Below are 113,790 nucleotides of genomic sequence, written 5' to 3'. Positions count from 1 at the left end.
CAAAATCTCGCTCGCAGCATAAAAACAAGCGTAAAATTTAGATCAAATTTAACCCCTGCCGCCGTAAAGCACCACGAAAGCGCCAAGCAGGCAAATCGCGCCGCCGATTAAGTCCCATTTGGTAAAGGCTTGCTTTTCTACAAAATGCAGCCAAAGCAGCGATGAGACGATATAAATGCCGCCGTAGACGGCATAGGCGCGTCCGGCGAAATCTAAATTTGCCCGCGTCAAAATATAAGCAAACGCCGCGAGCGACGTGGCGCCAAGCCCCAAAAACAGCGCGCTTTTGCCCAGCCTAAAATACGCCCAAAAGCTAAAGCAGCCCAAAATCTCAAAAAACGCTGCCGCGAAATAAAGCAAGATTTCTTTTAGCAAAGTCCGTTCAGATCGATCTCGATACCGACGGGGCAGTGATCAGAGCCCGTGATATCGCTTAGGATAAATGCGTCTTTTAGGCGGTCTTTGAGGCTTGCCGAAATGAAAAAATAATCGATCCTCCAGCCGACGTTTTTGGCGCGAGCGTTAAAGCGGTAGCTCCACCACGAATACGCGTCCGCCGCGTCGCCGCGCACGTGCCGAAAGGTGTCGATAAAACCGCGCGAGACGACCTCGTCCAGCCACGCGCGCTCGATAGGCAAAAAGCCCGAGGTTTTGGCGTTTGCTTTTGGGTTTTTGAGGTCGATTTCGCGGTGCGCGGTGTTTACGTCGCCGCAAAATATCACGTCTCTGCCCTGCTTTACGAGCTCCTCTATATACGCCAAAAATTTAGCGTAAAAGTTCATCTTGTAGGCTAGGCGCGTCTCGTCTTTTTGGCCGTTTGGAAAGTAGATGTTAAAAAGCGCGACGTTGCCGAATCTATGCTCCAAAACCCGTCCCTCGTCGTCGTCGAAAAACGCCGCCTTTTGCGCTCTGGAGGCAAATTTGGCCAGACTCATAACGCCCGAGTACCCCGCCCTTGCCGCTGAATTTACGCTGATCTCGTTAAATCCGAGCTTGTAAATCTCCGCAGGCACGTCGCTCTCGCGCACCTTGATCTCCTGAAGACCCAAAAAATCGGGCTTTTGTTCCTCTAGCCAAGCAAAGCCGTCTTTAGCGGCGACGGCTCGCAGTCCGTTTACGTTCCAGCTGATTAGTTTCAAATTTTATCCTTTGTTAAATTTGGCGTATTGTATCGCAAGAGCCGTAAAATAAGCTAAAATTTAGTAAAATTAGGATCATTTTAAGGAGCAAAAAATGAAAAAAATCATCGTTTTATCGCTTGCGCTTGCCGCGTTTTTGGGTGCCAAAGAGATAAAAAGCGCGAACATTTTCATCTCGGACGTAAAGTCGGTTACGGAGCTGGGGGCGTTTTTAAAGGCAAACAAGGACGAGATCGTGAAGCTAAAATTGAGCTACTGCGCCAATAAAAACAGCTTAGAAGCGCTCGCGAAAGAAGCGCCGAATCGCGAAGACGGGCAATACGGAAACTATATATCGGAAACCTACAAACTAGCAGGCGGCGCGCGCATCGAATACAGCGGCCAAAACTACGACTCTAACGACTTTGACGGCGGTACGAACGCAGGCGTAAAATCGGGCGACCTAACGATGATCTACAAGGCAAAGGACGGGCGCGAGAATTTTTTGCTTTTGCAAGCGCTTAGCTCGCAAGAGGGTGAAAAATACAAATGGGAGTACCTCTGGGACGAAACGGCTAAATGCGCGGGTGGCGAAGTGCGGCTGGAGGGGGCGTTTTATATAGACGAGGGCAAATTCCCCCAGAGCGCGGATATAGAAAAGTCCGGGGATTACGACATTTTCTCGCTCGATCCCGTCGCGAAAAAATACTTTAAACTGCTAGAATACAAGTAAATTTAGCGCGATGACGGAGCTAGAGAGGGAGATTTTCGGTCAAATTTTGGGCGAGAAAAAGATGGAGATCATCTTGTTTTTAGCCCAAAATGCGGACGAAAACGGCTTCATAACCGTTAAAATTTCAGATATCTGCGAGCGGACGGACGCCAGCAAGCCCACCGTCACGCAGACGATAAAACTGCTTGAGAGCCGCAAAATTTTCGAGCGAGTGAAAAACGGGATTTATAGATTTAAAAACTTAAAGGAACTAGAGAAAAAATGAGGAAAATTTGGATATTTGCCGCCGCGGTCGCACTCGCAAACGCCGCGATAGACGAGGCCGGGCTAAATGCCTGCATAAACAAAGGCGACGCTGCAAGCTGCGAAAAAACGCTCGCCGCGCTAGAAAAAAGCTGCTCGGGCGGCGACGCGCTGGCTTGCTACCTTTCCGCGGAGTTTTACGCCAAAGGGCTAACGGGCTACAAAGACGGCGCAAAGGCCCTTGCGATCTACAAAGACGCCTGCGCCGCAGGGAGCGCGGAGAGCTGCTACGAGGAGTCGGTGTTTTATCTAAAGGGCGACGTCGCTCCGCAGAGCTTTGAACCATCGGGCGAGCGACTCAAAAAGGCCTGCGAGCTTGGCTCCAAACGCGCGTGCAATATACTTGAACTAGCGAAGTGAGCTCTCTTGGCTGCATAAAGACGGATTTTGTATATGACGGATACGCCGATGCGATGTAAATTTTAGATTATTTCTAGTTATTAAATTTGGATAATTCGCTGTAAAAGCTTCATTCAAATTTTACAAAGCCGCTTGCAATAAATTAGACGCCTTGTCTATGGTTATAAATTTGAGAATTTTACGGGCTTTGCCATCTTTACAGAACTCGATTTCGAGCGCTAGATTTGGATTTGACGGACGGTTTTTGTTTTGCGTATTGACGGTGTAGCAGGCTGTAAATTTGATAAATTTTAGTCGAATAAATTTGAAAATTTTACGTGTTATCGGCGGCTAAAAATTTATCGGTTTATATACTTTAACTTGGTTTTTATTTGATATTTTTTAACGCTAAATTTTAAAAAGAAGATCCAAATTTGCTACTATTTTTCAGAGATTTTACATAAAACGCAAAGATAAGTTATTCTCAAATTTAACCTGCATGACGACTCCGTCTGCAGTAAAATTTGCATCCAAATTTAACAAAATATCGCGTTAAAAATGCCAAAATTTGAGCGAATTTTAAAATTTACAGATCTGCGTCCGAGATAGCTTCGGCTTGATAATGCGCAATCAGCGGCTCGATGATCTCGTCGAAAAGCCCTGCCGCCATTATCGCGTCGAGGCGGTAAAGCGTCAAATTTATGCGATGGTCGCTGATGCGGTTTTGTGGGAAATTGTATGTGCGGATACGTCCCGAGCGGTCGCCAGTGCCGACTTGGCTTTTGCGCTCGCTGGTTTCTTTGGCTAGGCGCTCTTCTTCTTGTATCTCGTAAAGGCGAGCTTTTAGCACCTTCATCGCGGCTTCTTTGTTTTTGTGCTGGCTTTTGCCGTCTTGATTCGTGACGACGATGCCTGTGGGGATGTGAGTGATTCGCACCGCCGAGTCGGTCGTATTTACCGACTGTCCACCGTGGCCCGAGCTGCGCATAACGTCGATGCGAAGGTCGCTTGGATTTATCTCGATCTCGCTATCTTCAACCTCGGGCATGATAGCGACGGTGACTGCAGAGGTGTGTACGCGACCCTGGCTTTCGGTCTCGGGTACGCGCTGTACGCGGTGGGTGCCGCCCTCAAATTTGAGCCTCGAGTACGCCCCCTTGCCCTTTATCAGCAAGATAATCTCTTTAAAGCCGCCCGTGTTGCCTTCGCTTTGGCTCACGATCTCGAATTTATACCCGCGAAGCTCGGCATATCTCGCATAAGCATTAAACAAATCGCCCGCAAAAAGCGCCGCTTCGTCTCCGCCCGTACCCGCACGGATCTCTAAAAATACGTTTTTATCGTCGTTGGGATCTTTTGGAAGGAGTAAAATTTTGATCTCTTCTTCGAGATTTTCTTTTTGAGATTCGAGATTTTTGAGTTCGTCTTTTGCTAGTTCGCCAAGCTCGGCGTCATCGAGTAGAGCTTTGTTCTCCTCGATGTCTGCGAGAGTTTGCAGATAGGACTTTGCAGCCGAGGCGATATCTTCTAAATTTGATTGCTCTTTCGAGAGCTTGGTCATATTTGTGATATCGTTTGTGATAGACGGATCGCTAAGCAGACGAGAAAGTTCGTCGTAGCGATCCAAAAAAGGCTGCAGTTTGTCGGCTAACATTAAAATTTAGATTAAGCAGATAGTTTGTTTACGAGTTTTGCGAGGCGTCCTACGCGGCGAGAAGCTGTTTGTTTTTTCAAAAAGCCTTTGCTAACGAAGCTGTGGAAATCTTTATTTGCCACTTTAAACGCGTTTAGTGCGGCTTCTTTATCGCCTGCCTCAACGGCTACGCGCACGGCTTTAGTGATATTTTTAAGCCTAGTGCGGTAAAATCTGTTTCTTTCAGTCCTTTTGATAGTCTGTCTGGCTCTTTTTTCAGAAGATTTATGGTTTGCCATAATGTCCCTTTTGTCATAATTTTAGTCCGTGATTATATAAAAATCAGTTTTAAAATCCGCTTAATTTAAGTAAAATTTAAAGCGAGGAAATTTACAACTTAAATTTGGATATTTTTTGATAGAATAGGTCGGAAATTTAATAAATTTATGGAATTTGCCAAGCAAAAAGCTGTCTGGCAAATTCTGCGGTGCAGTATTTTGAGATGGATTTGAATATTGTGCGGAAATTTTCGTCCCAAGGCTAGACCTCTGCTTGCAGTTGCGAGCAAAGCGAAGCAAAAGTAGTCCGCCGCAAGGCGAAAATTTTAAACTCATTCAAAACCAGCGTAGCGACGCCACAGGCGGGGTTTCTATAAAGACGCTCAAAAGACAAGCCGATATTAAGTCATAAAAGGAAAAACGATGAAACTATTCGGTACCGACGGCGTCCGCGGCAAAGCAGGCGAAAAACTCTCCGCCTCAACGTCCATGCGACTTGCTATGGCTGCGGGGATATATTTTAGACAGTTTGCGTCGCATACGAACACTATTTTACTAGGCAAAGACACACGCAAAAGCGGCTACATGATCGAGACCGCCATCGTCGCGGGGCTCACGGCCGTGGGCTACAACGTCCGCCAGATCGGCCCGATGCCAACCCCTGCGATCGCGTTTTTGACCGAAGATATGCGCTGCGACGCGGGCATTATGATCAGCGCCTCGCACAACCCGTACTACGACAACGGTATCAAATTTTTCGACAGCGAAGGCAATAAACTGAGCGAAGAGGCCGAAGCGCAGATAGAAAAGATTTATTTTGACGACGCGCTCATAGAAAGATCGCAAAAACAGATGCTAGAAATCGGCGCCGCAAAGCGCATTGACGACGTCATCGGCCGCTATATCGTGCAGATCAAAAACTCATTTCCTAAAAACCTAAGCCTACACGGACTGCGCGTAGTTTTAGACGTCGCAAACGGCGCGGCGTATAAGGTCGCTCCGACTATCTTTAGCGAGCTTGGCGCCGAAACCATCGTCATCAACGACGAGCCAAACGGCAGCAACATAAACCTAAACTGTGGCGCGCTCTATCCGCAAAATTTAGCCTCCGAGGTCGTGCGATTAAGGGCCGATCTGGGCTTTGCGCTTGACGGCGACGCCGACAGACTCGTGGTCGTCGATGAGTGCGGCGAGGTGGCAAACGGCGATAGTTTGCTAGGCGTCATGGCGGCATTTTTACAAGAAAACAAAGCCCTAAAAGGCGGTGCGGTCGTGGCTACGGTGATGAGTAACGCGGCACTCGAAGACTATCTAAAATCCCACAAAATCAAACTCCTGCGCGCAAATGTCGGCGACAAATACGTGCTTGAAAAGATGAAAGAAAACGGCACGAATTTTGGTGGCGAACAAAGCGGTCACATCATATTTAGCGACTACGCAAAAACGGGCGACGGGCTCGTGGCGGCACTGCAGTTTGCGGCACTGGTGCTAAAAAAAGGCAAAAAAGCGAGCGAAATTTTAAGCGAAATAAAACCGTATCCGCAAATTTTGCTAAATTTAAAGATAACAGAGAAAAAGCCGCTTGAAAGCATCGCAGGGCTAAAAGAGCTTGAAGCAAGCCTCGCAAAAGGGGGCATCCGCTCGCTATTTCGCTACTCGGGCACCGAAAACCTCATCAGGCTTTTGATTGAAGGCAAGTGCGCCGACGCGCTAAAAACCCGAATGGACGAGGTCGAAAAATTTTTCGTAAAAGCGCTAAATGGCTAAAATTTTAGGCGTTTTTTTTGCGGCGTTTTTCGTCGTTTTCGCACTCGATCAGGCGGTCAAGCAGATATTTTTGGGCGGTTTTTCGTGGCAGGGCGAGTATTTTTCGCTAGTGCTTGCTTACAACCGAGGCGTGGCATTTTCGATGTTTGCTTTTCTTGGCGAATGGCTCAAATTTATCCAGCTAGCGCTGATTGCGGGCGTTTGCGGCTATCTGCTCTGGCGGCTTAAGCGTAAATTTGACGCGCGGGCCGCGGCGAAGGCGGAGTCAAATTTGACCCAAGACGCCCAAAAAAAGGAAATCTTAGAGGAGCACGCGCTAGGAGCGGGTATAATCCTGGGCGCGGGCAGTTCAAATTTACTCGACCGTTTCGTTCACGGCGGCGTCGTGGACTACGTCTACTGGCACAAGTGGTTTGAGTTTGCGATCTTTAACCTCGCAGACGTTATGATCGACGTCGGAGTCGTACTCATACTCTGGCAGAGCTTCGCCGCGGGACGAAAAGGGGCTAAAAATGGGCGATAACGTTTATATAGCCTACGCGCTTTGGTTGCTTACGGGCTGGTTTGGCGGGCATAGATTTTATCTGGGCAAATTCGTGAGCGGCTTTGCGATGATGGCGCTGTTTTTCATCGGATATAGCCTAGCTTGGGCGATCGTGGGTTGCGTATTTTGGGCGCTTTGGGGCGCGTGGTGGCTCTTTGATCTGCGCTTAACCGGCGCGGTGGTCGAGAAAAATCAGAAAAAAGAAGCGCTAAAAGACAAACTGCGCGCGCAAGACCTCGAGGAGCGGCTTAGACGCCTCTACGAGCTGTACGAGAGCGGCGCGATAAGCAAAGAGGAATTTGAAGCTAGGAAGGAAATTTTGCTAGGGTGAGGGTCGGTTAAATTTGATACAGTTAAATTCAACTCTTTACGAAAGCGCCCTTTTGAGCGACAAAATTTAAATTTGCCGACCGAATTTAGCACTTTCAAGGTGCGGGTTTGGGCGACTCAAATTTGAAAATTTAACTTCAAATTTAAGCGTAAAACGATAAGGCGAAGTATTTTTGTTCTAGACGAGGCGCTTTTAAATTTGGCGACGGGAGTTACCTGGTCGGTAATGACCGAGCCGAATTTAAAAGTAACGAAGTATAGGGCAAAAAGACAAGCCGTTAAAATAAAAACTAAAAGGAGAAAAAATGGCAGAGTATTACAACCTCATCAAGTATTTCCACTACTTGTGTTTCATCTCGTGGATGGCGTTTTTGTTCTATCAGCCGCGCCTCTACGTCTATCACGCGGAGAATATGGACAAGCCAGACTTCGTGCGCGTGGTTGAGGTGCAGGAGTATAAGATGTACCACTACATCGGTTGGGTCGCGCTGATCGGCACGTTTTTGACGGGTATTTTGATCATCGTCGCGATGCCTGAGCTTTTGCGTAGCGGCTACGTGCACGTCAAGCTCACCGTCGTCGTTATTCTCGCGGCGTTTCATCTAGATCTTGGCCGCTATATGGTGCAGCTGCGCGAGAAACGCTGTAACAAGAGCGGCATGTTCTTTCGCGCTTACAACGAAGTGCCGACTATCGCGATGGTTATCATCATCTGGATGATGGTGTATAAGCCGTTTTAAACCGCGCTAAATATTTGCCCCGAGGCAGAGCGAACCTGCTTTGCCTCGGTGTTGCGAAGTCAAATTTAGCCTTGAGTTTTTGAGCCGTATCTTACGAATTCGACATACAAAATTAGCGCCAAATTTTGATTTTACTCGGCTCAATTAAACCCGGCCGCCCAAACGACATCAGCTTAAATAAAATCGCTAAAATTTGAAAATCTCCCCAACCTAAACGCTTCCGCGCATATCTTTCATCACGGACTTAAGATTTCGGCGCAGGCTAGTTTGTGGGTTATCTTGGGTGTTTTAGGCGTCGGGATTTTTGCTAGTTTGTTTAAAGCAAAATAGCCACGGACTGATTTGGCGACAATTTATAAATTCGCCCGCCTTGGAGCCGGGTGCCGCTTTAGCAAACTAGGCGCGCCCATTTTGCCCGCCTAGCCCAAGGCTAAATTTGATAAATTTAGCCCGAGCGAGAAAGGGCGCCAAGATAGCAAGCAAAGTTAAATTTTAGCCTTCTTTATCGCCTGAGCTATATCCGCGATCAAATCATCCGAATTTTCTATACCGACGGCAAGGCGTAGCAAACCTTGAGTAATGCCGATTTTAGCTTGTAAATCCTGCGAATAAGATTCATGAGTCATTGAGGCCGGATGGCAGATTAGACTCTCTACGCCGCCAAGACTAACGGCCAGGTCAAAAAGTTCTAGACTTTTAGCAAAAATTTTATAGTCGTAGCCATCCTTTAGCTCCAGCGAGATTAGCGCGCCGATACCGCTAGCTTGGGCGTTTTGGATGCGTTTTTCCTCGGCCGAAAATGAACCTGCGTAATACACGGTTTTAACGGCCGAGTTTTTTTCTAAAAATTCTACGATTTTTAGCGTATTTTCGCTTTGTCTATCAAATCTCACGCTAAGAGTTTTGAGGCCTCTTATTAGATTATAAGCATCTGCGGGGCTTAGCGTCGCGCCTAGAGTATTTTTCATGAAAGCTATACGCTCTGCTAGCGCATCGTTATCGGTCGTTACGACTCCGGCGATTACGTCTGCATGCCCGCCGATGTATTTCGTCGCGCTATAAACGACGATATCGGCACCGAATTTTAGCGCTTTTTGATAATACGGCGTCAAAAAAGTATTATCGACGACGACAAGCGCGCCGTTTTTACGAGCCAGCTCGGCTAGTCTGGCGATATCCGTTACTCGCAGTAGCGGATTTGACGGCGTCTCGATAAATATCATCTTAACGTCCTCATCCAAACGAGAGATTTTATTTAGATCGTCGACGAGTTCGAATTTGATCCCGAAATTTGCAAAAATACCGTTTGCGTAGCGGTAAGTGCCGCCGTAAACATTGCTATTTAAAAGCACTTTGTCGCCGCTTTTTAGCAGATTAAAAACCGCCGAGGTCGCCGCCATGCCCGAAGCCAAAGCAAAGGCGTATTTGCTGTCTTCAAATTTGGCGAAAAGCTCCTCAAATGCATTTCGCGTCGGATTTGCGCTACGAGAATAAGCATACTTTTGAAAGTCGTCCAAGCCGTCTTGCGCAAACGTCGTGGCTAGATAAATAGGCGGAACGACCGCGCCGTGAGGGTTGTTTTTAGCTTCGATACCTTTTACGATTAGCGTATCTATTTTCATTTTTTTCCTTTTAAATTTAAAAATCCATCGCCGAGATAAATTTAACTATGCGCGGCGAATCGCTACCGAAAAACTCCTCCGCCGTACCGTCAAATTCGATATTGCCGCACTCTAAAAATAAAATTCTATCCGCGACTTTGCGAGCGAAGTTCATATTGTGCGTGACGATGATCAGCGAGTCGCGCTCCTTGCTAAGGCCGCCGATGACTTTCAAAACCTCGGCCTCAAGCTCCGGATCAAGCGCGCTCGTAGGCTCGTCCAAAAGCAAAAAATACGGCTTCATCGCAAGCGCTCGCGCTATCGCCACTCGCTGGGATTGACCGCCCGAGAGCCTGCTTGGATACTCGTGCTCCTTGCCCTTTAGCCCGACCTTTTCAAGTAGAGCCAGAGCCTCAATTTCTGCCTGCTCTTTCGGGATTTTCAGCACCTGCACGGGGCCTTCGGTTACGTTTTGTAGAGCCGTTAGATGCGGAAATAGATTAAAGCTCTGAAAGACCATCCCCGTGTGCTCGCGAAAGGGCAACATATCTTTTTGCGAAATTTTACCGGCGAAATTTATCTTATGGCTTCCAAGCTCAAGCTCGCCGCTGTCCGGGATCTCGAGTAAATTTATGCAACGCAGCAGGGTTGATTTACCAGAGCCCGAGCTTCCTAAAATAACCGTAGTCTGCCCGTCTTTAAATTCTAAATTTAAGCCGTTTAAAACGACATTATCGCCGAATTTCTTAGTCAAATTTTTAAATTTTATCATCACACGTACCTTGAAAATCTTTTCTCGAGCCTAGCTTGCAGAAACGTCAAAAAGGTGCAGACTATCAAGTAAAAAAGCGCGGCGAGCACGTAAAGCGTAAGCGGATCGAAGGTGCGCGCGGCGATGCGCTGAGCGACCATAAACATATCGACCATCGTGATAGAAGCTGCAAGCGAGGTGTCTTTTAGCGTGCTGATAAAGATATTTGAAAGTGGAGGCAGTGAGATACGCGCGGCTTGCGGAGCGATGATACGGCGTAAAATTTGCGCGTAGCTCATACCAAGCGCCGTGGCGGCCTCCCACTGACCTTTAGGCACCGAAAGTACGGCCGCTCTGACGGCCTCGGAAGCGTAAGCGCCGATATTTAGGCTAAAGGTGATAATAGCCGCGCTCCAGACATCAAGCGTAACGCCCACGATCGGCAGACCGAAATATACGATAAAAAGCTGCACCAAAAGCGGCGTGCCGCGAAATATCCAGATATAAAACTCGCTAAGTTGCTTTAAAATTTTGATATTTGCTATGCGCGCGATCGCCGTTAGCACCGCGATAAGAAGTCCCAGCGAAAAGGAGATCGCCGTAAGAGGCAGCGTCACTTTTATCATCGCCAGCGCCATAGGTTGTAGCGAGCTTAGCAAAAGCTCGCTTATACGGTCAAATTCGTTCATCGCCATCTACCGCGAGACATCTTTGCCGAAATACCTGATCGAAATTTCAGCCAGCTTGCCTTCGTTTTTTAGCTCCTCTATCGCCTTGCTGATCTGATCGGCAAGTTCCATATTGCCCTTTTGCACGATAGGCGCGGTATAGTCGGTATCGCTTCCCTCGGCGGCTATTTTAACCGGAGCTCCCGGGCGCTGCTTGATGAAGTCGTAAAATACGATATTATCGCGCACGACGGTATCTACGCGCTTGCTAACGAGAAGCTCCATGCTCTTGCTAAAGCTATCGACCGTGACGTTTTGCGCTCCGTAGCTAGCGGCCACCTTCGCCCAGTTGCTGGTAGCGGAGTCTGCGTTTTTCTTACCTTTTAGATCATCAAAGCTTTTGATATCGTCGTTATCTTTGTGCGTGATGATGGCGCCGTGCACGACGGTATAGGGCTGTGCGTAGTCGTATTTTTTCTTGCGCTCATCGGTAACGCTTACTTGATTAAATACCGCATCGGCCTTACCTGCATCAAATGCCGCGAGCATCGCGTCCCACGGAGCGGTTAAGAACTCGATCTTTAAATTTAGCTTCTTAGCGACTTCGCGGGCGATATCGACGTCGTAGCCCTTTAGCTCGTTTTTATCGTCGTAGTATGAAAACGGCGCATAAGTGCCTTCCGTAGCGATCGTTAAAACGCCCTCTTTTATGGTTTTGGCGTTTAAATTTAGCGTCAAAAACGCGCCCAGAGCCAAAAATTTTAGTAGTTTTGAAATCATCTTTTATCCTTTAAATTTAGCTGCTTTTATGCGGGTAAAATTTACTCCGAGATATCTTTACCGAAGTATTTTACCGAAATTTCTTTTAGCTTGCCTTCGCTTTTTAGTTCGCCAAGGGCCTTGTTTACGTCGTTTACGAGCTCTTCGTTGCCCTTTTTTACGATGGCTGCGGAGTAGATCGGCTCACTGCCGCTAGCGGCTATTTTTAACGGGGCGTTTGGACGCTGATTTATATAATCGTAGAAGGTCACGCTGTCGTTTATCGTCGCATCCGCACGGCGGCTGATGATGAGCTCCACGCCCTTGCTAAAGCCGTCTACGGTGACGATCTGCGCGCCGTATTTTTGCGCGATACCGGCCCAGTTGCTAGTTGCAGAATGCGCGCTTTTCTTGCCTTTTAGATCCTCGAAGCTTTTGATTTCGTTATTGTCTTTGTGAGTGACTAGCGCGGCGTAGGCGACGGTGTATGGAGCGGTATAGTCGTATTTTTTCTTGCGCTCGTCCGTGATACTTACCTGATTAAACACTATGTCGGCCTTGCCCGCATCAAATGCCGCCAGCATCGCGTCCCACGGGGCTTCGATGAATTCCGCTTTTAAATTTAACTTCTTAGCGACTTCGCGCGCTACTTCGACGTCGTAGCCCGTTAGCGCGTCGTTTTTGTCATGGTATGAGTAGGGCGAATACGTGCCTTCGGTCGCGATTTTCAAAACGCCGTTTTCGAGAGTTTTTGCATTTGCACCGGTTAAAAGAGCGAGGCTCGCCAAAGCAAGCAGAGAAGATTTTAGTAGTTTTTTCATTTTTTGTCCTTTTTAAATTTATCGTTGGCTATTCATCTAAAAAGGCCCGCGAGCGCGGAGTTGAAAATATCTTTTTAAATGTTTAGCGACCTGCTAAGCACTTAAAAAGATATTCGTGCCTAGCGCCCTAGCTTTTCATTTCGCAACAACACATGTCGCACATATCGTTTTTCATAGCGTACCTTTCGAGTAAAATTTGGCGGTGATTTTATGCAAAAAAAGTTTAAGATAAAATAAATTTATATCAAAATTTCGGATTTAATTTTTTAAATGATATAAATTTCGGATACAAAATCGGCTCAAATATCGACAGGACCGAGATATAAGTTAAATTTTAAATTTTACGAAAATTAAAATTTTGATTAGAATTTTTAAATTTAACTCGTAATCTAGAACAGGTCGCGTCTATAAGCAAAATTCCACGCCTTTAAACTCTAAAAATCGTTTTTAAGCGTCGGCTAAAGCAGTAAATTTACTTAGCACGCGCCTTTTTCACGCACGCGCCCACCGCATCTATCACCGCCGCGCGAAATCCGCCGTTTTCCAGCGCTTTGACCGCTTCTATCGTCGTACCGCCGGGCGAGCAGATTTCGTCCTTTAGAGCTGCGGGATGTTTACCGCTTTTTAGCATTAGTCGCGCCGAGCCCGCGACGCTAGCCGCGACGGCTTCGTACGCCAGCGCTCTAGGAAGCCCCTCAAGCACTCCCGCGTCCGCCGCCGCCTCGATAAACATAAAAACATAGGCCGGCAGGCTACCCGCGATGCCGGTAAATGCGGCAAATTTAGCCTCCTCGAGCTCATAAACGGCGCCGAAATTTTCAAAAATCTCTCGCACCGCCGCTCGCTCGTCCGCGCTTAAATTTTCGTTAAAACACAGCGCGCTTACGCCCTCTGCGATAGCCGCGGGAGTGTTTGGCATCGCGCGCGCGACCTTGGCCTGCGTGCCCAAAATTTGCGCGCTTTGCTCTAGGCTAAAGCTCGGCGCAAGCGTGACTATAACCTTGCCCCGAGCCGCGTCTTTTATCAAATTTAATATACCCTCATACGCCGCGGGCTTGGTCGCTAACACCGTGATATCGGCCGCCGAAGCGACCGCAGCTTCGCTCTTGCAGGCGTTTACGCCGCATTTTTCGCGCAGTGCCGCCGTTTTACTCCTAGCATAGACGAACACACTCTTGCCGCCCAGCCTTTGCGCCAAATTTTCGATCATCGCGCCGCCCATATTTCCGCCGCCGATAAAGCCGATTTTAGGATTTTTCATTTTGCCGCCTTTTTTAAAGTTCCGATTTTGACCGCTTTGCCCGCGACCGCGTCGCGTACCGCCGCGCTATCCGCCCAGATCGCGCCCGTAACCTGCCCAGGCGCCAAGGTATAAACGCCGCCCGTCTGCGCCTCGTCGCTCGCCTTAAACTCGTTGCCGACGACCAGCTCATAAACGCCGTTCGTGTTGTTTTCAAATTTGATCGCCGCTTTTAGCGTCGGCGCTTCACCCTGTTTCGCCGCGCCCGCATACTGCTCGAGTATGTTTTTGCTAAGCTTGCCGTAGATGCCGCCGTACTCGTCCAGATAGATGCGTACGGCGAGTTTGTCCGAATTTTTGCCGCCTTTTTCGCCCTTGCCGGCCCTCACGCTCATCTCGTAGGCGCTCTGCCCGGTCGGGAAATCCTTAAATTTTGCGTCGGGAACAAAAACACGCACGTTATCCGTTACTACTTTTTCGTCGTGCGTCTGCGGTGTTACGTCCGTTAGCACGAGCGTGGATTTCACGTCCGCGCCTTTGTCCGAAACAAGCGCAGAGATCGGCACGCGAGTAAGCAGCGTCGTCTCGTAGCAACCGCTAAAAATAAACGCCGCGGCAAGAGCAAAGATAAATTTTAGTTTTTTCATCGGTTTCCTTTAAATTTACGCCGATTTTAGCATAAATTTCGCCTTTGCGTGCCTGTGCGCCGACTTGCGACGGGTCAAATTTCATCGCCAAAAAAGTCCCCGTCGATGTCGCAAATCTCGATATTTTGTCGCACCGAAAAAATACTAATTCGGCTTTAAATTTGACACCAAATTTGAACGCGAAACGATAAGGCGAAGTATCGTGAGATGATTTTGAGAGTTGTGTAGAAATTTTAAGTCGAGGCTAGACCTCTGCTTGCAGTTGCGAGCAAAGCGAAGCAAAGATAGTCTGCCGCAGACTTAAAATTTCAAATCTCTCTCAAAAGCGCTCAAAAGACAAGCCACTAACGCGTTTGATAATCTCCGCGGACGATATATTTGTAAGTCGTAAGCTCCCTCACCCCCATCGGTCCTCTGGCGTGCAGTTTTTGCGTGCTGATGCCGATCTCGCCGCCAAATCCAAACTCGCTACCGTCGCTAAAACGCGTCGAGGCGTTGGCGTAGACGACCGCGCTACCGACCTCGTTTAAAAATCGCTCGACGTTTGCGTAGTTTTCGCTCAAAATCGCGTCCGAATGCCCGCTGGAATGCGCATTTATAAAGCTGATCGCCTCGTTCGTATCCCGCACGGCGCGTACGGACAAAACGAGATCCAAAAACTCGGCGCCAAAGTCGCCCTCGCCTGCAAGATTAACGTTTGCCAAACCGCGCAACTCCGACTTGCACGCATCTAGCAGCTGCTCGCTCACGCGAAACTCGACTTCGGGCATTTCGCGCAGCAGCTCAGGCAAAATTTCGCCCGCCACGCGCTCATGTAAAAGCACGCACTCAACGGCGTTACAGACGCTTGGGCGCTGGGTTTTGGCATTTTTGATTATCTTTGCGGCCTGCTTTAAATTTGCACTCTCATCGACGAATATGTGGCAGACCCCCGCGCCCGTCATGATGATCGGCACGGTCGCGTTTTGCGCTATAAAGTCTTTTAAGCTCTTGCCGCCGCGCGGTATCAAAACGTCGATATACTCGCTCATTTTCGCCATTTTCGCCACTACTTCGCGTTCGGCGCTCTCCACGAGCTGCACGGCGCCTTTTGGAAGGCCAAATTTAGCCCCCGCTTCGTTAAATAAATTTACTAAAAAAATGTTTGAATTTAGCGCGCTGGCGCTTCCTCGCAGGATCGCCGCGTTGCCGCTTTTTAGCGCCAAAGCCGCCGCGTCGATGCTGACGTTTGGACGGCTCTCGTAGATGATGCCAAGCACCCCCAGCGGCACGCGCACTCGGCTGATTTGCATGCCGTTTGGATGGCTCCAGCCGCCTAGATTTTCGCCCACGACTTCGGCGAAGCCCGCCACCTCGCGCACGCCCTGCGCCATAGCCTCGATACGAGCGTCGGTTAGTCTTAAGCGGTCTAGCAGCGCCGCACTAAGCCCCGATTTCTCGCCGTTTGCAAGGTCTTTGGCGTTCGCCGCTTTTATAGCCTCTTTTTGCGTCAGTAGCTCGTCCGCTACGGCGTTTAAAATTTCAAATTTAGCCTTGCTACCAAGTCTCAAAAGATCGCCGCAAGCGGCCTTTGCGCGCTTACAGATATCTAAAATTTCATTCATTTTCGCTCCTTAATTTATAAAGCGCCCTCTCTTGGGTGCAAAGAGTAGCGCGACAAAGCAAAATTTAGCGATGCGTCTACCAAATTTTAGCTTTAAATTTGACTTGATTATAGCCAAATTCGCCCGAATTTTATGCGAGCGTAAAAATACGCTATAATCGCCAAAATTACGAAAAGAAGGCAGAATGGGCGGGATAAAAGAGTTTTTAAAACACGAAGCCAGCGGCGGGATTTTGCTGATGATCGCTACGGTCGCGGCGCTACTGTGTCAAAACACGTTTTTGAGCGATTTTTACAACGAATTTTTAAAGACCAAATTTACCGTGAGCTTCGGCGAATACGGACTAAGCAAGCCCCTAATCTTGTGGGTGAACGACGGGTTGATGGCGGTATTTTTCTTTCTCATCGGACTCGAGCTAAAGCGCGAGGTTCTGGAGGGCGAGCTAAAAAATCCGTCGAAAATCGCGCTGCCAGCGATCGGCGCGGCAGGCGGCCTGATAGTGCCCGCGGTTATCTTTTATCTTTTTACGAAACACGACTCCTTCGCGCTTGGCGGTTGGGCGATACCGACGGCGACGGACATCGCGTTTGCTCTGGGGATTTTGAGCCTACTTGGGCCTCGCGTACCGACTAGTTTAAAAATTTTCCTCATGACGCTAGCCATCGTCGACGACCTTTGCGCGATCGTGATTATCGCGCTATTTTACACGAGCGAGCTTAGCGCCCAAATGCTTGCGGTCGCGAGCGTTTGCCTAGCCGCGCTTTTCGCATTAAACAGACTCGGCGTAAAGAGCAAGGCGGCGTATCTGATCGTAGGCGCGGTAATGTGGGTAGTGGTGCTAAAATCAGGCGTTCACGCCACGCTTGCCGGCGTCGTGGCGGCCTTTTTCATACCGCTTAGCTTTAAAGACGAGCCCGGCAAATCTATGCTAAAAAGCATCGAGCACGACCTGCACGGCTGGGTGGCGTTTGGCGTGCTACCGATATTTGCCTTCGTAAACGCAGGCATCTCGTTGCGAGGCGTCGGACTGGACGAGATTTTGTCTCCGGTCGCGCTAGGCACGGCGCTGGGGCTTTTCGTCGGCAAGCAGATCGGAGTATTTTCTTTTAGCTTTTTAGCGATCAAATTTAAGCTAGCCAAGCTGCCAGAAGGCTCAAATTTCATCCAGCTTTACGGCATCGCCGTGCTTTGCGGCGTAGGATTTACGATGAGCCTTTTTGTTAACGGCTTAGCCTACGACGACACGGACGTATTTGCCTACACCGACAAGCTTGCTATCTTGCTAGGTTCGGTAGTTTCGGGCGCAGTCGGGTTTATATCGCTTAAATTTAGCACCGAAAATCCGGGCGCGATAGAAAAACGGTAGCGAGTAAAGCGGCTCACTCCCGCTGGCCGCCTCGTAATCTATAAATCAAATCGCACGCCACGTGTGCAAAGCTCGCAAACACGAAGCCGATACCCAGCCCGGCGGCCAGGTTGTAAAGCGCGCTGTCGTTTGCGAGGGCGTAGTCGTCAAATCGCACGTAAATGCCCCATCTGCCGCCCATCCCCTCCGGCGCAAAGAGCAGCCCGCTAAGCGCGAGAAAGCAAAATCCGCCAAGCACAAGGAATTTCGCGGCCACGACGATCAAATTTACGCCTCCGACGTCCGCACGGCCGTAGTTTAGGCAAAAAACGGCGGCGAAAAAACAGATCCAAAACGGCGCAGCGCAGGCGTAAAAAGCAATCACGTTTAGGCTCGCGCCGTTGTTTGTAAAGTCGTCTAAAAACGGTGCAAAAACACGCACGCCGTAGATAAAAGGCAGCCAAAATTTAAGCTCTAAGATCTCGTCAGGGCTCAAATTTAACGCCCAGATCCCAAGTGCCGCAAAAAATAAGACCCCGAGCGAAAACGGCGCCCAGCCTGCTAAAATCGCTCTCTCAAACAAGCTTTTACGCGCCGCAGAGTCACGCCCGAATTTGGTTTTCGCCGCTTCTTTTTCGTTCATCATTTTCCTTAAATTTATCCATATTTTAAAGCGCGCTCAAAAATCAACCGTCAAACTTAGCGGCGACCGCGCGGTTGGCTTGAGCGGCTAAATTTGATCAAATTTAGCCGCCACGTCCGCTCAAATTTCACCCGCCATGCAACAAAATTTGCTCTAAATTTAGCGCAAATTTGACGCCGATACGACCAAATTTCGCCGCAAATAATCGCCAAATTTGACCTAAATCAGCGCGATGTTGTCGATGTGCAGCGCCTCGTCCTCGTATTTGTAGCCCAGAACCGCCTCGATCTCCTCGCTCTTGCGCCCTTTTATGAGAGCTAGCTCGGCCGATGAGTAGTTTGTTATGCCGCGGGCTAGCGCCAGACCGTTTGCGTCTTTGATAGCGAGCGTTTCGCCGCGCTCAAACTCACCCACGACCTCGGCAATGCCGACTGCTAGCAGGCTTTTGCCCTCTTTTAGCGCCTTCGCCGCGCCTGCGTCGATCGCGACGGAGCCGTTATCTGCGGCCGAATAGGCGAGCCAATATTTACGCGAATTTATCCTGTTTTTGCCCGCCAAAAATAGCGTCCCGACCTCGCTGCCCTGCGCTGCTCGCACGATATTTCGCGGGTCGGAGCCGTTTGCGATGATGAGATGAGTGCCGTTTTTGGTCGTCATCTCGGCTGCGGTGATTTTAGTGCGCATGCCGCCGGTGCCAAATTTACTACCCTCCGCGCCCGCAGCCGCTCTGATGCCGTCATCTAAATTTTCGACCAAATTTATAAATTTAGCGTCCGCAAAAACGCTTGGATTTTTGTCGTATAGCCCGTCGATATCGGTCAAAATCACGAGCAAATCAGCCTCGATTAGCCCCGCAACCAGCGCGCTTAGCGTGTCGTTGTCGCCGACTTTTACGCCCTTGATGCCCTCGCCCACGACGGGGTCGTTTTCATTGATGACGGGGATGATTTTTTTAGCGAGCAAGGAGCGTAGGACGCTGCGCATATTTAGGTAGCGGCGGCGGTCGCTAAAGTCGTCTTTGGTCAGCAGTAGCTGCGCGATCGTCTTGCCGTGCGCCCAAAATAAAATTTGATAAAGATGTATGAGCGAAACCTGCCCGATGGCCGCCAGAGCTTGCTTTTCGACGATGGATTTTGGCTTGTGCGCGAGTTTCATCTGCCCCATGCCCGCACCCACGGCGCCCGAGGTTACGAAGACCACTTCTGCGTTTTCGTTTAGTTCGCTTAAATTTGCCACGATTTGTTTGATTTTATCCTCGTTTAGCGAACCGTCCGCGTTTGCTAGCGTCGAGGTGCCGACCTTTACGACGATGCGTTTTACGCCGCCTAGAAGCTCTTTTCTGTCCATTTTACCGCTCCGAAATTTTTGAAAATTATACCCAAAACGGCTTATTTTAAATTTTATGTTTTTGTAGCCCTACAGTAATATTAATTTAAATTTCATCATACTAGGCTATAATGACGAGGTTAAATTTACCTTCTCAAAAAGGAGCTTTTATGAAATTTCTACTCGGCTTTTTACTAGCGCTTAGCCTAGCGTTTGGCGGCGAGTTTAGCGTCAAAGATATGCGCGGCGCGGAGATCAAGATCGCCTCCCCGCTTGAAAGAGTCGCTACGATCGACGACGGGTTCGTCGAGAGCGTCATGACGCATCTTGGCGTGATCGATAAGGTCAAGCTCATCGGCTCGTGGTCTATGAAGCGAGATTACAAATACGACTTCACCACAAAAGCGGGCGAAAACTACACACTTCGCGGGTGGAACGTCATGAAGTATCTGCACCCGTGGCTAAATGACCTGCCATGCGTAAATTCTCCGCAAGGAAACGTCATAAATTTTGAAGCCTTGGCGAACGAAAACCCGCAGCTAGTGATCCTTCGTATCGGAGACTGCACGCTACGCGGCTCAAATAAAGACGCCGTGGAAAAAACGATCGCGACTATCGAGGCGCTAGGAATTCCGCTTGTGGTGATCTATGCTCCAAGAGGTGCTGAAATCGCAACTATGCAAGAGGAGATGCGGGTGCTAGGAGAGATATTTGGGCAGAAGGACAAGGCCCTAAAGCTCTTTGAATACCTCGACAAAACGCAAAAACTCGTGCAGGAGCGCACGGCAAATTTAAAAGACGACGAGAAGGTCAGCATGCTCTACATGGGGCTTAATCCAAATATCCGCAAAAACGGCGGCGTGGCGAGCGCTTACGGCGTAAATACCCCCGAATCCTTCATCATCGAAAAGATCGCGGGCGCTAAAAACGCCTTTAGAGGCGACGGCTCAAACGTGATTCTAAGCACCGAGCAGCTTTACGCGATAGATCCCGACGTCATCGTGCTACCGACCTCAAACGGCTACCACCCTGCAAGCGAGCTTTTAAATTCAGCAGATTTTGAAAAGCTAGAGGAGTTAAAAGCGATCAAAAACAAGCGCGTTTACGCCATGCCGTGGTCGCCGATGAACTGCGCGCGCCGCGTGGAGTATCCGATAGATATCCTCATAATCGCAAAAGCGGCCTATCCGCAGCTCTTTTCGGATATCAAGGTTCATAAATTCGTCATCGACTTTTACAAAGACGTTTACGGCGTGAGCGAGGAGCAGGCAAAGGCGCTTAGAAGCGAGCAAATTTTAGACTGGACGGTAGAGTATGACTTTTAAGCCCGGCGCTTTTAAGTCAAATTTACTATTTTTATTCGTTCTTTTGGGCGCGCTTTTGCTCTGCATGATCGCCGCGCTCATGCTCGGGGATTATAAAATTTCGATCGCTAAAATTTTAGACGTTTTAAATTTGAAAATTTTTGACATCCCCGCCGCAGGCATCTCTAAGATGGATCAAACCGTCATCTTTGAAATCAGAATGCCTAGAATTTTAACCGCCGTGATAGTGGGCTTCGCGCTTTCAAACGCGGGCGCGATATATCAGGCCTGCTTTAAAAACCCGCTTGTGGAGCCTTTTATACTGGGAGCTAGCTCGGGAGCGGCCCTGGGTGCGGCGCTAGCGATACTGTTTTCCGGCATATTTTTTAATATCGCTTTAAGCGCGTTTGCTTTTTCGTTTTTTGCGGTGTTTTTATCCTATACGCTCGCAAAAAACGGCGGCATAGTGCCTGTGGTGGGACTTATCCTGTCGGGCGTCATCGTAAGCTCGATATTTTCGGCGTGCGTATCGATCGTAAAATATGTCAGCGAGGACGCGCAGCTAAGAGAGATTACATTTTGGATGATGGGCGGGCTGTACTACTCCAAATGGCAAAGCCTAGGCGAGATCGCCTCGGTCACGGGAGTTTGCTTTTTGGCGCTTTGCACGCTTGCGTGGAAGTTAAATTTACTAAGCCTAGGCGACGATCAGGCAAGAAGCCTCGGCATAAACCCCGAAAAATACAAGCTTATCTTTATAACGATCGCTACCTTGATGACCGCCGTGTGCGTGGCAAATGTGGGCATCATCGCGTGGATCGGGCTTATAATGCCTCACGTAGCGCGCCTCATAAGCGGACCTGATAACAGATGGGTGCTGCCGCTATCGGGGCTCATAGGAGCGCTCTATCTGCTCGTATGTGACACGCTCGCGCGCACGGTAGCGATGGCCGAGATTCCCGTGGGCATCATAACCTCTTTGGTGGGCGCACCCTTTCTCATCGCGCTTTTAAGAAGCAAGGCAAAGGAGCTGCTAAAATGATACTGCAAACGAAAAATTTATCCTTTAGCTACGGCGGATTTGGGCTCGAAGACGTAAGCATCGAGATCAAAAGAGGCAGTATATGCGGGCTTTTGGGCACTAACGGCAGCGGCAAGAGCACGTTTTTTAACTGCTGTATGAAATTTCTAAGTATCAAAGGCGGTGAAATTTACGTTGATTCGCAAAACACGAAGCACAAAAGCCCCGCGTGGATGGCTAAAAACATCGCGTACGTCGCGCAGCATACCGAGCTGCATTTTCCGTTTTTCGTACGAGACATCGTCCTGATGGGGCGCTCCACGCACGTAAAGAGCCTGTTTGGCTTTAGCAAAGAGGACAAAAGGGCGGTGAGCGAAGCGATGGAGTTTATCGGTATCTCGCATCTAGCGGATAAAAAGATGAACGAGCTTAGCGGCGGGCAGCGGCAGCTAGTTTTTATCGCTAGGGCGCTTGCGCAGGATACGCCGCTCATACTGCTTGACGAGCCCACGTCCGCGCTTGATTTTAAAAACCAAATCACGCTTTGGAAAATTTTAAAAAAGATCGCTGCGGGCGGCAAGACGATCGTCATCTGCACGCACGAGCCAAACCACATCCTTTGGTTTTGCGACGAAGTGATAGTCTTCCGCGATGGGCGGATCGTCTCAAAAGGTAGCGTCGCGCAGGTCTTAAACGACGAACTGCTGGCTAAAATTTACGGCGACGTCTGCACCTTTGAAAGGCTCGCGCAAAAAGAGGTGATCCTGCCTAAGCTTTAGCTACTCCTCCAAACTATACCCGATACTGCGCACGGTTTTGATTAGCTCAAAGGGTAGTTTCGCACGTAGTTGGCGCACGAGCGAGCGCAGGCGATCGGACGAGACCTCTTCGTCCTTATAGATACTCCACTCAAGCTCTTGGATCGTTACTACGTGCGGGGCGTTTTTAGCTAAAATTTCTAAAAACAATCCCTCTTTTTTGCCGAGCATTATATTTGTGCCGTTTATGTGCAGCGTGAGACTGTTTTTGTCGTAGATAGCGCCGTTTTTTAGCTCAAATTTGCTTCCGAGCAAAATTCGGCAGTTTCTAAATACCCGAAACAAAAACTCCTCCGGCAAAAACGGCTTAACCATAAAATCGTCGTATTTGGCGTAGTAAATTTTCTTATAAAGCGCTGGTATTGCCTTGTCTACAAGGATCATAACGGGAGTTAGGCTCCCGTTATCTCGCAGAAATTTGACTGACTCGAAATTCGCCAGATCCTTCGTCTTTACGTCGATAACGTAAAAGATGTAGCGGTTGCCGTTGTAGTAATCCTCTTTTAGCTCGCTTAAATTTTCAAAGCGAACTATGCGGATGTTAAAGCGGTAAAGCGCGGCGTTGAGATTTATTTGCATCTGGGCGTCGTCGCTAACGAGCAAAATTTTCTTCATTTTAGCCTACTTTTTGGTGGCATTGTCTTCTTTGTTTCCCACCTTCGCCCCTACATAATCCTCCCCAAAATATGCCTTCTTTATCTCTTCTTTTTTGATTGCGGCTTTCTTTTCGTAGATTTTGTATTCAGGCTTCCAGTAGTTTAGCATATTGTTTAGCCCGCTGTGGCCTACCTCGGCGTGACAGCTAGCGCAGGTTAGTTGCTTATCCGTATTTAGCAAGCTTTGATAGTGAGCGTGCATCTTTTGGGCTTGGGCTGAGGTTAGCTTATTATCCACCAAATTCGTATGGCAGCTAACGCAACCGTTATCAAATACGAAGTGCTCTCTTTTCTCTCTGTTTTTATGCCAGTCTATAGCCTCCGGATCTTTAAAGAAATGAATATATCCCTCCATTAGTCCGTTTCTGGCTTTAACTAAGACGTATTTAGCTAGGTTATCATGAGGTATGTGGCAGTCTACGCATTTAGCCCTTACTCCGCTTTTGCCTTTGCCGCTGTGAACGTCGTTACTATAAGCTATAACCATAGGATCCATCTCGTGGCACACTACGCAAAACTTCTCTCCGCTAGTTTCTTCTAGGGCGTAATGCACGGGAAGTACGACTAAAAATCCTATAATGCCGCTTACTAATATAATAAGCGCTAGTACTTTCTTTGAAATTTTCATGGCGTTACCCCCATCCATTGCGGAACTTCGTGTTCGTGGCACTCCGTGCACATATTGGTTGATTTTTTATGCTCGTTGTGGCACTCGTCGCAGTATAGCGTAGGGCCGTCGTGAACCGAGTTGTGGGGATTTGCTTTTAGCAGATCCATGTATTCTAGTCTTTTAGCTATCTTTTTCTTGTCGCCGTGACAGGATATACAGCCTTTATCGCCAATAGATTTAAATTTACTAGCGTCGTTTCCTTGTCCTTCGTGACAATCAAGACAGGTGAAGCTTAGCTTTTCGTGGTGAGGCTTTAAAGGGTGTTTGGCTCGCAGCTCGTCGGTGACGTTAAGATCAGTTAAAGACGTTATCTTTGCACCTAAGGCTTCTGCGCTAAATGCAAAAGAGCATAGTAGCATAGACGCGCACAAGGCGAGAAACGCTTTATGTTTCATGCGAATTCCTTTCTGTGAGGTGTCGGCTAAAGAGATGCGGTCTCTTTAGCTTTTTCTTTTTTAAATTTCTTCATCGTTAAAACTCTTTTTAACTCAAATTCGGCGGTTAAATTTGAGGGGCAAATTTGGTATTTAATTTTCATAGCACGTTATACACGGCAACTTTAAATTTGTCTTTTCTTGTTAAGGGGTAAGGGGCTTGAATTACATTTCAGCTTTACTTTGCAGCTTACTTTATTCTTTCTTTGGGAGAGGAAGGGGGTTCTACTTACGAAGCGTCGCCCCTTCCTCTCCCAAGCCCTCTCTAACCCCACTGCACGTGAGCTGTTGCTGCACTGCGTGCAGGTTTAAATTTGGCGCTACCACACATCAAATTTGCCATCAAATTTAACGAAATATCGCAAGCCGAATTTGGCCTGTGATACAAAATTAAAACGGATTATCGCGAGATGATTTTAAATGTTTTGAAGTAAATTTCGTCCCAAGACTAGACATATAGTCTGTCGCAGGGCGAAATTTACGAAATCATTTAAAAGCGCTCGCGAGAACTTCGTTTTACCAAATTTAGGCTAGATTTTTTCTCCGGCTATCATTCCGAAAACTATACAATCGGTTATCGCAACCGTGCCAAGCCTGCTCGCGCCGTGCGTACCGCCTGTGATCTCGCCCGCAGCAAAGAGGCCGGGGATCGGTTTGTTTGTCTTACTTGAGATGACCTCGGCTTTGGCATTGATCTTTAGGCCGCCCATGGTGTGATGAGGCTTCGGCGATAGGCGGATGACGTAGAACGGTCCAGCTTCGTTGATCTCGCTAAGCGCGCTTTCTTGTTTGCCAAATTCGTCTTTTTTAGCCTTGACGCCTTCGTTATATTTTTTGACGGTTTCTTTTAGCGCGTCGGCAGGTACGCCGTATTTTTTAGCGATATCATCGAGCGTAGCGCACTCGCCAACTATCTTGCCGCTACCCATGCCTTTTTGGATGATCTCTTCGCTTAGGTCTTTAAACGCCATTTTAGTGTCGGCGAAAGTTATCGGGTACGCGCCCGGTTTTTCACGTAAAATTTTAAACTCGGCGTCCGCGCGGGTTTTGCGGTCGGCTAGCTCGTTCATAAAGCGCTTGCCGGTGCGAATATCGACCGCGATGCCGTATTTGAAGGTGCCTTGCTGCGTCAAAATCGGAGCGGTGCCAAAGCCCTTTTCGTCCGGGCTCGCCCACGGACCAAACTGGATCCAGTCTACTTGCACCGGATACGCGCCGATTTCAAATGCTTTTAGTAGCGCGCCCGCGGTCGCTCCCGGGTGGTTCGTGCTATCCACGTCGTCCGGAATCCTAGGATCTTGAAGCTTTCTAAACGCCTTATCGCGGCAAAATCCGCCGGCTGCCAAAACTATGCCTTTGTTTGCCTTTAACGTTTTTTTCGTGCCGCTCGTGTTTTCTAGGTCGTCGCTGTAAAGCTTATCGTCGAATCTATACTCTTCTCTGATCGTTACGCCCACGACGCGGCCGCTGTCGTCTAGCACGAAGTCGTCAAATTTGGCGCGGCGGCGAAGCTCGCAGCCTTTGTCTTTTAGCGCTTCGAATTTTTCAAGCATCGGCTGGATATAGCCTGAACCCGAGTCGTTTGTAGTTAGTAGCGAGCGAGCGACCGTGTGACCGCCAAAGTGCGCGCAGTGCTCTTTAAACTGAACGCCGTTTTCAACAAGGAAGTTATACGCGTCCATACCGCGATCGACTAATGTCTCCAAAAGCTCGGTGTGGTTGATGCCAAGACCGGCTTTTAGACAGTCGGCAATGAATAGCTCTTTGCTATCTTTGATGTTGGTTTTTGCTTGCACTGGGTTGTTTGCGACCGCCATGCCGCCGCCGTTGATTACGGAGTTGCCGCCGATGCGACCCATTTTTTCAAGGATTAGCACCTTGCTGCCTTTTTGTGCCGCTTTTAAGCCTGCCGCAAGTCCCGCAAAGCCCGAGCCGATGATGATCACGTCCCACTCTTCGTCAAATTTGACGTCTTTTGCGTTTAACGCGCTTGCTTGCGCATTTACCGCGCCTAGCGCGAGCGCGCCCGCACCAGCCATACCTAGCTTTAACAAGTCGCGTCTTGACATTTGCTCTTGCATACATTCTCCTTTGAATGAAATATCATGATGGCATTATAATTATATTATCATGAGTTTGCTATGAGTTTTATTAAAAATTTACTCTACCAAAGTTATCCCTAAATTTAGGGGATTTAGTGTAAATTTGACTGCGGATAGACGGTTTTATGAGATTTTATTTTTAAGATTTATCAAGACTTTTCTATTAAAATCTAATCTTTATATGTTTTTATTTTGGGATCGCCGAGCAGGGTCAAATTTGGCGAAATAGGATCGCGTTCAAATTTTGCTTTTTACGAAAAATCGCAAAATTTAAGCTAATTTCAATATTATTTTGGGTAAATTTCTATTTTTCGGTCCCGTAGCTCAGTTGGTAGAGCACTACCTTGACATGGTAGTGGTCGATGGTTCGAGTCCATTCGGGGCCACCATTTATCCCTATTTTCACCTATTCTTAATATTTATTTCGTTTTAGTTTTCCCCGATAAATACCCTATAAAAGGCACTTTTATACGCATTTAGGTGTTTTTTAATTTTACTCAAATATAATTCGTTGTAGTTTTAAAAGGTAAGAAATTAGGTAAGAAATATTTATTAGGTAAGAAGTCGATAAAATGGCTAATGTTTCAAGAAACTATTTAACAGATCGGGATATAAGAAAACTTGACCCAAAAGACAAAGAGTATATTAAGGCCGTAGGAGCTCCGAAAGAACTATACGTCTCCATTAACCCAAGCGGTCTTAAAAGTTTTTTCATTAGGCTAAAAGATAAGAAACGAAAAAAACTAAAAGACTTTAGACCTGGCATTTATAGCGTAGAAGAGGCAAGAAAAGACGCATTAGGTATATTGAATAACCTAGAGCAGGGCAAGAGCTTAGAAAGTCTTGATCGCAAAAGCAGTAAGTATATTTTTGGCAATTTAGCCAATGAGTGGCTAAATCAAAAAAAAGCTATAACCCTTGAAAGTTACTATGTAAAAATCAAAAGCCGCTTAGATACGTATATACTACCCTCGCTATCTACCAAAGACGTAAAAGATATAAAGGCGTCGGACTTAAAATCTTTATTAACGCCGATCTTTAATCCCAACAACCCCAACAAATCAAGACTCGAGACGATCCATAGAATAATAGGATATTTGAAAGATATTTTTAAAACGCCTTGTAGAGACGGTTATATTTCTCTTGATCCGACGCAGTATTTGAGTGAAGATTTTCCAACGGCTAGATTGTTTAATAAGAAAAATGGAATTGACACGAGGCATCCTGCGCCAATAGATGACGATTTAATAAAAGAGTTTATCCAAGATTTAAAAAACAATAACACCGTTGAGCTTAATACAAAGCGGGCTATCTACCTGCAAATACTTACAGGCAATAGAGCCGGGAATACGGCGGAGGCCAAATGGGAAGATATTGATATGGAAAACGGGATTTGGACCATACGACCTATTGAAATGAAAATGAGAGAAACCCACCATGTATTTTTGAACACTTATGCCCTTAAAATTTTAGAAGAGCAGTTTAGGTATAGTCAGAATAGTATATATGTTTTTCCTAGTATACAAGCGGAAACGGGTCATATTGCAAGCGGAACTATAAATAAAGCGATAAAGAATATGGGGCACAAAAATAAATACAAAGGGCTAGCAACGGCGCATGGCTTTAGATCGACGTTTAGGACGATTTGCACTTTAAACAAGGCGGATTTGCTGAAGCATGGCGTAACGGAAGAGGCGATCGAGGCTAGTCTAGCGCACAAAGAAAAAAATCAAATAAAAGAACACTACCAGCGCAAGATGGCAAAAGACGATGTGAGAGCCAAGCTGATGCAGTGGTATGGCGATCACCTTAACAGTATAGAAAATTTAGGAATTTAAAGGAGCCAATATGCAAGAGCAAGAATATTCCGAACTTCTCAATGAAACAAAGCGTGGATTAAAGACGGGTGAAAATTTAGCAGTAAAAGCTATCCAAAAAACTACATCTGCCATCTCTGGCAGTAATTTTGCATTTAGTAAGAATATAGAGGAAAAGCTGAGTGAAGCCTACGGCAATCTCACAGAGCAAGACGTTATGCTGCTATCTTCAAAGGGCATAGTCTGGCCAGTCTCTATTTTGTTATCAATGTTTTTGCAAGATTTTATCAGTCTTAAACAAGCCCAAGTCCAAGCGAAACTCAATGGGAATAAAATAAAAAAAGAGATGAAGAGAATATCTGAAATTTTTGCCGAAACCAAAAAGATTTTAGAGAAATACTCAAAAATAGACGATGACGAGGATGAAAAAATTAAGGCAACCCATAAGAACGAATGGCCATCTTCAATTATGACAATGATAGATAGGCGTTTCGAAAAAACAAACAAGCCGCATGTGAGAAAATTGATACCAAGAAGAATAAATGAAATGTCGGACCAGCTTATATCAGATTTAGAGGAAGCCGAAAAAGTAATAACTACTAGCACTAGATACAGTGGCGATATTAAAGTCTCTATCCCTCCACTTGTAGAGCTTCAAGATATTAAAATGGAATACAAGGAAATACAAACGGAGCGTGATCTAAAAAATCATTACAGAGATATACTGTTAAAAATATCCGAAGAATACAAACTACCTATAAGGGTTATTACTCGCAATGAGTTACTAAACGCTATCTGTGATTTTATAAAAACTAAGAAACTTATACCAAAGCAATAAATGACAAAATAAAATAAGTTTTTATATTTTTCCCAAACTAACTTGTCTTTTAAGTAAAAATAATATAAAATACTCCAAATCAAAATTAAAAGAGGAGTATTTACAATGTTAGTCGCTTCAAACAATACAAACACCACACCACTACCAACATTACAAAGTTTAGCCGATGAATGGATGACCCCTGAGCAATTAGAGGCAGAAATCGGCTTAAACATACCAACCCAAGAGCGTATGCGCATGAGGAAACGACAGCTAAGCGATAAAAACCCATTACCGTTTAGTAAATTTGGCAGAGTGATACGATACAGTAGAAAAAGAATTAATGAGTGGCTATTAAATAACGAACAAAAGGGATAAATCCTTGTCTAGCTTTTTAAGGGCAAGACAAGGGTTTATAATGATAAGTGAGACGATTATTATACCCTTTGCCCATAAAAAGTCAAGAAAACCCTAATCTAATCTCTTAAAAAGGATAGACTATGAGACATTATGGAAACGGTAGCCGGGCCAACGAATATAGGCTAGGGATAGACAGCGAAAAAGAAATCAAAGAAGCCAAAGAATTCTTGCGGCAAAGAGAGCTGGAGCTAAGAGCGGCAAAGGAGCGAGAGAAAAGAGAAGCTAGAGCCCGCGAGCTAGCCAAGCTTGAAGCCGAGCTGCGCGATTTGATAGGAGCTTGATATGGATGCTTTACAAGCTCAAAGGCAAAGGCTAGCAAAAGCCCTACAAAACGATAAAAAAGGCGTATTTAGTAAAATTTACAAATCTTACGATAGACGCTTTTTTGACAGTTTCGGCGGGCTTAATACCCTGATAGACTTTTTGGGGATAAATACCAAAAACAAAATCACCCTGATACTGCAAAACGACAAAGGTCATTTTATGCGCGTTTTGGACTATGCTAATTGCGAGTTATACAACGAGATTTACTCGCAAAGCGATCCGTTTAGAAGCGGAAACGCCAATATCTGCATCCAAAAGACAACTGGTAGACGTGTATTGATGGTAAGCGGAGCCTATCAGGATGCGCCGTTATTCGAGATTTTAGGCTTTGATTATCTATGTTTCAAAGATGAATTCGAATTTAGCGCAGGAGTTAAATTTACTGAAGCCCTAAAAGCCTATCAGGGCAAAAAGATTATATTTTTCGATAGACGCTCAAACGAAACGACTAAGGAAATTTTGCAGAAAGAGTTGAATGCCGACGTGCGGTTAATAGGCTCGTATTTTTACGAGTTTATAAGGTTTAGTGCCAACGATAACAAGCACTATGAGAACAAATTTAAAAATATACTAGATCGATTAATAAAGGAGAATTAGTATGTCATTTGCGGATAGATACGAACCTGAAATAAAAACCTCGCCTAGCCAAGAAGCGCGGGATGCTAGGCGAAAGGACTTCAACTATGAGAACGAGGAGATTGTACCCAAAGAAACTAAACCTAGCAAGAAAGAGCGAGAAAAAATTACATTTGCTAGCTTACAAAAATTTAAAATTACTCCCGAAAAAATACAAGAATATACGCCAGAGTGGCTAGTGGACGGCTTTTTGGTAAAACGAACGCTAGTTAATATTTACGCTAGAGGCGGAGCAGGCAAAAGCTATTTTGTATTAAACCTTTGTAAATGGCTATTAGAAAAAGATAAGGTTAAAAGAATTTTATACATAGACGGCGACAACGGCTTGGGCGTATTCTCGCGCAGGAAGCTAGATATTACGCTAATGGATGAGCCTTACAAAAGCAGATTAGTTTACGTAAGCGGACTTGTAAGAAGTCAAGACGGCGAATATCTAGACAAAAGGCATCTAATAAGCGATTTGGCATGCGATGTGGATAATTATGCCGGCAAGCTTGACGATACGTTGATAGTAATAGATAGTATAAGAGATTTTATCGGCGGGGATATGGCGAAAGATAATATCGTTATCCCGGTGTTGGACGATCTAAAAAAGCTTAGGGAAAACGGAGCTACTATCATATTTTTACATCATCAGCCAAAGCAGCCCAGCAACCCCGATGAGAATAACCAAGCCTATAAGGGCGCGACAGCTTTTAGCGATAGCGTAGACGAAGCTTGGTATTTTGCAAATAGAACCAAAGACGAGCACGGCGGGAATAAATTAGTAGTTACGCTCGAGCCGCAAAAAAGGCGAGACGATACGAAACATCAAGCCTTTGTAGTCGATTTATCGGACGCCGCGATGGAAAATTTAACTCAAGCCGACTATTGGGATTATGCGCTAAACGATAAACAGCAGGCTGCGCTAGATTATGCGCTGGAGGTTATCGCAGAAAATCCGCAGGGAATAATACAAGGGAAGCTAGCTAGCGCGATCTACGCTAGAGCCAAAGAGGACGAGAGGGAAGTGGTGGGTAAAAATTTATTATGGGAGCTCTTGAAAAAATACGATAAAGCTTTATTTAACATCCGCAAAGAGCCCGGCAAAAATCGTAGCATATACGAACCGTTAGCAGGCGCTCAAAAGTCGAACGAATACGGAGCGGCTGAAATAGTAGAATTTAAAGAATAATATCTCCCAAATTTAGTTTTTTAGTGTTTTTTAATAGGCGCTAAAAAACTAAATATTTTTAAAACCCCCTAAAATACGCTATTTTATCGACATGTTTTTTTAGTTTTTTAGTTTTTTATCCGTATGCGCGTATAGAGTAAAAAACAGAGTAAAAAACTAGAAGCCAAAAGTAAACAAGCTAAAAAGCATCTAACATACATATACGTAAAAAACTAAAAAATAGACGTGCAAAGCCCCTAAAATAGGATATTTTAGTTTTTTAATACGCAATAAAAAACTGTAAAAAACAGAGTAAAAAACCAAAAACTTGACGAAGTATTTTAGGGAGAGCGACTAGTAATTAGATCCGCACTGCATGTAGGGTAATTTTGCAGACGTTAAGCTAGATAGTCATTTAGAAGTTAGAAAAAGTCAAGGTATAAATTTGATATGCAGGTCGTTTAACTCTTCCGCCGTAACGTGCTTAAGATCGCTAAGGCGTATTTCATAGCCTCTTTGATACATCTCTTTCACGCTTTTAAGCTCGGCATCGCGCAAAGCGCTATTTTTGGACATATTTTTGTAAATTCTATAAGCTACAAACATAACGAACAAAAAAACAAATACGCTAGCGTTTTGCGGGAAGTAAAACATCAAATATCCTTTTGTTTATCAAATTCCGTTTTTACGACATCATAGAAGTTTTTAAATTTGTAGTTTTGTATCCAGCTATCGACCCAAGCCGGAATAGGTCTATTTTCATCATTCCAATTATTTACTGTCATATAAGAAATTCCACACATGTCGGCAAATTCTTTTTTGGTTATATTCAGTTTTTTTAATTCTTCACTAAAATTCTCTTTATTCATTTCTTGAACTCCATATCTCATTTAGTTGTATTATTTTATAGAATTATTGCTAAAAGTTGTATTAAGTATTGACTTATATCGTAAAATGTTGTATAATTAAATTATAAATACAACAAAATACTTTTAAAGGAGCCCAAATGACACTAAGTTTTGACGATGCATTCGACGTAGAGAATGAATTACCCGATGCGCTTTGCGCAATAGCATACCTCGTAGAGGCTTTGCCGCATTATCAGAAAGCCGTAGGAACAAACGAGAAAGCGGAGCAGAACGTAAATTATTTTCTATCGACGCTAATAGGCGGAGCTGCAATAGCTACCCAAGGCTACATTGACGAGAAAATGAAAGGAGCAAAGAAATGATTTTAGCCCATACCGACGCCCACATCACAGAGTTAGAGGAGCAAGTTAGATTTTTAAAAGATAGATTTGAAAGCCTGAAAAGAGCCGTAAGGGCTACACATTTAGGTTTTAAAACTATCGACGAACTAGCAGATGAAGCCCACGCGCTCAACCAGGGCATTTTTTGGGATTATGTAGAAAATGTGGAGCTGGATAGCAAAAACCAAGAACAAAAAAAAGGAGAAAAAGAAATGATTTTATTTGCGCCAAAAGACGACAGCAAAGAGGGCTTTAATAAGCTCCTTGTGGAAAGAGCGGGCGGAGCTGATAACTTAACGCATAAAGCCATTTACGACGCAGCATACGGGCTTTATTGCTCGCTAGCTTGCGTAACCGACAAAAAAGAAGCTTTGAGCGTTATGGTGGGAGCTTTGAACGACGAGCTAAAAGAGCTAAGGCTACAGCTCAAAGAAACCAAAGAGGAAAAAAGCGAGTTATTGGAGGAGTATCATAAAGCGTGCGATAAGCTATACGAATTTGAATTACAGAGGATGAGCGAAACCGAGCGCGCCGAGTGCGAGGAAATGGAAAAACTATTACAAGGAGATTAATGATGAAAAATATGAATGCTTTTTACGAAGCTAGCAGGGTGGCTTTATCAAAGAATAACCCGCAAATTTTTAACCCTAGGCGTATGGACGAAGAGGGGCGGTTAATTATCCGGATAGACGAGAATAAAGTAGAGCGCGAGCTAGCCTCTATTTTTGACGGAGATAGACCCGAATACTTAAAGGAGTTTTGTCTACAGACGTTAGAGTTTGTCGAGGTGCTAGAGGTCAATAAAAGATATTACGATTTTTTTCTAAGCGACAAAGAGGACACGGATGAACTAACCAACGAGGATAGAACATTCATAAGCGAGATGATAGAAACGATCGGCATAACGCAGGCGAGCCTAAAAAGCTTTTTGGATAAATGGGCAAATCCTTGGGCAAACGTGCCCGACGTTGAGGAACAACGCAGATATTTAGATGAGTTTTTGAAAAAGCAGATCGATTAAGTTTATCAAAGGGGGCGAATTTGCCCTCTTGAATAAGCCTAATTCTAAACGAACGACCCTACCGGCTTTGTAGATATGGGAAGCGCACTAGGGAAGCGATATTGTCCTAGCTAGGATCAGCCCTGATACAGGGTTTTAAAATAAGAGGTTAGATTAGGGTTTAAAATACCCTAATCTACTTTTCAATACTTAATATAATGCCTATATATAGAGATTTTATTATATTTAGTATTGAAAACTTTACAATAAAAAGATATAATAAGCTTTATGATAACCGTGCTTTTTACTAATCAGCCCTGCCGGACCTGCGACGAAGTCGTGCAAGATAAATCTATGCTATGGCTTAACGAAAACGGGAAAAGAGTTATGGGCATACATATAAAATTCGTAGCCGCCATCATTAAAGACGGCGAGATCGTGGAATATCCAAATATCAGGAAGCTAGGAGATGAAGACGATTTTTAACTTTTTCAAAAGAAAACCCAAGCCGCAAGAATTTAGCCTGATCGCTAACCAAAACGCATTTGGAGCATTCGGCGGCGATGCATACTCAAGCGACATTTACAGAGGGGCGATCGATGCGATAGCAAGAAACGCTGCAAAACTCAAAGGCTCGCACGTCATCAAAGACGAGCTAAACAAGCAGGCCGTAAGCAACATTAACTACTTACTCCAAATTCAGCCAAATGAACTAATGAACGCTTACGATTTTTTGTATAAGGTGGTAACTCGCCTTTATATTCATAATAACGCCTTTATCTTGATAGACGAGGACGAAACGGGCATCAAAGGCTTTTATCCTATCGATGCGACCAATGCGGCATTTTTGCAGGACGGACGCGGAGAGCTTTATATTAGGTTTATCGCTAAAGACGGGGAGTTAATCCAAAAATACAAAAATATCATTCACCTAAGACGCCATTTTAACGGCTCTAAATATTTCGGCGACAGCAACGATGCGATCAACAATACCTTAGATTTGGCCCATACTCAAAACGAGGGGCTAAATACCGCCATAAAAGCCGGGGCTAATATCAGAGGCATTATGAAATACGAGCAGGTGCTACCCGATGCCGAAATGACAAAGATGCGCGAGCGGTTTATAAAAGACTTTTTAGGCGTGTCTAATAACGGCGGCGTAGTAATAACAGACGCCAAAAGCTCGTTTCTACCGATCGAGAGTAAGCCCGTAAGCATAGACGATAAACAGCTAGCAGCGATAAAAAATAAAATTTACGACTATTTGGGTATTAGCGAAAATATCGTAAAGAGTAATTATAACGAGAACGAATGGGGAGCTTTTTACGAAAGCGTAATAGAGCCCTTGGCCGTGCAGATGAGCTTAGAATTTACTAGAAAGATTTTCACCCAAAGAGAGATTAAATTTAAAAACTATATTACATTTGAGAGCGGCAGACTTCAATTTTCAAGCAATGCCACTAAAATAAATTTAATTTCCGAGCTTATGCCCTACGGACTGCTTAGTATAAATCAGGCATTAGAAATTTTAAATCTGCCAGCCGTGCAAGACGGAGACAAAAGACTTCAAACGCTTAACGTAGTAGATGCAGACAAAGCTAATAAATATCAGGTAGGAGAGTAAAAATGAAAGAAATCAGAAGTTGCGAGATTAAGGCGAGCGAAGACATGATACTAACGGGCTTGCCGATAGTCTTTAACCAAACGGCCACCATAAACGATAGCGGACTAAGCTACAACGAGGTTATATTGCCTACCGCGCTTGATGGGTGCGATCTAAGCGACACGAGGCTTTTATACAACCACGATAATTCAAAAGTGCCGCTAGCAAGAACTCCAAAAACGATGAAATTTAATAAAAGCTCGGCAGGGCTTGAAATGATAGCTACTTTACCCGATACGGCGGAAGCCAAATCGATATACGCCGCTGTAAAGCGCGGAGACTTAACGGCAATGAGTTTCGGCTTTAAAGTGAGCGAGGGCGGAGACAGCTACGACAGAGCGAGCAATACCCGAACTATTCATAAGATAGACAAGGTATATGAGGTTAGCGTAACGCCATATCCTGCATACAGCGCGACAAGCGTAGAGGCTAGGAGTAGGATAAACGCTTTTAACGACGACGAGCGGACAAAAAAGCTTATCGAACTAAACAACATAATTTTACACTAAAGGAAAAACGATGAAATTTAATACCGTGGCGGAAGCCTTTAACCACTACAAAACAAAAACCCTAAAAGAAATCGAAGCTAGAGCGCAGGAGATCAAGCAAGAGATCAACACTAACGCCAATATCGATATGAATGAGATAAATATCGAAATCGACGGCCTAAAAGAAGCTAAAGCGCATCTAGGCGAAAAGCAGACTAGAAGCAAAGAGGACGGCTTAAAAGAGCTTGACAATATGGGCTTTGAAGTAAGAAGCGCAGAGCCAAAAGACGTATTTGGCACAAGCGAATATAAACAAGCCTTTTTCAAAACCTTGCTAAATCAACCGCTAAATGCGACCGAACAAAGAGCTATGAACACGGCACAGATGGAGCTAAGAGCGTCCGGCTTTGCAAACTTAAGCAATGTCGCAGGCGTAATCCCTACATCTACGCTAAACGAAGTAATAAGTAAGGCTAGAACGCAAGGCGGCGTAATTGGGGTTTCAAGAGGCTTTGCGATGCCGTCTAATATCGATATACCGGTAGGAACTCCAACTTCTAAAGCCAGCTGGCACACAGAGGGCGCAGACGTGAGCGAGGAAAGACCGGATATTGCAATAGTTAATTTTAAAGCCTACGAGATAATGAAAGTCTTTTCTCTATCGGTAGCCGCCTCAAAAATGAGCGTATCGGCATTTGAGACCTACATCATAGAGGAACTCCAAAGCTCTGTAATGAATTGTATCTCGGATGCACTTATTAACGGCACGGGCACTAATCAGGGCAAAGGCGTGCTAAGCGGTATATCTTGGGTAAAAGATAGCAACCACTTTGAATTCAAAAAAGCCGGATTAACTTATGCCGACGTGGTAAAAGTAGCGGGAGCGTTAAAGCGAGGCTATGCATCAAACGCTAAATGGGTGATGAGCAACGCAACGCTATTTAATCTATTCTACGGACTAACCGACACGAACGGACGCCCGATATTCGTACTTGATCCAAAGAGCGAGAACGTAGGTAAGATATTAGGCTTTGAGGTTATAGTGGATGACTACATGGCAAACGATAATGTAATATTCGGAAACTTCGACTACCTAGGCTATAACCTACCTAGCGGCATAATGCTTGAAAGCTCAACGCAGTCAAGCTTTAAGTCCGGCAAGATAGATTATAGGGCTTTGGCGATAGCCGACTGCAAGCCGATAGTAGACGAAGCCTTTATCAAGCTAACAAGGGCGGCGTAATGATAGAAGTCGCAGAAGCTAGAGAGTGGCTAAGGCTCGACGGCGACGAGAACGACGAAATAATAAAGGGGTTGCTAAATGCAATCCCTGATTATATCGAGGTAAGTACCGGGCTAAACAAGCAGGCGCAAGAAAAAGAGCCGCTAGCCAAACAACTAAGTAAATTTATCTTGATACTTTGGTATAACGCCGAGCAAAGCGAGAGCGAGAAGCTAGGCAAGGTTATAGATAATCTCTTAAAAGCGTTATCGCTCAAAGCCGGGTTTAGTAGATGAGAAGCATTGATAATAAATTCTATCAAAGCCAAAATTGGAAAAAGACGCGCAACGCTTATTATATTTCTCAAAATGGAATATGCGAGCGTTGCGGCGGCATAGGTAGGATAGTCCATCACAAAAAGCATCTAAGCAAAGCCAATCAGAACGATTTTAATTTAACATTGCATTGGGAGAACCTGGAGCTGCTTTGTCAGGACTGCCACAACAAAGAACACTTTGAGAGAAGTTGCACGGTAGAGGGATTAAAATTTGACGAGAACGGCGATTTAGTTAAGGTCTTTGGATAGATTTTAGCTAAGTAGCCCCCGTCTTAAGTTTAGTCTAAGTTTCGGGGAAAATCGGCGGGGGAGCTTCTAAAATCCCTCCAAGACAAAACCACAAGGGGGTCAATATGGCAAAAACAAGAAAAATATCAAGCAATGACGAACTAGACGAGCTTATTAAGCTTGCGCCGCAAAGTAGGCAAAAAGTGGCCAAAGATTTGGTAATCGAGTTAAAATTTATGAATAAAACCATGCAAAGACTTAAAGAAGTAGTAGAAAAAGGCGAAATTTTAGAGGAATTTAACCAGGGCAAACAAAGCTTTATTAGGGAGAATTCTGCGCTAAAAAGCTACAACACGACTATTCAGCGGTATTCGCTAGTGTATAGGCAGCTTATGGAGCTGATAGATAAAAATCCGTCTCCCGCCGACGATAGCGAGCTGATAAATTTCATCTCGAGCAAATAATGAACTTCGTAAAAGAGTATTATCGCAAAATCAAATCGGGCGAAATATTAGTCAGCAAAAGAGTAGAAAAAATTTACTCCAAACTGATAAACGACATGAAAGACAAAAGCGGCCAGTATAAATTCGACGAGAAAAAAGCCTTAAGGCCTATCGAATTTATAGAGAAATTTTGCAAACACTCAAAGGGCGAATGGGCCGGCAGTCCATTAAAGCTCGATCTATTTCAAAAAGCTTTTATCTCTGCACTATTCGGCTTTGTGGATAAAAAAACGGGGCTAAGAAAATACAAAGAGGCCTTTTTTATGGTGGCTAGAAAAAACGGTAAAAGCTCGCTATTAGCAGGCCTTAGCCTTTATATGCTGATCGCCGACGGCGAAGCCGGCGCAGAGGTTTATTCGGTGGCTACCAAAAAAGAGCAAGCTAAGATCGTATTTGACGAAACCCTAAACATGGTCAAACAAAGCCCGCAACTTAGCAAATTTCTAAAAAAGAGAAAGAGCGATTTATATTTTTCTCTTAATATGTCTAAGATGATGCCGTTAGGCAAGAATAGCAACACTCTAGACGGGCTCAATTCTCATTTGGTAGTTATCGACGAGCTCCACGGCGTAAAAGACAGAAATCTTTACGAGGTTATGAAGCAAAGCCAATCTGCGCGCCGCGAGCCGTTGGTAATTATGATCACGACTGCCGGCACGGTCAGGGAGTGTATATTCGATGATATTTACGAATATGCTTGTAATATCGCAGACGGCATTTTTAAAGACGATAGCTTTTTGCCTATTATCTATGAGCTTGATAGCAAAGACGAATGGAAAGACGAGAAAAAATGGATCAAAGCAAATCCGGGGCTAGGAAGCATCAAAAAATACACCGACTTGTCAGATAAGGCCAAAAGAGCCAAAAATAGCCCGAAAGATTTAATCGGTATTCTTACTAAAGATTTTAATATCAGAGAAAGCTCGCGCAATGCTTGGCTAAGCTTTGACGTCATCAACAATCCAACAACCTACGACGAGGCTAAATTTAAGAACGTATACGCCATAGGCGGGGCCAATCTATCAATAACGACTGATTTAACCTGCGCTACGCTAGTAACGATAAGCGGCGGCGAAAGATTAGTTAAGCAGATGTATTGGATACCTAGGGATAATCTAGAGACTAGGATCAAAGAAGACAAGATACCTTACGATATTTGGCACGCAAACGGGCTTTTAAGGCTTTGCGACGGAAACACTATCGACTATTCGGACGTTACGGCGTGGTATTTAGAACAAGTAAAACAAAACGGGGTTATGGTGCTATGGGTTTACTACGATAGCTATTCGGCTCGCTACTGGGTAGAGGAAATGCAAACGGAGGGCTTTAAGATGATCAGATGTATTCAGGGAGCTAAAACCTTATCGCTGCCCTTGCAAATCCTAGGAGCCGACTTGCAGGCTAAAAGGGTAAATTACAACAACAGCCCGATCCTAAAATGGTGCTTGAGTAATACTGGAGTCGTAGAGGATAGAAACGCAAATATAATCCCCGTAAAAAGCAACAATCCGCGCCAAAGAATAGACGGCACGGCATCGCTACTAAACGCTTACGTCGGGTTGTGCGAACATTTAACAGAATTTGAAAGGCTTTGTGATGATAAAAGATAAAAAGATCAGTATATTAGGTTACGTCTCGACTACGAACGAATACGGCGAGGTTGAAAAACAGCAGCAATACTTGCTAAAAGATGTTTGGGCTTATGTAAGGCAGCTATCGGCGAAAGAGGCTTATGAGCGAGCGCAAATTCAATCTGAAGCCGAGATTTTATTCACGGTAAATTTCAATGAGGCTTTAAAGGATAAGAGCCTGATCGACTACGAGATCAAATTTAGAGGCAACACCTACCAAATAACCGGCATAGACTATTACGAATTTGGCAAGCGAGATGTTAAAATTTATGCTAAGCCAAAAGGCAATAATCACAATTAGGTAAGAAATTGGGTAAGAAATATTCCAATTTTAAACCTTAAACTGCTATTTTATCGTATGTAAAGCGGTATAGTTTTAGTCCATTCGGGGCCACCATTTCGCTTCTTTTTATTCAAATTTCATCAAATTTTACTTATTTCGCATCTTAAATCCAATGCGTCAAATTTGCAAACTAAAGCCAAAATGTATTTATTTTCTAAAATTTAACTCGTTAGCATCAAATTTATGCAGGTTTTTTGGGAATAAATTTAAAGATTAAGGCGCAAAGGCAACCACTCCTTTGCGCAATTTGGGAGAAAAATGAATCAAAACAATGCAAAGACGAGATAAATGCATGATCCATTCGGTGAAATATTAGCGTTAGTTTTCTTAAAATATAATAAACTATATTGGGAATATTACCGATTTAACAATATTTAGATTTTAATCAATATATTATACTATATTTAGAATTTGAATTTGACCGCCGTTTAAACCCAAATCAAATAAAACATTAAGTAAAGCTTAAAAACATTTTAGCTAAAATCAAGCCCAATTCTTTCAGCGTAAGAAAGATGTTTCGATAAAAAGGACGTAAAATGAGCGATATCATCGCATACAAACTGGATGGAAACATAGTCGATACCCAGAGTATCAACGGGCGAGAAAACGCCGCAGAACCGATTTATTTTGACAACTCCCCCGACGCGCTAAACGTCATCAGACACTCCTGTGCGCACCTCATGGCGCAGGCTATCAAAGAGCTTTATCCGCAGGCTAAATTTTTCGTCGGACCAAACGTCGAGGACGGATTTTATTATGATTTTAAAGTCGACGAGGCCAACAGCAAGCTTAGCGACGAGGATCTAGAGGCGATAGAAGCCAAGATGAAAGAGCTAGCCGAAGCAAAACAGGACATCGTCAAAACCTGCTCGACCAAAACCGCGATGAGCGATAAATTTAAAGACGACGAGCTAAAACAAGAGGTACTAAAACGTATCCCCGAGGGCGAAGTCAGTAGCTACAAGCAAGGAAATTTCGAGGATTTGTGCCGCGGACCGCACTTGCCAAATACCAAATTTTTAAGATTTTTTAAACTAACGCGAGTAGCCGGCGCGTATCTTGGCGGCGACGAGACGCGCGAGATGATAAACCGCATCTACGGCACCGCATTTGCCGATAAAGAGAGCCTAAAAGAGCACATCCGCATCATCGAAGAGGCCAAAAAACGCGACCACAGAAAGCTTGGCGTCGAGATGAAGTTATTTACATTTGACGAAGAGGTCGGCGGCGGTCTGCCGATCTGGCTACCAAACGGCGGACGCTTGCGCTCAAAGCTAGAGCAAATTTTATACAAAGCCCACCGAGACCGCGGCTACGAGCCGGTTAGAGGCCCCGAGCTACTAAAAGCCGACGTGTGGAAAAAGAGCGGCCACTACGCAAATTATAAAGAAAATATGTACTTTACGACGATAGACGAGGCAGAATACGGAATAAAGCCGATGAACTGCGTCGGCCACATCAAGGTCTATCAAAGCGACATCCGCTCATACCGCGATTTGCCGCTTAAATTTTTCGAATACGGCGTCGTGCATCGCCACGAAAAAAGCGGCGTTTTGCACGGACTTTTCAGGGTGCGCGAATTTGCCCAGGACGACTCGCACATCTTTTGTATGCCGAGCCAGATAAAAGAAAATATCCTAGAAATTTTAAAATTTGCCGGCAAAATAATGGAAAATTTCGGCTTCCACTACGAGATGGAGATTTCGACCAAGCCTGCAAAAGCTATCGGCGGGGACGAAATTTGGGAAACGGCGACCAAAGCGCTAAAAGAAGCGCTTGACGAAAACGGCTTTAAATACGGTATCGACGAGGGCGGCGGCGCATTCTACGGCCCAAAAATCGACATAAAAATCACCGACGCACTAAAACGAAAATGGCAGTGCGGCACGATACAGGTAGACTTTAACCTGCCTGAGCGCTTTGACTTAGGCTACATCGACGCAAATAACGAGCGCCAGCAACCGGTTATGCTTCACCGCGCGCTACTGGGAAGCTTCGAGCGATTTATCGGCATTTTAATCGAGCACACGGGCGGCGAGCTACCGTTTTTCGTCGCTCCGACGCAAGTAGTCATCGTGCCGATCAGCGACGCGCACCTAGACTACGCCAAAACAGTCGCCAAAGAGCTTCGCAAAATCGGCGTAGATAGCGAAATCGCGAGCAAGAACGAGAGCCTAAACAAACGCATCCGCACCGCAGAAAAACAGCGCGTGCCTATGATCGCGGTACTGGGCGACAACGAAGTGGCAAATAGCGCCATCGCCCTGCGCGACCGCACGACTAGAGAACAAAAAGATATGAAGCTGGATGAATTCGTCGAGTTACTCAAATCAAAACTCGCCGAGGTAAGTTTTTGAAACCGCAGCGAAAATCCGCTAAATTTGAGCTAGGCGCGGCTTTATGCTAAGCCTGGCTTTTACCAAAATCCGCAAAAACTGTCACGGCGCAATAAATTTCTACGAAAAATACAATAAAAACACAATATTTTTGGATATAATCAACAAATTTCAACTTAAAGGAAAAAACTAATTGGCTAAAGAAAACGAAGTGTTGCTCAACGAAGATATCAGAGCGAGCGAAGTAAGATGCGTGGGGGACGACGGCACCGCATACGGCGTCATCCCAAGAGTAGAGGCCTTGAAAATCGCCGATAAAATGGGGCTTGATCTGGTGCTAATCGCACCTGACGCTAAACCTCCCGTTTGCAAGATAATGGACTACGGCAAATTCCGCTATCAGCAGGAAAAAAAGCAAAAAGAGGCCAAGAAAAAGCAAAAAACGATCGAAATAAAAGAGATCAAGCTCTCCGTCAAAATCGCTCAAAACGACATCAACTATAAAGTCAAGCACGCGCTTGAGTTTCTAGAAGACGGCAAACACGTCAAATTTCGCGTATTTCTAAAAGGCCGCGAGATGAGCAATCCCGAAGCCGGCGTCGCGATGCTACAAAAAGTATGGGAGATGGTAAAAGACGTCTCCGACCGCGATAAAGAGCCGCTGCTGGAAGGCCGCTACGTCAATATGTTGGTAACGCCGAAGAGGTAAAATTTGATAAATTTGGGCGAGAAATCGCTCAAATTTTAAACCTTAAAATTTGGCAAAATTTGATGATAAATATCTACTTTTATATCCTGATTTTTAAATTTTAAGGAATTTTATAAATATGCAAAAAGTAAATTCGCGCAAGTCAAATCGCTACACAAACGATCAGATCAAAGAAATTTTAAAAATACGTATCGAACTAGCAAAAGAACTAATCTCCTGCGAAATAGCTGAGCGAGAAACGCTAAAAATCGTCCCGACCTACCCCGTTTATAATCTAATTAGCGACGCTAAGCGAATGCAAAAAACTCTTTCGGGTGTAGGACAATATTATCTTAGTTATCCCGCAAACTGGGCGCAAGCGCTGCTTGAAATAACGAACGGCGAAGAGCGAGCGCAAATTTTTAAAGCCCTCAAAGAGCAACAGCGACTGTATCTAGAAAAAGACGGTAAAAATAACAAAAAGTTAGAAAAAGTCCTTCAAGCCGCCGAGCAAAATTTAACCGAGTAAAGGCCCAAAAGGTCGGCAAATTTAAGCTCTCGAATATAAGATTTACAAGTTGGCGTACAAAAATAGTGCCAAAGAAGTAAAATTTGATAAATTTGAGCTAGAGTTGCCCAAATAATAATTGGATTTGAAAGCCGCTTGATAAGTCAAATTTAGCCCTACAAGCGGCCGTATTTATTTAGATACAGCGATTATTTGCCGACTTTTTTGCAGCAGTCTTTTCTGAGCCCTTTGCTTTTCTCGCAGCATCTTTCATAAGCTTGCTTTGATAGAGCAGCGTCCTTTTTCACGCGCTGATCAGTCGCACCGCCTCTGCCGTACTCATATATCTCGCCTAGATCTTTGCATGATGCGGTGTCATTCTCGCTATAGCAGCCTTTCGTAAAAAGCTGCACCGCCGTAGCCCACTGCCCTTTAGACACGGCCTGCGCTCCATCGCCATGGCTCTTGCCGGCCTGGGCCGAAGACAGCGCCAAACACGCCAAAAAGATCGTGAAAATCAACTTTTTCATGACGACTCCTTTATGTGGATTTGCAAAGAGATTATATCACAAAAACGCTTTGACGTTTAGAAATTATTTATGCTATACCGAGTTAAATTTTCGTAAAACTTACCAAATTTTGCGGTTTAAATTTAGCTCTTTTATTATCTGCGTAAAGCTCTCTATCTCGCTCTCGTAGGCAGTTAGCGTCGCTTCGTCCATTAGCGATTTGCCAAGCTGCGGCTCAAAGTCGTCGCGCCAGGTCTCTACAGCGATGAAGATTTGGCTACCCTTTAAAACGGCGTTTACCGGCGCGTCTAGTCTTAGGCAAAGCTGGGTAAATTTTTCCATTAGCGCCGGGCTAAGCGCGTATCTAGCGCCGATCTGATCGGTCGTATAGACGTCAAACATCTCCTCGAATCTCACGTCGTCCATATTCGCCTTTTTGCCGTAGATTGCTAAATTTCCTGAGTTTACATGCGAAATTTGAGTTATGGAGCTTAAGGTTTTGTTAAAATCGGCCTTAAAAAGCACGCCTCGAAATAGCACGACTGTCTCGGTGCTATTTTTCTTTTTCACCTTTTTGGCGGCGTAAAAGTCGCTAAATTTGACGCTAACGCCATCTATATCGCCCTCCACCAGATCCTCGCTGCTCCACTGGTGTACCGTACAATCATAAATAGTAAAAAAATCATCAAGCCCCAGTCCGCGGTCTTTATCGTAGCTAAGGCCGTATTTTTTTACGATATTTTCTATGATTTGGCGTTTAAAATTTGCCCTAAATTCTCGCCTTTTAGACGCAGTCAAAAGGCTGGTCGTCGCGGCGTAAGAGATAGCGCCAAGCATCACGCCAAAAATCGCGTCTAAAAGATACGCTATCGCCGCGCCCGCGCAAATGCCGACGCCAATGCCGATCAAATTTGCTTTTTTGATAGCGGCGACTAAATTTACGCGCTCGTTTTCTAGCTCTTTTAGCTCGGGCGAAAGCTCGCTTTGGGCTGAGTTTTGAGCATTCTCGCTTAAATTTCGGGCGGGTTTTTCGCCCAAAGCCGCAAAAAGATTAGAAGCCGCCGGAAGTGCAAAAAGCGCTACAAATGCGCCGACGAAAATAAAGGTAAATAAAGTCTCCGTTTTAACTCCTTTACGCGTTTGGTTGCTTATTTTTACGGCTTGTTAGCTCGCAAACCAAAGCTGCCAAGTGCGGTTAAATTTTCCAGGCCGCGCAGTCCGTATTTGCGCTTAAATTTACGCCGCTTTTTTCTCGCATCTTTTGCCTAAATTTAAGCCGTCCGCTGCCTTGTTTCGTTCCGCTTGTCTGTAAATTTAAACGTCCCGCGCTTTTTCTCCGCGATTGTCGCCCCTTTTCGTTTAAATTTCGCTCTTTCAAATTTAGCGCCTTACGGAAATTTAAGATTTGGGCAAAAGCATCTAAATTTAAACAAACCTGCGCGAAGGTAAAATTTGCTTTGCGGCGCAACCTTTACACCTAAATTTCGCGTGCTTGTCGCTCAAATTTACCGCCGCGCTCGCCTTAAAGAAGCCTAAACTCGCGAGCTAGCTCCAGGCTCGCCTCGATCTCGGCGCGCTTTGCCATCACGCTTTCGATGTTTGCGCCCAAATTTAGCCCGTTTTCGTCGCCGAATTTCTTTAACTCGCGCCAAATTTCTTTGATGATCTCGCAACTTTGTGCTAGATATTCCTCGCTGGCATTTAACCGATCTTCGACCGAGCTAGGCACGCTAACGCCCAGCCATTTGATAAACTCCAGCGTTTTTGGATTGCCGGCCGTAGAAAACGTGAGAAATATCGGCTCGGTTATCTTTGCGGCCGCGCAGTCTTCTAAAAATTTACGCGTCATCTGCGCGTCAAAAATCGCCTGTGAGATGAAAAACTTCGCCCCAGCCGCGATCTTTTCGCGCATCCTTTGCGGTTCGTCGCCCTTTTTGGCGTGGCGCTCGGCGATACATACGCCGCCGACGGCCAAATTTTCAAATTCGCCCGCGATCTCGTATGCGCGAGCCAAATTGAACCGTACTTTTTGCGAGCTAGACGTCGCTCCGACGAGCACGTTTAAATTTGAGCTTTGAGCCGCTAGAGCCGCGCGAAATCCCTCCTCGTCGTAGCCGCTAGCCACGCGGTAGAAAACGCTCGGAGTCGCGACGCTTAGGTAGTCTCGGTAGTAAATTTCCGGGCTTAACGTTCCGCTAAACTCAAAAGTCCGTTCGCTTTCGTTTCGCTCGCTTTCGTCTTGCACCTCGTAAAGCACGAGCCCGTCGGCGTTTATGCTCTCTATCCTGCCCGTCCAGCGATCCGAGATGTCGCGCAGTTTGGACTCCTCAAATTCGGCCTTGGGCGGCGTTAGTCCGTAGAGTACGAGCCCCTTTTCTTTGTTTAAAATTTTTTCTTTTAACATGAAATTTCCAAATTTATAATGTAGAAAACCGCGCCGTTTGCGGTCAAATTTATACCGTGGCGGCGCGTGCGCAGGATAAATTATTCGCCCTCGACCGACAAATTTGATCCGCGTCAAATTTGAGCAGGTTTTAAAAATCATCGCCCAAAATTTAGCGGACAAAAGCCGCTTCGGCCGTAAATTTAAACGGCAAAAGCGGCAAATTTAGCCGAGTCGCAAGCGGTTAAATTTATGAATTTCTTACGATCTTGACGGCTTCGACCATATTTTTTAGGCTCGGCTCGACCTCTTCCCATTTACGCGTTTTTAGGCCGCAGTCAGGGTTGATCCAGAGCTGTTCTTTCGGTAGAACCTCGAGTAGCGCACGGATCTGGCGCACGATCTCGTCGGTGCTAGGAACCCGCGGGCTGTGGATGTCGTAGACGCCTGGGCCGACTTCTTGTTTGTAGCCGACTGATTTAAATATCTTTAGCAGTTCGTTGCCGCTGCGAGCGGTCTCGATGCTGATGACGTCGGCGTCCATCGCCTCGATAGTCTTGATGATGTCGTTAAACTCGGAGTAGCACATATGCGTGTGGATCTGCGTTTTAGGCTCGGCCGAGCTAACGGAGAGCTTAAAGCAATCGACCGCGAATTTCTCGTACGCAGGGATGTTTTCGGCGCGTAGCGGATAGCCCTCTTTAAACGCCGCTTCGTCCACTTGGATGATGCGGATGCCGGCATTTTGCAGGTCTGCGATCTCGTCAAATATACAAAGCGCAAGCTGCTTAGCCACTTCGCTGCGAGGCAGGTCGTCGCGCACGAAGCTCCAGTTTAGCATGGTCACGGGACCCGTTAGCATGCCCTTCATTATGCGGCTAGTGCGACTTTGGGCGTATTTCATCCATTCGACGGTCATCGCTTTTGGGCGGCTTACGTCGCCGAAAAGTAGAGGCGGTTTCACGCAGCGGCTGCCGTAGCTTTGCACCCAGCCGTTCTCGCTAAACGCATAGCCCTCGATCTGCTCGCCGAAATACTCGACCATGTCGTTACGCTCAGGCTCGCCGTGGACCAGCACGTCTAGGCCGATATCTTCTTGAAATTTGACGCAGTCGTCGATGTATTTTTTGATGCCGGCTTCATATGCAGCCGCGTCGATCTCGCCTTTTTTGAAATTTTGGCGAAGTACTCTTAGCTCGACGGTTTGCGGGAAGCTGCCTATCGTCGTAGTCGGTAGGATGCCGTAGTTTAGGCTCTCGCGTTGGATCTTGATGCGATCTTCAAATTTATCTTCGCGCTCAAATTTGACTAGATTTTTCACGCGGTTTTGTACGCTTGAAGAGTGGATCAAATTTGATGTCGCGCGCGTTTTAACCGCAGCTTTGTTCTCTTCGTAAATTTTGCTCTCCGCCGCATTTAGCGCTACGCCGTTAGCTAGCTTGGTTATGATTTTGATCTCGTCTAGTTTTTCTACGGCAAAGCTTAGCCAGCTTTTGACCTCGGAGTTTAGTTTTTCTTCGTATTTTATGGTATAAGGCACGTGAAGTAGCGAGCAGCTAGATCCGACGTAGAAATCTTTGCCGCCGATTTTTTCGCTGATTTCGCGGACTAAATTTACCTTCTCGTCGATGTTGCTTTTCCAGATATTTCGTCCGTCGATGACGCCTGCAAATAGCGTTAAGTGGCTATTTTTGATAGCTTCAAGCGCTTCAAAATTTCTTTTTCCGTGAACGAAATCAAGTCCGATACCGTAAATTTTAGTTTTCGCCACCTCGGCTACCGCTTTTAGCGCGTGCTCGAAATAGGTCATAAACACGATTTTTACGTTGCTTGCGGCTGCGGCTAGCTCGTTATATACTTTGGCGATGACGCTAAGTAGGATTTCTTCGTTTTTATCTGTCGCAAAAATCGGCTCGTCAAACTGCACCAAAATCTCATCGTCAAGCGTCGAAAGTAGCCCAAGAAGCTTTTTGTACTCGGCGACTAGAGCGTTTAGGTTTTTAAACGGGCAGCTGCCGTCGGTGGTCTTTGAAAGCGCCAAAAAGGTGATAGGTCCGATCAAATTTACCTTGCCTTTTACGCCCGCAGCCTTTGCCTCTTCGTATTCGGCGAGGATTTTTGACGCGTCAAGCTTAAACGACGTCTCGGCGCTAAGTTCAGGCACGATGTAATGGTAGTTTGTGTTAAACCACTTCGTCATCTCCATCGCTACGCCCGTTTTGTTGCCGCGAGCGCAGGCAAAATACTGCTCTCGTCCGCTCAAATTCGCAAATCTAGGCGGCACCGCGCCAAATGCCACGATGTTATCAAGCATAAGATCGTAAAACGAAAAATCATTTACGCTGATAGCCGAGATTTCGGCGTCTTTTTGGTATTGCCAGTGTCTATTTTTTAGCGTTTTAGCGACGCTTAGTAAATTCTCCTCGCTAAAACCCTCTTTGCCAGCCCAAAGACCCTCAAGCGCGCGTTTTAGCTCTCTTTTTTCTCCGATTCGCGGGAAACCCGTAACATAACTTTTTATCATTTTGATTCCTTTTTTTAAATTTTTATGATTTTTGGATTTAAATTTTAATTGCGTTATTCTTGAGGCGAGTTTGGCGGTTGGCGCCCAAATTTGCGACCAAGGCTAGGCACGTAGCCTGCCGCGGGTAGCAAATTTAAGCCTCCGTCAAAATCGTCCAAGAGAGCGCAAGTAAAAGGCGGGTGGCAACCCGATTTCCTCAAACTAAAATAAAATTTATAAAAAACCCTGCTAAATAAATTTCGCCCAAATTTCAGATGCTGCTTCGCTTTGTTTTTAAAAATGCAATTACAATGCGCCCCTCGCGGCGATAGAAATAAATTTATATTAATGTTTAAAAACGTGAAATTATTTAAAAATTCGGCTGTTTTTTTAAAGTCGTTTGCGGTTTTTTTGCTAAGATTAAAGAGTCTCAGGCATGGGGCAAGGCATTAAGCTCATCCTTTGGGGTCAAATTTGAGCCGTATTATAAAGATTTTTAAAAAATAAATCAAGAAGTTTTTATCAAATTCGGGCTAAATTTGAGGCAAGCCGCAGCCCGCCCCTTAAATTTGCCTAGTCTTTTTTGCCTTTGTTTAGCGATTTTAGCTTGGCGTCGGTGTCATCAGTTAGCATCGTAAAGATTTCATTAGTCAAATTTTGCGTTAAAGCCTTGGCTTCCTTCATCATATTTATCGAAAATTCGTTTAGCAGCTTGTTTGCTTTGGCTTTGTCTTTTTTGTAGAGTTTGACGTATTCGTCTTCAAATTTAGCCTGCTTGACCGCGAGCGCGTCCTCAAACTCCTTGTAGGCCTTTTTTACGACCGGCGAATACTTATCGTAGTCCATCATCACGAGAGTTTGCAGTTTTCTATACGTCCAGTAGATCGACTCGTCGTCGGCCTTATACGAGCCTTTGTCGTAGCCGCCTATGAATTTATCCAGCCCGTAGTAATACGGCAAATAAACGCCAAGATCGGACATGCCAAGCGCCACGTAGGTCACTCTGCCGATTTCTTGCGGTAGCCACGGGCGCACCTGCATCACGTGCGACTCGTAGGTTCTAAAGACGCTCACGGCGCGGTAGATGTTTTTTTGATTTTCGTCTTTGCTGGAGTAATTATCGTAGGCGGTGCCGTCGTAGTGGGATCTGAGCGCGGTTTTTAGATCCTGTACGCTTAGCTTTTTAGACGGTTTTAAAAATACCGGATAGTTGCCGCCGTCAAGGGTTTGCTTGTCTTTTAGCTCGGGATTAAACATTTGCTGCACCCAGCAAACGCGCGGATAGTTGTAGGTCATATCTCTCTCGTCGTCTCTGGTGTAGGCTTTCGTAAACTGAAATTCGCCGTCTTTTGCCGGATCGTAGGCGCCGTTATCTTGGGCAAATTTGATTAAATTCTTTGATCCCATGAAATTTGGATCGTTTTCTTTGTAGTTTTGTAGTCTACCTTGGTTTGCGGAGACGAAATACTCGTCTTTTGGTAGCTTAACCGCCATCCAGTGATGACCCGTGCCCGTCTCAAAGTACCAAAGCTCGTTTTTATCCACGAACACTACGCCAAAACCCTCTCCCGCACCCGTAGTTTCTACGATCTCGCCGAGCAGCTTCACGCCCTCGGCCGCGCTTTTCATACGAGGCAGCAAGACGTCTGGGATATCGTCCTCCGTGATGCCGGTTGCTTCGTTATACGGATCGATTTTTAGCAGTTCGTCTTTAGCATATATGGTCTCGGTACCGCTGATGCCAACGCCCGCGTCATTGTAGCCGACCGCGCCGTGAAGCTTGGTGTGGGAGTTTGCTATCGTCGTGTATCTCATGCCCTCTTTTGGCAGCGGATAGGTAAAATCATTTGCCCCATCGTGCGCCTTTGAGCTGTGGACGCCTTTTTGATTGGTTTTTTTGGGATGTATCAAAAACACCTGCGCCTTTATCGCCTTGCTATCGGCGCTCCTTGCTATCAACATAGAGCCGTCGTCAGAGGCTCCCTCTCCAACCAAAATAGTCGTGCAAGCTAGCGCGTTTGCGCAAAACATCGCGCTTATTACCGCCGCAGAGGCGAGAAACTTCATCTTCATCGTTACTCCTTGATTTGAGATAATAAATCTAAGTGAAATTATAGGACTAAAAATATTAATTAAATATAAAATTTAAGCTATTTTCAAGATTGTATTGCAAATTTGTTTTGCGTTTTGACGCGCGCCACGTCAAATTTAAATTTCTTAAAGGAATTTTGGGTATAATCCCACTCTTACGCGTAAGGCGTAAAAGAAATTTTAAAAGGATTAGTATGCCTAAGATGAAGACAGTTCGCGGCGCTGCTAAACGTTTTAAAGTGGGCAAAAACAAGATCAAAAGAGGCTCTGCTTTTAGAAGCCACATTTTGACTAAAAAATCTCGCAACCGCAAGAGAGATTTACGCTCGCCTCAATACGTAGACAGCACAAACGTCGCAAGCGTCAAAGCGATGCTCGGAATTTAAGTTTTTGACGAAAAGTCATTCCAAACTCCCCCGAATTTGGGGCAAGACTCACTCAGTGAGCGCCGATTTGTAAAGGATAAATATGGCAAGAGTAAAAACAGGCGTAGTTAGAAGAAGACGCCATAAAAAAGTTTTAAAACTAGCTAGAGGTTTTTTCAGCGCTAGACACAAACACTTTAGAAAAGCTAAAGAGCAATTAGAAAGAAGTTTGGTCTATGCTTACCGCGACAGACGCCGCAAGAAACGCGACTTCCGCCGCTTGTGGATAGTGCGCATCAACGCTGCGTGCCGCCTAAACGACATTAGCTATTCGCGCTTTATCGCGGGACTTAAAAAAGCAAATATCGAGCTTGATAGAAAAATCTTAGCCGATCTAGCTATGAATGACGCAAAAGCTTTCAGCGAGCTAGCTTCAAAAGCAAAGGCTGCTTTATAATACCCAGGGGCGGTTTCCCGCTCCTTTCTTTTTTAACAAACACTAACTTGTCAATACTTCAAATTTGTCTTTTAATTTATTAAATCAAATTTTTATCGTTTTAATTTTTTGGAATTTTGTTTTTATGTTGTTAAATTTTTAGAAGAACTGAAATAATGTGGATTGAGTAAAATTTGCATCAAATTTGAAATAGCGAGCATTAATTAAAACGCTCGCTACTTAAAGAATTAAGCACCAATGATGATGTGGCTAGCTTTGATTATAGCAGTTACTTCATCGCCAGCTTTTAGAGCTAGGTTTTTAGCAGACTCGTTAGTGATGATAGCGCTTAGCTTATCTCCGCCTGCTATCTCGATATCTACTTCAGCATTTACCGCACCCTCTACTACTTTTACTACCTTACCTTTTAGTTGGTTAGTAGCGCTTAGTTTTAGACCGTTATCGCCTTTAGCCACTATGATAGAAGAAGCTTTAAACAGATAAACTACCTTTTTACCCGCTACTAGATCTAAAGCCTTTTGGCTATCTACGGTTACGGTTGCTTTTACTGTCTCTCCGCCTTGTAGCTTTGCTGCTACTAGAGAGTTTACCGCCCCCTCTCTTACCTCTGTGATTTGAGCTGACAGTTGATTTCTTGCGCTAAACATTGCGTTTTCCTTTGTGATTAAATTTGATTTCGTATTAAAATCTGGATGAATATTAACAACTTAAACTTTTATAAAACTTAAAAAACGAATATGTAAAATTCTAACTTTATCACTAAAAACTCATACATTAACGATTATCGGAATTTTAGGTATTTTGATAAATGAAGTAGAAAAATTTAATTTCGTAAATGGGGAGTAGGGGCAGGTGGTTTTTGGGGTAAATTTGAGTGAAAAAGAGCAGGGCGGCTAAATTAACCGCCCCGAATTTAATCAAATTTGAGCCTTAAGCTGCGTCAAATTTGCCGTCCAAAACAGATCAGATAGGCAGGACGCGGATATTTGGACTGAGGTTTTCTTGCAATACGTTTTCGATCGCATATAGCGTGCCCGTCGCGCCGCTTGCGCAGCCGCTGCAAGCGCCCATATATCTGATATAGACGTCAAATTTGCCCTCGGCGTCCTTTTGCAAATCGAGGATTTCCATATTGCCGCCGTCCATCATCAGCATCGGGCGGATATCCCTATCTATGACGCTCTCGATGGCCTTTAACTGGCCCACGACGGTCATATTTTCAAAGCTCACGTCGTCAAATTTACCCGCAGCCTGCGCGTCGATGAGGGCTTGCTTTTTCTCCCGCTCCATCTCGGCTCTGGTGTCTGCGAGGATATCGACGAGATAATACTCGCGCTTTTCGTGTCCGCCCGGTCGCACGCAGGACTTGCAAAAGGCGCCTGCTTTGGTGTATTGCGTGATCTCCTCGACCGTGTGTAGGTCGTTTAGGCGGATGACCTCTTTGATCGTGCCTAGACTCACGCGCGCGCACTCGCACACGATGATCTCGTCCTCGAAATGCTCAGGATCCACGCCCTTATACTGCGCCGCGGCGGCCTTGATGACGTCGTAGGCCATGACCGAGCAGTGCATCTTTTGCGGCGGGACGGCTGGGGGGTCAGGCGGGTCGCGCATGGCTTTTTCCACGTCGATGTTAGTGATTTTGACCGCTTCATCCACGGTCTTGCCGATGCAAAGCTCAGCCATCGTATCGGAGCTCGCCACCGCTGTGCCGCAGCCAAAGCTCTTAAATTTAGCGTCCATGATACGGTCGGTTTTCTCGTCCACGAGCCAATACAGCCTCACAGCGTCGCCGCAGCTCTCCGCACCAAAATCCGCCACGATGAGCTTGCCGCCCCTTGCTTTAGCCTCGTCCTGCGTTATCTCGCCCATAAATTTGGGGTTATTCATGCGGTCTTGGACGTTTTGTGAGTATTCGTCCCAGATGGAGCCGCCTATTAGATTATTTTTTGCCATTTTATTTCCTTTTTTTTGCGCTTCGTCTTTTGAGCGCTTTTTGTGGAGCTTACTAAAATTTAGCTCGGCGGACTATCTGTCCAGCCTACGCTAAATTTTACCTGCGCAACCCCAAAAATCATCTCAAAATACTTCAGCTTGCACTTTTTATTTAACTCAAATTTGGACTTTTAAAGCTCAAATTTCAATTAAATTTAACTTCAAATTTGAATGTAAAACGATAAGGAGCCGTATTTTTTCTTTAGACGAGGCGGAAATGAGCCGAGCGAGGGCGCGTATACGAAATACGTAACCGAGCTCAGGCGAAATTTCTAACGACGTATAAAGGAAAAAGACGAGCCGTTACTTGCCGTTAGGGCTATAGGCGTACGTGCTTGAAATACCCCTTAACCTCACCACCGCCTTTTTGATATGCTCTATCGCGTAGTCGATCTCTTCTTCGGTATTAAATCTCGACAGCGACAGCCTTAGCGCCGTGTGTGCCAGATCGCTGCTAGCGCCGATGGCTTCCATTATCGGGTTGCTCTCTAGAGTCTCGGACGCGCACGCCGAGCCCGTAGATGCAGCGATACCGGCCTGATTTAGATCCCACAGCATCGCCTCGCCCTCGACGCCTTTGATGGCGGCTAGGATGGTGTTTGGTAGCCTGTGAGCGCGCTCTCCCACGACCGAGACGTCTGGTAGCTGCAGCAGTGCGTCCTCGAGCTTGTCGCGCAGGCGTCTAACGTGCAGATTTTCAAACTCGATTAGTTTGTTGCTGTTTTCCAGCGCTTGCGCCATGCCGACGATACCCGCGACATCGAGCGTTCCGCTGCGTCTGCCGCCCATATGCTCGCCGCCGTGAAGCAGACTCGTTAGCTTTTGCGAATCCTTGATATATAGGCCGCCTACGCCCTTTGGTCCGTGAAATTTATGCGCCGAAAAGCTCATAAAGTCCATGCCCATCTCGCGCACGTTTATCTTGATCTTGCCGACGGTTTGCGTCGCGTCGGTGTGAAACAGCGCGCCGTGCTCATGAGCGATTGCCGCGCACTCTTTTATTGGGAAAATGGTGCCCGTTTCGTTATTTGCCCACATGATGCTAACGAGCGCGGTTTTGTCGTCGATGAGCTTTCTTAGGTCGTTTGGATCTAGTAGGCCGTTTTCGTTTACGGGCACGCGGCTCACGCGAACGCCGTATTTTTTGAGAAACTCGAACGTCGCCGAGATCGCCGGATGCTCGACGGCGCTAATGATGACGTGGTCTTTGTCTTTATTTAATATATGATCGAAAAATACGCCTTTAGCCACCCAGTTATTGCTCTCGGTAGCGCAGCCCGTGACCACGATGTCGTCGTTATCGCTCGCGTTTATGCCTGCATAGAGCTGATCCATCGCGCGGCGAAGCGCCGGGTGCGTCTCGGAGCCAAATCTATGAAGCGAGTTTGGGTTGCCGTATTTTTCGCAGAAAAACGGCTTCATAAGCTCGAAAGCTTCGGGATCGACCATCGTCGTGGCATTGTTGTCTAGATATACTCTCACGCTTGACCTTTATCAATTAGGATATATTTTATCCCTTTTATTTTTGCGACGATAATATAACAAATTTTATAAATTTTTGATTAAAATTTTAGCTTAGTTTTTTCAAATTTAGCCGTTTTTTGATAGAGTTTATATATTGAAATTCCTTATCAAATAAGCAAAATATCGCCGTTTCGGCCAAATTTGAGATAAAAAGATAAAATATATCCTAAACTTAGTTTGATTTCTTAAGGTTTTAGAAAAATTAAAAATTAAAATTTTCGTATTTTGGGTGAAATTCGGCGAAATAAATCCGAATTTGACTCGGCGAAAAGGCAAATTTGAAGTTAAAATTTGCGGTTTTTTAGGCGAGATGGTATAAAATTTAGATATGAAAACTCTTAAAAGAATTTTAAAAATTATTGCTTGGGTTATAGGCGGCGCTTGCGTGGTTTTTGTACTACTCGTATATTTAATCCTAACCTCGCTTTTTTCGATCGATACGCCCGAGGGTTGCGATCCTAGTATGCCCACTGACGCTTGCGATTATATCGATGAAAAATTTGAAAAAGAGCTGCAAAGCTTACCTCCAGTCGCCGCTATGCCGCCCTTAGAAAAAAGACCCGTATTTTGGTTAGGCAAAGGCGATTTTGCGAATGGCGCGAAGTTTGATTATCTATACATTAAGGATGATTTTGGAGTCTGGCTTAGATACAAAGACGACGACCGCGACGACTTTTTGCTACAAAAAGATATGCCGGGGTTCTACTATGGATACGACGAGATCGACCGCTCGCCGGATTTAGATTGGGTGAAAAGAGAGCTTGGATATTACAGATATGGTATCTACGATATTTCGCTTTTTGAAAACGAAGCCAAGATATTTTCTCAAACGGCGTATAAGGTCGTGAGAAAATTTATCGGTTTCTTTAATCTACACTCTATGAGAGGCACCTCTTTTGCGGCTCCGCAAGGCACCGAGGAAAATTTAAATGCCATAAGCGAGCTTCAAACTCCGCTTGCGGATTTTCCGCAAAAACCGAACTACTCTGGGCTCGGTTGGGCTGATAAACCAGAAGCCAGAGGCTATGTCGGAGATGAAATAGCCAAAAAGCTCGCTCGCAACGTCTTTGAGATAGAGGGCGAGGGTTGGCGCCAAACCATCCGTATAAACAGCCGCGCCAAAGATATAAAGGTAATCTGCGGCGATGAAATTTGCCTCGCGCTTACCTTTGGCGAGGACAAATTTAGCCGCTGCGATAACGACGCCCCGCATACGACTATCTATACGCTAAATTTAAAGCAAAAATTTAGCGATTTTTCGACGCTTTCTAGCGAGAATTTTAACTACGTCAAGCTCGGCGATAAATACACTTTAGACGACGTGAAATCTTTTAAAATAGTTTTATCTAAATTCAGATATTTTAAAGGGTATAACAAAGGTCGCGAAATCACGGACTACGAGGTTATCTTGCGAAATAGCGAGGGTGAGCAGGTCAATGAAATTTGCAGAAATGAAACCGAGAAACTTGACAACCGCACGCAGTAAATCAAAACTCGCGCCGCAGACTTGAGACAAAGGCGGTAAAATCTCGGCGCGCAAAACCCGCGCCTTTAAGATCTAAATTTTACGGCGACCCGGGATAAATGCGTATCCTTACTCGGTTAAATTTGAAGCGAGATAAAGACTAAAGTAGGCGTTAAATTTTACGGCTGCTGAAGGTTTCTGGCGTCGTAAAATTTAATCGTCCAAGGCGCGTTCGCGACGTCTGTGTCCAGCTTTGACGCAAAATACTCCCGCACCGCGGCGTAGTCTGATTTTGAGATGAAATAAATATTTATAACGCTCGTGTCGCTAAAGATCGCAAGGTTGCAAAAGTAGCTTAAATTTGCGTCCTTATCAAAGGCTCTGAGCACGCATTTGGCGAAAAAAATCAGCGCATAAAAAATAAATGCGGCCAAGACGAACATAAACGGGATTACTATCGCGGAAAGCGGATTTTTCGGTATCGCTCCTAAAATTTGATAGGGCGATTTTCGCATTTGGGCGATATCTGCCAAATTTATCGTTACTCCTCTTTTGGTTTGGAAAATTTTATCCTCGTAAAGGTAAACGAGCGAGGGATTTTTGAGTTTTTTGATTAGGTCGGCGGCAGCTAAAGCGTTCGCAAGAATCACGGACGCAAACATCCAAATAAACCCGCGGGTTCGCATTGCTTCCGCTGCGAAAACTTCCCAAAATGAGCCGCTTTGCCAGTCTACCATACCGCTAAAAAATATCAAAAACGTCATAAAAAGGTTAAAGCCGAGCAAGAATACGCAACTAAGTGCGATAACGTAAAAATCGTCCTGTAAAATCAGCGGATTTTCGTCGTAGTTTCTGCTCAAATTTGATCCTTTGTGCTCCGCTCGATAAAAATATTCGGCTTAAATTTAACCCGTCAAATTTAAAGCAAGAAGGATAAATCGTGCTCAAATTTGCCCGAAAAGCCTAAATTTGACTAATTTATCCCGCCTAGTAACTCTTGCGTCTGCTCGAAGCTAAAGCCCTCTTCGGCGTCTTGTTTTAGGAAGTTATCTATAAATTCTTTTTTTGAGATAGCAAGGTCAAGCTCTTTGTCGCTGCCTTTTTGATACGCGCCGATGCGTAGCAATACTTCGTTTTCTTTGAGGAGCGAGTAGAGGCGCTTTAGCTTGGCGGCGTTTGCCCTGTGCTCTTTGGTCGCGATGTCGCTCATCACGCGCGAGGCGGAGTTTAGGATGTTTATAGGCGGATAGATGCCAAAGTCCGTCATCTCGCGGCTAAGCACGATGTGGCCGTCTAGGATCGAGCGACTCTGGTCGGCTATCGGATCGCTCATATCGTCGCCGTCTACAAGCACCGTGAAAAAGGCCGTTATGCTGCCCTTGCCCTCCTCTTTGCCCGCGCGCTCCATCAGCTGCGGTAGTAGGGTGAGCACGGAGGGCGGGTAGCCCTTGGACGTCGGCGGTTCGCCCAGCGCCAGCCCGATCTCTCGCTGCGCCATGGCAAATCGCGTCACGCTATCCATGATGAAAAGCACGTCTTTGCCTTGGTTTTTGAAGTATTCGGCCACGCTCATCGCGCAAAACGCGCCGTATTTTCGCATTAGCGGGCTATCGTCGCTGGTGGCTACGATGACGACGGTGCTGCTTAGATCGCCGTGTAAATTTTTCTCTATAAACTCGGGCACCTCGCGGCCGCGCTCGCCGATGAGGGCGACTACTTTGATCGGAGCTTGCGAGTTTTTCACTATCATGCCCATGAGCGTACTTTTACCTACGCCAGAGCCCGCGAAAATGCCCAGTTTTTGACCTTTGCCGCAGGTTAGCAGCCCGTCGATGCTTTTAACCCCGACGCTAAAAATTTCATCTATCAGCCCGCGTTTCATCGCATCGATCGGAGCTCGCATTATCGGGGCGTACTCGGTGGCGGCGATCGCGCCTTTGCCGTCTTTTGGATTCATAAACGGATCGACTACGCGCCCTAAAAGAGCGTCGCCGACGGGGATTTTCATGCCCTGGTCGCTTTGATAGACGAAGTCGCCGATCTTGTAGCCTTCTACAAAGCCAAAGGGCGAGATGAGCGCGGTATTTTGCCGTACCTCAGTCACCATCGCTAGCCCGCTTTTGCTCTTGTCTTTAGCGCAAATTTGCACGATGTCGCCGATGCTGGGGCGAAGGCCCGAAATCTCTATCGTCGTAGCAGAAATTCGCTCGATCACACCAAAGACGCTAGAGAGAGATAAATTTGCGCCCAGCTTTGATTTTAAACTATCTAAACCCACTAAAATCTCACTTCTTTGTGCGAATTTATAAGGGAAAAAAACTCGCGTCTAGTCTCGCTACTTTTTAAAAAGCAGCCTCGCAGCGCAGATGTAGTCGTGGTCGAGTTGATCTTGCCTACGCCTCGCATCTCCACGCACATGTGGCGCGCCTCGATGACGACGCCCACGCCTTTTGGCTTGATGACCTCTTGCACGGCTTCGGCTATCTGTTCGGTGAGCTGCTCTTGGATCTGCAGGCGGCGAGCGAAGATATTTACCATGCGCGGGATTTTGCTAAGGCCCACGACCTTGTGGTTTGGGATGTAGGCTACGTGCACGCGCCCGAAAAACGGCAACAAATGGTGCTCGCAAAGGCTGTAAAATTCGATATCGCGTACGAGCACCATTTCGTTATTTGAGCTGTCAAACAGCGCGTCGTTTAGTACGACTTTGGGGTCTTGCGAGTAGCCGCTCGTTAAAAACTCGTAAGCTTTAAAAACGCGCTCGGGAGTTTTAACCAGCCCCTCTCTATGCGGGTCTTCGCCGACTAAATTTAGCATCTGCTCGACGCAGCTTTCAAACTTTTCTCTTTTTAAATTCTCATTTTTTAAATTTTCTTGCATTTGCGTTCCTGATTAATTTTGCTATTTAAATTTGATAAATGATTTTACTTAAATTCGCCTTTCGCGCGCTTAAATTTATACTATGAATAAGGAAAATTTTGCTACACTCTAGGAAATTTTTATTTTTTAAAGGAATTTAATGCAAATCAAAACCAAGGCGATCGACGCCGTAAATGCTTCGCTAAGTGCGAAAATACCGAGCACGGACGTAAAATCCAAACTCGAAAACGCTGCTAAAAAAGCTGCGAAAAATATGAAAATAGACGGATTTAGAGCGGGCAAAGTGCCTGTGAACGTGGTGCTAAAACGTTACGAAAAAGAACTAACCGCCGATGCTGAGCAAGACGCGCTAAAAGATGTCATAGACGCTGGACTAAAAGAGCTAAATAGAAAATTTAAAGAGGTTATCGGCGAGCCGATCGTGACAAAATTTGATAGAGGCGAAAACGAAATAGACGCGGAGATAGAGCTTTCGTTTAAACCGGTTATAAACATCGACGGATACGAGGAGCTAATAGAGAGCGTCAGCACTCCGCGCGTAACTAAAAAAGAGATCGACGAGAGAAAAAACGAAATTTTAAAAATGATGGCTCCGCTAGAAAAAATAGAAAAAGCCGCACTTGAAAAGGGCGATTTTGCTAAATTTGACTTCGAGGGCTTCGTGGACGGCGAGGCGTTTGAGGGCGGCAAAGCCGAAAACTACCTGCTAGAAATCGGCTCGGGCCAGTTTATACCGGGCTTTGAGGACGGTATGATCGGGCTAAAAGTCGGTGAAGAGCGCGACGTGAAGGTTAAATTCCCTGCCGAGTACGGCGCTGCGCACCTTACGGGCAAAGACGCGACGTTTAAAGTAAAACTACACGAAATCCAAGGTAAAAAAGTGCCTGAAGAGATCGACGAAGAGACGCTAAAACGCATCATGCCGGGCGAGGAAAAGGTAAGCGTCGAGCTATTTGAAGAGAGACTAAAAGAGCAGATCAAAGCCGAGAAGCACGCTAAAAACGTAAACGAGGAGCTAAAGCCTAAATTTGCCGACGCGATCGTGGCTAAATTTAACTTCGACGTGCCGAAAAATATCGTAGAACAAGAGATGGATATGCAATTCCGCAGCGCTTGGAGCAACTTTACGCCTGAGCAGATGGCTAAATTTAGAGAGGATAAAGACGCTCTAACTAAACAGCGCGAGACTTACCGCGACGACGCCGTAAAAAGCGTTAAGCTAACGTTTATAATAGACGAACTAGCGCGCCGCAGAGATATCAAGGTAAGCGACCAAGAGCTGATCCAAGCGGTGTATTTCGAGGCGTATCGCTCGGGCGTAGATCCGAAACAGCACCTTGAAAACTATAAAAATCAAGGAATTTTACCTGCGATCAAAATGTCGATGATCGAAGAGAAGCTATTTAACGAGATGTTTGCGCTAAAGAGCGATAAGAAAGAGAAAAAGGCGGAGTAATGAGCTACTACATCCCCTACGTCATCGAGCGTACGAGCAAGGGCGAGAGAAGCTACGACATCTACTCGCGCCTGCTAAAAGACCGCATAATAATGCTTAGTGGCGAGATCGAGGACGGTATGGCGTCTGCGATCGTGGCTCAGATGTTGTTTTTAGAGGCTGAAGACCCGGATAAAGATATCTATCTATATATAAACAGTCCTGGCGGCGTGATAACGAGCGGATTTAGCATTTACGATACGATGAACTACATCAAGCCCGACGTCTGCACAATCTGTATAGGTCAGGCAGCGTCTATGGGCGCGTTTTTGCTTAGCTGCGGGGCGCAGGGCAAGCGTTATGCGTTACCAAATTCGCGCATCATGATCCACCAGCCTTTAGGCGGCGCGCGCGGACAGGCGACGGATATAGAGATCCAGGCGAAGGAAATCTTGCGTATGAAAGAAATTTTAAACGCGATCCTAGCTAAAAATACGGGTCAAAAACTAGCTAAAATCCAAAAAGATACCGACAGGGACTTTTTCATGAGCTCTGCAGAAGCCAAAGAATACGGGCTTATAGATAAAGTTTTGGAGAAAAGCTTTAAGTAAAGAGTAGAATTTGATAAAGTTAGACAACAAAAAAAGCGAAAACGTAGTAGTAAAAAAAGAGGATGAAAAGGCCGTAGAGGGCGAGTTAAACATCTACGGCTTTTCCGAGGCGATCATTAAAGAACTAAGCGAGGAAAACATCCCCTCGATACCAAAAAACTACACCATTTTTTTTGAAAAGATGCTTGAAAAGCAGCCTGATGATTTTAAGAAAAAAGTCGGCGAGATCATAAAGATCGAAGAAGAGATTAGTAGACTCGAAGACGATAGGCAAATAAACATCGAGCGCGAGGTAAAAAATAGCTTCATGCAGATAAAAAGCATGTTGCAAGCCGTAGGACTCATCTATAAAAATTTGACTATCCTAAGAACTATAATAAAAAAACGCTCGAGCATACTAGAGCCAAACATCAGCTTGCTAAGCTTGCAAAATATGTTTAACGCCTTTAACGAAGACCTAAATAGGCTAAATTCGCTGATGGGTAAGCATATCGAAGTGATAAAAACTAGCTACGAAGAGGTCAGTAAGGTCTTTAAGGTCGTAGAAGAGCAATCCATCTACGATCCTAAATTTGACATCTACAACAGAAAGTTTTTCCTAAAAACGCTCGAAACCGAAGTCGGAAATATCGAAAAATACAGCTACGAATCATCCGTTATGCTCATAAAACCAAAAGAAGCAGCCTTAAAAGATATCGGCTCAAAAGGTAGACTAGCGCTGCTAAAAAATATTTCTAGGATGTTGCTACGCACATCAAAACGAAGCGATATCTTGGCGCATTACGGCGATGGGTGCTTTGCTATGCTGATGCGGCACACAGATATGGTCGGTGCGCAAAAGGCCTGCGAACGTATCACCGAGATGTTTTACGAGACCTCGTTTATACTAAAGGGTGAGAAATTCGAGTTTGACATGGAGGTCGTTGCCTGCAACCTAAGAACCGATAAAACTGTCGCAGAGCTACTATCTGCAGCCCTTGATACTCTCGTAAAAACCGGCAGAGACGGTAAGCGCTACGAGATTTTAGACGAGAAAGCGGCTAAATGATACTAGAAATCCTAACCTATCCGAACAAAAAACTCTTCGTCAAATCGCTTGAAGTTAAAGTTTTTGACGACGAGTTGCATAAATTTTTAGACAACATGTATGAGACCATGATCGCTAAAAACGGTATCGGACTAGCCGCCATCCAAACTGGCGAGGCTAAGCGAATTTTGATCATCAATTTAGTTGACGAAGAGAGCAAAGAACAGCGCAAAGAGGATCTGCTAGAAATCATAAATCCCAAAATTTTACGCAAAGAGGGCGAGATAATATATCAAGAAGGCTGCCTTAGCGTGCCCGGATACTACGAAGACGTAAAAAGAGCCGAGTTTATAACGCTTGAGTATCAAGACCGCTTCGGCGAGCGTAAAGAGCTCGAGGCCGACGGGCTTTTATCGGTCGCGATTCAGCATGAGATGGATCACCTCGATGGGCACCTTTTTATCGAGCGTATTGGCTACAACAAACGCAAAAAATTTGACAAAGAGTATAAAAAGCAAAAAAACGCATGAAAGCCCTAAAATGCGCCACTTATAATGACGAATTACGGCTTGTGGACGTCGAGTCCAGCTTTAACCGCGGTTTGCCTGCACTTAATATCGTAGGGCTTGCGGGAGCTTCGATCAAAGAGAGCGCCGAGCGCGTAAAATCAGCGCTTTTATCGTTAAATTTCTCCTTCCCCGCGCAAAAAATCATCATAAATTTATCCCCCTCGGATATGCCAAAATCCGGTAGCCACTTTGACCTACCCATTGCGCTTTTAATCGCTTTGCAAAAAGAGCGCGATTTTGAGCCTATTTTTGCGTTCGGCGAGTTGGGGCTCGACGGCGGCGTCAAAAGTACGGCTAGCCTTTTTTCTATCTTACTTTTTTTGAGCGCGAAAGCGCCAGGTTCTCGCGTGCTGATCCCGCAAGAGATAGCGCAAAAAGCGGGCGCCATACCGAATTTAGAAATTTACGCCGTTTCAAATTTGGCCGAGGCGATCAAATTTTTCCTAGAGCCCGAATTCGCCGTCTCGCGCAGAGTCGGCGCCGTTCATCCGCTTTTTTCAAATTTAATCAAAATCGGCGAAAAAAGCTTCATAAAAAATCAAAATTTCGAGCTAAATTTTAGCGACGTAAAAGGCCAGAGTAGGGCAAAAAGAGCCTGCCTGGTGGCTGCTTGCGGTATGCACAATATTATCTTTGAGGGAAGTCCCGGGTGCGGCAAGAGTATGAGCGCCAAGCGCCTGCGATACATTTTACCGCCGCAAAGTTTGGATGAGATTTTGCTCAGCTGCGCTTACAGCTCGCTAAATCAGCAGGAGAGCGAATTTTCTGTACTCCGCGCCTTTCGCTCGCCTCATCACACGAGTACGCGAAGCTCGATATTTGGCGGCGGATCGAGCTCGGCTAGGATCGGCGAGGTCGGACTAGCTAACGGTGGGATTTTATTTTTTGACGAGCTTCCTCACTTTGCGCCGCAAATTTTAGAGAGCCTACGCGAGCCGCTGGAGGACTATAAAATCAACATCTCGCGGGTAAACTCAAAGGTCACGTATGAGACCAAATTTATGTTCGTAGCCGCGATGAACCCTTGCCCTTGCGGTAATCTACTCTCAAAAAATCTAGAGTGCAAATGCTCGGAGCTCGAGATCAAGCGCTATAAATCGCGTATTTCGGCACCCGTGCTTGACCGCATCGACCTTCACGTGCAGATGGACGAGGTGGCTGCGAGCGATAAAAGCGACGTCACGAGCGAATCGATGCAAGATACCGTGCTGCGCGTGTTTGAGACGCAAATCTCGCGCTCTCAAAGCGAGCTAAATGGCAAGCTTGGCGACGAAGAGATAGCTAAATTTTGCATTTGCGACGACGAGGCGAGCGGCGTGCTAGATCACGCAACGCAGAGATTTTCACTCAGCCGCCGCGCTATCAATAAAACCCTAAAAGTTGCTCGCACGATCGCTGATATCGATGGCTCGCGCGTCATCAAAAAGCCCCATATTTTGGAGGCTTTGAGCTACCGAGTGAAGCAGGAGGGCGCATGAAAAAGCTATTTTGGGATACGGCGGAGCTTGACGCTAGAGCCGTGAGCGAGTTTGGGCTTAGCACCGAAGTGCTGATGCAAAACGCTGCTAACGCGTTAGCTAACGCCGTGCGAAGTAAGTTCAAAAAAACATCGACCAAACGCCGTAAAATTTTAGGCGTAGTCGGCAGCGGAAATAACGGCGCAGACGTGCTCGCCGCGCTTAGACTTTTGGGCGGTAAATTTGATTGTTTCACGTTTTTGGCGAGCAACAAACAAAACGAAACGTCAAAAACCGAGCTAACTAGAGCGCTAAAATGCGGCGTAAATTTGATCTCAAATTTGACGGAAAGCGGCGAATTTGACTGCATCATCGACGGGATTTTCGGAACCGGACTTAGCCGCGAGCTAGACGAGCGGACGATAAATTTGATAAATCTACTAAACGAAAAACCCGCCTATAAGCTTGCCTGCGATATCCCGAGCGGTCTTGATAAAAACGGCGTGCTGCAAGGCGCGGTCTTTAAGGCCGATACGACCGTGACGATGGGCGCGCTAAAGTCGGCGCTTTATAGTGACTTTGCAAAGGATTTCGTCGGGCGCGTAAAGGTCGCAAATTTGGGCCTTCCTCGCGAGCTGTACGAGACGGGGACGAGCTTTTATAAACTTGGAAAAAGCGATTTAAATTTGCCATTTCGCACTAAGCAAAACGCTAACAAGGGCGACTTTGGGCATGTGTTTGTCGTTAGCGGCCAAAAGGGCGGAGCAGCGCGTATAGCGGGACTTGCCGCGCTAACGATCGGTGCGGGGCTCGTTAGCGTCGTGGGCGAAAATTTAAACATTGAGCCAGTTTTAATGCAAAGTGCTCGCATAACGCCCAAAATGGAAGTCGGAGCCGTCGGTATGGGGCTTGGCGAGCTTGATGAGGCGCAAAAAGACGAGCTTTTTAGCGAGCTAAAAACAAAAGACGCGCTCGTTATCGACGCCGATCTTTGCTATGAGCCGCGTACGCTTGAGCTTTTAAGCAGCGAAAAAATAGTGATAACGCCACATCCAAAGGAGTTTGCGAGCCTGCTAGAGCTTGCGAATCTAGGCAAATTTGACGTCTGCGAAGTGCAAAAAAATCGCTTCAAACTCGCTCAAGTTTTTAGCCGAAATTTTAAATGCGTGCTTGTGCTAAAGGGCGCAAATACGCTAATCGCGCAAGGCGGCGAGGTCTACGTCATGACGCATGGAAGCGCTACGCTCGCAAAAGGCGGCAGCGGAGACGCGCTAAGCGGTATCGTCGCGGGACTACTCGCGCAGGGTTACGACCCGCTAAACGCCGCGATCTCGGGCGCGTTAGCTCACGCGTTAGCCGCTCGCGAAATCAAAATCAACGACTACGCGCTCACGGCCGCGGACGTCATCAAAGGACTCAAATGCTTACGAAAAAAATAGCGGTTTTATTTAGCGGCGGCGGCTCGAATTTGGAGGCGATTTTAGAGAGGCTGCACGGCAAAGTTTTTGGCGAAACCAGGATCGAGGTCGCGCTAACGCTAACAAATAAAGCTAACGCAGGCGGCATAGCAAAAGCCGCAAAATACGGCCTGCAAAGCGTCGTTACCGAGCACGTTAATTTTGCCTCGAGAGAGGAGTTTGACGCTGCGGTCGTAGCACAGATAAAGCGTGCTAACGTCGATCTAACGGTGCTTGCGGGCTTTATGCGCATCCTTACGCCAGTTTTTACGAGGCAGATTCGCGCGATAAATTTGCATCCGTCGCTACTACCGCTTTTTAAGGGCGCGCACGCGATAAAAGAGAGCTTTGAAAGCGATATGAAGGTGGGCGGCGTGAGCGTGCACTGGGTCAGCGAGGAGCTAGACGGTGGCAAGATCATCGCTCAGCGCGCGTTTGAAAAGAGCGCGGGAATGAGTTTTGAGGATTTTGAAGCTAAAATCCACGCGATAGAGCATGAAATTTTGCCTGAAACTATCGTGCAAATTTTAACCGGCAAAGAATAAAATTTGGCGTTTAAATTTGAGTCAAATTTATGATTTTTGCGAAGCAGGCCATAAATTTAGCCAAATTTCGACTTGTAAATTTCAAATTTTCGCGCACGTTTTTTACGCTACGTCAAATTTAAGGGCGTAAATTTGTAAAATCGTCGCAAATCACAAACTTCGCTTGGCGGTTAAAACATCAAAAACGTTATTTTGCTTTAATACGGTGCTTTTGCGTCTCTTGCTAAAATTAAAAATCAAATTTGGCGGCGGGTGTTTGCGCTAAATTTGATCTCGAAATACGTCTGTAAATTTGATCGTAATTTGCCTTCTTGCTTGCAAATATTGCCAAAACAGTAAATTTGAAACGGAAAATTCGTAAAATCCGCAAAATGTGTACTCTGGATAAAATGATGTAAATTTGACCGACTTTGTGCGTCGCTCAAATTTGAAATAAATTTATGTCTTTGAATGTAAATAATTTATATAAGGGTTGCGTCGTGCGCCAACGGCAAAATCAAGCGCAAAATTTGAAGCAAAACAAGTAAATTTTAGCCGAAACAACAGCTAAAATTTAAAAGAAAGAGGCGGAAAGCTCCGCCAAAAAGTAGAATTATTCGGCTTTAAATCCGCCGCCAAATGCCTTATAAACGTCCACGACCGAGTCGATGAGGCTTAAATTTGCCGCAATATCTTGGAGTCTAACCGAGAGTAGGTTGCGCTGCGCGTCTAGTAGTTCCAGGTGCCCGGTGTAGCCTTCTTCAAACTGATCCTTGGCCAGCTTATAGATTTTTTCTTGCGAGTTCAGGAGCTCTTTGACTTGATTTAGCGTTAGTTTGGCGTTTTTACGGTTGTTTAGCGCGTCTCTAACCTCGCCCAGAGCCTTTTTGACCGCCGCTTCGTAGGCTACGGCCGCGATTTGCTCGTTAGTTTCGGCTATGCGGACGTTGTTTTTGGTTCTGCCGTAGTCAAAAATTTTCTGCACCAAAGATCCGCCTATGCTCCACGTGTTTGCGTTACTGATAAAGATATTTTCAAAATCCACGCTAGAAAATCCAAAAAGCCCTGTTAGCGAGATGGACGGCAGATAGTCGGCCTTTGCGACGCCGATTAGCGCGTTAGTGGCGTTTAGATCGGCGTAGGCTTTAGCTACGTCGCTCCTTCGCAGTAGTATGTCCGCACTTACGCCCGCACTTACTTTGGGCTCTTTTGGTAGCATTTTAGCGCTCTGCACGGCACCACTCAGGATCTCGTCGTTTGATTTACCCGTTAGCATCGCTACCGACGTTAGAGCCTGAGACAGCGAGGTTTGCACCTCTAGCAGGCTTACTTTTGCGCTTTCGACGGCGGCTTTGCTTTGTAGATAGGTCGTCTCGTTTATGCCGCCTAGATCAAGCTGCGTTTTGCGAAGCGCTAGCGTCTCCTCGTAGGTTTTTAGCGTGTCTTTTAGCACGGCTTCGCGCATATTTAGAGCCACGAGCGCGAAGTAGCTTTTAGCCACGCTAGAGCTTATGCTAAGGCGCGCGGTGGCGTAGTCGAGCTTGGTCGCGTTTAGGCTGGCTTTAGCCGACTCGACGCTGTTTCTCACTCTGCCCCACAGGTCTATCTCGTAGCTTAGGCCTAAATTTACCTGCGATGTTCGGTAGCGCGTCTGAGGCTGTTTGGTGTAGGTTTCGCCACTACTTTTTGCTTTAGTGTAGCCGACGTTTAAATTTACGCTAGGAAATAGATCTGCTTCCGAGATGCCTAGGCTTGCGGCCGCTTTTTGTAAATTTAAATAAGCTGTGCGAAGGTCGGTGTTTTTCTCTAGCGCGCTAGCTACGAGAGCGTTTAGGTTTTCGTCGCCAAACTCCTTCCACCACTCGTCTTTGATGTCGCTAGTTTCAAATTTATACGTAGATTCAAATTTCGTATCGACCTCGGGTATCTCGGGTCGAAACGAGCAGCCTGCTAAAAATAGCGCCGCGGCTAAAGTTAAAATTTTATACATTTTTGATCTCCTGTGCTCGGCTTGGTTTTTTGTCCCAGACTTTGTTGTTTAGCTTTTCTAGTAGATAGTAAAACATCGGTATGAAAAATATCGCTATCGTAGTGGCAGCTATCATACCGCCGACCACGCCCGTGCCTAGAGAGTGGCGAGACGCAGCGCCGGCACCCGTGCTGATAACCATCGGAAAAACGCCCAGGGTAAACGCGAGCGAGGTCATGACGATCGGGCGGAAGCGAAGCCTTGCAGCATTAACGGCCGCGTCAAATACGCTCTTGCCAGCTAGTCTTTCTTGCATCGCAAATTCTACGATAAGGATCGCGTTTTTAGCCGATAGACCGATGAGAAGCAGTAGTCCGATCTGGAAATAAATGTCGTTTGTTAGCCCTCTAGCCCAAACGGCGACTAGCGAGCCAAAAACCGCAAACGGAACGGCCGTGATAACGGCTAGCGGGATGAGCCAGCGCTCATACTGCGCCGCTAGGATCAAAAATACGAAAATCATACCGAATATAAACGCCGTAGAGCCCGTACCTTGCGAGCTAACCTCCTGATACGCCGTACCCGCCCAGCTGATGGAGTACTCCTCCGTGCTTAGCGTCTGCTCGACCACCTCTTGTATCGCTTTTATCGCGTCTCCCGATGTGTAGCCCGGTTTTGGGTCGCCTTGGATCTTGGCCGCTGGGAAAAGGTTAAATCTATCCACGATATCGGGACCCAAAATTCTAGTTAGGGTGGCTACCGAGTTTAGCGGTATCATCTCACCGCCGCTTGAGCGGACGTAAATTTTACGCAAGTCTTCGGGGTTGTTTCTAAAGCCCTCTTCGCCTCTAGCGTAGACGCGGTAGGATTTACCGAAAAGGTTGAAGTCATTGACGTAATACGAACCGAAGGTTGAGCCTATCGCGCTAAAAATTTCGCTCTCGCTCACGCCGAACATCTGGGCTTTTTGCCTATCGACGTCGATTTTAAACTGGCGGTAATTAGTCTCTAGCGTCGAGCGCACGCTAGTTAGATCCGGGCGCGCATTTGCCGCGGCCACTACTTTTTTCACGTCGGCTTCGATCTGGGCGTAGCTTTTGCCGCTTTTATTTTGTAGATACATCTCAAAGCCGCCCGTCATCGAAAGACCCATGATAGGCGGGACGTTTACGACAAAGCTCATCGACTCCTTCGAGCCCCAAAGCATACCGTTAAAGGGGCCGGTTAGCGCGTCTGCTTGACTATCCGGCGTTTTTCTCTGGCTCCAGTCTTTTAGCTTGACGAAGCTGATGGCCGAGTTTTCTCTAAGCGCGCCCGCGATCATATCGTATCCGGCAAACCCCATCGTAAATTCGACGTTTGGATTGCTTAGAATCATGTTGCTGATAGTTTTTACCTCTTCTTTGGTTTTTAGCATATTGCTTGACGGCGGTAGCGAAGTGATAACCATCAGTGCGCCCTTATCTTCGGACGGTACGAGGCCGCTAGGAACTTTTTTAAACAGCTCGTAAGTCGCAAAACCCATGACGCCTATCAAAATAAGGCTGATTATCACGTGACGAAGCACTTTTGCAACGCCCGCGGTAAAAATTTTCGTACTCCAGTCGAAAAAGTCGTTAAATTTTTGCACGAACCAAAACGGCTTACTCTCTTGTTTTTTTATCATAACGCCGCAAAGTGCCGGAGTAAGCGTAAGTGCGACAAAGCCCGAAATACAAACCGAAGTAACCAGAGTGAGCGCAAACTGGCGCTGGATCACGCCGACAAAACCCTCCATAAAAGAAACCGGAACAAAAACGGCGGATAAAACCAGCACGATCGAGATGACGGGGGTTTGTACCTCCTCCATCGCCTTATATGTCGCTTCTTTGACGGTGATGTCTTTTTCCTCGTGTAAAATTCTCTCCACGTTTTCGATAACGATGATGGCGTCGTCCACGACGATACCGATAGCAAGGATAAGCGCAAAAAGAGTGATTAAATTTATACTAAATCCCATCGCGTACAGTCCGCCAAAGGTGCCGATGATGGACACGGGAACGGCTAGCATCGGGATGACGGTAGCGCGGAAGCTCTTTAAAAACATATACATAACGATGAGAACTAAGATCATCGCCTCGATAAAGGTTTTTACGACTTCGTGGATAGAGACTTCGATAAATTCGGTCGGGTTATATGCGATCGTGTGCGTAAATCCTTCGGGGAAATTTTTACTTAGCTCGTCTAGCTTTGCATTTACCGCTTGCGCCGTGGCTAGGGCGTTAGCGTCGTTTTGCATAAAGATTAGAAGCGGTATAGAGTCTTTACCGTTTAGCATCGCGTCGTTGGCGTAGTTAGCCGCTCCTAACTCCACTGTCGCTACGTCTTTTAGCTTTAGCGTCGCGCCGTCCGCGCTTTTGATGATTATATCGCCAAACTGTGCGGCATTTTTGAGTCGTCCGCCCGTGCGAACGGAATAAACGTAAGGATTATCGCCGTCTGACGGCTGCTCGCCTATCTTACCGGCGGCGTATTGGCTATTTTGGATTTTTACTTGGGCGATTACGTCGCTAGGAGTTAGCTTGTAGTAAGCGAGCAAATCGGGCTTTAGCCAAATTCGTATCGAGTACTCTTTGGTACCGATTAGCACGGTATCGCCTACGCCGTTAACCCTTTTGATCTCGTCTGCTATGTTTAAATTTACGTAGTTATACATCTCGATGGAGTTCATTTTCGGACTAGTAAAGCCTATAGCCTCTAGGATCGAACTGCTACGTTCGCGCACGGTTACGCCCATGTTTTGCACCTCTTGAGGCAGCCTTGAGAGCGCGGCCTGGACGCGGTTGTTTACGTCGATCGTGGCTTGTTTGGCTGAGGTGCCGATTTTAAAATAAACGTTGATATTTAGCGAGCCGCTCGAGCTTGAGGTGCTTTGCATATAGAGCATGTTTTCTACGCCGTTTATCTGGTCCTCGATCGCGCTAGCTACGGAGTCGGCGATAGTCTGGGCGTCGGCGCCTGTGTAGACGGCGCTAACGGAAATTTGAGGCGGGGTTAGCTTAGGATACTCCTCGATGGGAAGCCCCTTTATCGCCATCGCGCCCGCGATAACTATGATGATAGATACGACGGTGGCGAATATCGGGCGGTCAATGAAAAATTTAGAAAACATTATTTAGCCTTTTCTTGCTCGTTTTTAGGCTCTAAATTTGCGCCTTTACCAAAGCTTTCGGTTAGGTCCTTATCTATCTCTACGGGCGCACCCACGCCGATTTTTAGGAAGTTGTTTAAGATGATTTTATCATTTTCGTTTAGCCCCTCGCTAACTACAGCAGCGTCTTTCGTCTGGTAGGTTACCTTTACGTCTTTGGATGCTACTTTGCCGTCCTCTACGACTAGTACATAGGTCTTGACGTCGGTTTGCTGGAGTGCGACTTGAGGGATTTTAAAGCCGTCTTTTTGATAAAATCCTCCCATCGTCACGTGGCCGAACATTCCAGGCAGCAACTTGCCCTCGTCGTTGTTAAATTCAGCCTTGGCTAAAACGCTGCCCATGTTCGTATTTACGACGTTATCGATAAAATTTACTTTACCGTCAAATTCGCCCGGGCCTACTTTTAGCACGGCGTCCGAGTTTGTCTGCACCCAGAGGCTGCTTTCTTGCATTTTGACGCGGTTTAAGTTATCTACGTCGGAGATGTGGAAGTGCGCTTCGATCGGATTGATTTTGGTTAGGCGCACTAGCTGGGTAGTGTTTGCTACGACTAGCGAGCCTACGTCTACGAGATTATCGCCCAAAACGCCGTCAAAAGGCGCGGCGATGCTCGTGTAACCTAGATCTATTTTCGCGCTTTTGGCACTAGCTTTGGAGCTTAATAAATTTGCGTTTGCGATTTCAAGCGCCGAAACGGCCGCGTCGTACTCTTTTTGCGAAACGGCGTTTTTCTTATATAAATTTGAAATTCTGTTAAATTCGGTCTGAGCGTTCTTTAAATTTGCGTTTGCTACGCCGATAGCGGCCTCAAGCGCGTCGTAGCTGGCTTGGTATTTTTCGGGATCTATCAAAAACAGCTTGTCGCCTGCTTTTACGTTATCGCCGGGTTTAAAAAACTGTTTGGTTATCGTGCCGCTTACTTTGGGATAGACGATGACGTCTTGTTGGCTAGTTAGGGTCGCGGTGTAGTCAAAGCTGATCGGCACGTCTGATTTTTTAGCTACGAATACGTCGACCTTTGACGGCGGCATTTGCCGTTGTTGTCCGGCTGCGGCCGCGCTTTTTTTATCGTTACCATCAAAGCATGCCGTAAAAAGCAGCGACGCCAATAACAAAACCGAAAGGGTTTTAAAATTTCTCATAAATTTGCCTTTAATTTTTTGGGATATTATACAAAAATTTGGTATATAATATTTGTTACAAATGAAGTCGGCTATTTTACTCTTATTTACACGAAAAGTCAAATTTTAGAGAGTAGAATTTAGCGTTTTTTTACACCGTGTAAAAACATATCTATGCGCGTTTTTACGTGCTCTTCGCGCTCTTTTTCGCTTAGCATTATGTCTTCGTTAAGTAAGACCGCATTATAGTGATAAGGCTCTCTAACGACAGCCGCAAACGTCTTGGCCGCGACGTAAGGAGAGATGCATGGATTTAGCTGGACTCTTATGTCTTCGCGCTCGAAAAAATCTATCAAAATTTTATCGATTTTGCTTAAAATTTGATCCAAAAACTCTTTACCCAAAAGCCCGTCGTTTTTCGCGCCCTCGCTCATCATCACTCTTGAGATTAGCGTGGTTTTCTTTTCGCAGATGATGTCGAAAAATATCATCGCGAATTTTGTTAAAAAATCATCCAGCTTATGCGGTAAATTTAGATCGATTTTCTCGTCTATACGAGTTCTAAAGTCGTCAAATCCGCGCTCTACGATGGCGCGAAAGAGTCCTTCTTTATTTTCAAAAAATTTGTAGATGCTTGCCAGCGATCCGCCGCTTTTTTTGATGATATCCGTTAAACTCGTGTTTTCGTAGCCGTTTTCAAGGAAAATTTCAAGTCCAGCTTGGATGAATTTCTCTTTTCTCTCGGCGCTTCGTTTCGTCGGTTTCGTATCCATTTTTCTAGCCCTCAAATTTCAAAAAAATCTTAAAATATGATTATACTATAAAAAAATAATTTTTTACTCACTTGGATGGGCGAAAATCGTCCGTCTTTTAACATTTATTTTTTCTTTGTTATCCGCGGCGTAGGCGGAGATTTCTATCTTCGTCGTTTGCTCGTTTGTGCCGGCAAATGCCGCTTTAGGTGCGCTTAGCACGACTACGACTTTCCTTTTTTCGCCCGCTTTTAGCGAAATTTGAGTCTTTGGGCGCTCGATTTTTATCGGCGCTTTAGCTTCCTCTGCGCTAACGTCAAAGTAAAATTCATGCGCCGCCGCGTCGGTATTTTCAAACAAAAACACGTAAGCGTTTTCGATCTCGCCGCTTTTATTTACTTTATACAGCTCGCTCGTGCGGTTGATGTTTAGCAGCATGCTCTCTTTTTTGGCGCTCATTAGCGTTAGCGCGGTCGCGGCGATAGCGATGGCGGCGCAGTAGCCGACGGTTTTAAAGCGCAAATACCGCACTTTTTGCTTGGTTTTTAGCGAATTTGAGCTCGTCCAGCTAATTAGACTAGGTAAATTTAGCCCAGACATCGTTTTTGTGCACGCATCGACGCACTCCAGGCAGTTTATGCACTCTAGCTGCATGCCTTTTCTGATGTCGATGTGCGTCGGGCAAATTTTCACGCAGGCTTCGCAGCCGGTGCACTCGTTTTGCGGCTCCGGCGGTTTTTTCCAGAGTTTGGTTTGACCCTCAAAAATTTTACCGCCGCGCGTCTCGTCGTAGATGACCTGCATGCTATCGGCATCGATCATCACGGACTGTACTCTAGCGTACGGACAGACGTAAACGCAAAAATTTTCGCCCAAAAACGCTACGTCAAATATCAAAAACGCCGCGATAACAAGCCAAGCTCCGAGTAAAATTTTATGCTCGGCCAGGTCTGAAATTTGAGCGAAAAAATCTTGCGGCGGGACGAAAAACCAGAGAAAATTCGCCGCCGCAACAAAAGCCAAAACGCTCCAGATCGCGACTGCTAGCGCGTTTTTGACGCCGCCCTCAGCCTGCGTTTGTTTGTTTGAAATGCTTTTGCGGATTTTTAAAATTTTAGTTTGTATAAGGTCGCGGTAGATCGCGCGAAATATCGTCTGTGGACAGCTCCAGCCGCACCAGACGCGGCCGCCCAAATTCGTCATAAAAAATATAAAAATAAAAAAAATGATGAGCACGAAAGGCATCAAAAATAGCTCTTGGACGTTAAATTTGGCAAAAAACAGATGCAGCTCGCTACGCTCGAAGCTTAAAAGAAAAAATTGATTTCCGCCGATAGATATAAACGGTAAAATAAGCGTGGTACAGGTTATCAGGATGTAGGCGATATAGCGTTTGCTGGCAAATTTGAAATATTTTTTATACTCTTCTTTAGTCATAATTCATCCTGATTACAAAGTAGTGATAATTTTTGATAAATTATAGAGTTAATGCTATTAAACGCATATTAAAATTGCTATTACGCCACTTTTATGATGTATAATTTCATAAATTCTTTAAAGGAGATGTTATGAAAAAAATTTCTAGAAGAAATTTCATCAAAACCGGCCTCGCGGCAGCCGCTGTTGGTGCGCTAAATTTGCAAGCGGCACAAGATGACGAGATAAAATGGGACGCGGAATACGACGTCTTGGTGGTAGGTAGCGGCCTTAGCGCAAACGTCGCGGGCATCGTAGCAGCCGAGGGTGGGCTTGGTGTAGCGCTACTAGAAAAGATGTCGCGAATGGGCGGCAACTCCGTCGTTTCTCAGCTTGATTTTGCCTGCGTGGGCTCCGAACAACAGGAAAAAGCCGGCATCAAAGACTCCATCGAGCTTTTTGTAAAAGATTTAAACAAGGCAGGCAAGGGCTTTAACTACATAGAGCAGTCTTATAGGATTGCCCAAAATTCAAAAAGAGCGTATGAATTCGTCAAAGCAAGAGGCGTGCAATACGCCGAAAAGCTAAAGCATCTGGGCGGGCATAGCGTAGCAAGAAGCCTAGAGACCGTAGGCGGAGGCGGAGCGTGCGTGCAGGCGCTAAATTCTCACTTTGAGAGCAAGGGCGGCAAGACGTTAAAGCGCGTAAAGGTCGATGAAATCGTGCTGGATAAAAACGGCGCGGCGATAGGACTAAAGGTGAGAGAGGAATATAAATTTGATAAAAACCTAGCCGACGACGATGCGCAAAACGTTTCGGGAGACGTTAAATTTTATAAAGCTAAAAAGGCCGTAATTTTTGCAAGCGGCGGATTTTCGGCGGATAAAACCTTTAAAGCAGCACAAAATCCAAGGCTCGCTCTAGCATCCACTCCGTCAAATCCAGGCGCGACGGCCGGTGCGTTAAAAACCATGGTAAGGGCGGGCGCGATGCCTGTACAGCTTAGCCTGGGACGCTATTCGTTTGGTATTCCGACGGAGGATTTGATATTTGCTATTGCGGTCGACGGCAAAAACTCAAAGAGATTTATGAACGAAGACGGCGACAGGCAGACTTTGTCCGATAATATTTTAGAAAATATGCAAAAAAACGAAAGCGATCTGTTCCCGACTATAATCTTTGACGAGACGGGATTTACCTCCAGTCATGACCCAAAAAGGCTGCAAAAATTTATAGAAACCGGCAAGATGAAAAAATTTGAGAGCCTAGACGAGCTAGCTGCGGAATTTAAGCTAAATGCGCAAATTTTAAAAGAGGAAATAAAGCGGTATAACGAAAGCGTCGCCGCCAAAACCGATGCCGATTTTAAAAAAGATTTAACCAAAGTCGCTCCGATAGAAAAGGCTCCGTTTTTCGCGATACTCGGGGCTCCTGGCATCAGCTATACTCCGGGCGGCGTGAGGGTAAATTTGAACTTTGAAGTTCTTAATATAAACGATAGCAAGCCTATTAAAAATTTATACGCCGTAGGCGAGGCGACGGGCGGAGTGCACGGATTTACGAGGCTTACCAGCTGCTCGACGCCCGATTGTATCAGCTCGGCGATGATAGCGGCGGAGCATATACTAAAAGGCTAAATTTAAAACCCGGACGGCAGGCAAAGCTTAAATTTATCAAATTTAAACTATAATCGCCATCTATTTTAATTGAAAGGTGGTGAGGACGTTGCCTGGTATTAAGGTACATCCTAACGAGTCTTTTGACGAAGCTTACAGAAAGTTCAAAAAGCAAACCGACAGGAACCTTGTCGTGACCGAAGTTCGCGCAAGACGCTTTTTCGAGCCTATGACCGAGATCCGCAAAAAACAAAAAATCGCGGCTCGCAAGAAAATGCTTAAACGTCTATATATGCTTAGACGCTACGAGTCAAAGCTCTAACCAAAAGGGTCGCTTTGGCGGCCTTTTCTTTTTTAAACTCCCGTTTAACTCGCATCAAAGCCAAAATTTGCCATAATCTACGCCAAATTTAACGATCAAAGGAAAAATATGTCCAAAGTGCCCGTGAGCGAGGCTGCGGAAATCTTAGGCGTAACCAAAGAAGCCGTCTACAACCGCATTCGTCGCGGAACGCTAAAGACCTTTGAAAAGGACGGCGTAAAATACGTGGTTTTAGAGGGCTACGAGCCTCAAACCGCACCCAAATCAGCGCCCAAAACTTCAAAATCCGCTAAAAGCTCGGAGTCAAAAAAAGCCGCTAAGGCCGGCGAATTTGACGTGAACGAATTTCTACTCTCGCAAATTAGCGAACTAAAAGAACAAAATCAAAATTTGCAAGCCGATAAAGATAGGCTTTTTCGCGAAAAAGAGCAAATTTTGCTAAATAATAAATCCGAAATAGCTCAAATTTACCGCGAAAGAGACGAGAAGCTAAGGGGATTTTTAAGTATGCTCGAGCGACCGTTGCTAGCGCGTCAAAACGGCGAATACGTGGCTCCCATCGACGTCGAATTCGTCGAGAGCAAGCCTGAAAACGAGGGTAAATGGACGAGCCTAGCCGAGTTTTTAAAATCGCAAAATTTAAGCGGTAAGAGCCTTAAAAAAACGCAAAATAAAATCATAAAAAACATCGGAAAATCAAAATTTATCAAATTTAAAAAAGGCGTGATAATGGTAAAAAGTAAGAAAATTTCAAAGGAGCTAGATAAAAAATGAGAGTTTTTAAAGGCATAAAAAAAGTAGCAAGCTACGCTGCGGTAGGCGGCTTTGGCGCGGTGATAGCGGCTGGGCTGGCAGGATGCGGCAGCGATAACGGTGGAGCAAATAACAATGACGGTAGCGCGCTAAAAGAAGCGGCGCAAAAAACGGGAGCTTTCGTCATCATCGAAGAAACCGCGCCCGGCAAATATAAAGTCCTAGAGGAGTATCCGAGCAGCGAAACGCGCGTCGTACTAAAGGACATCAACGGCACCGAGCGCGTGCTAAGCAAAGAGGAGATGGATAAGCTAATCGCCGAGGAAAACGCTAAAATCGACGCCGGAACGTCGAATCTAACCGGCTCAAACGCTCAAAACGCGCAGCTAAGCAGCGGCGGTATGAGCCTTGGCGAGACGCTTCTAGCCTCGGCTGCGGGCGCGATCATAGGCAGTTGGATCGGCAACAAGCTATTTAACAACCCGGGCTATCAGTCGCAGCGCCAAAGCGCGTATAAAAACCCAAGCGCCTACTCAAGGAGCGTAGATAGCTTTAACAAAGCCAAAGCCGCTAGCTCGGCAAGTAAACCAAGCGGCGGAAAGAGCGGATTTTTCGGCGGTTCAAGCTCAAGTTCAAGCTCAAGTTTCGGAGGATAAAATGATAAATTTAAAAAAAATCGAACCGCTAAATAGCGAATTTTTAGGCGAGATCGGCTTTACCTGGCACACCGATCCGGACGGCAGCGACTACGTAGCAGACGAGCTAGTCGAGGTTAGCGAGGCGCAGGCCGAGGCCTACTACAACGCCGCAAACGAGCTATACGATATGTTCGTCGCAGCCGCCCAGCACGTCATCGACAACAACCTCTACCACGAGGTCGGCATCCCATTTAATCTCGTAGATCTCGTGCGTGAAAGCTGGGAAAACGACGTGCATTGGCACCTTTACGGTAGATTTGACCTTGCAGGCGGTCTAGACGGCAAGCCGATAAAACTCATCGAATTTAACGCCGACACCCCGACGGCCGTGTTTGAGACAGCGATCATCCAGTGGGCGGCGCTTAAGTTTAACAGCATGGACGAGAGCGCGCAGTTTAACGACCTTTATGACGCCCTAAAGCAAAATTTTAGGCGCCTGGTGACGCTAGATGAGGAGACCGAGAGCTTTAACGAGCACTACGAGGGCTGGAAAATTTTATTTAGCTCGGTTGCGGGCAGCAGCGAGGATGAGCAGACCGTGAAGCTACTGCAGTATATCGCCGAGGAGGCGGGCTTTCACACGGCGTTTGCTTACGTCGATGAGGTCGTATTTAACGACGAGGAGGGCGTGTTTTTTAACGGAGAAAACTACGAGTACTGGTTTAAGCTCGTGCCGTGGGAGGACATCGCCGTAGAGGAAGGCGAGCTAGCCATCATCCTAAAAAACATTGTCCAAAATCAAAAAGCCATCATCCTAAATCCGGCATACACGTTGCTTTTCCAAAGCAAGGGCATTTTAAAAATTCTTTGGGATTTATATCCGAATCACCCGCTCTTGCTGCAAGCTAGCGATAAGCCGATCGCAGGCAAAAAATGCGTGAAAAAGCCGGTCTTCGGACGAGAAGGCGCGAATGTGAGCGTGATTGAGGCCGACGGCAGCATTAGTTCACAAAACGGCGGCGACTACGGTCAAAACCGCGCGATCTATCAGGAATTTTACGAATTTAACAAAGACGCCGCCAACAATAGCTACCAAGCTGGCGTATTTTTTGCCTACGAGGCATGCGCGCTGGGATATCGCAGGGGTGGCGAAATTTTAGATAACTACTCCAAATTCGTGGGGCATTTTATCAAATAAGGACGCAAAATGAAAATAGTCTGCCTCGATGCCGCGACGCTTGGAAGCGACGTAAATTTGGATGTTTTGAAGCAGTTTGGCGAGTTTATTAGCTTTGAGACGACTGCCGCGGCCGAGCGCATAGAGCGGCTAAAGGGCGCGGACGTCGTCATCACGAACAAGGTTGTCATCGACAAAGACGTGATGGACGCGTCAAATTTAAAGCTAATCTGCATAAGTGCAACTGGCATGAACAACGTCGATCTCGCCTACGCCGCGACAAAAGGCATCGCGGTAAAAAACGTCGCCGGCTACTCGACGGCTAGCGTCGTGCAGCATACTTTTGCTTGCCTTTTTGCGCTAACCAATCGCATCAAATTTTACGATAACTACGCGCAAAGCGGCGAGTGGGCAAAGAGCGAAATTTTTACGAATCTAGACCGCAGTATCGGCGAGATCGCGGGCAAGAGCTTTGGCGTCATCGGGCTTGGCGAGATCGGCAGGGGCGTGGCGCGCATAGCGGCGGCATTTGGGGCGAGAGTGAGCTACTACTCAACTAGCGGCGCAAACGCAAACGCCGAGTTTAAAAGGAAAAATTTAAACGAGCTTTTAAGCGGCTGCGATATCGTGAGTATCCACGCTCCGCTAAATGAAAAAACGCGAAATTTGATCGGCGAGCGGGAGCTAAATTTGATGAAAGAGGGCGCTATACTGATGAACTTTGGACGCGGCGGCATAGTGGACGAAAACGCCGTAGCCCGCGCGATAGATGGGCGAAATTTGCGATTTGCCGCCGATGTGCTAGAGACCGAGCCTATGCGCGCGGATCATCCGCTGCTTCGTATCAAAAATAAGGAAAATTTGATACTCACTCCGCACGTAGCTTGGGCGAGTTTTGAAGCTAGAGAGCGGCTCGTAGCGATGATCGTAGAAAATATAAAAGAATTTTTGAAAGGATAAAAATGGCAACTGAGCATAGTTTTGATATAAGCGCGGCGGTCGATATGATGGAGGTCAAAAACGCGCTGGAGACGGCGAAAAAAGAGATCGCGGCGAGATATGATTTTAAGGGGCTTGCGGCCGAGGTGGAGCTAAACGAAAAGGAAAAAATCATCACGCTTCTTAGCTCTAGCGACAACAAAGTCGACGCGCTAAAAGACATCGTGATCTCAAAGCTCATCAAGCAAAACATCCCGCCGGTAGCCGTGACTGAAAGCAAACGCGAGAGTGCTAGCGGCGGAAATATCAAGGCGACGCTAAAGCTAAACGACACCCTAGATGGCGAAAACGCGAAGAAAATCACCAAAGCGATCAAGGACGCAAAGCTAAAAGTAACCGCGGCGATCCGAGGCGAAGAGGTGCGAGTAAGCGGCAAAAGCATCGACGATCTGCAAGAGTGCATAAGGCTTGTGAAGGGGTTAAATTTGGAGTTGCCGATTAGTTTTAAAAACTTAAAATAGCGGGTATTTTCGCGAGCGCTTTTAAATGAGCTAGAAAAATTTCGCTCCGCAGGCTACATGCCTAGCGCACGCTCAATTTTTCGTCGCAATATTTAAATTCGTCTCGCGAAATCGTCGCTTGACTTTTGTATTCAAAATTTGACGTTCGTCAAATTTAACCGCAAATTTAACGTATCTAAATTTTAACTCTCAATCTAAAATAAAGAAGGATAAAAAATGGGCTTTTTTAAGAAAATTTTCGGCAAACAAGTCGATCTGGGCGAGCAAATGCCGATTTATTTCGCAAGTAACGAAGAGGACTATATGCAGCGCGCATTCGAGCAGGCACGCGAGAGTTTTAGGTATTTTTGGCGCGAGCTTTACTGGGAGCGCCACAGGGTCGTGCCCGGGCTTGATTTTGCGATGGTTAAAATTTGCTTTTTAGACGTCGTGGACGGCGAAGAAGTCGGCGAGCATATGTGGATAAACGACGTGGATTTTGACGGCGAGACCATCTCGGGCACGCTCGTAAACGAGCCTGACGCCGTGCAAAACGTAAAAAACGGCGACCGCGTGAACGCAAAAATAGACGAGATGAGCGACTGGATGTTTGCAGTGGGCGGACGCGCGTACGGCGGCTTTAGCGTGCAGGCGATGCGCTCGCGCATGCAAAAGGGCGAGCTAAAAGAGCACGATAAAGCGTGGGGGCTTGATTTTGGCGATTTTAACGATATTTTAGTCGTTTACGAGCAAAAAGAGCATCCGGAAAATTTAGCCGAGCATCCGATGTGTAAAAACGTGTGCGAGAAGTTCGAGCAATACGTAAAAGAAAACCCAAGTATCGTCACGGACGCCGATGAGGAAGGGTTTACGCAGCTACACCGCGAGGCGCTTGCGGGCAATCTAGCGCTCGTAAACGTACTGTTGGCAAACGGCGCGGACATAAACGTGCGCACGAAAAGCGGCAAAACCGCGATTGATTTTGCCGAGAATTTGGGCTGGAAAGATATCGTTAAAGCGCTTGCTTAATCGACCTTTAGGCCAAATTTAACGCTTAGCTAAATTTGGCCTAAATTTAAGAATTCTTGAAAATTATCTTTACGGCGTTGTTTCCTGTATGATTGTTTAGGCTATGCGGCGCCTAAAATTTAAAACGATAGCTTCGTTTAAAGTTGCACGACGGCTCAAGCCGCTTTGGTTAAATTTTATTTTTGAAGCGGCTTTGGGATAAAATTTAACGCAGTCTATATAAAAAGATATATAAGCGCAACCGTAAATTTCCACACCAAAATTTACGTTAAATTTATTTAAATAGGTTAGACTAGCCCCTTAAAATTTTATTTTAAGCAAAACCTAAGTAAAATACGCGATAAAAATTAAAAAGAGGAATTAATTGTGGGATTTAAGAATATTATAGAAAAATTTGCAGTAAATTACGCTCATAATTCTATTCAAAAATCACTATACAACGAATTTAACATAGACATTTTGACCACGACTTACACTAAAACTCCAAAAAAAGACAAAAAGTACATGCTCTACGCACACGTTCCCTTTTGTCACACGTTTTGCCCGTACTGCTCGTTTCACAAGTACCACTACGAGCAGGAGCTTGCGAAAATTTATTTTGAAAATTTACGCGAGGAGATGAGGCAGGTAAAGGAGGCCGGCTTTGACTTTAGCTCGCTTTATGTCGGCGGCGGCACGACGCTTATCAACGAGCCGGAGCTTGAAAAGACGCTAAAACTAGCAAAAGAGCTCTTTAGTATCGAAGATATCTCGGCCGAGAGCGATCCAAACCACATCTCGCCGGAGAGTTTAAGTCGTTTTGACGGGCTTATCGACCGCTTAAGCGTAGGCGTGCAAAGCTTTGATAACGAGACGCTAAAAAGAGTCGGCAGGTATGAGAAATTCGGCTCAGCTGAAGAGACGAAAAGAAAGCTCGAGAAGGCTCTGGGCAAGATCCCAGTCATAAGCCTCGATCTCATCTTTAACCTACCAAATCAAACAAAAGAGCAGCTAATAAACGACATAAACGTCGCAAAATCGATCTCTCCGCAGCAGATAACCTTCTATCCGCTCATGAAATCGGAGCTAACGAGAGAGAACATCGCTCGCTCGCTGGGCGTCTCAAACGTCGATAACGAGCGCGAATTTTACGAGATCATCGTGAGCGAATTTGCCAAAGGCGGGTATAAGCAAAGCAACGCTTGGGCGTTTTCAAACGAAAAAAGCGCAGACCTTCGCGACGAATACGTGGGTTCAAATTTAGAGTACGTGGGCGTGGGCAGCGGGGCGTTTAGCTTCCTTGACGGAGAGCTTGTGATAAACGCATTTAACCTGCTTGACTACGGCAGAAAGATCAAAGGCAGGCAAAGCCCGGTCATCGCAAAATGCGCATTTAGCAAAAAAGAGAGACTAAAATACACGTTTTTAACAAGGCTCTTTGACGGCGCAGTCGATATCAAAGCCTACAACGAGCAAAACGACGCAAACATCAACAAAGACCTATTTGTCGAGCTTAGCTTGCTAAAGCTAGTAAACGCGATCTACGAAGAAAACGGCGTTATCAAGCCGACGTTTTTCGGCAAATACATCTGCGTCGTGCTCATGCGCGACTTTTATGCCGGTATGGATAAGGTGCGCGCGATATTTAAGAATGACGCGAAGATCAAACGCAGCAAAGTGCTTCGCATCATGAGCGAAGAGACCGAGCAAAAATTTGAACAAAACATCATTCAGCCTCGCGCCGCTATGTAAATTTGGGTAAATTTGACGCGATTTTGCCGTCAAATTTATCTCTCCCGCGAACTGCTTTAAATTTATCGCGAAAATAACCCGCCGCCCAAGCTTGTTTAAATTTAATTTATGCTAAATTTCGCCCCGAAAGCGACCTTGTGGGCGCAAATTTTACCAAAGGCGAAGCGGTGGACACGGATAAATTTTTAAGCGAAATTTGGGGCGCTCTTAAGCTATTTTTAGACCCCAAAACGCAAATTCTCGCAGACGAGCGAAGCCTCGCCGTTTTACTCGCGGCGGATGCGGAGAATTTTGATAGATTTATGGCGCTAAAGGAGTTTAGGGATATCCTTCACGCGCTTGGGCTAAAAGCCGACATATACAGCCTCCAGTGCGCTCAGCTAGGCGCTATAAACGCTCTAAAATCCGCAAAAATCTCAAAATCAAAGCTCCTGGCCGCGCTAGAAATCCTGCAAGCCGAAAACATAATCTCCGCCGCGCATTTTAAGAGGCTCTCGGAGTTTTTGCAGACCCTCGGCGCGGATTTGACCGCAGGGAACGAGCAAGAGGGCTCAAATTTTAAAAAATCGGACGTCTTTCACCAAAAAATAGACGCACTAAACGATATCTGCGAGCGAATTTTGTCGCTAAACCCGGGCGCGGACGTCGCAAATGCGGCGACAAAAGCGCGCCAAAAAGCGCGCGAGCTAGAGTTTAACGTCGCGGTTACGGGCGTCATAAACGCGGGCAAATCAACCTTGCTAAACGCGCTACTGGGCAAGAAAATCCTAGGCGCTTCAAACGTGCCCGAGACGGTGAATTTAACCGTGCTAAAGTATGCGCCCGAGCCTTTTGCAAGGGTAAATTTTTGGAGCGAAGCTGAGCTAAAAGAGCTTGGAATAGTCCAAGATCAAGATAACGATATAGCCGAAATTTACGGAGGCGAAGGCATTAAATTTGAGAGTGAAACGGCGCAAAATTTAAATGTCAAATTTAATGCGGACGGCGACGAGCTAGCGGTTAAATTTGAGAGCCCTAACGCGAGTGAGATTTGCTCCGAGCCGCCGGCTAGCAAGACCGTCAAAACGGACGAGATCAAGCGCTACACCTCGGCGGACTCCAAATACGCCAAATTCGTAAAAAGCGTCGAGCTTTACGAAAATTTGGAGCTTTTAAAGGATAACGTGCGCATCATCGACACGCCGGGCATCGACGACGCGGTGGCTACGCGCGAGGAGCTGGTGCGACGATTTATGCGGGAGTGCGACCTGATGGTGCACCTGATGAACGTCTCGCAAAGCGCCACGAAAAAGGATCTGGACTTCATCGTCTCAAGCCTGCAAAACTCCCATACCGTGAGGCTCGCCGTGCTGCTCACGCACGCGGACGTGCTAAAGCAGGGCGAGCTAAACGAGGTCGCCGCCTACGCTAAAAAGAGCGTCGAGGAGCGTACGCGCGACCTTGGCGTCGGGGCGGAGTTTTTCGCCGTGAGCGCTAAAAGCTACTTTGAGGGCGCGCAAAACAGCGGCGTCGAGGAGTTTAAGGAGTATCTTTACGAGACGCTTTTCGGTCAAAATAGCCAAAAATCACGCCTTGGCATCGAGGCATATAAAAAGGAGCTCGGCCGCGTCTGCGCGCAGTTTGCGGCGGATACGCAAAGCGAGATTTTAAAACTAACGGGTTCAAATTTGAGCTTGTCGCAAAAGATTTCTGAACTAAACGAGCAAAAAGCCACGCTGGCTGGCCGCCTGGAGGACGTGAGAGACGCGGTAAAAGAGGAGCTAGGGCGCCTAGATACGGCCAAGACCGCAGCTAGCTACGAGCTAGGCCTAAGGTCACTAGCGCAAACGCTAAAGCAGCGCGTCGCGGATGACGTAAACTACGCGGCCTCTAAAAAACAAAAGATCGACCCGCAGCGCCTCTCGCGCATCGCGCAAACGACGATCAAAGACGGCGTTGCCGCCTTGATGCGTCAAAATCGCAACGAAATCGTGCGGCAAATCGCCGCGTGCGCGCAAAATATCGCGCTAAAATTCGGCGAATTTGAGGGTAAAACGGCGGCCGCCGAGGTCTTTAGCATAAATGACTATCTAAACTCAAAAGGTATAAGCTTAGAGTGCGCCCAGGTCGCGGACGCGGTGGCTAGTGCGGCAAACTCGGGCGTGCAAAGCGTAGCCGAGGCCGCCAAAGTAGCCGCGGAGGAGTTTTTGGGCTCCCAGCGGATCAAAAATTTCGTTTTCGAGCTTAGCGAATTTGAAAAAAGCGAGTTTAAAAAGCGTATCGAAGCCACGCTAAAAGAGCAGGAAAAGGCGCTAGCAATCAGCGAAGAGGCGCTAAAAATCGAACTTACCGAGCTAGCGCAAACTAGCGGTCGGGACTCGCGCGAGCTAGAGCGACTAAACTCGCAAAGCGAGGCGATAAATGCTATAAATTTGGAGCTGCAAAGTGTTTGAGGAGTTTATAAGCGCGTATAAAACGCGGTATTTTAAGATATTTTTGGACGATTTTCACGGGCGATTTAGGCGGTTGCAAAACGAGCTAACCGAGCCCAAATTTCACCCGAGCGCCGAGCTAAAACAGGAGCTAAATAAACTCGATCTATTTTTATCCAGCCCGCTTACGGTCGCTATAGTTGGACAGTTTTCTAGCGGCAAATCGACATTTTTAAACGCGCTTTTGGGTAGCGAGATTTTACCGTCTGGCCTAACTCCCGTGACCTCAAAGCCGACCTTTATCAGATACGGTGCCGCGCCGGGACTTAGCGTGCTTTACGAAAACGGCAGAGAGCTTTATCTGGGCGTCGAGGAGATAGGGCGCTTCGTCGATCAGCGCGTGTTTGGCGATGAGGTGAGCAGGCTTTGCGTCTACGCGCCCTCTGAAATTTTAAAGCTGGTAAATTTCGTCGATACACCGGGGCTAAACTCGCTCTCAAAGGCCGACACCGCCGTCACGCACGAGGTGCTAAAAGACGTCGCTGGCGTCATCTGGCTAAGCCTCGCCGACAATGCCGCGCGCGCTAGCGAAGCCGCACAGATCGAGGAGTTTTTGTCTGGCGGGGGCAAAGCGGCGATCTGCTTGCTAAATCAAAAAGATAAGCTAAGCAAGGACGAGCTTGAGCGCCTAAAAACTCACGCGCAGGCGACATACGGGCGATTTTTTGAGCGCATTATCGCAGTTTCCGCCAAGCAAGCCGTAAAAGCGCAAGCTGCGGGCGATGCGGCGCTTTTAGCAGAGTCGAATTTTGGTGCGGCGATAAGCGCTATCCGAGAGCTTTTTGGCGGCGAAGAGATAAAAGAAAAATTCGTGCGCGAAAAGTGCGCTAGGCTGGTTGCCGTAAACGCAGATCAGCACGAAAAAATCGCTAAAATTTACGAAAAAGCGGGTGAGATAATCGCTAAATTTGACGCCGAACTGGAGTCAAATTTAAAAGCCGTGCAAGAAAATTTTAAAACGAAAATCGAGCTAGCCTTTAACGAGCTAAAACACGTCGCAAAGCTCGTTGCAGACGAGATATTAGCCAGCCTAAAAAGCGTGAAAAAGTATAAATACGCGCCGCGAAAAACGCTGCTAAAGGGCGAGTATTTTGAGGCTAGCTCGTATGAGGCGGTGGATTTTGACAGCGACGAGGTGTTTTCAAAGCTCATCTACAACGACGTGAAATTCGCCAAATTTTTTAGGACGTATAAGCGCGGCCTAAGCGCGTTGCAAGAAGAAATCGGCGTTGCGCTGGATGAAATTTACGAGCGGTTGGAGCGCGAATTTATGATTTATAAATCCGAATTCGAAAACGCGCAAAAAGAGGACGAAACGCACTCCGATACCCTGTTTGCCGACGTTAGGGCGTATGCGGGGCAGGTGTATAGGACGTTTTTGCGAGACTATGAGACGGCGAAATTTAAAGGGTTGCAAAAGACGGCGCTGTTTTTTGAAAAGCTAAACCTCAAAGTCGCCGCAAACTACGAAAATGCCGTCAAAATCGCCGTGTATTTTCTAAAAGAAAAGATCGCGGGCTCGATGCGCGCGCACGAGCAAAACGGCTTTGCGCTCTTTATCCCGAGCTTTGACGAGGTGCAAGACCGCGTTTTGCTGTCGCTAAATTTATACGAATTTGAAAATGAGATGCTGGGAAACGCGTCATTTTTAAATAAAATTTTATCGGCACTAAAGAGCGAATTTGCGCAGATAAAGAGCGAAAAACTAGCTAAAATCGCAGCTCTATCGGCCGGACACGAAAGGCTAAGAGATGAAATTTTAAAAGCGGGCGAGGGGTTTGGCGGGTAAATTTCTTGCCGCCATTTTCCTTATTTATTGTTGTTTATTTAGCGTGTTTGTTAATATGGAAAATAGCTCCTCGGCCGTAAATCTTTTGCCGCTAGAAAAATCCATTAGATCACCCTTATAAACGCTTATCTTTTCTATGTCGCTAAAAATTTCTGAGATAATTTCATTTTTTATTTCTAAAATTTTGCCATTGCTAAAAATAAATTGCATCTGATCATTTTCAGTATTCATTTCTAAGATGCTTAATTTATTGGAAATAAAGTATTTTTTATCGCTTAAAGTTTCATTGATTTTTCTTATTTCATAGTTAAGATCTTTAAGGCACTTTTTTATCTCTTGTAGGGTAGTGGTTTCAAAATAGTGAAAGTGTTGCCATTTTAGGTTGAATAAGTCTTTAAAATCAGTACCGTCTTTTGATTTGTATTTAACACTTATGGGAATACAATTAAAACCAGCCTTTTTAATATCCATAAAACCAGTTGCTAGGATAGAAAATTCTTGTTGGGGTGCAAAGTATTCTATGGAATTTTTGAAATTGTAGCCGTTAAAAAATTGTAGATATTGTTCTTCTATTTGAAAAGATACATCATATGCGGGTGCCTTTCCTATGTTTTTTATGGTTATCTTAGAGCAACTAGTTGAGTCAAAAGAGATGTCAAAAATAATTGAGATAAAAGGTGATGTTTCAACTTTTCTAAGCCTAATAGTTTCTTGTGTGAGTTTGTATGAGAAGTAAACATAAATAATTGTTACAATAACTAAAAATACCGTAGCTCCTGCCGTAACCCAATCTGCACCATTATCCATAAAATATCCTTGTGGTTATAATTTGATTATCTATAAAAATATTGGCCAGATAAACTCAGGCAAATTTATCCGTCAAACCCGACTTTCTTATCCTCGCCGAAATTTGAGCTCATCTCGCGTTTGATTTCGCTTTCAAAGTCGCCCATCGTAAATATCCCGTCCTCGCGTACAGCGACTTTTAGCGCGGTATTTTTGAGCGCGAGCATGATTTGCGCGCCGCTTAGCTCAAATTTAGCCAGCTGTTTGACGTCGAAATTCTCCTCAAAGCTTGCATTTTCGGGTAGAACTTTGCGCCAGATCGCAAGGCGAGCGGCGAGGTCGGGCTTTTTAAACTCGATCTTATAATCAAATCTGCGAGAAAACGCGATATCTAGGCTTTGTAAGAAGTTCGTCGTGGCGATGAGTACGCCCTCAAACCGCTCGATTTGCTCCAAAAATATATTTTGCATTTGATTGTGCATCTTGTCCGCGCCGCTGCCGCCCTCGACGCGCGTGCTTAGAAACTGATCGGCTTCGTTTAGCAGCAGCACGGGCTCGCTTTTACTCTTAGCGCAGATTTCTTTATACGTATCGAAAATTTTACGTACGTTTTGCTCGCTCTCGCCGACGTATTTGCTCAAAATTTTAGAGCAGTCAAAGCTAAGAACCTGCTTTTTTAGGCTCTTTGCGAGGCTTAGCGCGCTCATGGTTTTGCCAGTACCAGGCGGCCCGTAAAAGATGATTTTGGCGTCCACGTTTTTGCGCGACTTGATGCCCCAGCTAGATAGGCGCGCCAGCACGCGGCGATCTACTTGCTTTAGGATTGCGCCCAGCAGCTCTTTTACCTTGACGTCCAGCACGACGTCGTTTATGTCGGTCGAGGGCTCAATGAGCTCAAAGATTTCCTGCTCTTTTACGAGAGTTTCTAGCGCTAGTTTTTTGCTTTTGCTCTCGGTTTTTGGGTGCATTATGCTTTGTAAAATTTCGTCGGTTATGTAAAACGTCCTGCTAAAGCCGCCGTAGGTATTTAGCGACTCGTCGTAGTCGATGAGGCCGTTTTCGATTAGCTTTGAGCCCTCATCCAGCAGGGCACGATTTTTTATGCGCTCAAATTCGTCCGCGCTTAAAATCCCCACAAGCGCGTTTAGATCGCGGTTTACGTCCGTTTCGCCGACGTACTCTTCCTTTAAAAGTGCGAGGAAAATAAGCTGTTCTTTGTCGTTTAGCGAGTTATCTTTGAAAATTTGCTCGACGGAAATCGAAATTTTGCTTAAATTTAGCCGTTTTTCGATGATGGTTTCTAGCTCTTTCACGTCTTTTTCGAGGCGGCTTTTGGCATCGCTTGAGACGTTTTTGCTAAAAAACGAGAGCTTGCCGTAAAGCTCCACGCGCAAAAACTGATCTTTTAGGTAGTCGAGGTGATCGGCGTAGGGCGCGACTGTGGGCAGCGTAAGTCCAAACTCGCCCTCTTCTAAAATTTTAAGAAAAAGCGGCGAGAGCGAGATCTCGCTGTGAAGTAGACCGAGTAAATTTGAGCTCGCGCCGTCTGCGTTAGGGTTTTTAAAGATAGAAAAGCCCTGCACGATCCAGCCGCCTTCTAGCAGGTTTTTTACGTCTGCAAGACCTGCTAAAAATTTATACTCCTCGCTGCCAAAAACCGCACAAAGCACGTCGTAAGCGCTACTTTGCGGAGTGCCCTCTATGTAGTTTTTGCTAAGGTAGCGTAAAATTTTCGCCTCGTTTTCGCTGCATTTTATGAGCGAGGAAATTTTAGAATTTTGCTCTCCGCCGATAAACTCTATCAAAAACCGCACTAAATTTCATCCTTTATCTGCTCTTTTAAAACGCGCTTTAGCACCTTGCCCGTCGCGTTTTTAGGTAGATTGTCTTTAAAATAAATCGTCTTTGGAATTTTAAAATTCGCCAAGTGTTTTTTGAGGTGAGCGCGGATATCTTTTTCATCCAGACTCATATCTTCTTTAAGCTGGATAAACGCCGTGACCTCCTCGTCCGCGTGCTCGTCTCTGACTCCGATAACCGCGGCGGCTTCGACTTCGGGCAGTTTAAATAGCACCTCCTCGATCTCGCGCGGGTAGATGTTGATGCCCTTTGAGATGATGAGGTCTTTTTTGCGGTCGACGATAAAGATATAGCCTTCCTCGTCGATCTTAACGAGGTCGCCCGTGCGCAGCCAGCCGTTTACGATCGTCTCGTCTGTGGCGTCTGGCATATTTAGGTAGCCCTGCATCACGCAGTCGCCTTTTACGATTAGCTCGCCGACCTCGCCTACTGGCAGCTCCATCAACTCGTCGTTTATGCATTTTACTTCGTAGCCCGGCAGCGGCAAGCCGACGCTTGAGATTTTTTGTTTTTGCAGCGTGTTTGCCGAGACGATAGGCGAGCATTCGCTAAGGCCGTAGCCCTCTATCAGCACCGCGCGCGGAAATTTAACGCGAAAATCCGTGATAGTCTGCTCTGCCAAAGGCGCTCCGCCGCTGATGAAAATCCTAATGCAGTTAAACCAGCGAAAATACCACGGAATTTTAGCCTTGCCAATAGCCGTATAGATCGCGGGCACGCCTAAAAACACGGTCGCGCGCTTGAGCAGGACTTGCTTTAGGACGTTTGAAAATGGAAAAATGGACTTTACTAAAATAAGCGAACACGCCGAAAATATCGGTAGCAGCACCATCGCCGTGAGAGTAAAGCTGTGAAACATCGGTAAAAACACGGCAAATCTATCTTTCATGCGCACATGAAAAACCTCGTGCGCGCCCTGGACGTTTGAGATGAGGTTGCGGTAGCTGATCATCGCACCCTTTGGCTTGCCCGTGGTGCCCGAGGTGTAGATGATGTGGGCTAGGTCGTCAAGCTTCGGTCGGTCGGTCAAATTTAGCTCTATATGGCAGTTTAGCGCGTGCGCGTAGGCGATATTGTTTTCGTCAAATTCGGATCTATCGCCGATCCAGACGATCTTTTTGATCGCCGTTTTGCTATCTAGGCCTTTCGTCTCTTTTGCTAGTTCGACCGAGGCAAAGAGAAATTTCGCCCCGCAGTCGTTTATGATGTACTCGAATTCTTCGTATTTTAAGAAGGTATTTATCGGCACAGCCACGGCGCCAAGTAGCGTGATGGCAAAGTAGCTGGCGACAAACTCCGGCGAGTTGTTTACGATCATCGCGACGCGGTCGCCCTTTTTCACGCCCATGCCTTGTAAAAACGCCGCCAGCGTAAATGCGTTTGCGCGTAGCTGATTGTAGCTCATCTTGCCCGTTTCGGTGTAGATCGCGATACCGCCGCCGTTTTTGTCTACCGCGACGTTTAGCATATCCTCGAAATTTTCGTAAGGGTAGTTCATGGCCGCGCCTTAAAATTTATATTTCACGTTCAAATTTATCGCCTGAGCGTTGCCGCGCTCAAATTTGCCGTTTGGATAAAGCCCCGACGCATTTGAGTAGTAGTGCACGTCGCGCGCCTTTCTGTCTTGGTAGAAGTAGCTAGCTCCCAGCTCCAAAGCGTCCGTAAATTTGTAGTTAAAGCCCGCTGCATAGATGACGGCCTTGGTGTCCGGCAGATCAAAGCCCGTGGTGTCGGCTCTAGAGGCGGCCTCGTCAAACGTAACCGCGCCCATCAGGCGGAGCTTATCCGTAGCGTCGTGCGCTACGCCGATGCGGCAGGCGTTGCTGTCCTTCCAGTCGCGCTTTTTAGACGCGTCAAATGCCGCAAAAAACGGGTTGCGGTAGTGAGCGGCCGAGGCGCCCGGGTAGTTGAAGTCAAGCTCTTTCCACGCCGACCAATAGGTTCTCTCAAAGTCAAATAATAGCGTGGTGTTTGCGATTTTGTACGATAGGGCTAAATTTAAGCTCGCAGGTAGCGGTACGGATAGCTTTGCGCTACCGCTATACGAGCCGCTCGGAAATGCTCCTCTCGGATGCGCCGGCGCGCTGATGTCGGTGTCGCCTTTTAGATTCATATTTACTTTCGAGCGGTAGGTGGCCGCTAGGCTCAAATTTGAAGTCGGTTTATAGGTGATCGCCGCGTTATAGCCGAAATTTACGCGGTCGCCTTTGATATCTTGCGAGACGGGTAGGGCGCCAGGAACCTCCTGCACGGCCTCTCCTCTAGCGTAAACGGCGCGGAGGCCAAAGCCGACGGCAAGATTATCGGTTAGCGCGTAGGCGACGCTAGGATTTACCTCGATCACTTTTAGATCAAATTTTTTAGAGGTGGCTTTAGGTAGATTTTCGTCCCATCTCATCGACATTCCCGCAGGCACGACGACTGAGAGGCCAAAGCGCCAGTCGTCAAACTGCGGCGTCACGAAGTGAAAGGTAGGTACGAGCGCGTTTGCTCTTTTGGAGGTGAGTTTGTCGCCGTTATAGTGCCTATACTTCGTCTTTGACATGCGCAGGTAGGTTAGCGAGCTCTCTAGGTAGTGTCCGCCGTCTAGAAATATCATATTTGCCGGGTTATTATAGGCTGCGTCGGGACCGAAGCTTGTCGCGACGTTTGAGTTTAAAAGTGCGATGCTATCGCCGCTTTGCTCGGGGATTTTAAAGCCCGCCGCATTTAGAGAGCAGCAAGCCGCTAGGCAAACGCCGATATATTTTCTCATTTATTCTCCTTTAAAGTTTCTTAAAATTTTTATCTCATCCGCCCAGATGTTCTCGTCGATCGTCTCTAAAACTAGCGGGATATCGTCCGTGCGGGGGTCGTTTATGATGTTTTCAAATGTCTTTAAGCCCAAAAAGCCCTTGCCTAGGCTCTCGTGGCGGTCCTTTTTGCTGGCTAGGTCGAATTTAGTATCGTTTAGATGCATGCCGCACAGCATATCGCGTCCGACTATCTCGTCAAATTCGCTCATCACGCGCTCGTAGTCGTCTCTGATGTCGTATCCTGCGGCAAATGTATGACAGGTATCTAGACACACGCCGATCCTGCTTTTATCGGTACAGCGTTTGATGATGTAGGCTAGGTGTTCAAATTTAAAGCCCAAATTTGAGCCCTGGCCCGCGGTATTTTCTATGACTAGCTTTACGTTTTGGCTATTTTCTAACAGGAAATTTACCGAGTTTGCGATATTTTCTAGGCAAGTTTCGGGCGAAATTTCATTTAGATATGAGCCCGGATGAAAATTTATCATCACTAGACCTAGCGCTTCTACGCGGTAAATTTCGTCCAAAAAGGCGTTGATAGACTTTTGGCGCTGCTCGGGACTTGGATGACCTAAATTTATAAGGTAGCCGTTGTGTGGCAAAACGTGCCTGGGCTCGATGCCGGCTGCTTTTAAATTTTGTTTAAATTTGGAGATATTTTCCTGGGAAAGCGGCTTGGCCTCCCATTGGCGCTGATTTTTGACGAACATCGCAAAGGCATTCGCGCCGATATTTGCCGCATTTAGCGGAGCGTTTTCTACGCCGCCCGCGATGCTGACGTGCGCGCCGATAAATTTCATTGAAGCTCTTTTATGATGATTTTTATGCGGTTTTTAGCGTCGAAAAAACTGATATTTTTACCGCAAACTTCGTATTTTATTGAATATTTACTTATATCTTGTATAAAACCGCACGAATTTGTCATTACATTTATACCGTCATACAGCGGTTTGCGCTCCAAAATTTCCGCAAAAAAGTCGTCGTATCTCTCCTCCAAAAAGAACTTTTTGTTAAATTCTTTTTTCTCAAAGCACGCGCCGTTCATGCAAATTTTGTCGTTTATTTTTAGATTTACCGTATTTACGCCCGAGCTGTAAATTTGCAAATTTAGCTGGTTTGCGGTTTTGTGCAGGAAGCCCACGTCGTTGATTTTTAGCGGCGGAGTGAGGATGGTGACGGTAAATTTGTCCGATGATTTTTGGCTTTGTAGCGCGGCGCAACCGCTAAATGCAAGGCACGCAAGCGCAGCTAAAGCGAAGTTTGTAAATTTTTTCATAATTTTTTATCCTTGGTTTAAGCTATTTTTTATTATCTTTAATGTAAAATCCCATTTCCGCTAATTTGTGGCCCCTTCGTCTAGCGGTTAGGACATCGCCCTTTCACGGCGGTAACACGAGTTCGAGTCTCGTAGGGGTCACCACTTCGTTTAATTTCACAAAAGATTTTAATTTTATCCGCTTATCGCTTAAACGCCCTTTATCTAAGATAATTTTTCTTAAATTCGTTTTTCTGAAAATTTATCCGTAGAGCCGTTTGCGGCGTATTTTGCAAAATCAAATTTCATCGCGGCAAATTTAACCGCTGCCAAATAAACCAAAATCCGTCAAATCTAATCGCCTCAAAACGCAAAATTTGATCCCCAAACGCCCATTCCTGCACGCTCAATCAAATTTAAACCCGTTTTGGCTATAATCGCGCCCTAATTTATAAAAAAGGAAAAAAATGTTCGATTGGATTTTTTCGCCCGAGGCGTGGCTGTCGCTCGTGACGCTGACGGGGCTTGAGATCGTGCTTGGTATAGATAACATCATATTTATCGCGATCCTAGTCGGCAAGCTCCCATCCGAGCAGCGCGACAAAGGCCGCATTTTGGGGCTTTCTCTTGCGATGCTAACGAGGATTGCGCTTTTGCTTTCGCTATTTTGGATTATGAAGCTTACCAAGCCGCTATTTAGCGTGTTTGACTTTACGATCACGGGGCGCGATTTGGTGCTGATTTTAGGCGGGCTTTTCCTTATCGGCAAATCCACGCTCGAGATCCACTCAAGCGTCAGCGCCGAGCACGAGGAGCACTCGGCAAGCAAGGGACATGCGAGTTTTTGGGTCGTTATCGCCGAGATCGCCGTGCTTGACATTGTCTTTTCGCTTGATAGCGTCATTACCGCGGTGGGTATGGCAAATCACATCGAGATCATGATCCTAGCCGTGATGCTTGCGGTGGGCGTGATGATGTTCGCGTCTAAGGGCATTTCAAATTTCGTCGACAACAACCCGACGATCAAAATTCTCGCGCTCGCGTTCTTGATCCTGATCGGATTTACGCTAGTGGGCGAGGGGCTCGGTATGCACGTGCCTAAGGGCTACGTTTACTTTGCGATGGCGTTTTCTCTGGGCGTGGAGCTTATTAACATCTACGCTCGCAAAAAGTCGGCAAAACGCGCGCAAGAGGCTCAAAAGTAAAATTTGAGCCTTTAAATTTGCTTTTAGGCGCGCAGGGCGGCAAAATTGACGCTTCGGCTTTGTTTTTGAGGCGTCAAATTTAAACGGGGCGAATTTGAGCGGTAAATTTAAAAGAGCAAAGGAGCTAGCGTGGACGTAAAAGGCGAATTTTTAGAGATTTTAGAGAGGCTTAGGAGCGAAAAGCTAGCGGCGTTTTCGCAAAAACTCATCAAAAGCCCCGAAATTTTAGGCGTAAAAACTCCCGAGCTAAGACGCCTGGCAAAGCAAAATTTCGCTCGGCTAAATTTAGAACAGATCGCTGCTTATGAGCCGTTTTTTCACGAGGAGTTCATGCTAAAGGGCTTTTTGATAATGCTCGTTAAAGACGACGAAGCTAAATTTAAGCTAGCTAGCGAGTTTATCAAAACGATGCCAAACTGGGCTGTGACAGACGGCTTTGAGCCTAAATTCAGCGAGGCGCGCTACGTGGATGCGCTGCTAAAGCAGGCTCTAGACTCAAATTTAGAATACGAAAAGCGGTTTTTCTACGTTTATTTTATGCGTAATTTTAATTCGCTTCCGCTTGAGCGGTTTTTTGAAATTTGCGCCGAGGAAAAGGATGAGCGCTACTACGTGCAAATGGCGGCTGCTTTGTGTTTAGCCGAGGTTTTTATCAAATTTGACGGCGCAGGGCGAGAGCTACTGGAGAGCGGCCGACTGAGTAAATTTACCCACAACAAAACGATCTCAAAGATCCGCGACAGCTACCGCGTACCAAAAGACGTAAAAGACGCGCTTTTGGAGCTCAAAATCAAGTGAATCTCACAAAAGAGCCCATAAACAAGCTCGTGCTGCGCCTAGCCGCGCCCGCGGGCGTTGCGATGAGCTTTAACACGCTTTATAACGTGACGGGCGTGTTTTTTGCCGCGCGCATATCAATGCAGGCGCTGGCGGGCTTTTCGATGAGTTTTTTGCTCTACATCAGCGTCGTGGGCGTTGGGCTTGGCTTTGGTTCAGCACTAACGGCGCTTGTGGGCAACGCGCTTGGCGCTAGCAAGGATCGGCTAGCTAAAATTTATGCCGCAAAGGGCGTGTTTTTCGTGCTTCTTTGCGCGCTTTTTATGGGGCTTTCGGGCTTTATTTTCACGCCGCATTTGCTTAAAATTTTAGGCGCAAACGATGAGTTTTTGCGCGAAGCCATGGCGTATAACCGCGTGATATTTCTTGCCTCGCCGTTTTTCTTGCTCATAAAATCTCTAAACGGCGTGCTGGTAGCCACGGGCGACACGAAGAGTCTGCGAAACTGGCTTTTTGCCGGACTTTTTATAAATTTGGGCTTTTGCTTTTTTTACGTGGATTTTTGCGGGCTGGGTATCGGCGGGATAGCGCTGGCGACGGCCTCGGGGCAGCTTCTTTGGTCGCTTTTTTTTGGCGTCAAGGGCGCAAAAACGGGTATGATAAATTTTTTTAATTTACGCTCATTTGCGCCCGAGCTTGCCATCTACCGTAAAATTTTAGCCCAAGCCTTACCCGCGTGCCTAAACTACCTATCGATGTCGCTTGGCGGGCTCGTGCTTATGCATTTTATCAGCCGTTACGGCACGCATGCGGTCGCAGGTTATGGCCTAGCTCTTCGCATCGAGCAGATCGTCATGCTGCCCACGACTGGCATCGCGTCGGCGGTACTTGGTATCGTATCGCAAAACTTCGGCGCGCGCGAATACGCTAGAGTGCGCGGCTGCTACGCCTATGCAGTCAAATTTTTAGCGCTTTACTGCATTTTAACGGCGGCTTTTTGCCTTGGGCTCGGCGGGATTTTGGTCGGCTTTTTTGACGAAACGCCCGAAGTCGTAAACGCGGCAAAAAGCTATTTTGCGGTAAATTCGCTAGCGTTTATAGGCTACGCGCTCATAAATCTCTCCGGCTCGACGCTTCAAGGCGTAAAAAGACCCGCGGCGGTTTTTGTTTTAAATTTTACCCGTCAGATAGTGCTGCAAATCGCGCTTTACTCGCTTGTGGCGGATGTTTTTGGCGGCGAGTTGCAAGATATTTTTAAGGCGATGTTTTTTAACGTTTGGCTGATCGGGTTAACTTTTTTCTTTTATACAAAATTTGTTCTTGGCCGAATTTGTGCGGCTTGAAGCAAAAATTTTCGCAAATTTTCAAATTTAAGCTTATTTTTCTTGACATAGCGTTTTTTTTTGGCTACAATGCGCCTTTTCAATAAGTAGGCTAAACTCGCAATGCCTCGGGGTGTAGCGCAGGCTGGTTAGCGCATCTGGTTTGGGACCAGAGGGCCGAAGGTTCGAATCCTTTCACCCCGACCATTTGTTAGATGGTGAGTGTAGCTCAGTCGGTTAGAGCATCAGATTGTGGTCCTGAGGGTCGTGGGTTCGATTCCCATCACTCACCCCACTTGGGCGCTCGTAGCTCAATTGGATAGAGCGACAGACTTCGGATCTGTAGGTTATGGGTTCGACTCCTATCGGGCGCGCCACTTTGTTTTTATGCGCTCATAGCTCAGCTGGATAGAGCAACGGCCTTCTAAGCCGTAGGCCTCAGGTTCGAATCCTGATGGGCGTACCACTTTATTATTGTTGTGCGGATGTGGTGAAATTGGCAGACACGCCAGACTTAGGATCTGGTGCCCCACGGCGTGAAGGTTCAAGTCCTTTCATCCGCACCATCCAGAAGTCCCTAAAATACGATATTTCAAGACTTAAGATTTCAAAAGGTAATCCGATGGGTAGCCCAAACTTCATACTGTTTAGCTTCTAAACCAATTTTTAAAAACTACTATATTATCTGATTGCTTCTTTGTAAAGATGCGAGAAAGTACATTTTTCTAAAATGGTATGCTTTTTGTATTTTTTCTAGATTTAAGAATCTTATATAAGCTGGTGTTTAAATTTTAGTATCACTATAAGATGATATCGTCGTAAAACCTTAGCCAAAATAAACAAATAGCCTGACAACTATTATAGCAATCAGCCTAATTTAAAAAACAAAAGGCTATTTTTATATTATTGGTGATTTTTGATGCTTGCCTTGGTTGTATTCAAAAAGAAAATCTAAAATATGCCCTAGGATCGTCGCTAAATAAATTCGGATCGTTTATTATATCGCTATCCTTATCGGCTTTGGTTTGATATCGCTTTAGTATCCGGAGCCATTTGATATTTCCTTAAGCTCCCGATTGATTCTAATTTTTATCAAAAAAGCCCTGAAATACGAGATTTGAACTTATTTATATTTCTATTTTATTCTATTTCTTTTTATTTTTTGTATCATAGTTCCGAAAAAAAGCACTTAACTCAAGTTTATGGTATCTCCTAAAATGATATTTTTAAAAGAGATTTCATGTTTTTTCGGAACTATGATACAAAAACTTCGCATGTAAAAACTAGTTTATTTTGCAAGCAAATCAAAATGACTAGTTATCGGTTTTATATAAGTTAATTACTGTAATTGCAATAACTAATTTATAAGTAATAAAATTGTAGAAATAATCTGACAAAAATAGCCATTTATAAATAATTTCTCTTGTATTGAATATTACGTATTATTTATTATTTTATAAAATGAAATCGTATAACTCCTTATAGACAATGATTATAAAAATATATAGTATTATTTTTTTATAAAAATTTTATTATTATAGTATTGACAACGATTATCTTATTTGTTATAATGCCGCCATTAATTTTTTAAGTTTAGGGAGCAAATATGAAAGCATTTTCTCTATCTAGACTAACAGCCGCTCTTTTAGTTCTTACTAATTCGGCTCTAGCCGCAGAAGATATAACGCTTGGCGAAGTTGCAGTAACCGCAAATAAAATCAGTGAAAATTTAAAGGATGTGCCTCAGAGCATCAGCGTAGTGAATAGCTCCGAGCTAGAGGAGCGAGGCGTGAAAAATGTCGAGGAGTTGGTAAAAACTATACCAAACATCACGGGTGTGGGTGGAATGTATGAGGGTATAAGTACAAGAGGGCTTAATCCTTCTATATATACGAGTTCTAATCCCGTCACGGTCTACATCGGCGGCGTAGCTCAAAGCAACAAAGACGCAGCCTATATTCCTATTACAAATATCGAACGCGTCGAGGTTTACGAGGTCCTAGCAGCGCTATCTACGGCAAAGATTCGATCGGCGGTATCATAAATATCGTCCTAAAAGAGCCGACTAACGAGTGGAGCGGTAGCGTAGGCGCAGAATACGGTTCTAGTAAATATATGCTAGGGCTTTTTGAAACCAGCGGTGCGCTTATAGACGATAAGCTATTTTTAGGCTTAAACGGCTCGGCGTCTAAAGAGGATGGCTGGATCATAAACGATCTAAATGGTGAAAAAGCCAATGACAAGAAAAATTATAATTTCGGACTAAATTTAAAGATAGTGCCGACGGATCGCTTTACGATCAAAATTTACGGCGACCTTTTTCATCGCCAGGACGACTCGCTAGATGAGCTTTTTATTCCGAAATCAAAATTGGGCAGCATATCAAAAGATGAGGCCAAGCATATAAATTTAGAAACTCCGGCCCGCGTTAAGCAAACCTCAACCTCAGGAGCTCTAGACTTAAAATACGAATTTGACAAATTTGACGTAACCTCATCCACAACTTATCGTAAGGTTAAAAAAGACGGACTTTACGACGAAGACTTCGGTAGCAAAGCAACCTATCTCGATCCTGATCACTATGGACTAGTTACATTTTTAAATGCTAAAAATGATACTATTTCCGAAGAACTTAGATTTAGCGGTACGGACGAGCAAAGTTTTAAATGGGTCGGCGGGCTTTATTTTGAAAACGAAAAACAAGTATTCGGTCCTATCGGCGATCAGTATGGCGATAGCGGTAGGACGATAGTGGAGGACTGGCCGTCAATAAACCGCTCGCGAACGGCATCCGCATTTGGCCAAATAATCTATCCCGTTACGAGTAAATTTGACGTGACGCTAGGCGGTAGATACCAGCAGATCAAAAAACATACTATGGTCGATTATTTCTCGTATGAGCTTGGGCAAAACCCTGGCGCACCGGTATTTTCGATGGATGAAAAAGAGACGTTTAGAACGTTTCTGCCTAAATTTGCTCTCGGATATGATATTACCGATGAGCTAAACATCTATGCGATGTATTCAAAGGGCTATTTGGCGGGCGGCTTTAACTTCTACACCACCGGCGGTAGCAGAGAAGATAATAAATTTGACGCACAGACAAGTGACGACTATGAAATCGGTGTAAAAGGCTCATACGATAACTTTAGATTTTCTACGGCACTATTTTATATGGCTATCAAAGGCACGCATATATTCTACACCGACCCGAACAATACTAATATCTACTACGTTGCAAACGCCGATAAAGCGACATCGATGGGTGCCGAATTTGAGGGGATCGTAAGGGTCAGTAAGGAGCTTGATATAAATTTGGCTGCAAGTCTACTTAAGACTAAATACGGCGACTATATTAACAAAGACGGCACGAATAATAAAGGCAATAAAATCGAGAAAAACCCGGAGTATAAGCTATCTTTGGGTGCGTCTTACTATGCCCCAATGGGTGTTTATGCAAGGCTTGACGGAAATATGATAGGTAAGACCTATTTTGATGCGCAAAATAAACTTGCCCAAAAGAGTTATTTTACGGCAGATGCAAAAGTGGGCTATCTAAAAGATGGCTTCGATGTATATTTTTACGTCAAAAACTTGACCGACAAAGAGTATTTCTCACACATTAGAGATAGGGCTCGCAACGTCTTAGCAACTTATGGTAAGGGCAGGATGTTTGGTGTCGGCGTAAGATATAGTTTTTAATTTTAACGAATTTCACTAAAAAGGATATAAAATGAAAAAGAGTTTAGCTCTATTGGCGGTTTTTGGTGTATTTATCGTAGCTGGAGGACATGATTTTTTGCTATTTTGTGGAAACGGCGAAAAAACCAGCGGGAATATAGGTTTTGGGCATGATTTCCCAAAATCAGAACCCATAGACGCCGAGCGCGTAAACAATTTTGAGGCGCCCTTGATCCTTGGTAAAGACGGCAAGGTCACGCTAAAACAAAGCGGAGAGAACTATCACTACGAGGGCGCGAAGCTAAAAGACGGTACGTACGCGATTACCGGCGAATACAAGCCTACGTTTTGGACGGAAGATGCTGATGGCAAATGGCACATGGGCGGTACTAAAAAAACAATAAAAAATGCTAAATTTTGCCGCCGCGCTACGATGAGCGCAAAGAGCGTCATAAATGTCGGCGCAGGAGATGACTTTATAACCAAATCCACGGGGCAACGCCTTGAGATTGTGCCTTTGGAAAATCCGGCCAAATTTAAAGTCGGCGAGCCGTTTAAAGTAAAGGTGCTATTTGAAGGAAAGCCTTTAAAAGTCGCTACCATTGACGGCACGTTTGACGGATTTTTGAAAGACAAAAGCGCGTTTCATGCAACGACCGATCTAAAAGGAGAAACCGAGGTTTTAGCGCTTAGACCAGGGAAATGGGTGCTAAAAGTAGTGCATAAATTCCCTTACGCAGACGCTAAAAAATGCGACGAAGAGACAGCTATAGCCTCTTTTACTTTTGAGATAAAATGAGTTTTATTAAATTTGACCGCTTTAGCAAAACAGAGGCGGTCAAATTTATATATTTAGGGAAAAGCGTATGAATCTTGGCTCTGCACAGGCTGGAATTTTATATAAGATAAAAGAGCTCAAAGCCGAAGGCAAACTACTTCAAAAGTTGCTCGATATGGGCTTTATAAACGGAGCCGTCGTTGAGGCGGTAAGACTCGCTCCGCTTCTTGATCCCATAGAGTTTAAAATTCAGGACTGTTTGATATCGCTTAGAAAAAGCGAGGCGGCTTTGGTGGAGATTGAAGTTTGCAAATAAAAGTAGCGCTTGCAGGGCAACCAAACTGCGGCAAATCCACCGTATTTAATATGATAAGCGGCATACGTCAGCATATCGCAAACTACCCAGGCGTTACCGTCGATAAAAAATCGGGATTTTTTAGCATCGCAGACGTGGACGTCGAGATGGTCGATCTGCCGGGCACTTATTCGTTTAGTTCGTATTCGCTTGAAGAAAAAGTCGCGAAAGAATTTATCGTAAACGAAAAGCCTGACGTTATTTTAAACATCATCGACGCTTCAAATTTAAAGCGAAATTTATATCTAACCTTTCAGCTGCTTGAAATCGGCGTCCCGGTCGTCATCGTCTTAAATATGCTAGACGTAGCCAAAAGACGCGGCATAATCATAGATGCCGGCAAAATAGCTAAAATTTTAAAATGTCCCGTAATCTGTGCTAGCGCGTCAAAGGGCGAAGGCAAGGCTGAAATTTTAGACATTTTAAGAAATGCTAAAAATCTAAAACAAAACTACAAAGAATTTAAGGTAAATTACGAGGATTTGGAACCTTTTGTTTTAGAGCTACAAAATAGCGTCTCTTTAGATGAAGGAGTAAGCGCAAGATGGCTTTGTGTAAAAGCCCTTGAAAACGACGCTGCAGCCTTAAATTTGCTAAAAAACTCTAACACCGAGATAGAAAATTTAACGGCCGAGCAAAGGGCTAAATTTAATGAAAAAACCGGCAAAAGTATTGAGGGATATTTGGCTGCACTTAGATACGAAAACGCTAGCATAGTCTTTAGCGAGTGCGTAAAAGAGACCAAGAAAAATCAAGCCACGCTAACAGACAAGATAGATAAAATAATCCTAAATCGCTGGCTTAGTTTTCCGATCCTTTTTGCCATTATTTTTGCGATTTACGAGAGTAGTATAGTTTTTGGTTATAAGCTCACGAACTACACTTGGCCGCTGCTTGCGGCTATTAAAAACTTTGTGGTTGATATTACGCCTGCGGCAGATATCGCTAAAGTGCCGCTCATAACAGACGCCGCTATATGGCTCGTAAATTCCGCCGTCGCGCTTTTAAACTACCTGCCGATATTTTTTATACTTTTTGCAATGATCGCGATTTTAGAGGATGTCGGATATATGCCAAGGATGGCATTTGTCTTAGATAAAATTTTTAAAAAATTCGGCCTACACGGGCAAAGCACCTTACCGCTGGTGCTTGGCGGGGCATTTGTAGGAGGCTGTGCGGTGCCGGGCGTCATGTCTACTAAAGGCATCGCCGACGATAGAGCTAGGATGGCTACCATCCTCACCGTTCCTTTGATGAACTGCCTAGCTAAGGTGCCTTTTTACACGCTACTTTTGGGTGCGTTTTATACGACTGCGACTGTGGCAGTGGATGGAAGCAAAAGCATAAATACCTCGCAAATGAGCGTGATGATGTTTTATATCTCGACCGTTACGATCCTGGCTGCGCTTTTGATAGCTAAATTTTTAACTTCGACGATTTTAAAGACGAGAGAGACGGCACCCTTTGTGATGGAGTTGCCGCCCTATCATATGCCGACGTTTAAGGGCGTCGTAATAAGAGCGTGCGAGCGCGTGTGGCTGTATATCAAAAAGGTTTGCACGATCGTCATCGCAGTAGCCGTGATACTCTTTGCGCTTTTGCAGTTTCCGGGACTTTCAAACGAAAAGCAGGAGCATTATGCAAACGAAGAGGCCAAGGCTCTAGCGAGTTTTGAGGCGGCTGCGAAAAAATCAAGCTATTACGCGAGCGTAGATAGTAGAGAAAAGGTCGCGCAATTACTAAATTTCTATGACGGATACAAAGCTAAAAAGATGGGCGGAGGCAAAGGCGTAGACGAAAAATATGAGGCCGAGAACCCCGAGTTTTACAAATTTATAATGCCAAAAACCGATCAAGACGCAAAGGCGATAAATTCTGCACTTAGAAAGCTCTCGACGCAAAGAAAGACGATTCTAAGAGAGCAAAAAAACGACAAGATAGAAAGCTCGCTTCTTGGCATGGCTGGACGTGCGCTTGAGCCTATATCAAAATTTGCAGGGTTTGACTGGAGGATAAACGTAGCATTTTTAAGCTCGTTTGCCGCCAGGGAGTCTGCAGTGGCGACGCTTGGTAGTATATACGAAAGCGGTAAAGCCACCGAAGCAAGTAGCGGAGAAGAGATGAGGCCTGAGGAAGCAATGAGGCAAAGTAGCGGCTATACTCCGCTGCATGCGGCCTCAATCATTATATTTATGCTTTTGACGCCTCCTTGCATAGCTACAATGATCGTAGTAAAAATGCAAACAAATAGTTACGCATGGATGGCGTTTGGGATATTTTTCCCTTTTACTCTAGCGCTCGTAGTTTCGTCGCTATTTTTCACTCTCGCAAATAGCTTTGGCGTAGGCGGTCTAACGGCTATGGGGATATATTATTTTATACTTTTGTTTTTTATAATCATTTTAGGATTTATGCCGCAAAAGCGCCTGAACTGGAGCGGTGGCTTAAGAAAATAGGTAAATTTAACTTTTTAAAAAGGAGAGAAAATGAAAAAGATTTTATTTTCATCGGCTTTAGTTGCTCTTGTGAGCCTACCGGCTTTTGCGCATACGGCGCTTATGAGTTGCATAGATAACGGCGATGGTAGCGTTACGTGTGAGGCGGGATTTAGCGACGGCAGTAGCGCTAGCGGCGTGGAATTTAAGGTTTTACAAAACGGAAAGGTTATTATCGAGGGCAAATTTGACAAAGATAGTATGTACACTTTTAAAAAGCCCGAGGGCGAATATAAGGCTAGGATGTTTGCGGGCGAGGGACATGAAGTAATCGTTGATTCTAAAGATATCTCTAAATAAAACTTCAGCGGGTTGTCTCCAGTTAAATTTTGATGTAAATTTAGCGCGACAACTTGCCCTTTAAAGGAAAAATATGGCTTGGTACGAAGCTGTGATTTTGATCGTGCTAGCAGTCGGTGCGGGGTATTTTGTTTATGCAAAAGAGTTTAAACAAAAAGACTGTGGCTGCGGTAGCGGTAAAAACTGTTGCTCAAGCAAGAAGAGATACGAATAGTGCCCCATAAACGGTGATTTTATTTTAAGTAATTTTTTAAAACGTAGTATCTATAAATATTTATTAGATGTTATGATAATATTTACTATATTTGCATGCCACATTATACTGTTTTGGGCGTTTTTATAAAGTCGCAAGATTGATTTGTTAATTATTGTCTATGATAAGCTTTCTTTCCTTTTTGTAATAGCTCTTTCTTTATTTCTACCAAATAGGGCAAATAGGGCGAGCATACTCTACGTGGCCACAAAACGTTACCGTTTTTTGCTTACGTAGAGGCTCGCAAGGAGAGTTTGCCGCCCCCTTGACCCACGCTTTTGCTCCGAGTGTATTTATTGAAAACAGCCGAACCGAGTAGGCTGTTTTCAATAAATATTTAAACTTACGGACATATTTCCGTAAGAGCTCGGAGTGATTGTCGGTTAATTTTTTATTTTGTTTTTTTGTTTAAAAAAACAACGTTATCTGTTGTCGTTATTGTCTGCGCATACCATAAACTAAAAATATGTTTTTCTATACGTTTTATAACGGAATTCAAGGAAAAACCAAAATTAAGTAAAATTTAACCAAACTCGTAGCGTAAAGTGCTCTGTATTGCGTAAAATAGGGCTTTTAAAGCATTTTTGTAGTGTGTAGCTAAATGCCCGTTTGTTTCTTTTTCCGATCCCGTACCTATTTAACATGTATAAATACGTTTGTATGCGATTGCTGTCAAAATATTCAGAATTTTTATTTGCGATCCTAGCTTTAACTTGACCTATCGCCCTTAAACATATATCATGCATTTTATCAAGACGCGGAGATATTTATGAATCAGAATTTTCACAAAAAAAGAAAAATCACTAAAACTATATTCAAAAGACTTAGACTTACGCCCGACGAATGGTCGGCTATCGAAAAGAAGCTAAAAGAAACAGGGATGACCTTTTCAAAATTTGCCCTAAGTTCAATGCTGTCCAGGCGAATTAGACTTCCTATCGAAAGGGAGCTTTTGACCGAGCTATCCAAGCAAGGAAACAACCTAAACCAAGTGGCCGCCAAGCTAAACAGCGGCGAGAGTTTAGATAGAGTGGGTCTTATAATTATTGCCGAGAATAACTCTGTATTGCGTCGAATTTATAAAAGATTGGGGAAATAGTGAACTATATCAATCAAGACCGCTACCTCACAAACATAAAGAAAGCTATTAACAACTATGCTAGTTAAATTCCTTCCAACCTACACCGGTGGCGGTCTTGGAAGTATAAACTATCTACTAAACGAAAGAAAAGCGGCTGGAACGGCTAAGGTCGTAAAAGGCGACGAGAATTTAACCAGAGCTATTATTAAAGGAATCGACTTTAAGCAAAAAACATGCTTTGGAGTTTTGTCATTTGAAGAGAAGCATGACTTCTTAACCGAAGAGCAAAAGCTAAAAATAATAAAAGATTTCGAGCGCGCATTGCTCGGGGATTATATGCTAGAGCGGGTAAATGTGCTCTGGGTCGAACATTCCGACAAAGACGGAAGACTCGAGTTAAATTTCTTGATCCCGAAAATCGATTTGGTAACCGGCAAATCGTTTAACCCCTACTTTGACAAGTATGATCAAGGTAGAATCGATCTGTTTAAAAGAATCGTTAATGACGAGTATAATCTTTCAAGCCCCGACGATCCCGCAAGAGAGCAAACGATATCGGCTAGCAAGAAAAACATAGGACACTATCAAAAATTAGAAGAACTTGATAAAAAGCTACACGAACTAGTAAGAGAGGGCTACATCAAAAATAGAGATCATATGATAGAGCTTCTTAATCAAAGCGGCATTGAAGTAACTAGATCGACAAAGAAAAGCATAACTGTAGTACTACCTAATCAAAAAACAAAAAATCGTCTCAAAGGAGGAATATACGATGCAAATTTCACAGGCGCTCAAGCACTTGGAGAGCTCAGCCAAAGCTCAAGCAGAAGAATTCGAGAGTTCCATAATAGGAATCCACAAGAGGAGCTTAAAGGGAATAGGCAAAAACTTGAAGAGCTCATTAGAAAGCGAGATAAATTCAATAGGCAAAAATTTGGAATCCAGCCTTCAAGAAATTATATCGATCCAAAGCAAGAACAAAAGATGGATATTAGCGCTCACGGCTACGATAGCGCTGATAATCGGAATGGCGGCGGGATATCATATGCGCTCTTATTCGGTGGAGCTGCAAATCAAGAAAATGAGACCGGATGCCATCAAGGAGCTGCAGGTGCTTTTGGACGAACAAACAAAAGAGATGGAATCAATTAGAGTTTGGACGATACCGCAAGCTTGGAGGCATTCGGAGCCAGAAGCGGACGGAAGGATGCGGTACTATATATCGATCCCTCGAAGCAAGGAGATCTTCGAGCAAAACAACAAATACTACATACTTATGAGAACGGAATAGAAGATGACAACATTAGAAGAAGCATTGCTAGAAGAAAACGAGAACTTGACGCAGATGATCAAGAGCGAAAGGAGCGAACACGAATTGCAAAAGAAGGCCTTGATCGAAAAATACGAGAAAGAGATAACGAGTTTGCAACAAGACAAGACAAATTTGATAGATCGCATGCAACATTTGATGAACGATTGAGTGAACAAGATACACGAATTGTCGCAAGCGCAAAAAGAAAGATACGAGAAATCTTTGGAGTCTTTAAGAAAGAAATTAATAAGTGTGCAAGAAGAATTCAAAGAACTATCGAAAAGATACGAATCTTTGAAAGAGAAATATCAAGAATAGTAGTTGACGAACAGTATCTTAAAAACAAAAATATCGAGATGTCATTTGATGCAGATGATGAACTGCTGAAAGTCCTAGGCCAGGAGAACGAGAGTGTATGGGGAATGGATACGAGATAGAATCTGATGGTTTTATCTGTTTGGCATTATGCTCCCAGTTGAAATCCAAAGATAGATTTGCTAGGTTTATTTTTTAGAGCTTGGGTAGGCCCAAAAATAGGCCTACCCAAGGGTACCTCAGCTTTATTTTAATACCAATTTCGTTATCTGTCCATTTATATTATACAGATTCAGCATCTAAAATATATTGCACTTGATCTCTATCCACTTCGTGCCTGGCTATCCATTTTTCTATTTTTTCTCTATCGTATAGAACTTTTCTACCACCCAGCTTTATATAAGGCAAGATGCCTTTTGATCTCCAAATGGATTGAGCATCCGTACCGATACTAAGGAGAGCTTCAAATTCCACAGGGGTTATAAACTTTTTTTGACAAGGATTTATTTGCATTTTTTTCCTTTATAAATTTTATACCCATCCTATCATGTGACAAACCTTAAGTCAAGCAAAAAGTCGGTTCGCCAAAGATATTTTACTGTTTTTTATTTTGAGGTAATAGTATGGTAATTGGAGGATTGTTAAGTATGATTTTTAGGTGCGAAGGCTACCGAAGTAGCCTAAGACCTACGCCGTAAGGCGCGTACAAGTATGCGAATACTACAATATATTCTCTTAAAAGTGTATAAAATTTCTTTTTATGCTTGCTGAAGATTTTACCAAGAAGGCGTAGGTACTGGTTAGTTTATTGTTGGATTCATAAAATCCTTTATGTTTTCTAGCTCTTTTAAGCAGGCTCATTAGCTCTACTACTGTAGCTTTTTTCATGGGTTTGGTTTTGCAAAGTATATTAAATATCAAAAAAGAACATAAAAAGTTATTTATAAATGGATTTTTCATTTTATTTTCAACGCTTTTTTTCGATGATCTTAGATGTAAATTTAAAAAATCCATAATCTGATAAGTCGGTCTAAATTTGTCGATAGGGTTTAGATTGTTTATCAAACAGTTATTGTGCGCCGCTGCATTTCTAATAAACTGCACTGATGTTAGCATGTTTTTTATTTTTATGTATTCTTGATTTGGAAATTTTTTATAATAAAAATCGCAAAAATTTGTAAAGTTTTTAAACTCCAATATCTCGATTAAATTCCATATCGATAGGTCGACTCTATATTTATTAATAATATTGTCTTTGGCTGTAAAGTCGTGTTTGCTATAATTTAAAAAATAGTTTTTCTGTTTGGGATTGGCATTGAGATAATCATCTACTATCGAGTATCCATCGCACTCATCTTCATTAAAATCCCTTAATAGCTTAGTTTTTAAAAGATGCTCTATATTTAAGGTAAGAGTTAGGATAAATCTGCGAAGATGCATATCTATAGTAGATAGCTCCTTTAAATAGGCAAATTCTAAATTTATGTATGTATCATCGTCTCGCTTGGTGTAATTTTTAGCATAGGCTTTTATTTTAAATAGGTAACTATTGTTGGTTAAAAAATCGATAGCCGATTCTTTATCGCATATATTAAATTTTACCCCTTTGGTTTCCAAGTAGACGACTTGCCGGGCTATAGATAACTTTGGTTTATTAAATTTATCCAATTTTTTATTCTTTACAATTATATTGTTTCATTATATCATATTTTATATATTTAGCCTCTCGTTTTGCTTTGCCAGTATTTTGCTCTAACCGTCATTTATACCCCAATCTTTTAGTGGCTACTAAATTTTCTATCACTTGCGAGCTTTTCTGGGTCGCTTTGTAAGTATCGACGCCTAGATAGTGTTGCATGGGTCGCTAGTTCTTCGTGTAGTAAAGTGCCCGACATCGTATGGATATCCGCGCTAGCTTCCGCAAGAGTACCGACCACTATATCTCTCGCCATATGCAGGTGAAAATTTTCAACACCCGAAAGTTCTCTGATTTTTTTAACTTGTCTGTCTAGATTAACTATCGTCTCGCCGCTTACGGGGCTGGCAAACACTAGCTCGGCTACCCTCGGTATCTCTTGTAGCTTGGATGCTATAAAATTTGGGATGGCTACGATATAGTCGTTAGAGTTTTTTGTCCTCTCTAAAAGCATAGTGTTGTTGCTGAAATTTATGTTTTTCCATTTTAGGTTTAAAATTTCGGACTTTCGCCTGCCCGTAAAAATCAGGGCAAAAAGCGTCCAATAAAAAACGTCGTCGGCGTAAAGTTCATCAATGGCTGAAAATAAATTTCTGAGCTTATTCGAGCAATTGATGACTTTTGATTTTTTCTCGATCTTGTCCAACTTTAAACCAAACGTTGGCTCGAAAGCTAGAGCCCTATGAATAAGCGCGTACTTAAACATAGGGCGTAAAATTTCTTTTATCGTTTTGTTGTATGTTTTTGGCGATAGTCCCTTGTTTCGCATGGAGTTGTAAAAAATTTGAATATGGTCAAGCGTTACCTTTTCTATTGCCAGCGAGCCTAGAGAGCTATTTTTGATGTGATTGTTAAACATCGCCGCTAGCCCGGTCGTAGCTTTGGTTTTTGCTCTGGTTTCCATATATAAATCCCAAAGCTGTTTAACTTTGATGTTTGGCTGGATTCTAGAAACATTAGACGCCGCCATATCTTTGCCTTTTGCCCACTCCGTAAAAACTGCCATAGCTTCTTGTAAATATTCCCGCCCGGTCCATTTTTCTCTTACGGCTATTTCTACTACCTTAGTGGCTCGCCTTCCGTCGCTACTTCTTTTTCTGAATAAAAACTTATTCGTATGATTTTTACTCACGTAGATATTTGGAACTTTCGTCTTTTTGTATTCGCTTAGGCTGATTGACATTTGAGTCCTTTTTAAAATCCTTTGCGCCGCTTTGGGTAACCCACTGGGTAACCCATTTGGCGATAGAATTATAATTCTAAAAAAAGTTATAATCAGCTTAAAGTATCGTATTTTAGGACTATACAAACTTATATAATCCTTAATAAATCTGCGGCGTATTTTTTCAAGTCCTTTCATCCGCACCATCCAAATACTATTTTTAAAATCCAAACTTCTTTCTAAAAAAAGACAATTATTTTTATAACCTCTTTATAGCTGTATATGGCAAGATACTTTTTAAACGTTCAAGGTTTTGCGCAGAGTTCAAATTGTTTTTAGCTTTTAGCATTGAAATTTGACTAAATTTGCGCCGCAGCGTGCTACGATATGGATTAATAAAATTTCAAACCGCTTGCTGTAAAATTTCCGTAATTTTGCTACCTATATCAGCAAGGGAGTCTATCGCGAGTCAAATTTTAAGCGACAACCTAAGCTAAATTTATAAAAAATTGGGCGACGAAATGGAAAACTTAAGCGTACAGCGCGTCGCGGTCGGGCTATTTTTTAACGGGTGTAAAGCTAAGCAGCGGCGTTTGCGGCGTGAGTTACACTCTGCCAAAGTTCTTTCCGCAGGCCGTTTGCTGCCCGTCACAAGCTACGATAATGCTAAATTTCGGTAACATCTGCGACAAAACGTAAAGCTCTTTTAAAAGATCTATCCAGCGACAGCCCTATCAAAAAACCATCCCCATAGCCTGTCTAAACACGCTTTCACAGACGTGCTGCGAACGCTCGGGTAGTCCGTATGCGACCAAATTTAGGCCGATCATTTTGAAGAGCTAGCTATCAAGTGCGGCTCGTTTGGCATTATCGTGGGTGCGCTGGCGCCTTACATCAAATTTATGATAAAAAAACGGTCTTGATTTTCGTATCTTGGAGCTTGATAAGAGCGCACTAAAAGTCAATGAGCTCAAGTATTTTTACCGCAAGAAGAGTCTGCCGACGCGATCGGGGCGGCCGACAATCTCAGCTCAGCATAACCGTCGTCACACTATCAAAAAGGACACGCCAGAGGGGATCCTGAGCCTAAAAAAGAGCGGTGCCGACGTCATCGTCGTCGGTTTGACCGTCTCGATGTATCCAAGGCGTTTTTTGATAGAGGCGCGAGCTGCGCGGACGGTATTTATACTACGCGCGCGGACGAGCTTTTAGACGTGATCGCGCAGGCGGGCTTGGGGTGTCGTTTTTCGGCAAATTTGCGAAAAACTCGTGATGAGTCGCGAGAGCCAGGCTTCTAAAATTTAGAAATTTAGCAATGTAAAAGCATAAAGCTAAATTCGGCCAAAATTTGATGATAAAATTTGCAGCCTAGAGGGCGATTTTATTTCGGTGCAAAATAGGCTATTTAACATTAAATTTGAGATTTACGCGGATAAAATCGGTTCTAAATTTATGCAAATTTACGAGAGCTTCGTCAAATTCAAAAAATTAAAAACCCGTACAAAAGGCCGAGCAAATCGCCCGACCCAAATTTGTGCTAGCAAATTTTAATAAAACGAACTAACCTTGCCCGTCAAATTTACCATGATATTTTTCATCTGAGTGTAGTGCTCAAGGATGATTTTGTGCGTTTCGCGGCCGATGCCGGAGCTCTTGTAGCCGCCAAAAGGGCTGCCCGCCGGGATCTGGTTGTAGCAGTTTATCCACACGCGGCCCGTCTCCATCGCGCGAGCGGTGCGGATGGCGCGAGTGATGTCCTGCGTGAAGACGCCGCCGCCCAGGCCGTATTCGCTGTCGTTTACCATCTTGATGAGCTCGTCCTCGTTTTTAAATTTGATCACGACGCCTACCGGGCCGAAGATCTCCTCTCTGGCTACGCGCATATCGTTGCTCACGTCCACTAGCAGCGTCGGCTCGACGAAGCTATCGCCTGCGGCCGCTAGTTTGCCTCCGACGGCGATTTTAGCGCCTTCTTTGACGCCGATGTCGATGTACTCGACGATCTTGGCGGCTTGTTTGGCGTTAATTTGAGAGCCCATTTGCGTCTTTGGATCGAGCGGATCGCCGACTTTTAGATTTTTAAATTTCTCCACAGCCGCTGCGATAAATTTATCGTAAATTTTCTCCTCGACAAAT

General features: G+C 45.3%; 114 protein-coding genes and 7 tRNA genes (1 of these 121 only partly in view). 73 read left to right on the top strand and 48 right to left on the bottom strand.

Translation table 11 applies throughout. The features are described from left to right. Positions 1-48 precede the first annotated feature (48 nt). Entirely contained in the window at positions 49-360 is a 312-nt protein-coding gene (locus tag H7R39_RS04895; RefSeq protein ID WP_221892069.1) for a YnfA family protein, read from the bottom strand. Positions 361-368: 8 nt separating this feature from the next. Beyond that, positions 369-1,139, bottom strand: coding sequence for an exodeoxyribonuclease III (locus tag H7R39_RS04890; RefSeq protein WP_185898197.1), 771 nt, complete (start codon positions 1,137-1,139; stop codon positions 369-371). A gap of 94 nt (positions 1,140-1,233) precedes the next feature. Between H7R39_RS04890 and H7R39_RS04885 the strand changes: the two genes are divergently transcribed. Genes H7R39_RS04885 through H7R39_RS04875 form a run of 3 tightly spaced genes read left to right on the top strand, consistent with a single transcriptional unit; the run spans position 1,234 to position 2,514 of the window. Beyond that, positions 1,234-1,851 carry a hypothetical protein gene (locus H7R39_RS04885; protein ID WP_185898196.1) on the top strand — a complete coding sequence of 206 codons (618 nt, stop codon included), beginning with the start codon at positions 1,234-1,236 and terminating at the stop codon, positions 1,849-1,851. 10 nt (positions 1,852-1,861) lie between these two features. After that, positions 1,862-2,116: a MarR family transcriptional regulator gene (locus H7R39_RS04880; protein WP_185898195.1), complete on the top strand. Its 255-nt coding sequence runs from the start codon at positions 1,862-1,864 to the stop codon at positions 2,114-2,116. Continuing rightward, positions 2,113-2,514, top strand: a complete 402-nt coding sequence (locus H7R39_RS04875) for a tetratricopeptide repeat protein (RefSeq protein WP_185898194.1) — start codon at positions 2,113-2,115, stop codon at positions 2,512-2,514. Before H7R39_RS04880 ends, H7R39_RS04875 begins: the two co-directional genes overlap by 4 nt. 565 nt (positions 2,515-3,079) lie before the next feature. Here H7R39_RS04875 and prfA read toward each other — a convergent pair. Together prfA and rpsT are read right to left on the bottom strand one after the other, a co-directional pair. After that, the gene (gene prfA, locus H7R39_RS04870; protein WP_185898193.1) at positions 3,080-4,147 is read right to left on the bottom strand and encodes a peptide chain release factor 1; all 1,068 of its coding nucleotides are present in this window, start codon (positions 4,145-4,147) and stop codon (positions 3,080-3,082) included. A gap of 11 nt (positions 4,148-4,158) precedes the next feature. Further along, positions 4,159-4,425, bottom strand: coding sequence for a 30S ribosomal protein S20 (gene rpsT, locus H7R39_RS04865; RefSeq protein ID WP_002949506.1), 267 nt, complete (start codon positions 4,423-4,425; stop codon positions 4,159-4,161). Positions 4,426-4,827: 402 nt separating this feature from the next. Between rpsT and glmM the strand changes: the two genes are divergently transcribed. The 4 genes from glmM to hemJ all read left to right on the top strand — a co-directional run bounded on the left by glmM (position 4,828) and on the right by hemJ (position 7,785). Then, complete coding sequence (gene glmM / locus H7R39_RS04860; RefSeq protein WP_185898192.1) at positions 4,828-6,171, top strand: phosphoglucosamine mutase; 1,344 nt, start codon at positions 4,828-4,830, stop codon at positions 6,169-6,171. Further along, positions 6,164-6,694 carry a signal peptidase II gene (locus tag H7R39_RS04855; protein WP_185898191.1) on the top strand — a complete coding sequence of 177 codons (531 nt, stop codon included), beginning with the start codon at positions 6,164-6,166 and terminating at the stop codon, positions 6,692-6,694. Before glmM ends, H7R39_RS04855 begins: the two co-directional genes overlap by 8 nt. Beyond that, positions 6,684-7,046, top strand: coding sequence for an NINE protein (locus H7R39_RS04850; RefSeq protein ID WP_185898190.1), 363 nt, complete (start codon positions 6,684-6,686; stop codon positions 7,044-7,046). Before H7R39_RS04855 ends, H7R39_RS04850 begins: the two co-directional genes overlap by 11 nt. A 304-nt stretch (positions 7,047-7,350) precedes the next feature. After that, positions 7,351-7,785 (top strand): protoporphyrinogen oxidase HemJ, encoded by a 435-nt coding sequence (hemJ, locus tag H7R39_RS04845; RefSeq protein ID WP_002944278.1) that lies wholly within the window; start codon positions 7,351-7,353, stop codon positions 7,783-7,785. A gap of 485 nt (positions 7,786-8,270) precedes the next feature. On the opposite strand, the gene H7R39_RS04840 is transcribed toward hemJ, so the two are convergent. From H7R39_RS04840 to H7R39_RS04805, 9 genes are all read right to left on the bottom strand, one after another. Then, positions 8,271-9,407, bottom strand: coding sequence for a trans-sulfuration enzyme family protein (locus H7R39_RS04840; protein WP_185898189.1), 1,137 nt, complete (start codon positions 9,405-9,407; stop codon positions 8,271-8,273). 16 nt (positions 9,408-9,423) lie between these two features. Then, positions 9,424-10,158, bottom strand: coding sequence for an amino acid ABC transporter ATP-binding protein (locus H7R39_RS04835; protein WP_185898188.1), 735 nt, complete (start codon positions 10,156-10,158; stop codon positions 9,424-9,426). Continuing rightward, positions 10,158-10,826 carry an amino acid ABC transporter permease gene (locus H7R39_RS04830; protein WP_185898187.1) on the bottom strand — a complete coding sequence of 223 codons (669 nt, stop codon included), beginning with the start codon at positions 10,824-10,826 and terminating at the stop codon, positions 10,158-10,160. The genes H7R39_RS04835 and H7R39_RS04830 overlap by 1 nt, the downstream gene beginning before the upstream one ends. A gap of 6 nt (positions 10,827-10,832) precedes the next feature. Beyond that, positions 10,833-11,585, bottom strand: coding sequence for an amino acid ABC transporter substrate-binding protein (locus H7R39_RS04825; protein ID WP_185898186.1), 753 nt, complete (start codon positions 11,583-11,585; stop codon positions 10,833-10,835). Between the two features lie 41 nt (positions 11,586-11,626). Then, positions 11,627-12,385, bottom strand: coding sequence for an amino acid ABC transporter substrate-binding protein (locus H7R39_RS04820; RefSeq protein WP_185898185.1), 759 nt, complete (start codon positions 12,383-12,385; stop codon positions 11,627-11,629). A 472-nt stretch (positions 12,386-12,857) separates the two neighbouring features. After that, positions 12,858-13,646, bottom strand: a complete 789-nt coding sequence (proC, locus tag H7R39_RS04815; protein ID WP_185898184.1) for a pyrroline-5-carboxylate reductase — start codon at positions 13,644-13,646, stop codon at positions 12,858-12,860. After that, positions 13,643-14,272 carry a hypothetical protein gene (locus H7R39_RS04810; RefSeq protein ID WP_185898183.1) on the bottom strand — a complete coding sequence of 210 codons (630 nt, stop codon included), beginning with the start codon at positions 14,270-14,272 and terminating at the stop codon, positions 13,643-13,645. Before H7R39_RS04810 ends, proC begins: the two co-directional genes overlap by 4 nt. After that, positions 14,223-14,357, bottom strand: a complete 135-nt coding sequence (locus H7R39_RS11450; RefSeq protein WP_267454763.1) for a hypothetical protein — start codon at positions 14,355-14,357, stop codon at positions 14,223-14,225. The genes H7R39_RS04810 and H7R39_RS11450 overlap by 50 nt, the downstream gene beginning before the upstream one ends. A 259-nt stretch (positions 14,358-14,616) precedes the next feature. Next, on the bottom strand, positions 14,617-15,876 hold the full coding sequence (locus tag H7R39_RS04805) for a glutamate-5-semialdehyde dehydrogenase (protein ID WP_185898182.1): 1,260 nt from the start codon (positions 15,874-15,876) through the stop codon (positions 14,617-14,619). Positions 15,877-16,060: 184 nt separating this feature from the next. On the opposite strand from H7R39_RS04805, the gene nhaA reads away from it, so the two are divergent. Then, entirely contained in the window at positions 16,061-17,242 is a 1,182-nt protein-coding gene (gene nhaA, locus H7R39_RS04800; protein WP_185898181.1) for a Na+/H+ antiporter NhaA, read from the top strand. Between the two features lie 13 nt (positions 17,243-17,255). On the opposite strand, the gene H7R39_RS04795 is transcribed toward nhaA, so the two are convergent. Together H7R39_RS04795 and proB are read right to left on the bottom strand one after the other, a co-directional pair. Continuing rightward, the gene (locus H7R39_RS04795; protein ID WP_185898180.1) at positions 17,256-17,864 is read right to left on the bottom strand and encodes a hypothetical protein; all 609 of its coding nucleotides are present in this window, start codon (positions 17,862-17,864) and stop codon (positions 17,256-17,258) included. Between the two features lie 219 nt (positions 17,865-18,083). Next, positions 18,084-19,211: a glutamate 5-kinase gene (gene proB / locus H7R39_RS04790; RefSeq protein ID WP_185898179.1), complete on the bottom strand. Its 1,128-nt coding sequence runs from the start codon at positions 19,209-19,211 to the stop codon at positions 18,084-18,086. Positions 19,212-19,360: 149 nt separating this feature from the next. Between proB and H7R39_RS04785 the strand changes: the two genes are divergently transcribed. Genes H7R39_RS04785 through H7R39_RS04775 form a run of 3 tightly spaced genes read left to right on the top strand, consistent with a single transcriptional unit; the run spans position 19,361 to position 22,294 of the window. Further along, positions 19,361-20,515, top strand: a complete 1,155-nt coding sequence (locus tag H7R39_RS04785; protein ID WP_228724727.1) for an ABC transporter substrate-binding protein — start codon at positions 19,361-19,363, stop codon at positions 20,513-20,515. After that, complete coding sequence (locus tag H7R39_RS04780) at positions 20,505-21,536, top strand: FecCD family ABC transporter permease (RefSeq protein ID WP_002944284.1); 1,032 nt, start codon at positions 20,505-20,507, stop codon at positions 21,534-21,536. Before H7R39_RS04785 ends, H7R39_RS04780 begins: the two co-directional genes overlap by 11 nt. Next, a complete protein-coding gene (locus H7R39_RS04775; RefSeq protein ID WP_185898177.1) occupies positions 21,533-22,294 on the top strand; it encodes an ABC transporter ATP-binding protein in 762 nt (253 codons plus the stop codon). The genes H7R39_RS04780 and H7R39_RS04775 overlap by 4 nt, the downstream gene beginning before the upstream one ends. Here the strand turns inward: H7R39_RS04775 and H7R39_RS04770 are convergent, their stop codons facing one another. The 4 genes from H7R39_RS04770 to H7R39_RS04755 all read right to left on the bottom strand — a co-directional run bounded on the left by H7R39_RS04770 (position 22,295) and on the right by H7R39_RS04755 (position 26,174). Next, positions 22,295-22,948, bottom strand: coding sequence for a response regulator transcription factor (locus tag H7R39_RS04770; protein ID WP_124852496.1), 654 nt, complete (start codon positions 22,946-22,948; stop codon positions 22,295-22,297). It abuts the gene before it with no gap. Positions 22,949-22,954: 6 nt separating this feature from the next. Continuing rightward, complete coding sequence (locus tag H7R39_RS04765; RefSeq protein ID WP_185898492.1) at positions 22,955-23,617, bottom strand: cytochrome c3 family protein; 663 nt, start codon at positions 23,615-23,617, stop codon at positions 22,955-22,957. Next, on the bottom strand, positions 23,614-24,054 hold the full coding sequence (locus tag H7R39_RS04760) for a cytochrome c3 family protein (RefSeq protein ID WP_185897834.1): 441 nt from the start codon (positions 24,052-24,054) through the stop codon (positions 23,614-23,616). Before H7R39_RS04760 ends, H7R39_RS04765 begins: the two co-directional genes overlap by 4 nt. A gap of 569 nt (positions 24,055-24,623) precedes the next feature. Further along, positions 24,624-26,174 carry a flavocytochrome c gene (locus tag H7R39_RS04755; protein ID WP_185898176.1) on the bottom strand — a complete coding sequence of 517 codons (1,551 nt, stop codon included), beginning with the start codon at positions 26,172-26,174 and terminating at the stop codon, positions 24,624-24,626. Between the two features lie 334 nt (positions 26,175-26,508). On the opposite strand from H7R39_RS04755, the gene H7R39_RS04750 reads away from it, so the two are divergent. The 7 genes from H7R39_RS04750 (at position 26,509) to H7R39_RS04720 (ending at position 31,383) form a co-directional block, all read left to right on the top strand. After that, positions 26,509-26,584: transfer RNA gene (locus tag H7R39_RS04750), tRNA-Val, on the top strand. Between the two features lie 183 nt (positions 26,585-26,767). After that, the gene (locus H7R39_RS04745) at positions 26,768-28,033 is read left to right on the top strand and encodes a tyrosine-type recombinase/integrase (protein WP_185898175.1); all 1,266 of its coding nucleotides are present in this window, start codon (positions 26,768-26,770) and stop codon (positions 28,031-28,033) included. A gap of 10 nt (positions 28,034-28,043) precedes the next feature. After that, positions 28,044-28,850, top strand: a complete 807-nt coding sequence (locus H7R39_RS04740; RefSeq protein ID WP_185898174.1) for a hypothetical protein — start codon at positions 28,044-28,046, stop codon at positions 28,848-28,850. Positions 28,851-28,955: 105 nt separating this feature from the next. After that, positions 28,956-29,207 carry a MerR family transcriptional regulator gene (locus H7R39_RS04735; protein ID WP_185898173.1) on the top strand — a complete coding sequence of 84 codons (252 nt, stop codon included), beginning with the start codon at positions 28,956-28,958 and terminating at the stop codon, positions 29,205-29,207. Positions 29,208-29,329: 122 nt separating this feature from the next. After that, entirely contained in the window at positions 29,330-29,530 is a 201-nt protein-coding gene (locus H7R39_RS04730; RefSeq protein WP_185898172.1) for a hypothetical protein, read from the top strand. 1 nt (position 29,531) lies between these two features. Beyond that, positions 29,532-30,170, top strand: a complete 639-nt coding sequence (locus H7R39_RS04725; protein ID WP_185898171.1) for a hypothetical protein — start codon at positions 29,532-29,534, stop codon at positions 30,168-30,170. A 1-nt stretch (position 30,171) separates the two neighbouring features. Next, positions 30,172-31,383, top strand: coding sequence for an AAA family ATPase (locus tag H7R39_RS04720; protein ID WP_185898170.1), 1,212 nt, complete (start codon positions 30,172-30,174; stop codon positions 31,381-31,383). Positions 31,384-31,794: 411 nt separating this feature from the next. Here H7R39_RS04720 and H7R39_RS04715 read toward each other — a convergent pair whose 3' ends face one another. Then, the gene (locus H7R39_RS04715; protein ID WP_185898169.1) at positions 31,795-32,016 is read right to left on the bottom strand and encodes a hypothetical protein; all 222 of its coding nucleotides are present in this window, start codon (positions 32,014-32,016) and stop codon (positions 31,795-31,797) included. Continuing rightward, the gene (locus H7R39_RS04710) at positions 32,016-32,231 is read right to left on the bottom strand and encodes a helix-turn-helix domain-containing protein (RefSeq protein ID WP_185898168.1); all 216 of its coding nucleotides are present in this window, start codon (positions 32,229-32,231) and stop codon (positions 32,016-32,018) included. The genes H7R39_RS04715 and H7R39_RS04710 overlap by 1 nt, the downstream gene beginning before the upstream one ends. A 137-nt stretch (positions 32,232-32,368) precedes the next feature. Between H7R39_RS04710 and H7R39_RS04705 the strand changes: the two genes are divergently transcribed. The 15 genes from H7R39_RS04705 (at position 32,369) to H7R39_RS04635 (ending at position 43,579) form a co-directional block, all read left to right on the top strand. Continuing rightward, positions 32,369-32,593: a hypothetical protein gene (locus H7R39_RS04705; RefSeq protein ID WP_185897532.1), complete on the top strand. Its 225-nt coding sequence runs from the start codon at positions 32,369-32,371 to the stop codon at positions 32,591-32,593. Continuing rightward, positions 32,590-33,183, top strand: coding sequence for a hypothetical protein (locus H7R39_RS04700; RefSeq protein WP_185898167.1), 594 nt, complete (start codon positions 32,590-32,592; stop codon positions 33,181-33,183). Before H7R39_RS04705 ends, H7R39_RS04700 begins: the two co-directional genes overlap by 4 nt. After that, entirely contained in the window at positions 33,183-33,632 is a 450-nt protein-coding gene (locus tag H7R39_RS04695; RefSeq protein ID WP_185898166.1) for a hypothetical protein, read from the top strand. Before H7R39_RS04700 ends, H7R39_RS04695 begins: the two co-directional genes overlap by 1 nt. Positions 33,633-33,899: 267 nt before the next feature. Next, positions 33,900-34,097 carry a hypothetical protein gene (locus H7R39_RS04690; protein WP_185898165.1) on the top strand — a complete coding sequence of 66 codons (198 nt, stop codon included), beginning with the start codon at positions 33,900-33,902 and terminating at the stop codon, positions 34,095-34,097. After that, positions 34,081-35,235: a phage portal protein gene (locus tag H7R39_RS04685; RefSeq protein WP_185898164.1), complete on the top strand. Its 1,155-nt coding sequence runs from the start codon at positions 34,081-34,083 to the stop codon at positions 35,233-35,235. Before H7R39_RS04690 ends, H7R39_RS04685 begins: the two co-directional genes overlap by 17 nt. Positions 35,236-35,237: 2 nt before the next feature. Continuing rightward, entirely contained in the window at positions 35,238-35,783 is a 546-nt protein-coding gene (locus H7R39_RS04680) for an HK97 family phage prohead protease (protein WP_185898163.1), read from the top strand. 10 nt (positions 35,784-35,793) lie between these two features. Beyond that, on the top strand, positions 35,794-37,005 hold the full coding sequence (locus H7R39_RS04675) for a phage major capsid protein (protein ID WP_185898162.1): 1,212 nt from the start codon (positions 35,794-35,796) through the stop codon (positions 37,003-37,005). After that, positions 37,005-37,280 carry a head-tail connector protein gene (locus H7R39_RS04670; RefSeq protein ID WP_185898161.1) on the top strand — a complete coding sequence of 92 codons (276 nt, stop codon included), beginning with the start codon at positions 37,005-37,007 and terminating at the stop codon, positions 37,278-37,280. Before H7R39_RS04675 ends, H7R39_RS04670 begins: the two co-directional genes overlap by 1 nt. Further along, the gene (locus tag H7R39_RS04665; RefSeq protein ID WP_185898160.1) at positions 37,277-37,570 is read left to right on the top strand and encodes an HNH endonuclease; all 294 of its coding nucleotides are present in this window, start codon (positions 37,277-37,279) and stop codon (positions 37,568-37,570) included. Before H7R39_RS04670 ends, H7R39_RS04665 begins: the two co-directional genes overlap by 4 nt. 104 nt (positions 37,571-37,674) lie before the next feature. Beyond that, complete coding sequence (locus tag H7R39_RS04660; protein WP_185898159.1) at positions 37,675-38,013, top strand: hypothetical protein; 339 nt, start codon at positions 37,675-37,677, stop codon at positions 38,011-38,013. Then, positions 38,013-39,662 carry a terminase large subunit gene (locus H7R39_RS04655; RefSeq protein WP_185898158.1) on the top strand — a complete coding sequence of 550 codons (1,650 nt, stop codon included), beginning with the start codon at positions 38,013-38,015 and terminating at the stop codon, positions 39,660-39,662. The genes H7R39_RS04660 and H7R39_RS04655 overlap by 1 nt, the downstream gene beginning before the upstream one ends. Further along, positions 39,649-39,984, top strand: coding sequence for a phage head closure protein (locus H7R39_RS04650; protein WP_185898157.1), 336 nt, complete (start codon positions 39,649-39,651; stop codon positions 39,982-39,984). The genes H7R39_RS04655 and H7R39_RS04650 overlap by 14 nt, the downstream gene beginning before the upstream one ends. 578 nt (positions 39,985-40,562) lie before the next feature. Then, entirely contained in the window at positions 40,563-42,383 is a 1,821-nt protein-coding gene (gene thrS / locus H7R39_RS04645) for a threonine--tRNA ligase (RefSeq protein WP_185898156.1), read from the top strand. Positions 42,384-42,555: 172 nt separating this feature from the next. Then, positions 42,556-43,071 carry a translation initiation factor IF-3 gene (gene infC / locus H7R39_RS04640; protein ID WP_185898155.1) on the top strand — a complete coding sequence of 172 codons (516 nt, stop codon included), beginning with the start codon at positions 42,556-42,558 and terminating at the stop codon, positions 43,069-43,071. Between the two features lie 118 nt (positions 43,072-43,189). Next, entirely contained in the window at positions 43,190-43,579 is a 390-nt protein-coding gene (locus H7R39_RS04635) for a hypothetical protein (protein ID WP_185898154.1), read from the top strand. Between the two features lie 188 nt (positions 43,580-43,767). On the opposite strand, the gene H7R39_RS04630 is transcribed toward H7R39_RS04635, so the two are convergent. The 6 genes from H7R39_RS04630 to H7R39_RS04605 all read right to left on the bottom strand — a co-directional run bounded on the left by H7R39_RS04630 (position 43,768) and on the right by H7R39_RS04605 (position 51,026). Beyond that, positions 43,768-44,088, bottom strand: a complete 321-nt coding sequence (locus H7R39_RS04630) for a hypothetical protein (protein WP_185898153.1) — start codon at positions 44,086-44,088, stop codon at positions 43,768-43,770. Positions 44,089-44,187: 99 nt separating this feature from the next. Then, a complete protein-coding gene (locus tag H7R39_RS04625) occupies positions 44,188-45,105 on the bottom strand; it encodes a DUF3137 domain-containing protein (protein WP_221892068.1) in 918 nt (305 codons plus the stop codon). A gap of 157 nt (positions 45,106-45,262) precedes the next feature. After that, positions 45,263-45,445, bottom strand: a complete 183-nt coding sequence (locus H7R39_RS04620; RefSeq protein ID WP_185898152.1) for a hypothetical protein — start codon at positions 45,443-45,445, stop codon at positions 45,263-45,265. 144 nt (positions 45,446-45,589) lie between these two features. Then, the gene (locus H7R39_RS04615; protein ID WP_185898151.1) at positions 45,590-46,471 is read right to left on the bottom strand and encodes a methylenetetrahydrofolate reductase; all 882 of its coding nucleotides are present in this window, start codon (positions 46,469-46,471) and stop codon (positions 45,590-45,592) included. Positions 46,472-46,700: 229 nt separating this feature from the next. Further along, complete coding sequence (metE, locus tag H7R39_RS04610) at positions 46,701-48,974, bottom strand: 5-methyltetrahydropteroyltriglutamate--homocysteine S-methyltransferase (RefSeq protein ID WP_185898150.1); 2,274 nt, start codon at positions 48,972-48,974, stop codon at positions 46,701-46,703. A gap of 552 nt (positions 48,975-49,526) precedes the next feature. Further along, the gene (locus tag H7R39_RS04605) at positions 49,527-51,026 is read right to left on the bottom strand and encodes a C69 family dipeptidase (RefSeq protein ID WP_185898149.1); all 1,500 of its coding nucleotides are present in this window, start codon (positions 51,024-51,026) and stop codon (positions 49,527-49,529) included. 212 nt (positions 51,027-51,238) lie between these two features. Between H7R39_RS04605 and rpmI the strand changes: the two genes are divergently transcribed. Beyond that, on the top strand, positions 51,239-51,430 hold the full coding sequence (rpmI, locus tag H7R39_RS04600) for a 50S ribosomal protein L35 (RefSeq protein WP_002944195.1): 192 nt from the start codon (positions 51,239-51,241) through the stop codon (positions 51,428-51,430). Between the two features lie 82 nt (positions 51,431-51,512). Next, on the top strand, positions 51,513-51,866 hold the full coding sequence (rplT, locus tag H7R39_RS04595; RefSeq protein ID WP_002944116.1) for a 50S ribosomal protein L20: 354 nt from the start codon (positions 51,513-51,515) through the stop codon (positions 51,864-51,866). A gap of 227 nt (positions 51,867-52,093) precedes the next feature. Here rplT and H7R39_RS04590 read toward each other — a convergent pair whose 3' ends face one another. The 3 genes from H7R39_RS04590 to H7R39_RS04580 form a co-directional block, all read right to left on the bottom strand. Continuing rightward, a complete protein-coding gene (locus H7R39_RS04590) occupies positions 52,094-52,513 on the bottom strand; it encodes a TOBE domain-containing protein (protein WP_185898478.1) in 420 nt (139 codons plus the stop codon). A 316-nt stretch (positions 52,514-52,829) separates the two neighbouring features. Continuing rightward, entirely contained in the window at positions 52,830-53,822 is a 993-nt protein-coding gene (locus H7R39_RS04585) for an iron-sulfur cluster assembly scaffold protein (RefSeq protein ID WP_185898148.1), read from the bottom strand. Positions 53,823-54,164: 342 nt separating this feature from the next. Next, the gene (locus H7R39_RS04580) at positions 54,165-55,343 is read right to left on the bottom strand and encodes a NifS family cysteine desulfurase (RefSeq protein WP_185898147.1); all 1,179 of its coding nucleotides are present in this window, start codon (positions 55,341-55,343) and stop codon (positions 54,165-54,167) included. Positions 55,344-55,770: 427 nt separating this feature from the next. On the opposite strand from H7R39_RS04580, the gene H7R39_RS04575 reads away from it, so the two are divergent. Next, positions 55,771-56,871: a hypothetical protein gene (locus H7R39_RS04575; protein WP_323874594.1), complete on the top strand. Its 1,101-nt coding sequence runs from the start codon at positions 55,771-55,773 to the stop codon at positions 56,869-56,871. A 158-nt stretch (positions 56,872-57,029) separates the two neighbouring features. Here the strand turns inward: H7R39_RS04575 and H7R39_RS04570 are convergent, their stop codons facing one another. The 3 genes from H7R39_RS04570 to folE all read right to left on the bottom strand — a co-directional run bounded on the left by H7R39_RS04570 (position 57,030) and on the right by folE (position 59,730). Then, positions 57,030-57,710 (bottom strand): hypothetical protein, encoded by a 681-nt coding sequence (locus tag H7R39_RS04570; RefSeq protein ID WP_185898146.1) that lies wholly within the window; start codon positions 57,708-57,710, stop codon positions 57,030-57,032. Between the two features lie 113 nt (positions 57,711-57,823). Next, complete coding sequence (gene fliI, locus H7R39_RS04565; protein WP_185898145.1) at positions 57,824-59,128, bottom strand: flagellar protein export ATPase FliI; 1,305 nt, start codon at positions 59,126-59,128, stop codon at positions 57,824-57,826. Continuing rightward, positions 59,128-59,730 (bottom strand): GTP cyclohydrolase I FolE, encoded by a 603-nt coding sequence (gene folE / locus H7R39_RS04560; protein WP_185898144.1) that lies wholly within the window; start codon positions 59,728-59,730, stop codon positions 59,128-59,130. Before folE ends, fliI begins: the two co-directional genes overlap by 1 nt. Positions 59,731-59,869: 139 nt before the next feature. Between folE and tig the strand changes: the two genes are divergently transcribed. From tig to purN, 7 genes are read left to right on the top strand one after another with little or no spacing between them, the layout of a single operon-like run. Beyond that, a complete protein-coding gene (gene tig / locus H7R39_RS04555; protein WP_185898143.1) occupies positions 59,870-61,186 on the top strand; it encodes a trigger factor in 1,317 nt (438 codons plus the stop codon). Further along, complete coding sequence (clpP, locus tag H7R39_RS04550; protein ID WP_002949394.1) at positions 61,186-61,776, top strand: ATP-dependent Clp endopeptidase proteolytic subunit ClpP; 591 nt, start codon at positions 61,186-61,188, stop codon at positions 61,774-61,776. The genes tig and clpP overlap by 1 nt, the downstream gene beginning before the upstream one ends. 10 nt (positions 61,777-61,786) lie before the next feature. Next, the gene (locus H7R39_RS04545; protein ID WP_185898142.1) at positions 61,787-62,824 is read left to right on the top strand and encodes a GGDEF domain-containing protein; all 1,038 of its coding nucleotides are present in this window, start codon (positions 61,787-61,789) and stop codon (positions 62,822-62,824) included. Further along, positions 62,821-63,333 carry a peptide deformylase gene (gene def, locus H7R39_RS04540; protein WP_185898141.1) on the top strand — a complete coding sequence of 171 codons (513 nt, stop codon included), beginning with the start codon at positions 62,821-62,823 and terminating at the stop codon, positions 63,331-63,333. Before H7R39_RS04545 ends, def begins: the two co-directional genes overlap by 4 nt. Next, entirely contained in the window at positions 63,330-64,850 is a 1,521-nt protein-coding gene (locus H7R39_RS04535; protein ID WP_185898140.1) for a YifB family Mg chelatase-like AAA ATPase, read from the top strand. The genes def and H7R39_RS04535 overlap by 4 nt, the downstream gene beginning before the upstream one ends. Continuing rightward, positions 64,847-66,268 carry an NAD(P)H-hydrate dehydratase gene (locus tag H7R39_RS04530; protein WP_185898139.1) on the top strand — a complete coding sequence of 474 codons (1,422 nt, stop codon included), beginning with the start codon at positions 64,847-64,849 and terminating at the stop codon, positions 66,266-66,268. Before H7R39_RS04535 ends, H7R39_RS04530 begins: the two co-directional genes overlap by 4 nt. Beyond that, positions 66,250-66,831 carry a phosphoribosylglycinamide formyltransferase gene (gene purN / locus H7R39_RS04525; RefSeq protein WP_185898138.1) on the top strand — a complete coding sequence of 194 codons (582 nt, stop codon included), beginning with the start codon at positions 66,250-66,252 and terminating at the stop codon, positions 66,829-66,831. Before H7R39_RS04530 ends, purN begins: the two co-directional genes overlap by 19 nt. Positions 66,832-67,423: 592 nt before the next feature. Here purN and H7R39_RS04520 read toward each other — a convergent pair. The 5 genes from H7R39_RS04520 to ccoG all read right to left on the bottom strand — a co-directional run bounded on the left by H7R39_RS04520 (position 67,424) and on the right by ccoG (position 75,282). Beyond that, entirely contained in the window at positions 67,424-68,800 is a 1,377-nt protein-coding gene (locus tag H7R39_RS04520; protein WP_185898137.1) for an efflux transporter outer membrane subunit, read from the bottom strand. Further along, positions 68,793-71,930, bottom strand: a complete 3,138-nt coding sequence (locus H7R39_RS04515; RefSeq protein ID WP_185898136.1) for an efflux RND transporter permease subunit — start codon at positions 71,928-71,930, stop codon at positions 68,793-68,795. The genes H7R39_RS04520 and H7R39_RS04515 overlap by 8 nt, the downstream gene beginning before the upstream one ends. Next, positions 71,930-73,114 carry an efflux RND transporter periplasmic adaptor subunit gene (locus tag H7R39_RS04510; RefSeq protein ID WP_185898135.1) on the bottom strand — a complete coding sequence of 395 codons (1,185 nt, stop codon included), beginning with the start codon at positions 73,112-73,114 and terminating at the stop codon, positions 71,930-71,932. Before H7R39_RS04510 ends, H7R39_RS04515 begins: the two co-directional genes overlap by 1 nt. 119 nt (positions 73,115-73,233) lie before the next feature. Further along, on the bottom strand, positions 73,234-73,866 hold the full coding sequence (locus tag H7R39_RS04505) for a TetR/AcrR family transcriptional regulator (protein ID WP_185898134.1): 633 nt from the start codon (positions 73,864-73,866) through the stop codon (positions 73,234-73,236). 63 nt (positions 73,867-73,929) lie between these two features. Beyond that, positions 73,930-75,282: a cytochrome c oxidase accessory protein CcoG gene (gene ccoG, locus H7R39_RS04500; protein WP_185898133.1), complete on the bottom strand. Its 1,353-nt coding sequence runs from the start codon at positions 75,280-75,282 to the stop codon at positions 73,930-73,932. 131 nt (positions 75,283-75,413) lie between these two features. On the opposite strand from ccoG, the gene H7R39_RS04495 reads away from it, so the two are divergent. The 11 genes from H7R39_RS04495 to H7R39_RS04445 all read left to right on the top strand — a co-directional run bounded on the left by H7R39_RS04495 (position 75,414) and on the right by H7R39_RS04445 (position 88,226). After that, positions 75,414-76,898 (top strand): flavocytochrome c, encoded by a 1,485-nt coding sequence (locus tag H7R39_RS04495; protein WP_185898132.1) that lies wholly within the window; start codon positions 75,414-75,416, stop codon positions 76,896-76,898. 88 nt (positions 76,899-76,986) lie between these two features. Beyond that, on the top strand, positions 76,987-77,199 hold the full coding sequence (gene rpsU / locus H7R39_RS04490; protein ID WP_002951513.1) for a 30S ribosomal protein S21: 213 nt from the start codon (positions 76,987-76,989) through the stop codon (positions 77,197-77,199). Positions 77,200-77,307: 108 nt separating this feature from the next. Then, on the top strand, positions 77,308-77,973 hold the full coding sequence (locus H7R39_RS04485) for a MerR family transcriptional regulator (RefSeq protein WP_185898131.1): 666 nt from the start codon (positions 77,308-77,310) through the stop codon (positions 77,971-77,973). Further along, a complete protein-coding gene (locus H7R39_RS04480; RefSeq protein WP_185898130.1) occupies positions 77,970-78,608 on the top strand; it encodes a UPF0323 family lipoprotein in 639 nt (212 codons plus the stop codon). The genes H7R39_RS04485 and H7R39_RS04480 overlap by 4 nt, the downstream gene beginning before the upstream one ends. Position 78,609: 1 nt before the next feature. Next, positions 78,610-79,788 carry a glutathionylspermidine synthase family protein gene (locus H7R39_RS04475; protein ID WP_221892067.1) on the top strand — a complete coding sequence of 393 codons (1,179 nt, stop codon included), beginning with the start codon at positions 78,610-78,612 and terminating at the stop codon, positions 79,786-79,788. 9 nt (positions 79,789-79,797) lie between these two features. Next, a complete protein-coding gene (locus tag H7R39_RS04470; RefSeq protein ID WP_185898129.1) occupies positions 79,798-80,727 on the top strand; it encodes a D-2-hydroxyacid dehydrogenase in 930 nt (309 codons plus the stop codon). A gap of 2 nt (positions 80,728-80,729) precedes the next feature. Next, a complete protein-coding gene (locus H7R39_RS04465; protein ID WP_185898128.1) occupies positions 80,730-81,227 on the top strand; it encodes a YajQ family cyclic di-GMP-binding protein in 498 nt (165 codons plus the stop codon). A gap of 216 nt (positions 81,228-81,443) precedes the next feature. Next, positions 81,444-82,235, top strand: a complete 792-nt coding sequence (locus tag H7R39_RS04460; RefSeq protein ID WP_185898127.1) for a DUF2314 domain-containing protein — start codon at positions 81,444-81,446, stop codon at positions 82,233-82,235. Positions 82,236-82,601: 366 nt separating this feature from the next. Next, the gene (locus H7R39_RS04455) at positions 82,602-83,966 is read left to right on the top strand and encodes a coproporphyrinogen III oxidase family protein (RefSeq protein ID WP_185898126.1); all 1,365 of its coding nucleotides are present in this window, start codon (positions 82,602-82,604) and stop codon (positions 83,964-83,966) included. A 137-nt stretch (positions 83,967-84,103) separates the two neighbouring features. Then, entirely contained in the window at positions 84,104-86,398 is a 2,295-nt protein-coding gene (locus H7R39_RS04450) for a dynamin family protein (protein ID WP_323874593.1), read from the top strand. Then, a complete protein-coding gene (locus H7R39_RS04445) occupies positions 86,391-88,226 on the top strand; it encodes a dynamin family protein (RefSeq protein ID WP_185898125.1) in 1,836 nt (611 codons plus the stop codon). Before H7R39_RS04450 ends, H7R39_RS04445 begins: the two co-directional genes overlap by 8 nt. A gap of 24 nt (positions 88,227-88,250) precedes the next feature. On the opposite strand, the gene H7R39_RS04440 is transcribed toward H7R39_RS04445, so the two are convergent. The 6 genes from H7R39_RS04440 to H7R39_RS04415 form a co-directional block, all read right to left on the bottom strand. After that, positions 88,251-89,033 (bottom strand): hypothetical protein, encoded by a 783-nt coding sequence (locus H7R39_RS04440; RefSeq protein WP_185898124.1) that lies wholly within the window; start codon positions 89,031-89,033, stop codon positions 88,251-88,253. Positions 89,034-89,098: 65 nt separating this feature from the next. Further along, positions 89,099-90,826, bottom strand: coding sequence for an ATP-binding protein (locus H7R39_RS04435; RefSeq protein WP_185898123.1), 1,728 nt, complete (start codon positions 90,824-90,826; stop codon positions 89,099-89,101). Next, a complete protein-coding gene (locus H7R39_RS04430) occupies positions 90,826-92,370 on the bottom strand; it encodes a fatty acid--CoA ligase (RefSeq protein WP_185898122.1) in 1,545 nt (514 codons plus the stop codon). Before H7R39_RS04430 ends, H7R39_RS04435 begins: the two co-directional genes overlap by 1 nt. 9 nt (positions 92,371-92,379) lie before the next feature. Then, positions 92,380-93,627, bottom strand: a complete 1,248-nt coding sequence (locus H7R39_RS04425; RefSeq protein WP_185898121.1) for an OmpP1/FadL family transporter — start codon at positions 93,625-93,627, stop codon at positions 92,380-92,382. Then, entirely contained in the window at positions 93,628-94,467 is an 840-nt protein-coding gene (nfo, locus tag H7R39_RS04420) for a deoxyribonuclease IV (protein WP_185898120.1), read from the bottom strand. Further along, positions 94,464-94,943, bottom strand: coding sequence for a hypothetical protein (locus H7R39_RS04415; protein ID WP_185898119.1), 480 nt, complete (start codon positions 94,941-94,943; stop codon positions 94,464-94,466). Before H7R39_RS04415 ends, nfo begins: the two co-directional genes overlap by 4 nt. A gap of 69 nt (positions 94,944-95,012) precedes the next feature. On the opposite strand from H7R39_RS04415, the gene H7R39_RS04410 reads away from it, so the two are divergent. The 19 genes from H7R39_RS04410 to H7R39_RS11270 all read left to right on the top strand — a co-directional run bounded on the left by H7R39_RS04410 (position 95,013) and on the right by H7R39_RS11270 (position 108,918). Next, a tRNA-Glu gene (locus H7R39_RS04410) sits at positions 95,013-95,087 on the top strand. A gap of 302 nt (positions 95,088-95,389) precedes the next feature. Next, positions 95,390-96,127 carry a TerC family protein gene (locus tag H7R39_RS04405; RefSeq protein WP_185898118.1) on the top strand — a complete coding sequence of 246 codons (738 nt, stop codon included), beginning with the start codon at positions 95,390-95,392 and terminating at the stop codon, positions 96,125-96,127. A gap of 129 nt (positions 96,128-96,256) precedes the next feature. Then, positions 96,257-96,925 (top strand): DNA alkylation repair protein, encoded by a 669-nt coding sequence (locus H7R39_RS04400; RefSeq protein WP_185898117.1) that lies wholly within the window; start codon positions 96,257-96,259, stop codon positions 96,923-96,925. Continuing rightward, positions 96,922-98,247, top strand: a complete 1,326-nt coding sequence (locus H7R39_RS04395) for an MATE family efflux transporter (protein WP_185898116.1) — start codon at positions 96,922-96,924, stop codon at positions 98,245-98,247. The genes H7R39_RS04400 and H7R39_RS04395 overlap by 4 nt, the downstream gene beginning before the upstream one ends. Positions 98,248-98,355: 108 nt before the next feature. Beyond that, positions 98,356-98,433: transfer RNA gene (locus tag H7R39_RS04390), tRNA-Pro, on the top strand. An 11-nt stretch (positions 98,434-98,444) separates the two neighbouring features. After that, positions 98,445-98,521 (top strand) — tRNA-His (locus H7R39_RS04385). 5 nt (positions 98,522-98,526) lie between these two features. After that, positions 98,527-98,603: transfer RNA gene (locus tag H7R39_RS04380), tRNA-Arg, on the top strand. Between the two features lie 12 nt (positions 98,604-98,615). After that, positions 98,616-98,692 (top strand) — tRNA-Arg (locus tag H7R39_RS04375). Positions 98,693-98,707: 15 nt separating this feature from the next. Next, positions 98,708-98,792, top strand: a tRNA-Leu gene (locus H7R39_RS04370). Between the two features lie 1,040 nt (positions 98,793-99,832). Then, positions 99,833-100,270, top strand: coding sequence for a TonB-dependent receptor plug domain-containing protein (locus H7R39_RS04365; protein ID WP_185898115.1), 438 nt, complete (start codon positions 99,833-99,835; stop codon positions 100,268-100,270). Positions 100,271-100,341: 71 nt separating this feature from the next. Continuing rightward, entirely contained in the window at positions 100,342-101,928 is a 1,587-nt protein-coding gene (locus H7R39_RS04360) for a TonB-dependent receptor (RefSeq protein WP_185898114.1), read from the top strand. Positions 101,929-101,959: 31 nt separating this feature from the next. Beyond that, positions 101,960-102,706: a DUF4198 domain-containing protein gene (locus H7R39_RS04355; RefSeq protein WP_185898113.1), complete on the top strand. Its 747-nt coding sequence runs from the start codon at positions 101,960-101,962 to the stop codon at positions 102,704-102,706. 67 nt (positions 102,707-102,773) lie between these two features. After that, entirely contained in the window at positions 102,774-103,001 is a 228-nt protein-coding gene (locus H7R39_RS04350) for a FeoA family protein (protein WP_185898112.1), read from the top strand. Further along, positions 102,992-105,496: a ferrous iron transport protein B gene (gene feoB / locus H7R39_RS04345; RefSeq protein WP_185898111.1), complete on the top strand. Its 2,505-nt coding sequence runs from the start codon at positions 102,992-102,994 to the stop codon at positions 105,494-105,496. Before H7R39_RS04350 ends, feoB begins: the two co-directional genes overlap by 10 nt. Before the next feature lie 30 nt (positions 105,497-105,526). Further along, the gene (locus H7R39_RS04340) at positions 105,527-105,835 is read left to right on the top strand and encodes a hypothetical protein (RefSeq protein WP_185898110.1); all 309 of its coding nucleotides are present in this window, start codon (positions 105,527-105,529) and stop codon (positions 105,833-105,835) included. 73 nt (positions 105,836-105,908) lie between these two features. After that, the gene (locus H7R39_RS04335) at positions 105,909-106,049 is read left to right on the top strand and encodes a FeoB-associated Cys-rich membrane protein (protein WP_185898109.1); all 141 of its coding nucleotides are present in this window, start codon (positions 105,909-105,911) and stop codon (positions 106,047-106,049) included. A gap of 808 nt (positions 106,050-106,857) precedes the next feature. Next, positions 106,858-107,187 carry a plasmid mobilization protein gene (locus tag H7R39_RS04330; RefSeq protein ID WP_185898108.1) on the top strand — a complete coding sequence of 110 codons (330 nt, stop codon included), beginning with the start codon at positions 106,858-106,860 and terminating at the stop codon, positions 107,185-107,187. A 57-nt stretch (positions 107,188-107,244) separates the two neighbouring features. Beyond that, complete coding sequence (locus tag H7R39_RS11275) at positions 107,245-108,321, top strand: relaxase family protein (RefSeq protein WP_228724721.1); 1,077 nt, start codon at positions 107,245-107,247, stop codon at positions 108,319-108,321. Positions 108,322-108,324: 3 nt separating this feature from the next. Beyond that, positions 108,325-108,918 (top strand): hypothetical protein, encoded by a 594-nt coding sequence (locus H7R39_RS11270; protein ID WP_228724726.1) that lies wholly within the window; start codon positions 108,325-108,327, stop codon positions 108,916-108,918. Between the two features lie 160 nt (positions 108,919-109,078). On the opposite strand, the gene H7R39_RS04320 is transcribed toward H7R39_RS11270, so the two are convergent. The 4 genes from H7R39_RS04320 to H7R39_RS04305 all read right to left on the bottom strand — a co-directional run. Continuing rightward, the gene (locus tag H7R39_RS04320) at positions 109,079-109,309 is read right to left on the bottom strand and encodes a helix-turn-helix transcriptional regulator (RefSeq protein ID WP_185898107.1); all 231 of its coding nucleotides are present in this window, start codon (positions 109,307-109,309) and stop codon (positions 109,079-109,081) included. Positions 109,310-109,531: 222 nt separating this feature from the next. Beyond that, positions 109,532-110,464, bottom strand: a complete 933-nt coding sequence (locus H7R39_RS04315) for an Abi family protein (protein ID WP_185898106.1) — start codon at positions 110,462-110,464, stop codon at positions 109,532-109,534. Between the two features lie 110 nt (positions 110,465-110,574). Next, a complete protein-coding gene (locus H7R39_RS04310) occupies positions 110,575-111,675 on the bottom strand; it encodes a tyrosine-type recombinase/integrase (RefSeq protein WP_185898105.1) in 1,101 nt (366 codons plus the stop codon). Between the two features lie 1,526 nt (positions 111,676-113,201). Next, on the bottom strand, positions 113,202-113,790 hold the 3' portion of the coding sequence (locus H7R39_RS04305) for an aldehyde dehydrogenase family protein (RefSeq protein WP_185898104.1). Its footprint extends 872 nt past the window's final position; only the last 589 of its 1,461 coding nucleotides appear in the window; its start codon lies beyond the right edge, outside the window; it ends in the stop codon at positions 113,202-113,204.

This window comes from Campylobacter massiliensis, assembly GCF_014253065.1.
Taxonomy (GTDB): domain Bacteria; phylum Campylobacterota; class Campylobacteria; order Campylobacterales; family Campylobacteraceae; genus Campylobacter_A; species Campylobacter_A massiliensis.
The sequence above is the reverse complement of the archived record's forward strand: the minus strand, read 5'-3'. Positions and strand labels throughout refer to the sequence as shown.

What these genes read in the sequence shown, in the direction of transcription:
- H7R39_RS04515 (WP_185898136.1), bottom strand. Translation starts at nt 71,930, where the DNA reads ATGTTTTCTAAATTTTTCATTGACCGCCCGATATTCGCCACCGTCGTA.
- H7R39_RS04360 (WP_185898114.1), top strand. Translation starts at nt 100,342, where the DNA reads ATGCTAGGGCTTTTTGAAACCAGCGGTGCGCTTATAGACGATAAGCTA.
- H7R39_RS04715 (WP_185898169.1), bottom strand. Translation starts at nt 32,016, where the DNA reads ATGTTTTACTTCCCGCAAAACGCTAGCGTATTTGTTTTTTTGTTCGTT.
- H7R39_RS04885 (WP_185898196.1), top strand. Translation starts at nt 1,234, where the DNA reads ATGAAAAAAATCATCGTTTTATCGCTTGCGCTTGCCGCGTTTTTGGGT.
- prfA (WP_185898193.1), bottom strand. Translation starts at nt 4,147, where the DNA reads ATGTTAGCCGACAAACTGCAGCCTTTTTTGGATCGCTACGACGAACTT.
- H7R39_RS11450 (WP_267454763.1), bottom strand. Translation starts at nt 14,357, where the DNA reads ATGAAATTTGACCCGTCGCAAGTCGGCGCACAGGCACGCAAAGGCGAA.
- H7R39_RS04730 (WP_185898172.1), top strand. Translation starts at nt 29,330, where the DNA reads ATGAGACATTATGGAAACGGTAGCCGGGCCAACGAATATAGGCTAGGG.
- H7R39_RS04670 (WP_185898161.1), top strand. Translation starts at nt 37,005, where the DNA reads ATGATAGAAGTCGCAGAAGCTAGAGAGTGGCTAAGGCTCGACGGCGAC.
- H7R39_RS04615 (WP_185898151.1), bottom strand. Translation starts at nt 46,471, where the DNA reads ATGTTAAAAGAAAAAATTTTAAACAAAGAAAAGGGGCTCGTACTCTAC.
- H7R39_RS04770 (WP_124852496.1), bottom strand. Translation starts at nt 22,948, where the DNA reads ATGAAGAAAATTTTGCTCGTTAGCGACGACGCCCAGATGCAAATAAAT.
- H7R39_RS04700 (WP_185898167.1), top strand. Translation starts at nt 32,590, where the DNA reads ATGATTTTAGCCCATACCGACGCCCACATCACAGAGTTAGAGGAGCAA.
- H7R39_RS04705 (WP_185897532.1), top strand. Translation starts at nt 32,369, where the DNA reads ATGACACTAAGTTTTGACGATGCATTCGACGTAGAGAATGAATTACCC.
- H7R39_RS04850 (WP_185898190.1), top strand. Translation starts at nt 6,684, where the DNA reads ATGGGCGATAACGTTTATATAGCCTACGCGCTTTGGTTGCTTACGGGC.
- H7R39_RS04710 (WP_185898168.1), bottom strand. Translation starts at nt 32,231, where the DNA reads ATGAATAAAGAGAATTTTAGTGAAGAATTAAAAAAACTGAATATAACC.
- H7R39_RS04685 (WP_185898164.1), top strand. Translation starts at nt 34,081, where the DNA reads ATGAAGACGATTTTTAACTTTTTCAAAAGAAAACCCAAGCCGCAAGAA.
- H7R39_RS04655 (WP_185898158.1), top strand. Translation starts at nt 38,013, where the DNA reads ATGAACTTCGTAAAAGAGTATTATCGCAAAATCAAATCGGGCGAAATA.
- H7R39_RS04365 (WP_185898115.1), top strand. Translation starts at nt 99,833, where the DNA reads ATGAAAGCATTTTCTCTATCTAGACTAACAGCCGCTCTTTTAGTTCTT.
- H7R39_RS04320 (WP_185898107.1), bottom strand. Translation starts at nt 109,309, where the DNA reads ATGCAAATAAATCCTTGTCAAAAAAAGTTTATAACCCCTGTGGAATTT.
- H7R39_RS04480 (WP_185898130.1), top strand. Translation starts at nt 77,970, where the DNA reads ATGAGAGTTTTTAAAGGCATAAAAAAAGTAGCAAGCTACGCTGCGGTA.
- H7R39_RS04430 (WP_185898122.1), bottom strand. Translation starts at nt 92,370, where the DNA reads ATGAACTACCCTTACGAAAATTTCGAGGATATGCTAAACGTCGCGGTA.
- H7R39_RS04415 (WP_185898119.1), bottom strand. Translation starts at nt 94,943, where the DNA reads ATGAAAAAATTTACAAACTTCGCTTTAGCTGCGCTTGCGTGCCTTGCA.
- H7R39_RS04795 (WP_185898180.1), bottom strand. Translation starts at nt 17,864, where the DNA reads ATGAACGAAAAAGAAGCGGCGAAAACCAAATTCGGGCGTGACTCTGCG.
- nhaA (WP_185898181.1), top strand. Translation starts at nt 16,061, where the DNA reads ATGGGCGGGATAAAAGAGTTTTTAAAACACGAAGCCAGCGGCGGGATT.
- H7R39_RS04475 (WP_221892067.1), top strand. Translation starts at nt 78,610, where the DNA reads ATGATAAATTTAAAAAAAATCGAACCGCTAAATAGCGAATTTTTAGGC.
- H7R39_RS04535 (WP_185898140.1), top strand. Translation starts at nt 63,330, where the DNA reads ATGAAAGCCCTAAAATGCGCCACTTATAATGACGAATTACGGCTTGTG.
- folE (WP_185898144.1), bottom strand. Translation starts at nt 59,730, where the DNA reads ATGCAAGAAAATTTAAAAAATGAGAATTTAAAAAGAGAAAAGTTTGAA.
- H7R39_RS04680 (WP_185898163.1), top strand. Translation starts at nt 35,238, where the DNA reads ATGAAAGAAATCAGAAGTTGCGAGATTAAGGCGAGCGAAGACATGATA.
- H7R39_RS04520 (WP_185898137.1), bottom strand. Translation starts at nt 68,800, where the DNA reads ATGTATAAAATTTTAACTTTAGCCGCGGCGCTATTTTTAGCAGGCTGC.
- H7R39_RS04880 (WP_185898195.1), top strand. Translation starts at nt 1,862, where the DNA reads ATGACGGAGCTAGAGAGGGAGATTTTCGGTCAAATTTTGGGCGAGAAA.
- H7R39_RS04605 (WP_185898149.1), bottom strand. Translation starts at nt 51,026, where the DNA reads ATGAAGATGAAGTTTCTCGCCTCTGCGGCGGTAATAAGCGCGATGTTT.
- H7R39_RS04330 (WP_185898108.1), top strand. Translation starts at nt 106,858, where the DNA reads ATGAATCAGAATTTTCACAAAAAAAGAAAAATCACTAAAACTATATTC.
- H7R39_RS04335 (WP_185898109.1), top strand. Translation starts at nt 105,909, where the DNA reads ATGGCTTGGTACGAAGCTGTGATTTTGATCGTGCTAGCAGTCGGTGCG.
- H7R39_RS04660 (WP_185898159.1), top strand. Translation starts at nt 37,675, where the DNA reads ATGGCAAAAACAAGAAAAATATCAAGCAATGACGAACTAGACGAGCTT.
- H7R39_RS04635 (WP_185898154.1), top strand. Translation starts at nt 43,190, where the DNA reads ATGCAAAAAGTAAATTCGCGCAAGTCAAATCGCTACACAAACGATCAG.
- H7R39_RS04405 (WP_185898118.1), top strand. Translation starts at nt 95,390, where the DNA reads ATGTTCGATTGGATTTTTTCGCCCGAGGCGTGGCTGTCGCTCGTGACG.
- clpP (WP_002949394.1), top strand. Translation starts at nt 61,186, where the DNA reads ATGAGCTACTACATCCCCTACGTCATCGAGCGTACGAGCAAGGGCGAG.
- H7R39_RS04810 (WP_185898183.1), bottom strand. Translation starts at nt 14,272, where the DNA reads ATGAAAAAACTAAAATTTATCTTTGCTCTTGCCGCGGCGTTTATTTTT.
- tig (WP_185898143.1), top strand. Translation starts at nt 59,870, where the DNA reads ATGCAAATCAAAACCAAGGCGATCGACGCCGTAAATGCTTCGCTAAGT.
- H7R39_RS11275 (WP_228724721.1), top strand. Translation starts at nt 107,245, where the DNA reads ATGCTAGTTAAATTCCTTCCAACCTACACCGGTGGCGGTCTTGGAAGT.
- H7R39_RS04340 (WP_185898110.1), top strand. Translation starts at nt 105,527, where the DNA reads ATGAAAAAGATTTTATTTTCATCGGCTTTAGTTGCTCTTGTGAGCCTA.
- def (WP_185898141.1), top strand. Translation starts at nt 62,821, where the DNA reads ATGATACTAGAAATCCTAACCTATCCGAACAAAAAACTCTTCGTCAAA.
- H7R39_RS04470 (WP_185898129.1), top strand. Translation starts at nt 79,798, where the DNA reads ATGAAAATAGTCTGCCTCGATGCCGCGACGCTTGGAAGCGACGTAAAT.
- H7R39_RS04690 (WP_185898165.1), top strand. Translation starts at nt 33,900, where the DNA reads ATGATAACCGTGCTTTTTACTAATCAGCCCTGCCGGACCTGCGACGAA.
- H7R39_RS04510 (WP_185898135.1), bottom strand. Translation starts at nt 73,114, where the DNA reads ATGAGAAATTTTAAAACCCTTTCGGTTTTGTTATTGGCGTCGCTGCTT.
- H7R39_RS04630 (WP_185898153.1), bottom strand. Translation starts at nt 44,088, where the DNA reads ATGAAAAAGTTGATTTTCACGATCTTTTTGGCGTGTTTGGCGCTGTCT.
- H7R39_RS04355 (WP_185898113.1), top strand. Translation starts at nt 101,960, where the DNA reads ATGAAAAAGAGTTTAGCTCTATTGGCGGTTTTTGGTGTATTTATCGTA.
- H7R39_RS04720 (WP_185898170.1), top strand. Translation starts at nt 30,172, where the DNA reads ATGTCATTTGCGGATAGATACGAACCTGAAATAAAAACCTCGCCTAGC.
- H7R39_RS04530 (WP_185898139.1), top strand. Translation starts at nt 64,847, where the DNA reads ATGAAAAAGCTATTTTGGGATACGGCGGAGCTTGACGCTAGAGCCGTG.
- H7R39_RS04350 (WP_185898112.1), top strand. Translation starts at nt 102,774, where the DNA reads ATGAATCTTGGCTCTGCACAGGCTGGAATTTTATATAAGATAAAAGAG.
- proB (WP_185898179.1), bottom strand. Translation starts at nt 19,211, where the DNA reads ATGGACAGAAAAGAGCTTCTAGGCGGCGTAAAACGCATCGTCGTAAAG.
- H7R39_RS04650 (WP_185898157.1), top strand. Translation starts at nt 39,649, where the DNA reads ATGATAAAAGATAAAAAGATCAGTATATTAGGTTACGTCTCGACTACG.
- rpsT (WP_002949506.1), bottom strand. Translation starts at nt 4,425, where the DNA reads ATGGCAAACCATAAATCTTCTGAAAAAAGAGCCAGACAGACTATCAAA.
- H7R39_RS04775 (WP_185898177.1), top strand. Translation starts at nt 21,533, where the DNA reads ATGATACTGCAAACGAAAAATTTATCCTTTAGCTACGGCGGATTTGGG.
- H7R39_RS04425 (WP_185898121.1), bottom strand. Translation starts at nt 93,627, where the DNA reads ATGAGAAAATATATCGGCGTTTGCCTAGCGGCTTGCTGCTCTCTAAAT.
- H7R39_RS04585 (WP_185898148.1), bottom strand. Translation starts at nt 53,822, where the DNA reads ATGGCAAAAAATAATCTAATAGGCGGCTCCATCTGGGACGAATACTCA.
- H7R39_RS04825 (WP_185898186.1), bottom strand. Translation starts at nt 11,585, where the DNA reads ATGATTTCAAAACTACTAAAATTTTTGGCTCTGGGCGCGTTTTTGACG.
- H7R39_RS04440 (WP_185898124.1), bottom strand. Translation starts at nt 89,033, where the DNA reads ATGGATAATGGTGCAGATTGGGTTACGGCAGGAGCTACGGTATTTTTA.
- H7R39_RS04665 (WP_185898160.1), top strand. Translation starts at nt 37,277, where the DNA reads ATGAGAAGCATTGATAATAAATTCTATCAAAGCCAAAATTGGAAAAAG.
- H7R39_RS04740 (WP_185898174.1), top strand. Translation starts at nt 28,044, where the DNA reads ATGCAAGAGCAAGAATATTCCGAACTTCTCAATGAAACAAAGCGTGGA.
- H7R39_RS04780 (WP_002944284.1), top strand. Translation starts at nt 20,505, where the DNA reads ATGACTTTTAAGCCCGGCGCTTTTAAGTCAAATTTACTATTTTTATTC.
- thrS (WP_185898156.1), top strand. Translation starts at nt 40,563, where the DNA reads ATGAGCGATATCATCGCATACAAACTGGATGGAAACATAGTCGATACC.
- H7R39_RS04855 (WP_185898191.1), top strand. Translation starts at nt 6,164, where the DNA reads ATGGCTAAAATTTTAGGCGTTTTTTTTGCGGCGTTTTTCGTCGTTTTC.
- H7R39_RS04875 (WP_185898194.1), top strand. Translation starts at nt 2,113, where the DNA reads ATGAGGAAAATTTGGATATTTGCCGCCGCGGTCGCACTCGCAAACGCC.
- hemJ (WP_002944278.1), top strand. Translation starts at nt 7,351, where the DNA reads ATGGCAGAGTATTACAACCTCATCAAGTATTTCCACTACTTGTGTTTC.
- nfo (WP_185898120.1), bottom strand. Translation starts at nt 94,467, where the DNA reads ATGAAATTTATCGGCGCGCACGTCAGCATCGCGGGCGGCGTAGAAAAC.
- H7R39_RS04765 (WP_185898492.1), bottom strand. Translation starts at nt 23,617, where the DNA reads ATGAAAATTTCAAAGAAAGTACTAGCGCTTATTATATTAGTAAGCGGC.
- H7R39_RS04820 (WP_185898185.1), bottom strand. Translation starts at nt 12,385, where the DNA reads ATGAAAAAACTACTAAAATCTTCTCTGCTTGCTTTGGCGAGCCTCGCT.
- rplT (WP_002944116.1), top strand. Translation starts at nt 51,513, where the DNA reads ATGGCAAGAGTAAAAACAGGCGTAGTTAGAAGAAGACGCCATAAAAAA.
- H7R39_RS04745 (WP_185898175.1), top strand. Translation starts at nt 26,768, where the DNA reads ATGGCTAATGTTTCAAGAAACTATTTAACAGATCGGGATATAAGAAAA.
- H7R39_RS04495 (WP_185898132.1), top strand. Translation starts at nt 75,414, where the DNA reads ATGAAAAAAATTTCTAGAAGAAATTTCATCAAAACCGGCCTCGCGGCA.
- H7R39_RS04590 (WP_185898478.1), bottom strand. Translation starts at nt 52,513, where the DNA reads ATGTTTAGCGCAAGAAATCAACTGTCAGCTCAAATCACAGAGGTAAGA.
- purN (WP_185898138.1), top strand. Translation starts at nt 66,250, where the DNA reads ATGCTTACGAAAAAAATAGCGGTTTTATTTAGCGGCGGCGGCTCGAAT.
- H7R39_RS04485 (WP_185898131.1), top strand. Translation starts at nt 77,308, where the DNA reads ATGTCCAAAGTGCCCGTGAGCGAGGCTGCGGAAATCTTAGGCGTAACC.
- glmM (WP_185898192.1), top strand. Translation starts at nt 4,828, where the DNA reads ATGAAACTATTCGGTACCGACGGCGTCCGCGGCAAAGCAGGCGAAAAA.
- H7R39_RS04830 (WP_185898187.1), bottom strand. Translation starts at nt 10,826, where the DNA reads ATGAACGAATTTGACCGTATAAGCGAGCTTTTGCTAAGCTCGCTACAA.
- H7R39_RS04460 (WP_185898127.1), top strand. Translation starts at nt 81,444, where the DNA reads ATGGGCTTTTTTAAGAAAATTTTCGGCAAACAAGTCGATCTGGGCGAG.
- H7R39_RS04785 (WP_228724727.1), top strand. Translation starts at nt 19,361, where the DNA reads ATGAAATTTCTACTCGGCTTTTTACTAGCGCTTAGCCTAGCGTTTGGC.
- proC (WP_185898184.1), bottom strand. Translation starts at nt 13,646, where the DNA reads ATGAAAAATCCTAAAATCGGCTTTATCGGCGGCGGAAATATGGGCGGC.
- H7R39_RS04840 (WP_185898189.1), bottom strand. Translation starts at nt 9,407, where the DNA reads ATGAAAATAGATACGCTAATCGTAAAAGGTATCGAAGCTAAAAACAAC.
- rpmI (WP_002944195.1), top strand. Translation starts at nt 51,239, where the DNA reads ATGCCTAAGATGAAGACAGTTCGCGGCGCTGCTAAACGTTTTAAAGTG.
- H7R39_RS04725 (WP_185898171.1), top strand. Translation starts at nt 29,532, where the DNA reads ATGGATGCTTTACAAGCTCAAAGGCAAAGGCTAGCAAAAGCCCTACAA.
- metE (WP_185898150.1), bottom strand. Translation starts at nt 48,974, where the DNA reads ATGATAAAAAGTTATGTTACGGGTTTCCCGCGAATCGGAGAAAAAAGA.
- H7R39_RS04465 (WP_185898128.1), top strand. Translation starts at nt 80,730, where the DNA reads ATGGCAACTGAGCATAGTTTTGATATAAGCGCGGCGGTCGATATGATG.
- H7R39_RS04835 (WP_185898188.1), bottom strand. Translation starts at nt 10,158, where the DNA reads ATGATAAAATTTAAAAATTTGACTAAGAAATTCGGCGATAATGTCGTT.
- H7R39_RS04310 (WP_185898105.1), bottom strand. Translation starts at nt 111,675, where the DNA reads ATGTCAATCAGCCTAAGCGAATACAAAAAGACGAAAGTTCCAAATATC.
- H7R39_RS04755 (WP_185898176.1), bottom strand. Translation starts at nt 26,174, where the DNA reads ATGCAAGAGCAAATGTCAAGACGCGACTTGTTAAAGCTAGGTATGGCT.
- H7R39_RS04760 (WP_185897834.1), bottom strand. Translation starts at nt 24,054, where the DNA reads ATGAAACATAAAGCGTTTCTCGCCTTGTGCGCGTCTATGCTACTATGC.
- H7R39_RS04505 (WP_185898134.1), bottom strand. Translation starts at nt 73,866, where the DNA reads ATGGATACGAAACCGACGAAACGAAGCGCCGAGAGAAAAGAGAAATTC.
- ccoG (WP_185898133.1), bottom strand. Translation starts at nt 75,282, where the DNA reads ATGACTAAAGAAGAGTATAAAAAATATTTCAAATTTGCCAGCAAACGC.
- H7R39_RS04805 (WP_185898182.1), bottom strand. Translation starts at nt 15,876, where the DNA reads ATGAATGAAATTTTAGATATCTGTAAGCGCGCAAAGGCCGCTTGCGGC.
- H7R39_RS04695 (WP_185898166.1), top strand. Translation starts at nt 33,183, where the DNA reads ATGATGAAAAATATGAATGCTTTTTACGAAGCTAGCAGGGTGGCTTTA.
- H7R39_RS04675 (WP_185898162.1), top strand. Translation starts at nt 35,794, where the DNA reads ATGAAATTTAATACCGTGGCGGAAGCCTTTAACCACTACAAAACAAAA.
- H7R39_RS04735 (WP_185898173.1), top strand. Translation starts at nt 28,956, where the DNA reads ATGTTAGTCGCTTCAAACAATACAAACACCACACCACTACCAACATTA.